This is a genomic window from Maricaulis sp. CAU 1757 (assembly GCF_054482675.1).
Map to the genome: position 1 here is coordinate 55,874 of NZ_JBTLRI010000003.1, position 112,647 is coordinate 168,520.

Genomic DNA, 112,647 nt, shown 5'->3' on the forward strand with positions numbered 1-112,647 from the left:
CCGACTGCCGCGTAGAGCCGCAGGGCCATCAAGTTGGCCAGGACAGGCTCGGGGCAGAGAGCGCGACCCAATTCCTCGAACACCGTGGTGATGTCGAACCCGGCGCCGCCAAACCCGCCCTGTTCCTCGCCGACCAGCGCTCCGAGAATGCCCAGCTCGGCCAGCCCGGCCCAGATCTCCGGATCGTGGAAGGGAGCCTCGTAGGCATAGCGATTGCGGTGTTCGGCGGTGCAATTGTCGGCAAGAAAGCGGCGCAGGCTGTCGGAGATCATGCGCCGGTCATCGGTCGGGGTGAAGTCCATCGGTCAGGCTCCGAACAGGTCTTTGGCAATGATGTTGCGCTGGATCTCGTTGGATCCACCGAAGATGGAGAGCTTGCGGTTATTGAAGTAATCAGCCGCGTGGGCCACCGCGTCCGGCGGTGCCACGGCCAGATTGCCGATCACCTCCTCGGACGGGAAGGGGGCCGCCGCCGGGCCGAGGGCGCGGCGGGCCAGGTCGTTCAGAGCCTGGCGGATCACCGTGCCCTTGATCTTCAGCATGGAGGACACGGAGCCCTGGGCATCGGCCACGCCGGAGAGCATGCGCAGATTGGTCATGCGCATGGCTTCCAGGTCGATCTCGAGTTCTGCCACGCGGGCAGCGAAGAGCGGGTCTTCGATCAGCGGGCGGCCGCGCCGGTGCATGGTGCGGGCGAGGGCCTTGAGCTGGACCAGGGCCTCGGTCGAAGCGCCGACACCGGCGATCGAGGTGCGTTCGTGGCCGAGCAGGTATTTGGCGATGGTCCAGCCCTGGTTCTCCTCGCCGACGAGGTTTTCCGCCGGAACGCGAACATCGGTGAAGAACACCTCGTTGACCTCATGGCCGCCCTCCAGCAGGCGGATCGGGCGCATCTCGATGCCCGGCGTGTCGAGATCGACAAGAATGAAGGAGATGCCTTCCTGCCGCTTGCCCTCGGTGGATGTGCGCACCAGGCAGAAGATGTGGTCGGCATACTGGCCCAGCGTGGTCCAGGTCTTCTGACCATTGATGATGTAGTCATCGCCGTCCCGGATGGCGCGGGTCTTGAGGCTGGCCAGGTCGGAACCGGCGCCCGGCTCGGAATAACCCTGGCACCACCAGTCGGTGCCATCCAGGATGCGGGGCAGGTAATGGGATTTCTGTTCCTCGGTACCGAATTTGAGGAGGACAGGGCCGAGCATGCCGACGCCGAAGGGGACGATGCGGGGCGCGTTGGCGAGGGCCAGCTCCTCGTCGAAGATGTGCCGCTGGACATTGTTCCAGCCCGGGCCGCCGGCCTCCTTCGGCCAGGTGGTGGCATACCAGTTGCGGCTCTGCAGCGTGGCGTGCCAGGCGATCATGTCGTCCTTGGAGAGCCCGTGCCCCTGGCGCACCTTGCGAGCCAGCTCCTCGCTCAGATTGTCCTCGAGAAATTGTCTCACTTCACGGCGGAAGGCCTCTTCCGCCTCGGTGTATCTCAGATCCACAGCCAGCTCCCTTACCGGTCACATCCCATATTCGATGACACGGTATGTTCTAGGTCAGAGACAGCGGTTTGCAAATGGCCGGATTTGCGATTTGTGGTGCGTCAGATTGACGGTAGCAGGCCGCGCCGGGCCAGGGCCTCGCGCAGTCGGGTCTCGCCGGTAAAAACCTCGGCATCGAAACCGAAGGCCCGGGCCGCCTCGACGTTCTCCGCGCGATCATCAAAGAACAGGACCTGTTCAGGCGCGTGCGGCAGGCGTTCGGCGGTGATCTCGAAGATCCGCCGGTCCGGCTTGATGACGCCTTCATGGGCCGAGACGATGACGTCGCGCATGTACGCCATGGACGGGTAGAGCCGGTGCACTGGTTCGACCCATTCGGCGGGCAGGTTGGTCAGGGCGTATTGCGGCACGGCGCGGGCGGCCAGCTCGTTCATCGCTTCCGCAGTCCCCGGCACGCTGCCGTCGAGCATGCCTTCAACGCCGCTCTCCCAGGCGGTGATCGCATCCGCATAATGGGGGAAGCGTTTGATCAGCGGACGGCGATTCTCGGCCATGGGCACGCCGCGGTCATGGGCTGCATGCCAGTCCATGGTGCAGACCTCGGCGCAGAAGCGCCGCGCTTCGTCGGCATCGCCAAACCAGCGCGTGTAGAAACGCAGGGGCGACCAGTCGAGCAGGACATTGCCCAGGTCCCAGAGCACGGCATGTGTGGTCATGCGGGCCTCCCGGTGTGTTTCGGACATGACAAAACCCGCGCACGCGGGGTGCACGGGTTTTGCAATCGGTCAGACATCAACCGCGCTCGCCGGACAATAACCGGACGGCAGCGCAGGTGTCAGGACTAGCCCGCGCGGGCCTTGAAGCGCGGGTCGGTCTTGTTGATCACATAGACGCGGCCACGGCGCTTGACGACCTGGCAATCGCGGTGGCGGTTTTTCAGCGATTTGATCGAGCTGCGGACTTTCATCGGATGACCTTCCCACAAGCGGGTGTACGAAACGGAGCGCGGTGGATACTGGAGGCTCGCAGCCATGTCAACGCGGCTTGTGCGCCTCGATCTTGCGTTTGTCAGCGAAACACCGGCAGCCCGGCCGGCTTCGCCGACGGGGCCGGGTGAGGCTGGTCGGGCGCGTTGAACATGGACACCACCAGGGTGGGCTCCTCGCGCGGCGGCGGCTGACAGACGGCATAGCCGGCTTCCGGCATGGCCGTGCTGACGTTGAGGCCGAAGCTCGAGGCTTCATGCGGCAGGATCGGGTAGTCGTGATTTCGCCCACCGCCAATCAGGTCGTCGGTGAGCGAGCAGCTGCCGTCCTTGCGGTGTGCCTCGTTGATGAACTCGCAGGCGAAACGACGGGCTTCCTGAACCGCCTGTTCGGCCATCTTCGACAGGATGAGCATTTCGTCATTGACCCGGTCGGCGTTCTTCTGACGTGGCAGCTCGGCGAGCAGCGGGGCCGGCATCCAGAAATACTGCGGGTCGATGGGTCCGAGTACCGCGCTCGACCCCATGACGATCTCGTCGCAGGCCAGGGCGATCATGGTGCCGGCCGACTTGGCGCGGTAGGGCACGAAGGCGGTCTTCCGGCCCTTGTGGTGCTTCAGGGCATGCAGGATCTGCTGGGTCGCCGAAGCGATGCCACCGGGCGTGTGCAGGATGATGTCGACCGGCCCGTCCGGCGCGGCGGAGCGGATGCGGTCCAGGGCGTCAATGGCGGTGTCGGTGTCGACATACTCGTCCGGGTCGTGGTGGACGATGCGGATCACCGTGCTGCCGCGCGCCTCGGCAAAGGCGCGGGTGCGTGCATCGACCGTGGCCCGGTGGGCCGCGCGCGGTGATAATTGGTCACTGTCGGCTGTCGAAAGGGCCGCGGCCTGTGGCGGTTTCGAGCGCGCGCCGGACGCCAGCGCCCGAGCCTCCGGCATGGCCGCGGCGTGTGGCCGGCGTGCCGCCTTCGACGTGGCAGGCGGGGCGCTGTCGTGTTCCGCCTCGCCGGAAGGCCGCCCGGCGCCGCCAAACCGCCAGGCGGTCAGGGCCATCAGGATAAGGGCGATGGCGCCCAGTCCGAGCCACCCCGCCAGGCTGATACTGGTCACTACACTCAACATGAAATTCCCCCCTGCGCCGACCTGTGCAACGCGCCGGCGCGCCTCCCCGAAGCGTTAATAAAGGTTAAGGCCGGGCCGGGAGCAAGCTTGTTCTCTCGGAACCTTTTGGTTTGCGGGCGGGTTAAAACACCAGCACTTGCGCCTTCCGACCAAGCGGGGTTGGCATGTCCGACACGTCCGCCAGCAGCGATCCCGGTATCTCCAGACGCGGCTTTCTGGCCGCCGTCGGGGCCTGGTCGATTGCCGGGAGCAGCGCCGCCGGAGCGCAGGGTGAGGGCGGCGTTTCCAGCCGGATGGTCGATTACCATTCCCGTGACGGGCATGGGGATGTGTCCGGCCTCCTGGCCTGGCCGGAGAGCGGCGGCCCCTTTCCCGGCGTTATTGTCCTGCATGAGGACCGGGGACTTGACCCTTATATTGCCGACGTCACGCGCAGGCTGGCCGCCCACGGCTATCTGGCTTTTGCGCCGGACGGGCTGAGCAGTGTGGGGGGCTATCCGGGAGCGGATGACACAGCCCGGGGCGTGTTTGCGACGCTCGAGCGGGCCCGCCTGCGGTCGGACTTCCTGGAGGCGGTCGAGTATCTGCGCCGGCACCCGCGCTGTACCGGGCGGGTCGGGGTAACCGGCTTCTCCTTCGGCGGCGACATGTGCCACGACCTGGCCGCCGAGACCCCGGACCTGGCCTGTGCCATCCCGTTCTACGGACGACCCGAGCGGATCGAGGACCTTGCGGCGATACGGTCACCGCTGCTGTTGCACCGGGCGGGTGACGACACCCGTGTCGGCGACATCTGGCCGGACTACGAACGAACCCTGATCGAGGGCGGCCATGTCTATGACGCGCCGCTCTATGCCGGCACGCGGCAGGGGTTTCACAATGCCTCCGGGCAGGACCACCACCCGCAGGCGGCCCGCCTTGCCTGGCTTCGCACCCGCGCCTGGCTGGCGCAATTCCTGGCCTGAGCCACATCCCCCCTTACGGTTTCGTCAGTTGCGATGTCCGCCTGCAGACCGCTATGGTCCCGGCATGAAAACCTGCCTGGCCTGCCTTCCAGCCGCGATTGCGGCTTTTTTCATGGGTGCCTCCGAGCTCAGCGCCCAGGATGTGCCAAGCTATGACGTGGATGTGGAGCTCGTCCTCGCTGTCGATATTTCCTATTCGGTGGACGAGGAAGAGGCCCGCCGCCAGCGCGAGGGCTATGTGGCGGCGCTGGCGTCGGAGGACGTGATCCGCTCGATCCAGGGCGGGCCGCTCGGGCGCATCGCGGTGATCTATGTCGAATGGGCAGACGCCGATGTGCAGCGCGCCGCCACCGAATGGACGGTGATTGCCAGCGAGGCCGACGCGCTCGATTTTGCCGCCCGTGTCGCCGCCGCCCCGTTCGAACGCGGCCAGTACACGGCCATCGGCGCGGCCATAGCTGACGGCGTCGAGCGCCTCGCCACCAATGGTCATGACGCGCCGCGCCGGATTATCGATATTTCCGGCGACGGGCCGCAGAATCAGGGGGTGTCACTGGCCACGGCGCACCGTCTCGCCGACGAGGCGCGGGTCGTGGTCAACGGCCTGCCTGTGATCAGTGAACGAAAGGCGCGCTGGAACCATCCGTCGGAAATCGACCTGGCCGGCTATTTTCAGGACAATGTCATTGTTGGGCCCGGGGCCTTTGTCCTGCCGGCCCGGGCCGAGGACGAATTCCGCCAGGCCATCCAGCGCAAGCTGGTGCTGGAGATCGCGGGCACCGCGCCGGCTTCCGGTGAGCTCGCCCCTCCGCTGCGGAGCCTGGCACCTTGATCCGCCTGGTCGCCCTGGCGGCACTGGCCCCCGGCATCCTGTCCCTGGCCGGGCCGGACGCGGACATGTCGGGGCGCGGCTTCGAGCCCCGGCCGATGGAATACAGTGCCGACGGTCGGCTCAAGGTCGATGTCGAGCTGGTGCTGGCGGTCGATGTGTCCTCTTCGATCGACGAGGTGGAAGCGCGGCGCCAGCGCGAAGGCCATGTCGCCGCGCTGGCCGACGACGATATCATTTCCTCGATCCAGGGCGGGCCACACGGGCGCATCGCGGTGATGTACCTGGAATGGGCCGACGCCGATTTCCAGCGCGTCGTGGCACCGTGGACGGTCATCGAGACCGAGGCCGACGCGCACGCCTTTGCCGCCACACTGGCCACCGCACCCTTCGTGTCGGGCCGACGCACGGCCATCGGCGGTGCCATCAACACGTCCGTCGACCTGCTGCAGAGCAATGCCTATGACGGCGCCCGCCGGATCATCGACCTGTCCGGCGACGGGCCGCAGAATTCCGGCCCCGGCCTGGCGGCGGCGCGAGCCCGCGCGGATGCGGCGTTCATCACGGTCAACGGCCTGCCCATCGAGCCGCAACGCCAGCATCCCTTCCGGCCCTCGGTGTCGATCGATGTCAGTGCCTATTTCGAAGAACACGTGATCACCGGACCCGATGCTTTCATCTCGACGAGCGACCGGAACAATGATTTTGTCGACGCGTTGCGTCGCAAACTGATTGTCGAAATTGCCGGGCTCGACCCGGCGCAGTTCATGAGGAACGGATGATCCGCCTAGTTTCTGCTGCCATCGCCGCTTTCGCCCTGTTCGCCACCCAGGCGCCGGCCCAGCCGGAAGGGGAGAGTTTCCAGGACTGGCTCAGCGGATTCAGGGCGCGACTGACCGCCAGCGGAGCCGAGCCGGCGACTGTGCGCTCGATGCTCGACGGGCTCGAGCCGGACATGGCCATCATCGAGCGCGACCGCAGCCAGCCGGAATTCGTCCGGCCGATCTGGTCCTATCTCGACATCGCAGCCTCGCAGCAGCGCATCGACAATGGCCGCACCGCCTATGCCGAAAACCGCGAGCTCATCAATGCCATCGCGGCGCGCTTCGAGGTGCGCCCGGAAACCCTGGTGGCGATCTGGGGGCTGGAAAGCTCCTATGGTGCGATTACCGGCAATGAGGACGTGGTACGCGCCCTGGCGACCCTGGCCTGGGAAGGCCGTCGCCGCGGGTTCGCCGAGGACCAGCTGATCGCCATCGCCCGCATGATCGACGAAGGCTATGCCACGCGCGAGCAATTGCTCGGCTCCTGGGCCGGCGCGATGGGGCAGACCCAGTTCATTCCCACCACTTATCTCGAGCGCTCCTATGACTGGGATGGCGATGGCCGGCGCAATATCTGGACCGATTACGGCGATGCACTGGCCTCGACCGCCAACCTGCTGAGCCGGGCCGGCTGGGAGCAGGACGCTCCGGCTTTCGTCGAAGTGACCGTGCCGGACAATTTCGACTTTGCCGACTGGAACCCGAACACCAGCAAGCTGGTCAGCCAGTGGTCCGTGCAGGGCATCATGCCGGCCAATGGCAATACGTGGTCCGCCGCCACGATGATGCGCCCGGCGCGCCTGGAACTGCCGGCCGGGGCGAGCGGTCCGGGATTCCTGACCTTTGCCAATTTCCGCGTGATCAAGCGCTACAACAACTCGACCGCCTATGCGCTGGGTGTGGCCCTGCTGGCAGACCGCATCGAAGGGCTCGCGGGCATTCGCGGCAGCTGGCCGGAGAATGATCCGCCGATCACCCGCTCGCAGACCGAGGAATTGCAGCGCGCGCTCAACGGGCTCGGCTTTAATGCGGGCACGCCGGACGGCATTGCCGGACCGAATACACGCTCCGCCCTGCGGGCCTTCCAGCGCTCGCGCGGCCTGGTGCCGGACGGCTATATCGGGCGGGCGATGTATGATGCGGTGATGGCGGCGACCCGCGGCTAGGGCTCCAGCTCGACCTCGACAATTTCCGCCGTGCGGCGGATCGCCGGGTGCAGCCAGGCGAGGGCCAGGGCGAGCACGCTGAGGCCGGCGGCCAGGGCGTAGGGGCTGAGATGGCCGACCTGGTTGTACAGGAAGAGGCCTCCCACCGGGCCGATGATGAAGCCGAGCCCGGCCGTGGCCGTGGTCAGGCCGGCGACGCGGCCCTGTTCTTCCGGCTTCACGGCCACCGAGGCCCCTCCGACAAATCCCGAGCGCGCCAGGCCGAAGGCGAAGCTGACAATGATGTAGGCCGATACGATGCCCGCATAATTGGGCACGATCATCATCAGGCCGCTGCCGGCCAGGGTGAGCAGGGCACCCAGCCCCATCAGCACGCGCGGGCTGGCCTGCAGGGCCGGGATGACCACCAGCTGGGCGACGATCAGCGCGCCCGCGCCGGCGGCCAGCGCGATGGCCGACATCTGCAGGCCGGCGCTCTCGTCGAGGCCCAGCGTGTCCATGATGAAGAAAGCCAGGGTCGACAGGCTCAATGACTGTACGATCCAGATCAGCGCGCCATAGCCGACAAAGGCGGAAATCCGCGGGTCGGCGGCGAAGGCGAACTGCTTGAACGGGTTGAGCGGGCGCTGCTGGACGCGCGGCGGCGATTGTTCGGGCAACTGGAACCAGACGGCGACGGCACCGAGCGCGACCGTGCCGGAAATCAGCACCATGAAGGCGGGCACGCCGACCAGGTCGACCAGCGTGGCGGCCAGGGTCGGACCTATCACAGCGCCCATGCCGAAGGCGGCGGTCAGCCCGGCCAGCGCCTCGGTGCGTTCGGCTGGCGTAGTGCGGTCGGCGACATAGGCCTGGGCGGCCGGATTGGTGGCCGAGCCGAGCCCGCCGAACAGGGTGCGCGCCAGGGCCATGGCGAAGATCGCCGCCAGCGGCGGCACCCAGCCGCTCTCACCGGCCCAGGCGGCGGCAGCGAAGATCAGCGTCGACACGGCGAAGGAGGACAGGCCGAACACGATCAGCGGCTTGCGTCCGCGCCGGTCGGACAGGGCGCCCCAGATCGGGGTCATGGTCATGAACAGGACGGCGGACACGGTGTAGATCGCCCCGACCCAGTACTCCTGCACCGCCAGCTGGCGCGCCAGCGGCGGCAGGATGGCGAACAGCATGTTGTTGCCGATGCCGGTCGCCATCAGGCACAGGAAGAGCAGGCGGAAGGCCCCCCGGCGCTCCGGCGAGCGCAGCGGTGTGGGTGTTCGGGGCTGGGGCGGAACGGGATTGGCGTTCTGGAACATGCCTCAGCTGTAGGCTGCGTCAGCTGGGGCGTCCACGGCAAATCAGGAGGCCACGGGTAAACACCCATCTAACGCCGGTTCAACCGGACATTAAGCTTACCGCGTCATAGTGCCGGTCGAACGGGGGAAGAAATCGCCCGAATGACGACGGTGGATGAGTAGATGTTCCAGATTATCGGCATTGTGATCGTGTTCGGCATGGTGTTCGGCGGGTTTGCCCTCGCCGGCGGCCATTTCGACGTCATCCTGAAAGCCCTGCCTTTCGAGATGATGATGATCGGTGGCGCCGCAGTGGGCGCCTTCCTGATCGGCAACAAGCCCAAGACCGTGACCAAGACGCTGGGCGACCTGGCCAAGATCTTCACCGGCTCGAAGTGGAAGGCGCAGGACTATACCGACCTGTTGTCACTCTTGTTCTTGCTGACAAAAACAATGAAGACAAAAGGCGTTATCGCGCTCGAAAGTCACATCGAGAACCCCCAGGACAGCGCCATATTCTCGCGCTATCCCAAGATCATGAAAGACCATTTCGCGGTCGACTTCATCTGCGACACGCTGCGCATGATGACGATGAACCTGGAGGACCCCCACCAGGTCGAGGACGCGATGGAAAAGCAGCTGGAGAAGCACCACCACGAGGCGGCTGATCCGGCCCATGCCATGCAGACCATGGCCGATGGCCTGCCGGCGCTGGGTATCGTCGCCGCCGTGCTGGGCGTGATCAAGACCATGGGCGCGATCGAAAGCCCGCCGGCCGTGCTCGGCGGCTATATCGGCGGCGCCTTGGTCGGCACCTTCCTCGGCGTGTTCATCGCTTACGGATTTGTCGGTCCGTTCGCCGCCTACATGCAGTCGATCTACGACGAAGAGCATCAATTCTACAAGATTATCCAGGACGTTCTGGTGGCCCACCTGCACGGCAATGCGGCCCAGATCTCGGTCGAGATCGGTCGCGGCGGCGTGCCCTCCAAGATGCAGCCGAGCTTCGGCGAGCTGGAAACGGCGCTCGATCAAATCCCCTCCGAAGTCGGCTGACCAAACCAAGCCACACGTGAGACACTGGCGCGGGGCGAAAGCCCCGCGCCTTTTCATGTGCGGGACTGGAAAGGCGCGGATTTCGCGCCTAGAAGGGCGACATGAAGATCAAGGACGCCGAACTCCTCATTGTACCGGGCCTGGGCAATGCCTCGCCCTTCCACTGGCAGTCGCGCTGGCAGGACAAGATGTCGACGGCCCGACGTGTCGAACAGGACAACTGGGACAGTCCGCAATGCGAGGCCTGGGTCGACCGCCTGGTGGCGGAAGTCGACCGCGCCGAGCAGCGCGTCATCCTGATTGCCCACTCGGTCGGCGTGCTGACCGTGGCTCACGCGGCCCCGCGTTTCGGTGAGGGCCAGGTGGCCGGTGCCTTCCTGGTCGGAGCCTCCGACTGGGAGCGTCCCGAGTACAAGGAAAAGTATGGCGAGCACGGGTTTGACCCGGTGCCGCGCAAGCCGCTCGGCTTTCCCGGGCTGATGCTGGCCAGCTCCAACGACCCGACCTGCAATATCATCAAGGCGGAGGCTTGGGCGCGTGACTGGAACGTGCGCTTCGGCAATGCCGGCGAGGCCGGGCATTTCGAACCGGAGAGCGGACACGGCCCGTGGCCGGAAGGCCTGATGGCCTTCGCCAAGTTCACCCAGAGCCTGGAATGAGCGAGAGCCCGTCGCTGGTCTGCGCCCCGGCGCGGCTGGACTGGTCTCAGACATCCGGTCCGCGGGCGGTGGATTATGGCGACGTGTATTTCTCGGCCGAGGACGGGCTGGCGGAGACGCGGGCCGTGTTCCTTGAGGGCTGCGGCCTGCCGCAGGCCTGGGCCGGGCGGCGGCATTTCACGGTCGGCGAGTTGGGCTTCGGTACCGGGCTGAACGCGCTGGCGCTGTGGCAGGCCTGGCGCGAGCACCGGCCGCCGGGCGGCTGGCTCGACCTGGTCAGTGTCGAGAAGCATCCGTTGCGCCGCGACGAGGCGGCCCGGGCGTTTGCCGCCTGGCCGGAACTGGCACCGCTCAGTGAGAGATTGCTGGCGCAATGGCCGCCGCGCTTCAAGGGTGCCCACCGGATGGTGTTTCCCGAGGACGGGTTCGCCATCACGCTGATGCAGGACGAGGCCGAGGCGGCGCTGGGGCAGGTCGAGGCGCGGGCCGATGCCTGGTTTCTCGACGGTTTCGCTCCCGCGCTGAACGGGGCCATGTGGTCGCATGGCGTGTTTGATGCCATGGCTCGACGGAGTGCACCCGGCGCAAGGGTCGGGACATTCACCGTGGCCGGCGCGGTGCGCCGCGGGCTGCAGGCCGCGGGCTTCGCGGTCGAGAAGAAGCCGGGATTTGGCCGCAAGCGGGAACGACTGGAGGCGGTGTTTTCGAAGGCGGCCCAGACGCGGAAAGCCCGGACGCCGGAGCGAGTGGCGGTCGTGGGAGCCGGGATTGCCGGAGCCAGCCTGGTGCGGGCGCTCGCAGCGCGGGGCGTCGAGGTGGACTGGTTGGACCAGAAGGGCCTGGCGGCGGGCGCATCGGGTGCGCCGGCGGGGCTGCTGACGCCGCGTCTGGAGCGCGCCGACCGGCCGCATGTGAGGGCCACACTGGCAGCCTATGCCTTTGCCCGATCGCTGTATGGCGCTCTGGAGGGATTTCACGCCAGCGGCGCGCAGCGGCGGGCGCGCGATGACAGGGAGGCGGCCAGGTTCGAGGCGCTGGCGGAGATGCTGGGCGAGGGGTTTGCCTGGCGCGACGGGGCGTTGCACATGGCCAGTGCCGGATGGTTCGAGCCGGAGCGTCTGGTCCGGGCCGTGGCGAACGGTCTCGATCCCCGCCGGGCGCATGTGGTTGCGGTTGATCAGCATCCAGATGGCGTCGTGCTGCGTGATGCGGACGGGCTGGTCGTGGCCGAGGCCGATCATGTGGTGCATGCCGGCGGGCACGGCGCGGCGGCTTTCTACGGCGACCTGGAGCCGTCAGCGGGCCAGCTCGCCGTGTTTGCCGGCACGCCGCCGGAGCAGCCCGTGAGTTGGGGGCAGTATGCTTGCCCGGCTCCGGATGGGGTCCTGATCGGCGCCACGCATGTTCGGGGCGAAGTCGCCGGAGCCATGGAACAGGCTATTGCCGGCTTCCGGTCGGATGTGGCATCGGCGCTGCCTGGTCTGGCGCTGGGCGAAGTGCTGGAAACCTGGTCAGGGGTGCGGGCGACCACGGCCGACCGGCTGCCCGTCCTGGGCGAATGCGGCGCGGGCCAGAGCGTGCTGGGTGGATTCGGGGCGCGCGGGTTTGCCCACGCCCCCCTCCTGGCAGAGGCATTGGTGGCAGAGCTGTTCGGCCAGGCGGGAGCGCTCGAGCGGGACGGACGGGCCAGCCTGGATGCCGGCCGCTTTGAAGCCCGCCGGCGTCGCCGCAGCGGCGGCTAGCCGCTTCAGAAATACACACTCCAGAGCGGATTGGTGTCGGGTCCGACTCGCAGTTCGGCGACCGGGCAGTCGGTACGGTAGCAGTGCGGGTCGATCTGCAATTGCGGGCCTTGGCGGGCGGTGAAGGTCAGTTCCACCGGCCCGGTGGCCAGGGTCACCGGCTGACCGCTGACAACCGGTACGAAAAGCGGTGCGCCGAGACCGGCCGAGGCCAGTCCGGCAATCACGAGTGTCTTGGCCAGCATGAGTTGATCCTCGCTTGTAGCCCCATCCAGAAACCCGGATGCCTGGCAGCGCGCTATTGGATGCATGGAGGATGCCCCGGAGAGGAGATTTCCGGCGCGCGGCTTGCACGGGTGAGGGGAAGAGACGCCGGGGAATGGCGCGAAACGGCACAGGTGAGCTTACATGAACATCGCACCAGCGGACGTGACGGCAGACCGGCGGGCAGGCTCCCGCCACATCTGGTTCCTCAATTCCGCCTTCGACAAGATTGGCCTGGACACGGCGATGCGGCGCATTACCGAACGGCCGGCGGGTGCGCCTTTCGCCTTTGTCGTGACGCCGAATGTCGACCACCTGGTGAGGCTGGAGCACGATACCGTTCTGGCCACGCTGTATGCGCAGGCCTGGCTGACCGTGTGCGACAGCCGGGTTCTGGAGCTGATCGGGCGGCTGTCCGGCGAGAAGATCGACGTGGCGCCGGGGTCGGATCTGACCGAGCGCCTGTTTGAAGAGGTGATCGATCCGGACGAGCCGATCACCATTATCGGCGGGTCGGCCGAGGTCATCGACGCCGTTTCAAAACGCTACGGGTTGAGCCGAGTGGCCTGGCACGAGCCGCCGATGGGGCTACGCGGCAATCGCGAGGCGATTGACGCGGCGGCGCGCTTCGTGGCCGAGAATCCGGCACGCTACACCTTCTTCTGTGTCGGCTCGCCGCAACAGGAGCTGGTGGCCGAGGCCTGTCTGGACCGGGGTGACTGCACGGGTATCGGGCTGTGTGTCGGCGCGTCGCTGGATTTCCTGGCCGGCAAGGTGCAGCGGGCGCCGCGCTGGATGCAGCGCTCGCGGCTGGAATGGCTGCACCGGCTGGCGCAGGAGCCCCAGCGCATGTGGCGGCGTTACCTCGTCGACGGGCCGCGGGTCTTCCTGCTGTGGCGCCGCTGGCGCAAGTCCCAGCGCAAGATGCGAGAGCTGATGAAAACGCTGTCCGAGCCGAATCGGGTGCGTGAGCGTCAGCTGCACGAACGCATCAAGAAGCTGGAAAGCCAGCTCGCCGAACGCTCCTGAACCAGCTTGCCTTTTCCGGGGGCGCTCACTAGCGTTCGCCGCGTGATGGTTCCCTCACGGGACGAACAGGGAAGCCGGTCCGGCAGGCCACGTGCCAGCCAAGTCCGGCGCTGTACCCGCAGCCGTAGGCGGTGAGCGGCGATGTATCAGGCCACTGGGCTCATCACGAGGCCCGGGAAGGCGCATCGTTCGCACTGACCCGCAAGCCGGAAGACCTGCCATCACTGTCGTCTGTCCGCCCGTGCGGGAACACACGGGTATGGCGCGGTGATTTTCCGTTCTTGACGACTCCTTGCAACCTGCCGGGCGCGCTGTGCCCGGTCCAAATGCTGTGGAGACGTGGCAAATGCGAAGTGGTTTTTCGGGCCGGCTGGTACTTGCGAGCAGTGCCCTGTTGGGTGTGGCCGGCGGCGCCCTCGCCGAGGAGTTGCCGGGCGAGCCGGACGACGTGGTCTATGTCACAGCGGCACGGGTGGCGCTGACGGCGGAGGATGTCACGGCGAGCGTGACCCGGCTCGACGCGGCGGAGCTGGAGGCGCGCGGAACGGTGTTCGTGACCGATGCCCTGCGGGCCGTGCCGGGCCTGGCGATTTCCCGCTCGGGGCCGGCTGGCTCCCTGACCCAGGTGCGGGCGCGCGGCGCGGAAGCCAACCACGTGCTGGTGCTGATTGACGGCATCGAGGCGTCGAACCCGTTCTCCGGCAATGCCGATTTCGCCCATTTCGCCTTTGACGACCTGGCCGCCATCGAAGTGGCGCGGGGCGAGCAGTCGGCGCTGTGGGGTGCGGATGCGATCGGCGGGGTGATCCGGCTGACCAGCCGGCGGCCGGAGGGGCCGGGGACAGAGAGCTCCGCCCGCTTGGAGGGGGGCAGTTTCGACACTTTCAGGGCCAGCGCCGGGCTGACGACACAACGCGAGCAGGGTTGGCTGTCACTGTCGGTCTCGACCCTGGCCAGCGGCGGCATCGACACGTCGGGCCTGGACGGCGAGCGCGACGGCTATGACCAGCGCACGCTGCATGCGGCGGCGCAGGTCGAGCTGAGCCAGCGCTGGCAAGTCGAGGCGAGTGTGCGCGCGCTGGCTTACAAGGCGGCTTTCGACAGCGACACCGACTGGGACGGGCGCCTCGACGATGTCGATCGTCAGGCGCGCGGGGAAACGCTGTACGCCCGTCTGGCGCTGAGCGGAGAGCAGACGCTTGGAGGCGTGACGCTCAGCCACGAGGCGGCGCTGCAGCGGACCGGGGATGTGGCGCGCGGTTACGCGGACGGCGCGCGCACGCAGCGGGCCGAGGGCGCGCGCTTGCAGGTGCACTACCTGGCGACCGGTCGCTGGTCGACCGGCGGCATCGAGCACAGGCTGAGCGGGCTGGTCGAGCAGGACCGCGACACGCTGTCGAGCTTTGCCGGGGCCGGTGACCTGTCCAATCAGGACCGCACGCTGGAGCGTGCGGCGCTGGCGCTGGACTATGGGGCCGGGCGCGGTCCCTTGGATGTCACGCTGTCGGTGCGGCGCGAGGCCAATGACGGCTTTGCCGACGCCACGACCTGGCGGGTCGGCGCGGCCTGGGCGGTGGCGGCGCTGGATGGCCGGGTGCGGGCCAGTATTGGCGAGGGCGTGAAGAATCCGGGGATTTACGAGCTCTACGGCTTCTTTCCGGACTTCTTTCAAGGCAATCCGGGCCTGGTTCCGGAGCGTTCCCGGGGCTGGGAGCTGGGCTGGGACCAGTCATTGTCGGGCGGCCGAGCAGAGCTCTCGGTGGTGTATTTCGCGTCCGAGCTGGAAGACGAGATCTACAGCGACTTTGCCAGCTTCCCGGCCACGGCGCGCAACCGGGTTTCGGTGTCGCAGCGGCACGGGGTCGAACTGGCCGGGCGCTGGGCAGTGTCGGATGCGGTGTCGCTGATGGGCGCCTGGACCCAGATGCGGAGTGAGGAAAACGGTGTGGCCGAGATCCGCCGCCCGGACAGCCTGGGGTCGCTGACCCTGGACTGGTCGCCGCAAGTGGTCTGGTCCGGCGCTTTGACGGTGGACCATGTTGGGGCCCAGACGGATACCGACTTTGCGACGTTCACGACAGTGAGGCTGCCGGCCTATACGCTGGTCGGAGGCCAGCTGCGCTGGGCCGCGGGCGAGGCGCTGGAGGTTTATGTGCGCGGGACGAACCTGCTCGATGAGGAGTATCAGGATGTGGTCGGCTATGCGACGCCGGGGCGCGGGCTGTATTTCGGCCTGCGCTATCGCGGCTAGCCTTGTCGCCGGCCTGGTGCCGGTGGCAGGCGAAGCCCAGGACACGGCGCGACCGGGACGGGTCGCGTCGGTTTCGCTGTGCGCGGATGCCTACGTCCTCGCCCTGGCCTTCCCGGGCGAGGTGGCAGCGCTGTCCTGGCAGGTCGACGCGCCGGTGTCCGCGGCGCCGGACTGGGCCCGCGGCAAGCCGCAGGCCTGGGCCGACGCAGAACGCCTGCTGACGCTGCGGCCGGATCTGGTGGTTTTCGCGGCTGGCGAGGGCGGGCGCACGGCAGCCCTGCTGGACCGGGCGGGCGTGGCCCACGTGGAACTGGCCTGGGCGCGTGATTTCGACGGTGTGATGGCCAATCTGCGTGTTCTGGGGACGGCCCTGGGACGTCCAGAGCAGGCGCGAAGGGTAATTGCGGAGCTGGAAACGCGCCTCGAGGCGATCGAGGCGCGACGCGAGCAGCGCGGCGCGATGCCGAAGGCGGTGTATTTGAGTGCGTCCGGTGGATCTGCCGGTGCGGGCAGCTTTGTCGACGCGGTTTTTGCGCTGACGGGGGCCGAGAATGTGGTGGCCGAGCGCGGGGCGCGCGGCTGGACCCAGGGTGATCCGGAACTGGCGCTGACGCTGGCGCCGGATGTCGTGGTGACCAGCTTCTTCCGGGACGGGTATGACGGCCTGTTCAGTCGCGCCGCGCACCACGCGGCCTATCGCCATTTGCTGGAAGGCCCGGCGCGCATCGAGGTGCCGGCTGGTTACTGGCCGTGTGCCGGGCCGGGACTGGTGGACGCGGCGGAGGTGCTGGCGGACGGTCTGGATCGCTGGGCAGCGGGGCAAACCCGATGAAACCCGTGCTTCTCAATGGCGGATTGGCGATTCTGGCCGGCCTGGCGGCGCTGGCCGGGTTGCTTGCGGGTGACGCGCGGCTGGGTCTGGAGGCGTTATCCGGCGCCGTGAGCGGATCGCAGGACCTGCCGGCGCTGGTCCTGCGCGAATTGCGGGCGCCGCGCGTGCTGCTCGGCCTGCTGGTCGGAGCGGGGCTGGGCGGTGCGGGGGCGGTGCTGCAGGGCTTTTTCCGCAATCCGCTGGCCGATCCGGGCATTGTCGGGGTGTCGGCGAGTGCCGGGCTGGGCGCGGTGACGGCGCTGTATTTCGGGATGGCCGGCCTGTTCGTGCTGGCCCTGCCGCTGGCGGCCATTGCGGGCGCCGGGCTGGGCGTGGCGCTCTTGTTCCTGATCGCGGGGCGGGGGGCCAGTGCCACGACGCTGATCCTGGCCGGGGTGGCGGTCAATGCGCTGGCCGGGGCGCTGACGGCGCTGGTCATGAACCTCGCCCCCAATCCCTGGGCCCTCGCCGAGATCGCCTACTGGCTGATGGGCTCGCTGCGCGAGGCGAGCTGGACGCAGGTGATGTTCGCGGCACCGCTGATCCTGGCCGGGCTGGGACTGGCGGGGCTGGCGCCGGCGGCGCTGGACCGGCTCAGCCTGGGCGAGGACACGGCGCGCTCGCTGGGGGTCGATCTGGGGCGGCTGCGCCTGCTGGTGGTCGGGGCGACGGCGCTGGCGGTCGGCGGCGGCGTGGCGGTGGCGGGGGCGATCGGCTTTGTCGGCCTGGTGGTGCCGCACCTGCTGCGGCCGCTGACTGATTACCGTCCGGGCGCGCTGGTCCTGCCGTCGATGCTGGGCGGGGCGCTGCTGGTGACCCTCGCCGATCTCGCCACGCGGCTGATTTCCGGGCCGGGCATGCCGCTTTATCTCGGTGTGCTGACGGCGCTGGTCGGGGCGCCCTTCTTCCTGTGGCTGGTGCGCGTGTCGCAGAGGCGGGCGCCATGACGGAACTGGTTTTTGATGCGGTGAGTGCGGGCTATGGCGAGCGGGCGGTGCTGGCGGAGGGGTCGGCACGGCTGGCCGGGCCCGGCCTGGTGGCGCTGGCGGGGCCCAATGGCGCCGGCAAGTCGACTCTGCTGAAACTGGCCGCCGGGCTGATGGCGCCGACGCGGGGCGCGGTGACGCTGGACGGGCAGGCTGTAGCCGATCTGTCACCACGGGCGCGGGCGCGGCGGGTAGCTTATCTGGCGCCGGACGGCCGCTCGGCCTGGCCGATGAGCGTGCACGCCGTGGCGGCGCTGGGGCGGGCGCCTTTCCTCAAGCCGCTGCGGCAGATGGGTCCGGACGACGAGGCGGAGATCGAGCGGGCGCTGGCGCGCACCGGCGTGCTCGACCTGGCCGAACGGCGCTGTGACGAGCTGTCCTCCGGCGAGAAGGCGCGCGTCCTGCTGGCCCGGGCGCTGGCGGTGCGGGCCGAGGTACTGGTGCTCGACGAGCCGATCGCGGCGCTGGATATTCGCCACCAGCTCGACGTCATGCGCATCCTGCGCGAGGAGGCCGATGCCGGGGCGCTGGTCCTGGTGGCGATCCACGCGCTGGATCTAGCCACGCGCCATGCCGACCGGGTGCTGGTGCTCGACCGGGGGAGGCTGTCCGCTGACGGACCGCCGGAGCGCGCCCTGGCGCCGGACGTGCTGCGCGAAGTGTTCGGCGTGTTCCCGGGCCCGGCGGGGTTTGAGCCGGTGGCGGAGTAGGCGCTATTCGAACACGATCTCCGGCGCCGGCTTTGACGCCATCTCCGCCGCTTCCAGGGCGGCGCGGGCGACTTGCCGGAAGGCCCGGCCGACCGGGGTGTCGTCCAGCGCCGCGGGGCGGCCTTCGTCGGAGCACTGGCGCAGCTCGGGGTGTAGCGGGATCTCGCCCAGGTAGGCGAGGCCGATGGCTTCGGCTTCGGTCTTGACGCCGCCTTCGCCGAAGATGTGGCTGGTGCCGCCGCAGTGCGGGCACAGGAAGACGGACATGTTCTCGACCATGCCCAGCAGGGGGACGTGGGTCTGCTCGAACAGGGCCATGGCCTTGCGGGCATCGTCGAGGGCGAGGTCCTGCGGGGTGGAGACGATGACGGCGCCGTCGACCGGCAGGTCCTGGGCGATGGCGAGCTGGGCGTCGCCGGTGCCGGGCGGCATGTCGAGGATGATGACGTCGGCCTCGCCCCACTCGGTGTCGGTGAGGAATTGCCGGATGGCGCCCTGCACCATCGGGCCGCGCCAGATCACCGGGGCGCCGGGCTTCACCACGAAGCCCATCGAGACCAACTTGACGCCGTGCGCCTCGACCGGCTGCACGCCCTTGTCGGTCTTGCGCAGGCCGGGCACGTCGGTGAGGCCGAACAGGCGCGGCGCCGAGGGACCGTAGATGTCGGCATCCACGAGGCCGACCTTGAGGCCGTCCTGCGCCAGCGCGACCGCGATGTTGGCGGCGACGGTGGACTTGCCGACCCCGCCCTTGCCGGAGGCGACGGCGATGATGCGCTTGGCGGGCTTGGGTTTCGGCGCGGCGGCCGGGCGCTTGTGAGCGTGCGGTTTGGGTGCCGGTTTGGCCGGGGCTTGGGCGTCGCGGTGGGCGGTCATGATGATGCGGGCGCGCGTCACGCCGTCGAGGGCGGTGACGGCGGCCTCGATCTCGGGCTGCAGGCGGTCGAGATCGGGCTGGCCGGCGACCGGGGGTGACAGGATGATGGTGGCGGCATCGCCCTGCAGGGCGGCGGACTCGACCCGTCCGGCATCGATGATGTTGCGGCCGGACTGGGTCTCGATGACCGAGGCCAGGGCCTGTTTCAGCTTGTCGTCCATCACCCGCTCCCGAATTTGCGTGCCTCCGATTTAGGCGCTTGGCGGCAGCGCACAACCGGCAAATGCGGTGGCCGGGACGCGGGGTGTCGCGGTGGACATCGTGTCGCAGGGGAAAACTGACTCCTCCGGTTGCACGGCACCACCCTGATGTTCTATTTTTGTTCCATGACCAGAACCCTGATCGACAAGCTGTCCGTGCTGGCTGACGCGGCCAAGTATGATGCCTCCTGTGCCTCGTCCGGGACGGCCAAGCGTAGTGCGCTGGGCACGCAGGGGCTGGGTTCGACCGAGGGCATGGGGATCTGCCATTCCTATGCCCCGGACGGTCGCTGCATCTCGCTCCTCAAGGTGCTGATGACCAATTTCTGCATCTATGACTGCCGGTATTGCATCAACAGGGCCTCGTCGAATGTCGAGCGGGCGCGCTTCTCGACCGAGGAGCTGGTGAAGCTGACGCTGGATTTCTACAAGCGCAATTATATCGAGGGCCTGTTCCTGTCCTCGGGCATCATCCGCTCGCCGGACTATACGATGGAGCAGATGGTCGAGGTGGCGCGCAGCCTGCGCGAGGATCACGGCTTTCTCGGATATATCCATCTCAAGACCATTCCGGAGGCCGATCCGCTGCTGATCGAGGCGGCGGGGCGGCATGCCGACCGGCTGTCGGTGAATATCGAGCTGCCGACCGACCAGGGGCTGGAAACCTTGGCACCGGAAAAGACGGCGACGTCGATCAAGCGGGCCATGGGCTCGGTCAAGCTGGGCATTGACGACAATATAGACGCCCGGCGCTCGCGGCTGATCCGCAAGGCCAAGCCGCCGCGCTTTGCGCCGGGCGGGCAGTCAACGCAGATGATTGTCGGGGCGGACAGGTCCCGCGACAGCGACATTATCCGCCGGGCCAGCGGGCTGTACGCCAATTACGCGCTGCGCCGGGTCTACTATTCGGCCTACAGCCCGATCCCGGACGCGTCCAAGGACCTGGCGCCGGTCAAGCCGCCGCTGATGCGCGAGCACCGGCTCTACCAGGCCGACTGGATGTTCCGCTTCTACGGCTTCGAGCCGGACGAGGTGATCGGGGCGACAAGTGACGGCATGCTCGATCTCGAGCTCGATCCGAAGCTGAGCTGGGCGCTGGTCCGGCGCGACATGTTCCCGGTCGACATCAACCGGGCCGATCGCGAGGCCTTGCTGCGGGTACCCGGGCTGGGGCCGCGCTCGGTCGACCGTATTCTCAAGGCGCGGCGGCTGACGGAGCTGGGGCTGACCGAGCTCGGGCGGATCTGCCAGTCGCTGAAGAAGGTGCGGCCCTTCATTGTAGCGCGCGACTGGAGCCCGGGCGGGCTGACCGATGGCGAGCGCCTGCGCGGCCTGTTCGTGCCGCCGCCGCAGCAAATGGCGCTGTTGTGAGCGTCGCCTCGGCGCAGCTCGCCGGGCCGGCGGATTTCCACGGCTGGCGGGTGGCGGCGCGGGATTTCTGTGGCCGCGGGCTGGCGCCGGAACGGGTCCGCTTCGAGGTGCCGGGTGAGGCGCCAGGACTGTTCGCCGGGCCGGGCGGGGCGGTGAATTCGCAGGCCGGAGGGAGCGATGCCGAAGCGCGGCGCCCGGTCTCGGCGCCCAAGCGCTTTGTCGAAATGGCCCGCCGGGCGGCGGCGCATCGTGACCCGGAGCGGTTTGCACGGCTCTACCGGCTGCTGTGGCGGCTGCAGGACCAGCCCCGCCTGCTCGACGATGCCAGCGATACCGACGTGGGCTGGCTGATGGCGTGCGAGAAGGCGGTGCGGCGCGACATCCACAAGATGCATGCCTTCGTGCGTTTCCGGGCGGCCGGCGAAGGGCCGGGCGGGCGGGAGCGGTTTGCCGCCTGGTTCGAGCCGGAGCACTACATTGTCGAACTGGCGACGCCCTTCTTCATGCGCCGCTTTCCCAACATGGACTGGCTCATCGTGACGCCGGAGGCGAGCGCGGCCTGGGATGGCGAGCAGCTGCGCTTCGGTCCGGGCGGGACGCGGGCCGACGTGCCGGCCGAGGACGGGCTGGAGGCGGCGTGGAACACGTATTTCGCCTCGATCTTCAATCCCGCGCGCCTGAAGACGCAGGCGATGACGTCGGAAATGCCGAAGAAATACTGGAAAAATCTGCCCGAGGCGGCACAGATCCCCGACCTGATCGCGGCGGCCGAGGCGCGCCAGCGGACGATGCGCGAGCACGGCGTCAGCGAGGCCAATCCGCGTGCGGCGGGATGGGTCGCCCGGGCAAGACGAGATGCTGCGGCGCCGACAGACCCGCTGGAACAGGCGCGCGCGGCGGTCCAGTCATGCCGTGAATGCCCCCTGGCCGGGCCGGCGACCCAGGCGGTGTTCGGTGAAGGGCCCGGCACGGCGCGCCTGATGCTGGTCGGCGAGCAGCCGGGTGATCGCGAGGATCTCGCGGGGAAAGTGTTTGTCGGGCCGGCGGGCGCGGTGCTGGACAAGGCGCTGGGCCAGGCCGGGCTGGACCGCGCGGCCCTATACCTCACCAATGCCGTCAAGCACTTCAAGTTCCTAGCCCGTGGCAAGACGCGGCTGCATGCACGGCCATCTGCTCGCGAGATCGACACGTGCAGCGCCTGGCTCGCGGCCGAGCGCGCCGAGGTGCAGCCGGAGGTGATCGTGGCGCTCGGGGCCAGCGCGGCGCGTGGCGTGCTGGGGCAGGCGGTCAAGCTGGCGGATGTGCGCGGAATGGTGCTCAACCACGAGGGGGCCCGGGTCATTGTCACCGTGCATCCCGCCCATGTGCTGCGCAGCGAGGGCGCCGTTCGGGCCGAGGCGTTCGACCGGCTGGTCGCGGACCTGGCTCGCGCCAAGGCGCTTATTGCGTCTGAACAGGTCTGAATTTCAAGAGGGTGGATGGTGGGCGATACTGGGATTGAACCAGTGACCCCTTCGATGTCAACGAAGTGCTCTCCCGCTGAGCTAATCGCCCATCCGTCTCAAGAGAGCCGGGTTCTTAGCGCCTGATGCGCGACAGTGCAAGACGGCTGTGACGGTGGATCGCACATGCCGCTGCAGCGACCTCAGGTCATCTGCACCGGCTGGTGCACAAAGGGCCGCATGCGGGTCAGCCCGGCCAGGTAGTCGGCGTCCTCCTCGCGGTAGCGCGCCTCCCATTCGGCGCTGCGCGAATCGCTGACCCGGTGGACCGGATTGTGTTCCGGGACCGGCGGTGTCGCGGGCAGGTCGAGGACGTGGGCAAACAGGCGGATGACCCGCTCCGGGCGGGCAATGATGTCCTCGTAGTAAATCCGCACCGGCTCGATGGCGAGGCGGCCGAACTCCCGTTCCCACTGCATTTCCTCATCATGCAAGAACTTGATCCAGGCGCGGATGGCTTCGGCCTGGTAGAGCACGGCGTCGCGGACCTGGCGGGCCTCGTCGGTCATTTGCGAGGAGTGCAGCACACCGGACTGATGGGCGATGTGCATGGAAATCCCCTGGCGCACGATATTCCGGCGACGCAGGTAGAAAAAGCGGTAGCCACGATCGAGCACGTCGCGCCGACCGGTCGCCTGGCGACCCCAGGTGAGTTGCGCCAGGGAGAGCTCGACACCGCTGACGCCATTGTCCGAGGCGTGGCGGGCCAGGACGCGGCGCAGCAGCGTGTCCCAGTCAGTGGCGCCAACGGCGCGCGCCTGGTCCTCGGCCCGGGACACGCCAAGCCACTCCTCCGGATAGCCGAAAGCGGCGGTATCCTTGAGCAATTGTGCCAGATAGGTGCTGCCCGAGCGTGGCAGCATGCAGATCAAATAGCGGGCAGCCAGCTTGCGCTCATCGAGTTCGGCATGGGCGTCGGCCGCCGGCGCCCCCCCGGTGGCAATGTAATCGAACATTTCCGACATGGTGCGATAGGGCACGCCGGCGGAGGCCGGCATGACGGCGGTTTCAGGCCGCAGCACCGCGGAAATCTTCATGGTCTCGGGTCTGGGGGAATCGGCCATGGGTCTCGAATGCGGTGGAAGGAATGGTGGGCGATACTGGGATTGAACCAGTGACCCCTTCGATGTCAACGAAGTGCTCTCCCGCTGAGCTAATCGCCCATCCTTCAGGGAATACCCGATCTTCTAGTCCTGCCTTCTCGCGCGTGCAACCGGCGGGTTGCATGCAGGACACGGCCCACGCCCTCGTCTGTAATCTTCCTGTCATACAAGCCCGTACCCATGACCGGTGTATGACATTTGTGCAACAACGGGCAGCCAATGTCGGCAGAAACAAGGCACTGCGCTTTCATGAGTGAAACGCCTTGTTCATACTGCCTTCAGGAAGGGGTCAACCCAACCTTGCCGCCCGAGGTCGAAGAGCCTGGCGGCTGTCTGTCAAAAAAGGGGTAATACCGTGAATATATCCTGGGATCGCGAGCGCCTGCTGCGCTCGACCATTCTTGCCGGATTCGCGGCGGCGGGTCTCACCATCTCGCCTGCGTATGCGCAAGACCAAGAGGAAGACGAGGACGAACAGTCCGAAGAGGCTTCTTCTGGAGAAGACACCATCGTCGTCACCGGTTCTCGTATCCGTCGTGACGCTTTCGCCTCCGTGGCACCGCTCCAGGTCATCGATGCACGGGAAATCCGTGATGCCGGCCTGATCGACACCGCGCAAATCCTCCAGACGTCGACCGTGGCGCAGGGCGTTCAGCTCGACAACACGATCTCCGGCGCCTTCGTGACCGACGCCGGTCCGGGTTCGAACACGATCACCCTGCGTGGTCTCAACCCCGACCAGACGCTGCTCCTGATCAACGGCCGCCGGGTTGCCCCGTCGGGCGCCGAAGGTGCTCCGTCGCTGCCGAACGTCGACATCATCCCGACCGATGCCATCCAGCGCATCGACATCCTGCTCGACGGTGCTTCGTCGGTGTACGGTTCGGACGCTGTCGCCGGCGTTGTGAACGTGGTCCTGCGTGACTCGTTCGAAGGCTTCCAGGTCGGTGCCTACATCAACTCGCCGGAACAGTCCGGTGGCGGTTCCCATCGCTGGAACATGATGATGGGTGATAGCTCCGAAAACGGCAGCTACATGTTCTCGATGGAGTATTTCCATCAGGACAGCCTGAAGATGAACGATCGGGACTGGAATTTCGACCCGACCGACAACCTGTACTGCTCGCGCGACATCGAGATCGCCACGGACGGTTCGCTGCTCTCCGAGTGTGAAGGCGGCATCATCAACCGCGTTCGTACGTTCAACTACTATGTGAACGGTCAGCCGAGCCTGGCATCCTACTTCGCCCACCCGGGTTTCTTCGGGGTCGACGTCTATTCGACGCCGGGTTCGACAAGCAATCCGGGCAACCTGCCGGTTGGCTGGTCGACGGGTACGTCCACGGACGAGCGTTACCGCTCTTCCTACCTGGACCAGTCCTCGGACACGATTCCGGACTCGCAGCGTTACAACTTCCTGTTCACGGGCGACTACACGATCGATCGCTTCCTGGGCCAGGACAACGTCAACGTCTTCACCGAAGTCCTGCACACCAACTCGCAGACGACGTACAAAGCCGGCTACCACGGCCAGATCTTCCCGACCGTTCGCGCCGACAACCCGTACAACCCGTTCGGTTATGACGTTGTCACGATCTTCGCTTCGCCGATCGCGCGTTCGAACATCGAAGTCGAAACGCAGTACACGCGTTTCTTCGCGGGTCTCGAAGGTGACTGGAGCTTCGCTCCGTCCTGGTCGTACGAGTTCTTCGGCGGTTACACCCGCTCGATGGGCTACTCGTCGCGCCCGGCGGTGGACGAAGAGCGCCTGACGGCCATCGTCGCCACCACCCGTGTCGATCCGGCCACCGGCGACATCATCTGTGGCTATGACAACAACGACGTGTCGCTGTTCGGCTTCCTGTCCACCGAGTCCTGTGTCCCGGTGAACCTGTTCGCACCGAGCCTGTATCCGAATGACGGTGTCACCGCGCCGCATTTCGCGACCCAGGAAGAGCACGACTATCTCGCCATCGAGCGCACCGCGACCACGCTGGTCGACCAGCTGATCTTCGGTGGTTTCACCACCGGCCCGCTGTTCGAACTGCCGGCCGGTACGGTCAATGGTGTGTTCGGTATCGAATGGCGTCGTGACTCGCTCGACTCGGGCACCGACACCGTGGCGGCTACCGGCCGTGCGGCCGGCTTCTTCGCCGACCGTAACTCCGTCGGTACTGCCGAGCTCACCGAATTCTACGGCGAGCTGTCGATCCCGATCGTGTCCGGTGCTCGTTTTGCCGAGGATATCTCCCTCGAGCTGGCCGGTCGTATGACCGACCACGAGTTCTACGGCACCAACTCGACCTACTCGGCGCGTGCGTCCTGGATGATCACCGATTGGTTCACCCTGAACGCCACCACCGGTACGTCCTTCCGGGCCCCGAACCTTCGGGAACTCTTCCTGGGCGGCCAGACCGGCTTTGCCAGTGCCTTCTCCGATCCGTGTATCGTTCCGCTCGCGGCTCGTAACGGAACGGCTTACGACCCGGCAAACGAGACGCGTGACCCGATCGTGCTGCAAAACTGCCGCGCGGAAGGTGTCGATCCGACCTCGCTGGGCCTGCAGGGTGCGTCCTCCATCGAGGCGTTCCGTGCCGGTAACCCGGGTCTCCAGCCGGAAACGTCCGATGCCTACAGCCTCGGTTTCGTCATGGAGCAGCCCTGGTTCAGCGGCTTCGATGCGTCGCTGCGTGTCAGCTACTTCGACATTGAAGTGAATGACTCCATCGCCATCCCGGGTACGGCGTTCTCGCTGGCCCAGTGCTACAACTCGACCAACTTCCCGAACGACCCGTTCTGTGCGCGTCGTCAGCGGAATGCTCAGACCGGCCAGCTCGACTTCGTCGACAACACGCCGTTCAACGTGGCGAGCCAGCAGGCGACGGGTTACGACATCAACGGTCGTTTCAACCGTGACTTCAACATTTTCGGCGGCTTCAACTACGACCTCAACGCGGTCTACACGAAGTCCGAAGAAGTGTTGAACCAGGCCACTCCGCAATCCGATCTCAACAACTTCGTTGGCGATTGGGGTAACCCGGAATGGCGCGGTACGCTGACCCAGCGTTTCGAGCGTGGTGATTGGACCCTGACGGCACGTTCGCGCTACATCGGCGAGCAGGCCTCGATCCGCAACGTGGTCGGTGTTGACTATGGTGAGCGTATTCAGGCTCCGTCCGAGCTCGGTGGCGATGCCGTCGATAGCTGGGATGGCACCTGGTACCATGACCTCTCGGTGTCGCTTGACCGTGACACCTGGGGCGTGACCTTCGGCGTGAACAACGTGTTCAACGAAGAGCCGGCCATCGTCGACCAGAATGCCTCGGGTGCCACCCAGGGTAATTCCAGTGAAGTTCTCGGTTCGGGTTACGACCTGCTCGGCCGTCGCTTCTTCGCTCGGATCGCCAAAGCCTGGTAAGGTTTTGCTGATTTGAGACTTGGATTGGGCCCGCTCATTCGAGCGGGCCCTTTTCTTTGCCACGGACACAGGCACAAAAACGGACACAGGCACAAGAAAGGGCCCGCCGGATCGACCGGCGGGCCCTCTTCATGTCCGCAATCGGCTACAGGCGATCAGGCCGCCATGACGCGGGCCACTTCGTCGACCAGTTCGCGCAAGTGGAAGGGCTTGGACAGCACCTTGGCATTGGTCGGCGCGCCGGAGCCCGGATTGAGGGCGACGGCGGCGAAGCCGGTGATGAACATGATCTTGAGCGAGGGGTCGATCTCGGCGGCGCGGCGCGCCAGCTCGATACCGTCCACCCCCGGCATCACGATGTCGGTCAGCAGGAGATCAAACTGGGCCGGCTGTTCGCCGATCGCATCCAGTCCCTCTTCACCATCAGCACAGACCAGAACCTCGTGCCCGGCGCGCTTGAGCGCCTTGGCGAGGAAGTCGCGCATCGAATCGTCGTCTTCTGCCAGAAGAATCTTAGCCATCCTGGGTCCCACCCTTGCGAAAACTCAAAGTGACCTCATCCATAACCGCATCTGGTAAAAGTCCGCTGAACGCGGCTGATGCTTGACCGGATGAATGCAGCTGACCACTGTTTGGCCATGACCGCACCGCCGCCATCATCGCTCGCCCGGGCCGAAACGGCAAACGCAAATACCGATCCGGCCGTGGTCGAAGTGGTGCCGAGGCCGGGCGATATCGCCTGTCCGGTAATCGTGTGTTCCCCGCACTCGGGGCGTGACTATGACCTCGTCGATGTGCCGGAGACCTGCCTGACGCGAGACCAATTGCGGCGCTCGGAGGATGCCTATGTCGATGCGCTGATAGAGGCGGCACCCGAGTTCGGGGCGAGCCGCATCACGGCGCATTTCCCGCGCGTCTTCGTCGACGTGAATCGCGGGCCCTGGGAGCTCGACCCGGAGATGTTCTCGGACCGTCTGCCGGATTATGTCGACACGGCCTCGAGGCGGGCTGCTTCGGGGCTCGGCGTGATCCCGAGGATCGGCGTCGAGGGGCGGCCGCTCTACCGCCGCCGGCTGCGTTTTGCCGAAGCCAGCGCCCGCCTGGAGCAGTGCTACCAGCCCTATCACGCCGCGCTGGCGGCGCGCATCGAAGCCGTGCGGAGGCGGTTCGGCTTGGCCTTGGTGGTCGACATGCACTCCATGCCCAGCCACAGCGCACAGCAGGCTGATTTCGTGCTCGGTGACCGCTTCGGGACGTCATGCGCGCCGGTGGTCAGCGACCGGATCGAGGCCGGCTTGGCGGGAGCCGGTCGCCTTGTGGTGCGCAACCGGCCCTATGCCGGCGGTTACACAACGGAGCATTACGGGCGTCCCGAGACGGGCGTTCATGTCGTCCAGATCGAAATCAACCGAGGCCTCTATCTCGACGAAACGCGGGTCCACAAAGCCTCCGGCTGGGACACTTTGCACAAAGAAATCACAGCGTTTATCAAATATTTAACGGAGGTGGACTGGGTCCGCCAATTGCCACGGTGAGGCACTCCCTCTAAGGCGAAACGAGACGTCGCGCCTCGCCCGGCACGCGCTTTGCTCCCCTGTCACGTGTGCGTCCCGAAACGGAGCAGCACGACACGGGAAAACAGGCGGTGAGTAGAGTAATGACCAATGACATTGACCTGCATGTAGGCAAGAGGCTGCGCCGGCGGCGCCGTCTTCTCGGACTGACGCAGCAGCAATTGGCGGAATCCGTCGGGATTCGCTTCCAGCAGATCCAGAAATACGAGTGCGGGGCCAATCGGGTCAGCGCCAGCCGCTTGTTCGAGCTGGCCGAGTCGCTCGATGTGCCGGTGCAGTATTTCTACGAGGGCCTGTCGGAGCGCGGCGCCGCAGAGGAAAGCGGTGACCAGCTGGCTCCGGACGTGCTCTCCCAGAAGGAAACCGTGGACCTCATCCGGGCCTATTACCGCCTCGGCGAGCGACCACGCAAACGGCTGCTCGAACTGGCCAAGTCGCTGCAGCCGGACGAAGTGGCCAACGACGCGGCCTGACCGGACCGGGCGGGCGCCATGCAGGTGGCTCGCCCCGATCCGGTGCTGGCCTCCGGCCGGTCGCCGTGCTAGGCGCGGACCATGACCGAGACCGTTGAAATCACTGCCGACGATCTGGCCGTCGCGCATGCCATGGCCGACGCGGCGCGGGCTGCCATCCGGCCCTTCTTTCGCACCCAACTCGATATCGACAACAAGCTCGAGGCCGGTTTCGATCCGGTGACGGCGGCCGACCGCGCGTCGGAAACCGCGATGCGCTCGGTGCTGGCCGAGCGCTGTCCGGATGACGGTATCTTGGGCGAGGAATTCGGCAGCCAGACCGGCCGGAACGTCCGCCGCTGGGTGCTCGACCCGATCGATGGCACGCGCGCATTCATCTCCGGTCTGCCGAGCTGGACGGTGCTGATCGGGCTGGAGATCGGCGGCGTGCCCCGCCTCGGAGTGATCGACCAGCCGCATATCGGCGAGCGCTTCGTCGGGTGGCCAGGCGGGGCCGCCCTGATCGATCGGGACGGCAAACGGGCGCTAAGAACACGATCCGTCAGGCGGCTGGCCGACGCCACACTGATGACGACTGATGCGGACCTCTTCCCGGCGTCCGAGCGCGCGGCGTTTGGCGGGCTGTGCGGCCGGGTGCGTCTGTGCCGCTACGGCTTCGACGCCTATGCCTATGCCATGCTCGCGGCGGGCGGAGTTGACCTGGTCGTCGAGAGCGGGCTGCAGGTCTATGACGTTCACGCGCTGATCCCGGTGGTTACCGGGGCGGGGGGCGTGGTCACCAACTGGTCGGGCGGGGACGCGTTCGGAGGCGGTCAGATCGTGGCTGCCGCGACAGCCGAGCTGCACGCGGAAGCCCTGGAATTGCTGGCTGAAGCGGCGGACTGAGTGGCAGCTGGGACTTGAGCCGAGAGGTTTCTCCAGCCTAGCTGTCGAGCATCACGCGAACCGGCGGTGCGCCGAATTCCAGATGAGTGACCGATCGGTTGCCACGCTGGCGCGGGCGGTAAACCGCGAGGTTTTCGCTGACGTCGAGCGCGGTGCGTTCGCCATTCTCGTGCACCGCCCAGGCCTCCGGCGCGCTGCCCTCGAAGTAGAAGTTGAGAGACTTCAGGTTGGGGGCAAACAGGGCAGCCACGCCGGCCACTTCGCGGACCGCTTCATTGGCCTGACTGAGGGCGAGCAGCAGGTCGTCCTGGGCGTATCGCTCGGACGGGGCGAGAGACAGGGCGAAGGTCATCGACAGCGACATTCCGCCGCCTTCCTGATTGACCCAGACATCCGGCGCACTCTCGAGCGCCTCGAGGCTGGGCAGGTGGGCCAGCCGACCATCCGGGCCGGGCGCCAGCTCGTGGCGCCGACCATCGTGTTCGTACCACAGCTCCACCTCGTCCGGGCTGGCGGTGCGCTCGCTGCTCAACACATAGGCGAGGGTGAAGTGGCTGCGCCGCTCCGCCTCGATACCCAGATAGGTGTCCCAGTGCGGATAGAGCTGGTCCAGAGGCGCGGCAATGCGTTCCACGTCCTCGGCAAGGGCGGTGGCGCCAAGCATGCTGACGCCCGCGAGAATGGCCGAGAGGGCCTGTCTCATTCTTCGCCGTCCTCTGCGGTCTCGGTGTCATCCGCACTCTCGGCCGCGAGGGGCTTGCGGAACAGCAGGGTCATGCGGTCGCTCTCGCCGATGGCGTCGAAGGCCTCGCGGTCGAACTCGTCGACGCCGGCATCGTCCTCGGTCGGCGAGCGGCGCACCGGCGGCAGGGTCCAGACGCCGAACGGGTGATCGGCATTGTCGTTGGGATTGGCGTTGATCTCGGACGAGCCCACCAGTTCCAGCCCGGCTTCCTCGGCGAGGGCGATGACGAAGGATTCCTGGACATAGCCGGTGCCGGCATTGGGATCCTGCTCGCGGGTCGAGGGCAGGCGGTGTTCGACGACGCCGACAATGCCGCCCGGCTTGAGCGCTTCGTAGAATTCGGCGAAGGCCTGTTCGGCGTAATTGCGGGCCATCCAGTTGTGGATGTTGCGGAAGGTCAGGATGGCGTCGGCCGAGCCGGGCTCGACCTGAAGGCCGACATTGCGGTCGAAGCCGGCGATCTGGATGTCGCCGTAGATCGCGGTGTCGGAAAAGCGCTCGATATAGCGCTCGAGGGCGCGTTCGCGGGCCGAGCCTTCGCCGGTGTCCGGGAAGTGGGCGGCGATGTAGGTGCCGCCATTGGCGTCGACCCACGGCGCCAGGATCTGGGTGTACCAGCCGGCGCCCGGCCAGATCTCGACGATGGTGCCGGAAGGGTCGACACCGAAGAATTCCAGAGTCTCGACCGGGTGGCGCCATTCATCGCGCAGGGCCATGTCGCCGCGCCAGGGTCCGTTGACCACCGAAGACAGCTCGCTGCGGTCGATCTCGGCGGGCGTCGCTGCAGCCGGAGTCGCCGTGCTGTCGACGTCGTTAGTCTCGGCCATATCGGTCGCGGCGGTCGGGGTCTCGTCGACCGTTTCGGGGTCAGGCGAGCCGCAGGCGGCAAGAACCAGGAGCGAAGAGCCCATCAGGGCGGCCAGGGCGGTATGACGCATGTCGCAGAACTCCGATTGGTAGCGCGGTTGACATCACTCCTAACGAAGGCAGCAGGCAGACGCAATTGCGGCGTATCGAGGGCTTGCACAGCTCGCGGTCGCTTCCCATCTATGCCGTGCAGGCCGCCTTCACGGGGTCTGCGACCCGGCCGCAGCCAATCGGTGTGGCGCGGGTCCGCTCAACCGCCCGGCACGGGTGCCGGGCCTGTTTGTCGCTCAAGAGAGGATAGACTGACATGCGTACTGTAGACTTTACCCCGCTTTATCGTTCGATCGTGGGTTTTGACCGGCTGGCCGACATGATGGACAGCGCCACCAAGATCGAGTCCCAGGGCTATCCGCCCTACAATATCCAGCACGTGGAAGATGACGAGTATCTCATCGAGCTCGCCGTCGCCGGCTTCGGCGAGGAAGACCTTGTCGTGGAAGTGCAGGAAAACGTTCTGACCGTGTCCGGCCGCATCGGCGAGAAAGACGACGCCGATGAGCGCCGCTTCGTGCACCGCGGCATTGCCGAGCGTGCCTTCGAGCGTCGCTTCCACCTGGCCGACCATGTCGAGGTCGCTGACGCCGGGCTGAAGAACGGCCTGCTGCGCATCCGCCTGGTCCGCGAAGTCCCAGAGGCGGCCAAGCCGAAGCGCATCGCCATCACCAATGGTGACAGCAAGACCAAGACCAAGCTGATCCAGGGGGGCAAGACGAAGGCGGCCTGACCTCCGTCTGCCTTCGGGCAACCCTCCAAGTACACGCAGGAAGGCGGTGGACCCGGGTCCACCGCCTTTTTGCTGCGCATGAATGGCGTGGGTCAGGCGGCGTTCAGATCGACGGCGCCGTCAATATCGTCGACATCGCTGGTGAAGCTGGCATCGACATGGCTTCCGGTGAAACAGGATCCGGTAAAGCGGCTCCTGCGCACGTCGGCGCCGTTCAGGCGGGCGTAGGAGAAGTCGGCACCGGTGGCCTTGACCTGGCGCAGATCGGCACCGCGCAGGTCGCTGTAGCGCGCACGCACACCGGCCAGCGATGCGGGCAGGATACGGTCGCCGTCGAGCAGGAGCGGGCCCATCTGGCAATCGCGCAGGTCGGCATTTGAAAGATTGGCCCCGGTCAGATCGGCGCCGCGCAGGTCGGCGCCGCGCAGGGAGACCATGCGCAGGTCCGCGCGCTCGAGGCGGGCACCCTGCAGTTGGGCCCCCTCCAGATCGAGCCCGTACAGCGTCGCGCCGCGGGCGTGGAAGGCGGTCAGGGTCTTTCCGGCCAGGGAATTGAGGCCACGCAAGTCCATGTCATCGAACAGGGAGGGCTTGCCCTCGCGACCGTCCGTCTCGCACCATTTCATGTGGTCGGCGAGCTGCTGTGACACCGGATTGTCGAGATCGCGCACATCGACGCCGACAGGCTGTTCGGTGAGTGCGCCTTCGGTGTTCATGCGGTCCTTGCGTGCCATGTCGGTCTTGATGCCGACCAGGACGCTGTCGGTAAAATCGGAATCGGTCAGGTCGGCGCCGGACAGGTCGGCACCCTCCAGATTGGCGCCCTGGAAGGTCGAGCCACGCAGATTGGCGCGCACCATGCGGGCCCCGAGCAGCATGGCGTCGGTGAAGTCGGCGGTCTGGGCGGTCATCCCGGCCATCTTGGACTTCGACAGGTTGGCGCCGGTGAAATTGGCTGTGCCCGCATCATTGATCTGGGTCTTGTGGCTGAGCATGGCCAGACCCTTCTGCTTGTCGATCTGGGCAATCGCGCCTTCGCGCATATCGGCCTCGGTGAGGTCGGCACCGGTCAGATTGGCGCCCCGCATGATGGCGCCGCGCAAATCGGCGCGGCGCAGGGACGCGCCTTCGAGATTGGCCTGACGCAAGTCGGCGGCGAAGAAAATGGCGCTGTTGAGTGTCGCCCCGGACAGGATGGCTCCGCGCAGCACCGCCCCGCTGAAATCGGCATCCGAAAGATCGCGGCCGGCAAGGCTCAGATTTTCCAGGACGGTATAGGCGAAATTGGCCCGGGCCCCGCCGGAACGACCCGACCAGAGACGTTCGTGACGGTCGCACATGGCGTCAACGTCTTGTTGCGTAAGGGCTCTGTATTCGATGGGCCGACCGGTCATGGTGTCGTCCTGTTGGGCAAGCATGGTTTCAGTCGCCCAGACTGCAACAGAACCGGTTAATACACTGTATGGTGGGCCTGCACGGGCCGCGCCAGGTCAGGGGCCAGCCGCGGATCGATCGAAATGCGGTTTTCGCCACGCGCTCCGCGACGATCCAGCTCGGCGTCAAGCGCGGCTGCATCAAGCTTGGTCGCGGTCGCGTCCAGCACGCCGTCATAGCGGGCCGGGTTGCGGTCTGCATAGACCAGCGGACGGCCGGTTTCGAGGCGGTGAAAGAAGCCGGCATAAAGGGCTTCGGCCGCAGCGGAACGCAGGCCGGTTTCGACGCGGATGCCCGCCGCTTGCAGCTGGTCGAGGCCGGCGCCGTTGACCTGCGGGTGTCGGTCGAGCGCGGCGATGACCACGCGGGCAATACCGGCATGGATCAGCCGGACCGAGCAGGCGCCGGAGCGTCCCTCGAACGCACACGGTTCCAGAGTGACATAGGCGGTGGCGCCGCGGGCCTCGGTGCCGGCCTTGGCAAGGGCGACGGCCTCGGCGTGCGGCCGGCCGCCATCGGCGGTGGCGCCGGTGGCCAATATCCTCTCGTCGCGCACCAGAACGCAGCCGACGGACGGATTGGGAGCGGTCCGGCCGAGTTGGCTGGACGCCAGGGCCAGCGCCAGGTCCATGTAGCGGGAGTCGGCCGGGGAGGGCATGTCAGGGCAGGGCGGGCAGCGCCTTGGCCCGGTCGGCGTCGAGATAGCGCGCGGCGACGGGCTTCGTGCCGCTGTCGTCGAGATCGATGAGGAGCGGGTTTCCGGTCGGGATCTCGATATCCATGATCGCCTCGTCGCTGACCTGGAAGAGCAGCTTGACCAGGGCCCGCAGACTGTTGCCGTGGGCGGCGATGATCAGGGTCTCGCCGTTCTTCAGGTGCGGCGCGATATCGCTGCTCCAGTACGGCTCGACCCGGTCGAGTGTCGATTTCAGGGATTCCGCGGCCGGCAGCTGCTCGGGGTCGACATGGGCATAGCGCGGATCGTTCGCCGGATGGAATTCGTGGTCGCGACCCACGGCCGGCGGCGGCGTGTCAAAGGACCGGCGCCAGATGCGCACTTGCTCGTCGCCGTGGCGGGCCCGCGTCTCGTCCTTGTCGAGGCCGGCAAGAGCCCCGTAGTGGCGCTCGTTGAGACGCCAGTGCTTCTCCACCGGGATCCACAGCCGGTCGAGGCCGTGCAGGGTCAGGTGAAGGGTGCGGATGGCACGCTTGAGCATCGAGACATAGCCGCGCTGGGGCGCAAACCCGGCCTCAGCCAGAAGTTTGCCGGCCCTCCGGGCCTGGGCCACGCCCTCGTCGGTGAGGTCGACATCGACCCAGCCGGTGAACTTGTTCTGCAAGTTCCACTCGCTCTGACCGTGTCGAATGAGGGCGAGTTGCGGCATGTCGATCTCCTGTCCGATGGGCGCGCCAAGCGATAGCCCGGGCCGCCCCGCGGAGCAAGGCGCGGGCGCCGCCAGAAATCGCGCAGCAGACACAAGATCGTCACTCCCGCCCGATACCAAATCATGCTAGTGTCCTCTTCAACAACGGCGGGTGAGGAAGACCAGCCACACCCGCTCTCTGACAGCCGGTTGCCGGCGCAAGCCGACCCCGGCGCATGGTCGGATCGGCCCGGTTCACCATCGTCCCCCTCTGAATCGGATGCTGCACGACCATGCCGGCCGCGCACGTCCCTTCCCCGGACGTGCGCGGTTCTGGTATGGGACCCGGAAACAGCGGCCGCGAATGGCCGCGACCGCGCTGTTCGAGGACGTCCCGCATGCCCGTTTTTGACACTGCCGCCTCCGCCCGTCGGGTCATCGCGACCGAACGGGACGGACTGGACCAGCTGGCCGCTTCGATCGGCGAGGATTTCGTCGCCGCGGTGGAGTGTGTGCGGGCCATGAAGGGCCGTCTGATCTGCGCCGGCATCGGCAAGTCGGGGCATGTAGCGCGCAAGATCGCCGCGACGCTCGCCTCGACGGGCACGCCGGCTTATTATGTCCACCCGACAGAAGCGAGCCATGGCGATCTCGGCATGATCGGCGCGGGTGATGCGGTTCTCGCCCTGTCCAAGTCAGGCGAGACCAAGGAGCTGGGCGATCTGATCGCCTATTGCCGGCGCTTCGGCGTGCCGCTGATCTCGATGACGGGCGCCGCCGACAGCACTCTGTCAAGGGCTGCCAATTTTCCGCTTGTCATTCCCGATGCGCCCGAGGCCTGCGGCGAAACCCGGGCGCCGACCACCTCGACAACGCTGATGATGGCGCTGGGCGACGCGCTGGCAGTCGCGCTGCTGGAAGGGCGCGGCTTCACCGCATCAGATTTCAAGACATTCCATCCCGGAGGAGCGCTCGGCGCGGCGCTGGCGACGGTCGGTGACATCATGCACACCGGCGATGCAGTGCCGACAATCGGTCTTGATGCGCCGATGAGCGAAGTGCTGATCGAGATGACCACGAAGAGCTTCGGCTGCGCCGGCGTGTCCGATGACGCCGGGAAGCTGGCCGGGGTGATCACTGACGGGGATCTGCGCCGTCACATGGGCGCCGATCTTGTCGACCAGAAGGCGCGTGACGTGATGACGGCGGACCCCAAAACCGCGCATGCTGGACTGCTGGCGGCCGACGCGCTGCGCCTGATGACCGCCGGCGAGATCAAGATCATGCAGCTCTTTGTCGTCGATGAAACAAAGCGACCGGTAGGCATACTGCACCTGCACGACCTGCTTCGCGTCGGGCTGAAATGAGCCGGGACAGGCGCGCGGTCCTGGTCGGCAGCACTGCAATTGACGGTCTAAGAGCTTACGAATTGCGCTATGACCGGTCAGGGAGACGTGCCGGGAGGAGTGCGGATTGACCTGTCTGGTCACGGGAGTAGCCGGGTTCATCGGGGCCCATGTCGCCGGCCGACTGCTGGCGCGTGGCGAGGCCGTGATCGGCCTCGACAATCTCAATGACTACTACGATGTCCGGCTCAAGCAGGCCCGACTTGATCGGCTGGCCGGTCAGGGCGACTTTCGTTTCGAGAAGATTGACCTGGCCGATGAGGAAGCGGTGCGCGCCCTGGTGGCCGAAACCCGGCCGGAGCGCATCATCCATCTCGGAGCCCAGGCCGGCGTGCGCTATTCGCTCGAGGCACCGTTTGCCTATGCGCGCTCGAACCTGATCGGCCACCTGGCGGTGCTGGAAGCGGCCCGTGATCTCGGCGATCACCTGCAGCACCTGGTCTATGCGTCCTCCAGCTCGGTCTATGGCGAGCGTGCACAAGTACCGTTCCGGGAAGATGACGCAGCCGAGACGCCGGCCTCGCTATACGCCGCGACCAAGCGCTCCGACGAGCTGATGTCGGCGTCCTATGCAAGCCTGTACGGCATTCCGGCGACCGGGCTGCGCTTCTTTACCGTGTATGGCCCGTGGGGGCGGCCGGACATGGCCTACTGGCTGTTTGCCGACGCCATGTTGAAGGGCCAGCCGATCAAGGTCTTCAACGAGGGCCGGATGGAGCGCGACTTCACCTATATCGACGACATCACCGAACCCCTGGTGCGCATCGCCGACGACGCACCGGCGCGCGGCCGGCACGAGGTCTACAATATCGGGGGGTCCTCGCCGGTGAAGCTGATGGACATGATCGGCACGCTGGAGCGCGAGCTCGGCTGCACGGCGGACAAGATCATGCTGCCCATGCAGCCGGGCGATGTCACCCGCACCTATGCCGACACCTCCAAGCTGGAGCGCGATTACGGGTATGCACCCAGCGTGCGGCTGGACGACGGGCTGGCGCGCTTTGCCGAATGGTTCAAGGATTGGCGCGGCCGCACGGGCTGACCCGATCAGCTGCCCCGGAGCGTCGCCTCGAGGACCGTGCGGGCATCGGTTCCGAATTCGGCATTGGCCAGCGCGAAGGCCGCGCTGGCGCGCAGATAGCCCAGCTTGCTGCCGCAATCATAGGACTGCCCCTCATACTCCAGGGCGTGGAAGTCCTGGCTGTTCATCAGGCGCACCATGGCATCGGTGAGCTGGATCTCGCCACCGGCACCGGCGCCCTGGTCCGACAGGAGGGCGAAGATTTCCGGCTGCAGGATGTAGCGGCCGGTGATGAACAGGTTGGACGGGGCCTCGTCGCGCGGCGGCTTTTCCACCATGCCCTTCATTTTCATCAGCGGACCATCGCGGTCGACCGGGTCGATGACGCCGTAGGAGGATGGGTCGTCGCACGGCTCCACAGCGATGACATTGCCGCCGGTTTTCTCGTAGGCGGCGGTCATCTGGGCCAGGCAGCCGGTCTCGGCCTTGACCAGCATGTCGGGCAGCAGGATGGCAAAGGGGTCATTGCCGATGATGTCGCGGGCGCACCAGATGGCGTGGCCGAGGCCGAGCGGCGCCTGCTGACGCACGAAACTCATGGCGCCGGGCTCGAGCCGGGTAGCGTCGAGCTCGGCCAGGATGTCGTCCTTGCCCTTGCGGCGCAGGGTTTCCTCGAGCTCGTAGGAATTGTCGAAATAGTCCTCGATGGCCGACTTGTTGCGACCGGTGACGAAGACGAAATGCTCGATGCCCGCTTCCAGCGCCTCGTCGACCACATACTGGATCGCCGGCCGGTCGAACACCGGCAGCATTTCCTTGGGGATGGATTTGGTCGCCGGCAGGACGCGCGTGCCCAGGCCTGCGACCGGCAGAACCGCCTTGCGAACTTTCTGCATGCCGTCTTCCTTCTCTCCGGTCACCGATTCAGCGCCGCTGCAAGGGCTAGCGGACCCGTCGTGCACCGTCCACCGCACTCATTCACTTCGCCATTTCAAAACGATCCTATATACCGGCAGGCGCACAGCAAACAGGTGAGATCATGGGGAAGAAATACTTCGGCACTGATGGCGTCCGCGGACTGACCAACAGTTTTCCTATGACGGCCGAAACCGCACTGCGCCTGGGAATGGCAGCAGGCAAGCACTTCGTGCGCCATTCCGGGCGCCACTCGGTGGTCATCGGCAAGGATACCCGCCTGTCGGGCTACATGATCGAATCGGCGCTGGTGTCGGGCTTTACCTCCGTCGGCATGGACGTGTTCCAGTTCGGCCCGCTGCCGACGCCGGCGGTGTCGCTGATGACGCGGTCCTTGCGTGCCGATCTCGGGGTCATGATCACGGCCTCGCACAACCCCTACCATGACAACGGAATCAAGCTGTTCGGTCCGGACGGCAAGAAGCTCGACGACAAGACCGAGCTGAAAATCGAGAAACGCATGGATGGCGGGCTCAGCGACGACCTGGCCAAGCCGGACGAGCTCGGCCGGGCAAAGCGCGTCGACGATGCTCAGGCGCGCTATGTCGAGATCGTCAAGTCGACCTTCCCGAAGAACCAGCGCCTGTCGGACCTCCGCATCGTCATCGATTGCGCCAACGGCGCCGGCTACAAGGTCGCACCGACAGCGCTCTGGGAGCTGGGCGCCGACGTCATTCCGATCGGCGTCGAGCCGGATGGCTTCAACGTCAACGAGGAGTGTGGCTCGACGGCTCCGGCGCGGATGAGCCGGGAAGTGGTCAAGTATCGCGCCGATCTGGGGATTGCACTCGACGGGGACGGCGACCGGCTGGTGCTGTGCGACGAGACCGGCCAGGTCATTGACGGCGACCAGATCCTGGCCGTGCTGGCCAAGCACTGGGCCGACCAGGGCGAACTGGCGCAGAAGGCGATCGTGGCCACCGTGATGTCCAATCTCGGGCTGGAGCGCTACCTCGAGCGGCACGGGATCGGGCTCGAGCGTACCCAGGTCGGCGACCGCTATGTGTCGGAGCGCATGCAGTCCACGGGTATTAATCTGGGCGGCGAGGCCTCGGGCCACGTGGTGATGCCGGATTTTGCCCCGACCGGTGACGGGCTGATCGCGGCCCTGCAGGTCCTGCGCGTGCTCGACCGGTCTGGCAAGAAAGCCAGCGAAGTGCTCAATGCCTTCGAACCGGCGCCGCAATTGCTGGAGAATGTGCGCCTCAAGAAAGGCGCCAAGCCGCTCGCGGATGATGCCGTCAAGAAGGCCATCGCGGCGGCCGAGGACAAGCTGGGCAAGGACGGCCGGGTCGTGGTGCGGGCTTCGGGCACCGAACCGGTCATCCGCATCATGGCCGAGGGCGACGAGGCGGAGATCCGCAAGTCGGTCGACGATATCCGTGCGGCGGTGGAAGCCTCGTCAAGCTGACGCGGCGGCATGAAGGCGGCTCATCCCATATTGCACGAAGTGCAGCACCTGCGGGCGCTGGCCGTGCTGCTGGTCGTGCTGGCACACCTGCACCAGGGCGAGGCGCGCTTCTTTCCCGACGCTGTGCTGGGCGACTTCGCCTATGTCGGCTTTGCCGGGGTCGACATATTCTTCGTCATTTCCGGCTTCATCATCCATCACCTCTACCGGCATCGACGAACCCTGAGCGGCCGTTTCTTCCTCGACCGGGCCAACAGGATCTTCCCGCTGTACTGGATATTCACGGGCCTCGCCCTGGTCGGTTATGCGGTCATGGCCGACGAGCTCAGGGCGGATCCGGGGGATATCGACCTGGCGGGGTCCCTGCTGCTCTTTCCACTCGGGCATCCGCCGATCCTGCAGGTCGGCTGGACGCTGACGCACGAGCTCTGGTTCTACGGCGTGTACGGCCTTGCCCTGGCTCTGCCACGTGCGGGCCGGGCGGGCCTGGCCCTGCTCTGGGGCGGGCTCAGCCTGGCCGTTCTGGTCAGCGGCTGGCAGGCCCCCAATGCCTGGCTGGCGGTGGCGGTGAGCCCGTTCAACCTGCAATTCCTGGCCGGCGTGCTGCTGGCCGAATTCGAGCCGCAGGCGCGGGCGCGGCGCTGGCTGCCGCTGGTCATGGCCGGGGCCGGGGCCGGGCTGGCGCTGGCCTGGACGGCCGATGGCGGGCTGACCACGCTGGCCGCCGCCGGGGCCCGGGTCGCCGTGTTCACGCCGCTGGCCGTGGGGGTTGTGTGGAGCTTCCTGGCCTGGCGGCCGGCGCTGTGGCGGACTGTCGAGCGCATCGGCGACGCCTCCTACGCCATCTATCTGAGCCATCTCCTGGTGATCGGCGTGCTGGCCCGCATGCTGCCGCAGCTTGTGCCGGTGCCGGCACTCCTGAGCGCGCTCTACTGGCCGCTCGGCCTCGGCGCCTGCCTGATCGTCGGCGTGCTGACCCACTATCTGCTCGAGCGTCCGCTGCTGGTCGCGGGCAAGGCGCTGATCGCGCGGGGCTTGCGCTGACGGGCCTGGCACTGTACCGGGCGGGAATGCGCCCTTGCACGCCCTGCCTGCCTCGGCGATACCCTCGGCGTTCAGAACAGGAGTGAAAGCCCATGCGCGTGGCGATGATCGGAACCGGCTATGTGGGATTGGTGTCGGGGGCATGTTTTGCCGATTTCGGCCATGAAGTCGTGTGCGTCGACAAGGACGCCTCGAAGGTCGAGACGCTCAATTCCGGTGGCATCCCGATCTACGAGCCGGGCCTCGACCTGCTGGTCGAGCGCAATGTGCGCGAAGGGCGGCTGAGCTTTACCCAGGACCTGGCCGCGGCTGTGAAGAATGCCGAGGCGGTGTTCATCGCCGTCGGCACGCCATCGCGGCGCGGCGACGGGTTTGCCGATCTGAGCTATGTCTATGCGGCGGCCGAGGAGATCGCCAAGGTCATCGACGGCTATACCGTGGTGGTCACCAAGTCGACGGTGCCGGTGGGCACGGGCGACGAGGTCGAGCGCATCATCAGCGCCACCAATCCGGATGCCGATTTCGCGGTCGTGTCGAACCCGGAATTCCTGCGCGAAGGCGCGGCCATCGACGACTTCAAGCGCCCCGACCGGGTCGTGGTCGGCACCGATGATGAGCGCGCCCGCACCCTGATGCGCGAGCTGTACCGGCCGCTCTTCCTCAACGAGACACCGATCGTCTTCACCTCGCGCCGCACGTCGGAGCTGACCAAGTACGCCGCCAACGCCTTCCTGGCGCTCAAGATCACCTTCATCAACGAGATTGCCGACTTGTGCGAAGAGGTCGGGGCGAATGTCCAGGAAGTGGCCAAGGGGGTCGGCCTGGACAACCGGATCGGCGCCAAGTTCCTCAATGCCGGGCCGGGCTATGGCGGGTCGTGCTTTCCCAAGGACACGCTGGCGCTGACCCGCACGGCGCGCGATTACAACGCGCCGCTGCGCCTGATCGAGACCGTGGTCGAGGTCAATGATGCGCGCAAGCGGGCCATGGCCGACAAGGTGGTCGAGGCGTGCGGCGGGGACGTCAACGGCAAGACGATCGCCGTGCTCGGCGTCACCTTCAAGCCCAATACCGACGACATGCGCGAGGCGCCGAGCCTGGAAATCATCCCGGCCCTGCAGAAAGCGGGGGCGCGGATCCGCGCCTTCGATCCGGCCGGCACGGTCGAGGCGGAGAAGCATTTCAACGACGTCGACTTCGTGTCCGGTCCGTATTTCTGTGCCGAGAATGCCGACGCCCTGGTCATCATCACCGAGTGGAACGAGTTCCGGGCCCTCGACCTCAAGCGCCTGGGCAAGTCGATGAAGGACAAGGTGCTGGTCGATCTGCGCAATATCTATACCGGTGACGAGGCCCGCAATGCCGGCTTCAGGTATTCCAGCGTCGGGCGGCCGGACGCCGAATAGGCCGGGCCACATCGCGGGCTTGCATCGCCCGGTCTATGGCATATGACAGGCGCCAGACGAGTTGAGGGGACGCCGCGTCATGACCAAGAAGCCTTTTGCCGAACTCTCGGACAATACGTGGGAATTCGAGAACGAGGCTTTGATCAAGCCGACCGGATTCCGCGAGTATGACGCGCGCTGGTGGTTCGGCCATCCGGACAGCGACAAGGCGCCCGACCTCAACCTGTACGGCGTGCAGGCGCTGGGCCTCGGCCTGGGCACGCTGATCCACGAGCTCGGCGTCGAGCCGAAGATCGTCACCGGGCATGACTTCCGCAGCTATTCGCTGGGCGTCAAGCAGGCCCTGGAAGTCGGGCTGATGGCAGCCGGCATTGAGGTCCACGATATCGGCCTGGCGCTGTCGCCGACGGCCTATTTCGCCCAGTTCGACCTCGACGTGGCCTGCGTGGCCATGGTCACGGCGAGCCACAACACCAATGGCTGGACCGGGGTCAAGATGGGCTGCGAGCGGCCGCTGACCTTCGGGCCGAAGGAGATGTCGCGCCTGAAGGAGATCGTGCTCAGCGGCGAGGCCGAGACGCGCCCCGGCGGGGCCTATGTGCGCGAGCACGGCGTGGCCGAGCGCTATATCGCCGACGTGGCGAAGGACGTGTCGATCAGCCGGCCGCTGAAAGTGGTGGCGGCGTGCGGCAATGGCACGGCGGGGGCCTTCGTGCCGCAGGCGCTCCGGGCCATGGGCGTCGAGGTGATCGAGATGGATTGCGATCTCGACCACTCCTTCCCGCGCTACAATCCCAATCCGGAAGACATGAAGATGCTGCACGCCATGCGTGACGCGGTGCTCGAGCATGGCGCCGATGTCGGGCTGGGCTTTGACGGCGATGGCGACCGCTGCGGCGTCATCGACAATGAGGGCGAGGAGATCTTCGCCGACAAGATCGGCCTGATGCTGGCGCGCGACCTGGCCCCGCTGTACCCGGACTCCACCTTCGTCGTCGACGTCAAGTCGACCGGCCTGTTCGCCATCGACCCGGTGCTCAAGGCGCACGGCGCCAAGACCGACTATTTCAAGACCGGCCATTCCTACATCAAGCGCCGCTCCAAGGAGCTGGGCGCGCTGGCCGGGTTCGAGAAGTCCGGCCACTTCTTCCTGCAGCCGCCGATCGGGCGCGGCTATGATGACGGGCTGGTGGCGGCGCGCGCGGTGCTGCAGATGCTGGAGCGCAATCCGGACCGCTCGATGGCCGACCTGCGCCGGGCCCTGCCGACCTCCCATGGCTCGCCGACCATGTCGCCTCATTGCGATGACGAGGTGAAGTACGAGGTGGTCGAGCGCATCGTGGCCCAGTTCGAGACCCTGAAGGCGGACGGCCGGACGGTCGCCGGCCGGGCCATCGCCGACATCAACACGGTCAACGGCGTGCGCTTCACCCTGGAGGGCGGCGCCTGGGGGCTGGTGCGCGCCTCGTCGAACACGCCCAACCTGGTCGTCGTGGTCGAGAGCCCGACATCGGCGGACGACGTGGTCGCGGTGTTCCGCGCCATCGAGGGCGTGCTGGCGGACTACCCGGAAATCGGCGCGTTCGACCAGAAGCTGTAATCTATGAGCAGTTGCAGCCCGTTCATGTCCCGTTCACAAGGGTAAACGCAAATGCGCCCGTCGGGGCCTGCCCTGACAGGCGGCCGGGTGCCGCGCGGCGGACCTCCGGCAGGTCCAAAGCGTTGATTTTCAACCTCCCGGTGCGGGCGCTGCCGGGATTCCCCTGGGGGGAGGCGAGGTCTTCCGGCCGGCTCGCGGACAGGAAGAATTAACCTTTTGGGCAATCGTCCGTTGCGTAATTGTAACGCTTTGGGCCAAACCATGGCGAATTCGCTCAGGTTGCGGCCAACACAACAGTTTTTGCACTTGACCGCCGAGCCGCCGCCGACTTAACTCAGCCGCGTTCGGCGCTCTCGAACTTTGACAAGGGGCGTCCGGGCACGTCTGGTTCGCGTAGAGGTGCGGGGGCAGGACGTGCTTTTCCTGGAAAGTCATGCGCGCTGAACAGCCATGGCTATGTGTACTTAGATGGGGGAATCCCTAATGAAAATGACTCACCTTTTTGCCGGTGTGGCCGCTGTTGCGCTCACTGCTGGCGCTGCCTCCGCGCAGAGCATTGTTACGAACACCGACGGCGCTAGCTCCGCTATCTTCGCCTCCGAAGTTGACCTGTCTGCTGCTGCTTACCAGGACATCCTGGCCGTTGCTTTCACCAACGATGGCGACGAAGAGACCGCACTCAACTCGCTGGGTGCCACGGATGACGTGAACGTGACGCTGACCCTTTCCGGCGGCCTGACCTTCAGCTCGTTCCTCAGCAACGCCAACGTGACCAATACCGATGGTACGGATGCGGGTGATTGCTCGCTGTCGATCAGCTCTGGCGGCAGCAATGGTGGCCAGACCGTGACCTTCACGTCGGTCGGCAATGCCTCGTTCGACCCGACCTCCTGCGACTTCGCAGGCGCGGCTTCTTCGAACCTGTTCGCCTTCTCCATCCCGGTTGACATCGAAGGCACGGGTAACATCGCTGTCGAGATCTCGCTGGCTTCCACCGGCACGGTCCTCGACTCCCAAGCTTACGATGCCGGCACCGGCACCGATGAGTTCGTGCAGCAGGATGACGGCGTAGTCTTCGCCTTTGTCGCCAGCGATTCCGTCATCGACCTGGACAGCGATTACGAGTTGTTCGACACGGCGTCGTCGACCACCACGATCGGTTCGATCGAAATCGACGAAGCCTCCGTCCTCTTCTCCGTTGGTACCGGCGGTGCTGACGACGAAGTTCTCGACTTCACCGACGCCACGCAGTTCGATGGTGGCACGGTGACCGTGACGCTTCCGAACCCGGCTGGGATTGCCAGCGTCACTGTCGATGGCATTGCTTCTGACAGCTTCACCGGCGGTGTTGCGACCTTCAACCTGAGCAATGCTGAACTGGACGGCCTGAACTCGGCTGGTCCGGTCGTCCTGACGGCTGATACGACGACGCCGGCAGCGATTGCCAACCAGACCGTCACTGCAACGGCTTCCGCCGATGCGGCGGCCGGTGGCGACATGTCCTCCAGCAGCGACAATGACGACCTGGGCACGCTGACCCGTGAAGGTTCCAACACCGGTACCTTCGAGTGGGTGGGTGACTCGACCAAAGCCACGCGCACCATCTTCCGTGCCGTTGGCCTGGGCGCCACCCTGCCGACCATCCGCGTCACGATTGCCAACTCGACCAACGACATGGACGGCGAGTACATCGTGACCCCGACCAACTCCGTCGTGAACGGCGAGCTGGTCATGTCGCAGAACGACATCACCAACGCTGTCGGCAACTTCGGCCGCGCTGACGTGTCGTGGAGCTTCGAAGCTGACGGCATCACCGTTCGTCGCTTCAACGCCACCAACGGCGTGATCTCCGAAATGAGCACCGACTACGCAGTCGGCGCTGACGAGATCGGCGGCTAATCCTTCTCTTCACGAGATCGATGGGAAAGGGCGGCTTCGGCCGCCCTTTCTTTTTGTCCGGATGCCGCTACAGCGGCGGGAGGCCGCTTGACCCGCGCGGCCGGCCACGCTCAACTGCGGCTCGGCGGGGGTCGGACAGGTATCCGGCTGCTGCCTGGATGCGCGGGTGCGCGGGGCACCGGCGTCAGGCCGGCTGTCACGGGCCGTCGTCTCGGGGGAATTCCATGTCGATCCGGTTGTCCGGCGCCGCCCTGGCCGCGCTGCTTTCTGCCAGCGTGGCCGAGGCCCAGTTGCTGGTGACCAACAGCGATGGCCGGACCCAGGCCCGGTTTGCGCACAATATCGACCTGGCGACGGCCGGGTATGAGGACATGCTTTCGGTCACACTGAGCGCTGGCGGAGACGAGGAGAGCGTGATCCGAAGTCTCGGCGCCAGCGACGACATCGACGTTACCGTGCGCCTGACGGACGGGCTGAGCTTCAACGGCCACCTGACCGGGACCAGCGTGGTCAATACCGACGGCGCGGCCGCGGGAGATTGCGGGCTGGGCCTGGCCGCCGACGGAATCGATGGCGGGCAGACGGTAACGTATTCCTCGGTCGGCAACGCCAGTTTCGACCCGACCAATTGCGACTGGGGCGGCGGGGCCCAGCATTTCGCCTTTGCCATCCCCATTGCCATCGGCGGCACCGGCACGGTGGAAATCGACATTGCCCTGACCGCGACCGGAACGCCGCTGGCGAGCGCGACCTATCAGTATGGCGGCAGCCAGGATTTCGTCAGTCAGTTGTCGACATGGCTTGGCGGATCCAGCAGTCTCGTGGTGACGCTCGACCTGGCGACGGGCTACCAGAGCTTTGTGCCGAGCGGCAGCATCACCGCAAGCTTTGCCGGCTATGGCTCGTTCACGCTCTCGAACGGGATCAGCGTCTATTCCTATGTCGGGCCGGGGGGCGCGGATGACATCCTCCTGGACTATGCCGATGCTAGCCAGTTCGAGGGCGCGGAGCTGGTGGTCAGCGCCAACAATCCCGCGGGCCTGGACGAGGTGACGATCGCCGGCCTGAGTGCCGGCCCGGTCTCGATCGCTGACGGCAGTGCGACATTTGCCCTGAGCCCGGCCGATCTGGGTGTGCTGGACGCCGGGGCCGCAACCAGCCTGACCCTCGATACTGCCAATCCGGCCGCCGTGCAGACACAACTCCTGCTGCTCTCCGGCACCGTCCGGGCCGCGGCGGGCTCCAAGCTGCAGGATTTCGAAGTCTCCAAGTACGCCTTCTACCTCGACCGCCAGATCTCCCGGTCAGACACGTTCGAGTGGGTTGGGGACAGCACGGCGGCGACCCGCAGCGTGTTCCGCTTTACCGGCCTGGACGACACGCTGCCCGAGATCCGGGTCAATCTGCGCAGTACGACCAATGAGGCCATCGAAACAGGGCCGTATCCGGTGACCCCGGCCGCAGCGCCCATCCAGGGTGAGCTGATCGTCACGGTGGACGATTTCGACATTGCCGATTTCGGGCGCAGCGATCTGTACTTCGAGATCGAGGCGCTCGGGGTCACGGTGCGGCGCCTGCTGGTCACCAATGGCGTGGTGAGCGAGATGGCGACCGATTACACGGTCGGGGCCGGCCAGATCGGCGACTAGCCCCGCTTGCGCTGCCTGCCCCGGCTTTTCCCGGAGGGGATATCGGCTATGGTGCGGGCCATGTGAGTGTCGGCCTTTCCGGAGGCCGGGGGAGACGGCATGGACCCGCGACCAATCGGCGAGATTTTGCTGGCCGAAGGCCAGATCACGGAGCGCGACCTGGAGGGGGCGCTGCGCTACCAGGGCGAGATCGGGGCGCTGCTGGGGCAGGCCCTGCTGCGCATGGGCGCGCTCTCGGAAGAAGCGTTGCTGGGCGCGCTGTCGCGCCAGCTCGATCTGCCGGTGCTGGGCCGTGAACACCTGCCGGAGGATGCCGGGCTCTATGCCCGCGCCGCCGAGGCGGTCGGGGTGTCCCGCGACTGGCTGCTGCATCATGATGCCGCCGTGTGGTTCGCCGTGCCGGGCGACGCCGACGAGGGCGCCCAGGACGCGGTGACGGCCGGCGAACTGGAACCGATCCTGATGGTGTTCGCCCGGTCGCCGCTGGAGCCGGTGCTGATGGACACGTTCGAGCGCAAGGCGCCGGGTCCGGTGCAGCTGGTGCTCGGTTCCAACCGCCTGCTCGACACGGCGCTGGCCTCCTTGCGCACGGCCGGACGGGCGGAAAGCAGCGACCAGACCGACGACGCCCAGCGCCTGCGCGAAATGGCCGAGGAAGCGCCGGTCATTGACTTCGTCAATTCCATGTTCGAGGACGCGCTGCGCCAACGGGCGTCGGACATTCACATCGAGCCCTTCGAACAGCATTTCCAGGTGCGCTTCCGCATCGATGGCGTGCTCGGCCTCGTGCAGACCCTGCCGCGCGCCCGTTTCGATGCCGTGGCCAGCCGCATCAAGCTCCTGTCCGGCATGGACATCGCCGAGCGCCGCCTGCCCCAGGATGGCCGCCAGTCGGTGCGCTTCGCCGGGCAGGACATCGATCTGCGCGTGTCCTCCCTGCCCGGCGCCTGGGGCGAGAGCCTGGTGCTGCGCCTGCTGCGCAAGCAACAGGAATTGCCGTCCCTGGAAGGGCTTGGCCTGGACGGCGCGTCGATGCGCACCTTCCGCTCGCTGGTGGCCGAACCCAATGGCGTCATCCTGGTCACCGGCCCGACCGGTTCGGGCAAGTCGACGACGCTGTATCGCGGCCTGGAAATGATCAATGACGGCGCGCGCAAGATCATCACCATCGAGGACCCGGTGGAATACGACATGGAGGGCGTGACCCAGGTCCAGGCGCGCGCGGACATCGGCTACACCTTTGCCCGCGGCCTGCGCGCCATCCTGCGCCAGGACCCGGACGTCATCATGATCGGCGAGATCCGTGACGGCGAGACCGCGGCGATCGCCGCCCAGGCCGCGCTGACCGGGCACCTCGTTTTCTCGACCCTGCACACCAATTCCGCGCTGGCCGCGGTCGAGCGCCTGATCGACCTCGGTGTCGAGCGCTTCCTGTGCTCCGCCGCCCTGCGCGGGCTGATGGGCCAGCGCCTGGTGCGCCAGCTGTGCCGCAGCTGCGCCGAGCCGGCCGGTCCGGAAGAGCGCCAGGAAGGCGAGCGACTGCTGGCCGAGGCGAGGGCCCAGGGCGCCCGCCTGCCCGATATCGGCACGCCGGACTGGAAGGCCCCGAAAGGCTGCCCCGCCTGTGCCAACCAGGGGTATTCCGGCCGCATCGCGGTCTATGAGGCGGCCCGCATCACCGCGCCCGTGCGCGCCGCCATCAATGCCGGCGGCGAGCCGGCGGCCCTGCTTGCCGCGGCCCGCGGCGACGGCTTCCTGACCATGGCCGAGGATGGCCTGCTGAAGGCCGCCCGGGGCCTCACCTCGGTGGCTGAAGTGATGCGCGTGGTCGGTACGGGCAGTGGCCCGGCCGGGGCGGCGGCCAGCGCGCACGACCAGGGTGTGTCCGTATGAGTTCAACCCAGATGTCCGATGCCGCCCGGCCCGTCCTGGTCCTCGGCATGCACCGCTCCGGCACGTCTTGCCTGGCCGGCTGCCTGGAAGAGGCCGGGCTGTGGCTCGGCGAGGTCAACCGCGCGGCCGCCTTCAACAAGAAGGGCAACCGGGAGAACCGCGCCGCCATGGACCTCAATGACGTGGTGCTGGCGGCGGCCGGCGCGGCCTGGGACAATCCGCCCGCCGAGCCGCCGGCGTGGAGCGACGAGGCGCGGGCACGCCGGGACGAGATCCTGGCCGGCTATCCGGACGACCGCGTCTGGGGGCTCAAGGACCCGCGCTGCCTGCTCACGCTGGACGGCTGGCTGGAACGCCTCGATCCGCGCCATGTCGGCACGTTCCGGCACCCGCTGGAAGTGGCCGCCTCGCTGCAGCGCCGGGCCGAGGCCTGGAATGGCGAGCTGGACATCGAGCACGGGCTGGCCCTGTGGCGCGCCTACAATGCGCGCCTGCTGGCGCGCCATGATGACCAGGCCTTCCCGATCATCCGCTATGACCAGGACGCGGACCGCTATCTCGACCGCGTTCGCGGTGTGGCCGGCGATCTGGGCCTGCCGGCGCCGGACGCCATAACCTTCCTAGACAGCTCCCTGCGTCACGAGGCCGCCGACGCGCCGGTCCCCGACAGCTGTCTCGACCTGTGGAACCGTCTCAATGCCCTTGCCCTCTGAGCCTGCCCGGCCACGTGTCAGCGTCGTGGTCATCGCCTACAACATGGCGCGCGAGATCCCGCGCACGGTGACATCCCTCCTGCCGCCCTACCAGACCGGCCTGGCGGACGGTGATGTCGAGGTCATCGTCATCGACAATGGCTCGCCACACCCGGTTTCCGAGGCCGATCGGGCCGCCTGGCCCGACTGTGTGCGCTATCATTTCGTCGAGGATGCCAGTGCGTCGCCGGCGCGCGCCCTGAATGAGGGCGTGGCCATGGCGCAGGCCGACTGGGTCGGCGTGCTGATTGACGGGGCCCGCATGCTGTCGCCGGGGGTCCTGTCGCTGTCACTGCAGGCCCGCTCCCTCAGCCCGCGCGCCGTGGTCGGAACGCTCGGTTTCCATCTCGGCCCGAAGCCGCAGCAGATCTCCACGCGCGAGGGCTATGACCAGGCCGAGGAAGACCGCCTGCTGGCCTCGATCAACTGGCCCGGTGACGGCTATCGCCTGTTCGACATCGCCGCCCTGGGGCAATCGGCACGGCTGGGATGGTTCGGACATATCGCCGAAAGCAATGCGGTTTTCCTGTCCAAGGACCTGTATCAAATGGAAGGCGGCTATGACGAGGCCTTCACCATCCCGGGCGGGGGAATCGTCAATCTGGACTTCTTCAAGCGGCTGACCGAGAACCCGGACAATCTCTACGTCCTGCTCTATGGCGAGGGCAGTTTCCACCAGCACCATGGTGGCGTGACGACGTCGCGGCCGGTGTCCGAGCCGGACCCGGAGACCGGCACCAAGACGACGTGGCAGCGCTATGTCGATAACTATCGCGACATCCGTGGCGTGGACTATGATTTCCCGCGCCGGCGGCCGCTGATGCTCGGAGAGCATTGTCCGCCGGTCATGCGCGCCGTGGAGCGCATGGTGGCCGAGATGGCAGAGGCACGGGCGCGCTCATGAAGTACGAGCAGGACGATGTGATCCGGCAGAAGGTCGAGGAAGGCAAGCACCGCCAGGTCATCGGCGGCTTGTGGGACATGATGGGGCGGCTCCAGCTCGACTTCCTGCGCCAGGCGGGCCTGCAGCCGGGCCATCGCGTCATCGATGTCGGGTGCGGTTCACTGCGCGCCGGGGTTCCGCTGACGCGCTATCTGGAGGCCGGGCATTATTACGGCATCGACAGTCAGGAAAGCCTGATTGATGCGGGCTGGGAGCGCGAGATCAAGCCGGCAGGGCTGGCGGAGAAGCTGCCGCGCGATCACTTGCACGCCACGTCCGAGTTCGATGTCAGTGTGTTCGGGACGCACTTTGACTACGGCATTGCGCAATCGGTATTCTCGCACCTGCCGCTGGAGCGGCTGGTCGATTGCCTGAATGCCGTGGCGCCCTGGTTCCGGGTCGGCGGGACATTCTTCGTGACCTATTTCGAACGTCCCGATGATGCCGCGCCGGACACACCGCTGGCACATGCCCCCGGGGGCATCGTGAGCTATCCGGACAGAGACCCCTTCGACATGACGCCGGGGGCGCTGCGCGCAGCGACGCCAGACGAATGGACGCTCGACCTCGTCGGCGAGTGGGGGCACCCTCGCGACCAGCGGATGGCCGGTTTTATCCGGCGCTAGGAGACGCGGCAGCATGGCGATCTTCGTTTACAAGGCCCTGGGTCCCGATGGCGCCACAGTGGAAGGCCGGATATCGGCCAGCGACAAGGTCGATGCCTTGCGCCAACTGGAAGGCCAGGGTGTGGCGCCCTATCAGCTCGCCGTCAGCGGCCCCGAGGACCGGGTCTACGCTCGGCGCAAGGCCCGGCCGCAGGATCGCTTCCGCTTCATGCGTCAGCTGGCCGTCTTGCTGAAGGCCGGCATGCCTTTGCTTGACGCATTCGAGACGGTGGCAGCGGACGAACCGTGCCGTGATCTGGCGCAGCAGGCGGCCCAGGTGCGCCAGGACCTGCGCTCGGGAACACCCCTGTCGCGTGCCTTCACGACCCATATGGCCAAACTGCCACCGTATGCGACCCGCCTCATTGAGCTCGGCGAAGCGACCGGGCAGCTGCCCAAGGCCCTCAACGACATCGCCAGCCAGATGGAGCTCGACCTCAAATCGGCGTCCGAGGTCCGCAATGCGCTGGCCTATCCCAGCTTCCTCGCGGTTGCCGGCCTGGGAGCGGTGGCCTTCATGTTCCTGTTCGTGGTGCCTCGCTTCGCCAACCTTCTGGGAGACGACCGCTCGTCCCTGCCGGGGTTCTCGCGCTGGGTCATCGAGACGGGGGTATTCATGAGCGAGAACCTCATCCTGACGCTCATCGTGATCGCGGCCGTTGTGGTGGGGGCAGGCTTGCTGGCGCGCAATCCCGGGGTGCGCTCCGGAATTTTGGAGGCGCTGTTCCGCATGCCGGTCGTCGGTGGTTTTCTGCGAGCGTCCGAGGTCGCCCGCTGGGCGCGGGCGTGCGCCACCGCCCTGTCCGGTGGCGCGCCTCTCCTGGATGCCCTGGTGCTGGCGGAAAGCTCGGTTGTGTCCTCCAAGCGCCGCCAGTCCCTGGCCGAGGCCCGGCGCGCGATACGAGCCGGCGAAGCTATTGACCAGGCCTTGAAGACGCACACGGATTTCGACGCCATGACGCTCAATCTGGTGCGTACCGGCCGGGCGTCAGCGAGCATGGACGAGATGCTCACCTTCATTGCCGAGATCTATGAAGAGGAATCGCGCAATCGGGCCAAGCAGCTGACGTCGCTGGCCGAACCTCTGGCGGTCCTGTTTATCGCCGGGGTTGTGGGTCTGGTAGTGGTGAGCCTGGTCATGGCCATGACCAGCCTGTACGACGTGGCGCTCTGAGCGCGGCGCGCGTCAGGCCTTCTCCGGTGAGCGCCAGCGTTCGGCAGGCCGCCCGCCGCATCCAAGGATTTCATTGCTTGCCGGCAGGCGTCTCGGATCACGGGCCATCGCCGCCCACACGGCACCCGGGTGGAACCAGTCGAGTTCCTTCCACACCAGCCCATTGCGCTCGGCCTGGTCGACGAGCCAGTGCTCCGGGTAACGGACATTGGCCGGATAGGTCCAGGGCGCTTCCGGGACCGGGGCCGCAGGGCCTGCCTTGATATAGCTGAGGATGAAGATGCCATCCGGCGCGAGTGCCGAGGCCGCGCTTGCAAACAGGCGTGCCGTGTTGTCGGCACCACTGTGGGTGATGATCGACTGCGCGACAATGAAATCGAAGGTACGGCTGAAAGCCCCGCAATCGAACTGGTCATTGGTGTCGAATGATGGGCGCTTGGTTTCCAGCAGGCTGTTGCCCGTTTCGAATCTGACCGCGTCCTCGATCAACCAGTCATTGGGTTCTATGCCGAAATAGTGTCCGGGCGAGAGGAACGGAATCAGGCAGCGGCCAAGCCGCAAGCTGCCGCAGCCGAAATCGAGGACGGTGTCCGTTTCCTCCAATCCCAAGGCAAACAGGAGCGACAATTGGAGCTGTGTCAGAAGGCCGTAGCGGGCGGGCGGGCCGACATAGGCGCGGTAGTGACTGGGGTCGCCAGCCTTCAAGGCGTTCACATCCTGCTTTGGTGTTTCGTAAAGCACAGCCCAACCCCCTGATGTGCCCTTGGATTTTTCAATCTCTACCTTAAACGGGATAAGACGAAGCGTGCAATTCAATTCGCCCGTGCGGCGTATCATTGGCCGGTTCCGGCGGGCATGGTAAAAAGTCACCGGGCTGCTTCATCCCTGTTTCGGTGTTGGTGAGTGAATAATGGCGTTTGAAAATACCAGTAGGCTTCGATCTGGCCTGAACAGACTTGCGCGGAAGCGCCCGGGTTACTCCCTGATGGAGATCCTCGTCGCCGTGGCCATCATCGCTGTCCTCGCTACCCTGGTCGGACCGCAATTGTTCAACCAGCTGGATCGTTCAAAGGTGACCGCCGCGCAGACCCAGATCCGGATGATCGAGTCCGCGCTGGATACGATGCGCCTGGATATCGGGCGCTACCCGTCTGAAAGCGAAGGCCTGGCCCTGCTTACCGCTCCTGTCGAGGGCGTCCAGGGAACCTGGTCCGGGCCGTACATGGATGGTGGCTTGCCAAGTGATCCTTGGGGAAATCCCTATCGTTACCTGCCGGCGCCGGTTCCCGGAGATCGGGGACAAGTCGTGTCATTTGGGGCTGATAATGCCGAGGGTGGCGAGGGTTTGAACGCGGATATAGGGCTATAATCGAGCTTCAGGCACCTTCCCGCTCTGCAGGGTTCTCCCTGCTGGAGATCCTCGTCGTCCTGGCCATTCTGGGTGTCACGGCGACCTTGAGTGCGCCAAGCGTCGCTCGCATGGTGGAGCGCCGGGAGGCTGCTGCCGTTCTGAACACGGCGGTCGCTGAACTGATCGATCTCAGGGTACATGCCTTCACCCGCTCCGCCGCGATCGGCTCCGACGACATCGAATCCCAGATTCGCAGTCAATTGCCGGACGGCTGGCAGGTCGAGGTCGCGGAGGGATTTGCATTCAACGCGCTCGGGTATTGCACCGGAGGGCAGATCGCGCTGATTCAACCGAATGGCACTCGGCGCACTCAGTCGTTCGCCGCCGGCAATTGCTCGCAGGTCCAGTCAGCCATTGCTAGAAATCAAGCGGGCTTCGGGATTGAAGCCAGGCCACCCGACGCAGGCTGATCGGTCTGGACACCTCGCCCAAGGTCAGCTCGGCATTAATCTGGTAGAGCGAAATATCGTAGAGGCCGGCGCCCAGATAACCGTCGGCGAATGGTTCCGAGGCGATCAGCTCGCTTTGCCATGTCAGGGTCCATTCCGAAATGACCAATTCACCTTCCGGTTGCCCGATCGGATCGATGGCCTGCAGGTAGGCGAGGGCGCTTGCTTCCACGTCCAGTCGTGCCGCTGTTGCCTGCAGTCGAGCCGTCGAGTTCGCCAGTGAGCGCTGCAGCTCGAACAGGGGAATCATGGCGGCGGCAATCACGGCGATTGCGACCAAGGCCTCCATGACCGAGAAACCGTCGCGCCTCACGTCACCGCCTCCCAAATGGCCACCGTCAGAAAGCCGGCAACAAGTCCGGGCCCGAAAGGCATGCGCGTGTTCGACCGCACCGATAAGGCCAGCCCGGCGAGAGCTGTGAGCACTACGGCAACAAGTAGCGCCGGTCCCACATTGGGCAGTGACACCCAGGAGCCCGCCGCGACGGCGAGAAACACATCTCCGCTTCCCAATCCGATCCGCCCGGAACGAGCCCGCACAAACAGCCAGGCCAGCACGAGAATGCCGCCCGCCAATGCCGCCGCCGCCAAGCTTTCGACAATTCCATTGACGCCCGCTGTCGATACCGCATTGACCATGCCCGCAGCCAGAATGCCGGCGCTCGCTAGATCTGCGATCAGGCCAGTTCGCAAGTCCGTCACGACGATGTTCACAGCGCCTACAACGGCGATCGACGCCGCTGTGGCGCCGACATAGTCCCACCCCGAGCCCAGCATGAGAAAAAGCGTGCCAAGTCCGGCGACGAAAGGCGGCGCGCACCAAATGAGGGCGGCGGGCCGGGATGATGAGCGTCGCAGGGTGGCCCAGTCGCCGACGCAGAGCAGGCCGGAATAGGCCGAGACAAGCAACAGCGCGGCTAGGGCCGCTATCGGGGCAACCCCGCTGGCCATGCCATCAAGGCCCCGGCTCGTCCGTGTCCTGCCATCCGGCAGGGCGGATCTGCATGGGCTCGCTGGGCGGTACGAGGGTCCGGCTGCGTCCAGTCTGATTGCTGAAATTCCGGTTCATTGCACCCACCAAGGCATCCACCAGCACCTGGCGGTCATTGCGGGTGTCCAGAATGTACGGTGTGACCAGGACTACGAGCATCGTCCGTGTAGACGACAGGGTTTCGCCGCGGAACGGCATTCCGACGACCGGGATGTCCTTGAGAAAGGGAACCCCGGTATTGCCGCGCGTAAACCGGTTCTCGATCAGGCCACCCAGGACCGCGGTCTGGCCGTCCTGCAGCGAAAGCTGGGAGCTGAGCGAGCGGTTGGAGATCACCGGACTGGCAATCGCAGTATTTTCGTTGGCTTCCGCCGAGCTGACCTCCTGATTGATGGTCAGGTCGATGCGATTGCCGCTGTAGACGCGGGGTTCGACCGTCAAAAGGATGCCGGTCGAGCGGTACTGAACAGTTTGCAGGATATCGCTGGAGCCGCCGGTTTGGGTCGTCGCCGCCCGCTGGGACGTGATGATAGGGACGTCGGTGCCGACCTGGACCGAGCCTTCAACCCCCGATCGGGTCACGATTCTCGGCGTAGACAGCACATTGATCTGGTTGTTGCCCGCGCTGGCGCTGGCAGTCAGGGTGACCTCGCCGGTTTCCACAACCCCGCTGAAGCCGTCATTCGAGGCGAGCGAAGCGGTAAAGCGCGGCGCGATCTCGGAGTCGAAAATCAGGTCGAGGCTGTAACTCGAGTCATCGGTAAGCGTGACTTCCGCGATCGTCACCTCGATGAGGACCTCCGGCACCGGAGTGTCGAGTTGGCGGAGCAGGGTGCTGACCTGCTCGAACTCCGCCTGGGTGCCAAAGAAGATGATGCGATTGCCCTGCTCGTCGATGGTCAGGTTGCCGATGCTGGTGACACCAGCGGGTCCACCTTCGGAACCACCGGTCGAGCCCTGGCCCGCAGGCACGCCCGAGCCAGCTGCGCCGCCGCCGATCACGCTTCCCACGATTTGAGCGAGACTGGACGCATCCGCATTCAGGACCTGGTAGACGAACGGATTTCGCGCTTCGCCGCGATAGGCTTCTGCGTCCAGGTCTCGCGCCAGCTCAAGCACGTGGTCGGCTTGCATGCGATCGGAGGCGAAGATCATCAACTGGTTGGTGAAAGCGAGCGGCAGCAGGGTGATGGGGCGCGGAAATCCGCTTCCTACACCGATCGTGAAGCCTTCCAGCGTCAGGATCTCGTTGAGGGTTGTCGCCAGTTCTGTGGCGTCCCAGTTGGCCGGGGAGAACGTCACCACCTGGGTCCCTGCAAACTGCAGCTCATCCATCTCGTCGATAATGGCCAGCGCCGCGTTCACGTCGTCCGCCAAGCCGCTCAGAATGAGCGCATTGGTTCGACGGTTGTTCCGGATCATCAGCTCGGAGCGGTTAGGCAGGGCCTGCTCCAGGATGGCCTGCATGTCCGCGACATCAATTGCGGACAGTTGGACGAACTGGACAACGGGTCTTAACCCGCTGGGGACGTCCGAGTGGGCGCGCGATGTTATGAAACGCGGCATCTGGGCCCGCAGCTCATCAAGCTGGACAACCCTGAACAGCCCGTTCTCGTAGGTGACGCCGAGCCCGTAATCTTTCAGAGCCTCTTCCACCAAGGCGAGAAAGGTTGCTGGCGGCATGTCGCGGACACTGCGGAGCGAGATCGTTTCGTCCAGTTCCAGGACTTCCGGTCCGAGTGTAAAGGGTTGCTCCAGGATCTCGCCGAAAACCGTATTGAGGAAGGCCGGCAGGGGCTGGGGCGGCAGCGTGACGTTGATCAGCTCGCCCGAAAGTCGCGGGACTTCCCGGGGCCCGATTGTGGACGCGCTGCGTCCGGGCGAGATGGAGGGAACCGACCTGACATCGACGTCGGGGCCGAGACGATCGCTTTCGGGTGTCTGGCCGAGCTGGATCGCCGCCGGCCCGTTCGATGCGTCGGTGTCGGATGCGGTGACGGGAAGCGTTAGCTGCATCCACCGCTCCTCCGGCGGGCCCGATTGGCTGGCGCAGCTCGTCATCAGGGCCGAGCTGGCGCAGGCGACGATGATGGCGTGCTTTCTATTCATTGGAATTCCCCTCCGGCCTGAAGGCGTCGAGCCTTCGAACCTCGCCTTCCCGTGTCAGGATGATGTGAGTTGGTGCGATCGTCGAGATGACCCAGCCATCCGCAAGGCGGTCGCCTTCCCGAAAAACCGCTGCTCCGTCCTGTTCGCCGTAGAGATACAGGCGCCAGTCGCCTGAACGGCGGACAAAAGCTGAGAGATTGGGCGTGTACAGCGCGACTTCCAATGTGTCGACGGACGGCCCTGCCGCTCCTTCTCCAGTGGAATCGGGTGTGCGCAGAGTGGCTTCCGGGAACAGGCCTGCGGCTGAAATGCGCGCGACGAACTCGTCGATGTCATCCGCATCGGGGATGGTGATCGCAGACCAGTCGCGGGCATTTGTTTCCAAGGGCGCATCGGGACGCCCAAGCGCCGAAAACGCGCCCATCAGAAAAGCGGTGGTGGCAAGGAGAACACTCAGGAACAGGCGCGCGGATGACGTCATGACCGAGTCCCGGTGCTGTTGTTCTCCATGTCGTTCCCCACGACAGCGGGGGCCTCAAGCCGGATTTCCAGATTGCCGTTCACCCGACTCCAGCTGAACGCCGTCGGCACAAGGAGCTGGGGATTGCGGGCCAGTTCCTGAAACAAGGCGAGAAACTGTCCCCGGGGATCCCGGGCCGACAGGGAAAGCTCGAAAACGACCGATGAGCCTGCAAGGGGCGTGGGTGCGGGCTCTACAGTCACCCGTGGCCGGGTCAGGTCGGCAACGCGAGCGGCCGCTTCAACTTCGCCCTGGAGTTGGGCGACGATGATACCGGCGGTATCTCCCCTCCAGAACGCGCTCCGCGTCCGATCAACCGAGTCTCGGGCTTCATCCGCCCGCGCGATCCAGCTGTCGTCATTGGCAAGCGCGACCTGCAAATTCCGTTCGCGCTCGAGCTCAGCCACCTCGGCGCGCGTCTGGTTCACGCGACTCCCCAGTTCGCCAAGGCTCCATAGTGCGAGGATCAATAGCAGCGCGCCGAGCCCCAGCATTGCGCGAGGCGTGGTCTGCTCCCGCAGTGATGCGAGTAACGTCTCGGCCCTGTTCCTGAACGTCATTGCGTGTCCTCGACTTCTGCCAAGACCGTCCAGGATCTTGCCTGGCGGCCCGGCTCGATCAACACGCCCGTGATGTCGGACAGACGCTCGAGGGCCTGAACAAGAGGAGCGGGGGCAAAATCATCGGGCGCTGAAATCTGGATGGTCAAGCTGTTGTCGCGGAGGGAGAATTCCTGCAACTCCGCATCATAGGCCGCAACCGTCTCCGCGAAGACTGCGAGCAGCTCGGTCGGATGAACCCGATCAATCTGTTCCGCATAGATGGCAAGTTCCTGGATCGCGGCTTGGGTTGCGGTTCGCGCCGCGCCCAGTTCCGATGTGGCCTCCCTCAGACCGGAAAGCTCGTTCGAGAGAGAGGATTTCTGGATCTCCAGGAAAGCCAGCTGAGCGGCGAGATAGAGCGCCGGAGCAACGAGCAGGGCGATTGCCATGGCGCCCAGGTCTTTCCAGTGAATGTCCCGAAGGCGAAGCAGCCGCAATGCCAGCGGTTGTCGACGCGCATGCGCGAGCCAGGTCGGCCGGACCGGTTCCGGCGCCGTCGCCGGCCCAGACATGCGTGCCCCCCGAAGGAAGCGCTGCCAGGCCCGGTCGTCCGGGCGTTCGGGCCACCATCGAGACGCGGCCAGAACATTGGACTCCCAGATTTGGCCTTCAAACCCGTCGGAGCAGCGCACCAGGCGGGCTCCCTGCCCGGGTGCATGGAGCGCGGTTTCCGGCAAGGCCCGACCTTCAAACTTGTCGAGACCCGCAAGGGCCGATTTGGGCCAGCTCCAAACGCCGACTTTCCGGTCTCCCCATTCGAAATGGAATTCGGGGTCTGGAATAGCGGTGCGCGTGCGTGCCGCCAGCAGGGTCGCCTGAACTGTCTTGGGTCCCAGTTGGCCCGGCGGGTGAGGCATCAACTCGTAATGGCACAAGCCTCGGCTGATGATACATTGTTCGCCAAGCCAGAAGCGGCGCAGACGGTCGCCGCCACGCTCAATCAGACCGTCCGCCCGAACGCGCGTTCGCGGCGGGTTCGGGAATACCCTCAACACTCTCAGCACCCTCAACGACCATAACGCTCCGCGCGTACTCCCCTCCTATAACGTATTTGCTACGCAGGAAGAAGGGCGCGATGGAGCTACCCAAATTGATGTCGACAACGGTTCGTCGCAAAGGCGTGCCGCTTGACGGGTGGGTCAGTATCACAAAAGTCGGGCCGGGGAATGACGGGCCGCTGAGCGGGTCCAGCTCTTGATCGTATTCGGGCCGGCCGACCGCTGCGAAAGATGTGTATTCGCCGACTTCAAATGCACGCTTGGCTTGGTGTGCGGTTGCGGGATCCTCCAGCATGGCTCGCAACATTGGCTCGGACACGAGGCGCGGGTTGAGATTGTTTGTGGTGCGGACCCGAGCCAGCATCAGCATTCTCGCAGGGTCGGTACACAGTGGCGTTTCGTCCCAACCGAGCGCTCCGCATGCTTCCAATGCGTCACCTATGGGACGATTGGGCGGGGGCGGGGCATCGCCGTATTCAGCCGCTTCGGCTCCCCCCAAGCGCTTGAAGTCGTCTTGGTCCTGATAGTCCGCGAGGACAGCCGCCAAGCGGCTGGCCTCTGCACCCGGAATACCGAACAGGGCCAGGTTGCGGGCCTGAATACGCTCGTCGAGCGTGGCAATGTTCAGAAAGGACTGGTCGTCCAGCAATCTGACCAGGGTGTCGGTGTCAGAGTACCGGAAGGGTGAGCCATCGGCTGGCAGTCCCGGAGCGCCAGGGGTCGCATTGCCGGTCGTGCCGAAAAGGGCGGAATCGGCAGATCCGCCGATATTGAGGCCGTAAGCATTCACCGGTTCGGTCAGAAGCAGGTAGAGCAGGGTCTGCTCAGCCGAAATCATGTCGACTTCCTGGGAGGTGCGATCGGCCAATGCGGTGATGGCGCCCGCCGAGCGCTGAACCTGGCGGGCAGCCACTGTCGAGACGATTGCAATGACCGCGATCGAGGCCAGTGCCAGGGGGAGAACATAGCCGGCTCGCCGGGCCATTATGGACGCTCCGAGCCGAACAGGTCCTGATCCCGGAATGGGGGTGGGGCGGTCACAGGCAGGTAAAACAGCATGGTCGTGTCGGAACCGTCAGCTTCGCTGATTGATAGGCGAATAATCACGGGAAGAGGGATGTAATGTAGGCCGCGCAGCGCATCCGGGTCGGGCCAGGTCTCGGTCCAGTGTTGATCGCGCGAGGACACCTGGCTCCGGTTACGCGACCGCAGAAACTGGGATGCAATGTCTCCGGCGGGTTCAACGAAATAGTCGAAGGCCCCAGTTGCTCCCGGCCATGCAGCGACTTGAATGATGTTGTCTCCCTCGCGGTATAGCAACTGAAGCTGGGAGCCATCTTGCGATGTTTCCAGTGCGAGAGAGTAAGCGCGCCGCGGACCCAGTGGCCCGGTTAACGGTGCCGAGGTGACTGCCGAAAAGCCGCTGGGCGTGCCGGCAAAACGGGCCTCGCTGTCGAGATAGTCAGGTAGGGTAGCCGCGATGGTTGTGCGTAGCGATGCCTGGTCGATTATCGACCCCGTTGCAAACCGCGCCGCCTGTTCAATGCGGACCCCGTTACTGGTCGCAACCCGAATGGATTCGATGCTGACGATCGCGACGATACTGGCGATGGCGAGCATGACCAGCATCTCGATGAGGCTGAGGCCGGCTTCAGGTCCAAATCTGTGTTGTCGGTCTCTGGTGCGTGGCATCTTGGCTGCAGCGGGTTACGGGACGAACCCTCATTGGACCATACACGACCCGGGCTCAAGCCGAAGCAACCGGGATGCTTGCGATACACGCGCCGGAAAAATCATGCCGGAGGCTATGATGGCACCCTCCAGCGGTATAAACGCCTTTGTCCCGGACGTGTAATCGCGGTGTGGCCGAGTGCTGAGCCGGGAATGGCGGTTGGTTCGGTGTCGGTGAAGTTGGGGGCAGTGGCATGCTTGGGTCCGGGGCACTGAGCCTTTCTGAGAGGCGTCGCCGGCTTGGAGGCTGGATTCGGCAGCTTCTTGGAGGCTTCCTCATACGGTTCAAGCGGCGCGGTTTTCACTTCGGCCGGTTTCCCCGATACCGCACCTGGCTCACGCAACACCTGGCCGCATCAGGGCGATTACCGTCCGATCTCCCGGTTTCGGTGCTGATCCCGGTCTTCGAACCCTCTGTTAGCGAATTCAGGGAATTGCTGCTGTCCTTGACGCAGCAGTCCCACACGGCCTGGGAAGCGGTCATCTGTGACGACGGGTCGTCTGACCCAGCGCGGATCCAAGCGGAGGTGGCCCGTCTCGACGACCCGAGGGTCAGACTCATCCGGCTTGACCGGAATTCCGGAATCGCCAGGGCAACGGCAGCCGCATTGGCAGAGGCGAGACATGAAATCGTGTGTTTTGTCGACCACGACGACGTCCTTACGTCGGTCGCCCTGCGCGAGGTGGCGGGGTATTTCGAACGCCACCCAGAAACGGCACTGGTATATACCGACGAGGACAAGATCAGTGGTGGCGGCCGCTTTGATGAGCCCTATTTCAAGCCCGATTTCGATCAGCGTCTTCTTTATTCACGAAATTACATCAATCACTTGACCGCTGTGCGTGCCAGCGTTGCCCGTGCGGTGGGGATGGGCGAGCGGGGCCTGGATGGGGCGCAGGACTATGATTTCGTGCTGCGAGTCATGGAGCATGTCGGACCGGAAAGCATCGGGCACATCCCTGTGGTGGCCTATCATTGGCGCCACAAACCCATGTCCTCGAGCTTCTCTCATCGATTCAAAGAGGAAAGTGAGGCAGCCGGGCGCCGTGCCCTTGAGGCCCATTTCAAACGAACGGGCCAGACGGCGCACATTCACCAGCAAGATGGCAATCGACATCTGGTGTGGCCCGTCCCGCGTGACCAGTCCGTCAGCGTCATTATCCCGACGCGCGACAAGATAAACCTCCTCGACCAGTGCGTGGCTGGAGTGCTTGAGAGTGGAAGCGATCTGTGTCTCGAGATCGTTGTGGTCGACAATGACTCGCGTTCAACCGAGGCGCGGGACTGGTTGGAACAAGTTCCGGCGCGTGACAGTCGCGTGAAGGTGATCAGGGGCCCGGGCGATTTCAATTTCTCGGCGCTGGTGAATGCCGGTGCCGCGAGTGCCCGCAGTGACCTGTTCCTGCTCCTCAACAATGATGTGAGTGGTGGCAGTAAGGGCTGGTTGGAATTGCTTGCGGGGGAGGCGCTGCGGTCGGGTGCCGGGCCAGTCGGGCCGAAACTGCTCTATCCGGATGGACGCATCCAGCACGCCGGTGTCGTGCTCGGGCCGGATGGTGCGGCGGGGCATTTCATGAAGGGCGAAAGGGCCCATCGGGCCGGCCCGTTCCATCATCTCCAGCTGACCCGGACCGTGAGTGCGGTTACCGGAGCCTGCATGATGGTGCGACGCAGCGTCTTTGAGGAATGCGGGGGCTTCGACGAGGCATTCCCGGTCGCGTTCAATGACGTTGATTTCTGCCTGCGTTGCGGTGCGGCAGGGTTCGCATCGATCTGGCGCCATGATGTGGTCCTGACCCATCTGGAGGGCGCATCGCGGGGGCGCGAGGATGGATCGAATCCGGCCTACCGGGTGGCCCGGGAAGATTTTCAGAAGAGGTGGGCCAAGCTTATTGAGCGCGACCGCTACCAGAATCCGAATCTCGACCCGACCGCCGAGTTGGCCAGCTTGAACTGGGGCATGGCCTCGCAGGGCGGATAGCGGCAGATGTTTTTTGACAGCCCCAATGGCGAGCGCTATGCGACTAGTTCTTCTGCTAGAGCGTCTCAGTTATGAATTCCACAGCGACCGAGATTCCCGGTGTCATCGTGTTCGAGCCGGCTCGTTTCGAGGACAGCCGCGGTTATTTCTCCGAGACCTTCAATGCAAGGGTGTTCGAGAAAGCCGGGCTGCCGACCGGGATCGACTTCGTCCAGGACAATCACTCTTACTCCGCCCAGCGCGGTACCATACGCGGTCTGCACTACCAGGCGCCGCCGCAGGCGCAGGCCAAGCTTGTGCGCGTGGTGCGGGGCGCCATCAAGGATGTGGTGGTTGACGTGCGCCGCGGGTCGCCCAGCTACGGGATGCATGTCGGGGTTGAGTTGTCGGCAGACAATGGCCGACAAATCTATGTCCCCGAAGGCTGTCTGCACGGCTTCGTGACCCTGACCGACGATGCGGAAGTCGTTTACAAGGTCAATTCGTACTATTCGAAAGAATGCGAAGGCTGCGTCCTCTGGAATGATCCAGACCTCGGGATTGACTGGGGGGTCGATGCCGGGGAAGCCAGTTTGTCCGCGAAGGACGCTCAGGCGATGCTGTTCAAAGACTTTGCGTCCCCTTTCCACTACCCTTGATTCGCTGATTTCGGAGGCGCATCCATGAAATTGCTTGTTACCGGCGGTGCCGGCTTCATCGGTTCGGCAGTGGTGCGCCGCGCCATATCGGAGCATGGCTTTCAGGTCGTCAATGTCGACAAGCTGACCTATGCGGCAAATCTCGCCAACCTGGCGTCGGTGGAAGCGGATTCGCGCTATTCGTTCGAGCAGGCCGACATCGCCGACGAAGACGCCATGCAGACCATTATTGCCCGGCATGCACCCGATGCGCTGATGCACCTCGCAGCCGAGTCACATGTCGACCGGTCGATCGATGGTCCCGGGGACTTCATACGAACCAATATCAACGGCACGTTCTCGCTGCTTCAGGCATGGCGCGGTTACGTCGACGGCAAGGCGGCTGAGGAGCGCGCGCGCTTCCGGTTTCATCACGTGTCGACGGACGAGGTTTACGGGTCGCTCGGCAAGGTCGGCAAGTTCACCGAGACCACTCCCTACGCTCCTCGCTCTCCCTATTCGTCCAGCAAGGCGTCATCCGACATGCTGGTTCGGGCTTGGGCCGAGACCTACGACTTGCCGGTAGTGATCACCAATTGCTCGAACAATTACGGTCCCTACCAGTTCCCCGAGAAGTTGATTCCGGTGGTTATCCTGAAGTCCCTGGCCAACGAGCCGATCCCGGTTTACGGCCAAGGCGAGAATGTCCGCGACTGGTTGTTCGTCGATGATCATGCTGATGCGCTTTTGACGGTCCTGAAGGGCGGGCGGCTCGGCGAAACCTACAATATCGGGGGAGACAACGAGCTCTCCAACATAGAGCTCGTCCGGGAAATATGCGCCATCATGGACCGCTTGCGACCGTCTGACCGTCCCCGGGCGGAGTTGATCACCCATGTCACTGACCGCCCTGGTCATGATTTCCGGTATGCCATCGATGCCAGCAAGATTCGCGACGAACTGGGCTGGACCCCGAAAGTGCAGGGCTTTGACGGCCTCGAGCAGACCGTGCGTTGGTATCTCGACAACGAAGCTTGGTGGAAGCCGCTCCTGAGCGAGCGTGACGCGACCGCGCGACGCGGGCTCAAGCGGGCCTGATCCGAATGGCCCGGAGCCCCCTAGTCCTGGTCTTCGGCCGAACCGGCCAGGTCGCACGCGAGACGGTTTCGCGGGCCGCGAAGTTCGGCCTCGAGGTGCAGGCCCTGTCCCGTGACGACGTGGACCTGACCGATGTCGAGGCGGTTCGGGCCGCGGTGCTGGGCGCGCCGACCGAGACCGTTGCCGTCTTCAATGCGGCGGCATACACCCAAGTCGATCAGGCGGAAGCCGACGCGGAGGCGGCGCAGCGCGTCAACTCGGACGCGCCGGGTGCCATGGCTGCAGCGTGTGCCAAGCGCGGGGTCGGTTTTATTCACATTTCGACCGATTACGTCTTTGACGGCACACGGGGCGAGCCTTATCGAGAGACTGACCCGGTGGCGCCGCTCGGGGTTTACGGTCGCAGCAAGCTGAGTGGGGAGACAGCGGTCCTGTCGGCTTGCCCCGATGCCCTTGTTCTGCGGACGGCCTGGGTTTTCTCGCGACATGGACGCAACTTCGTAACCACCATGCTCCGACTGGCTCAAAGCCGCAGTGAGCTTCGGGTGGTTGACGATCAGCGAGGCTGTCCCACCCCGGCCGGCTCGATCGCGGACGCAGCCCTGGAGCTGGCGGGGCGGATGGCGGATGGCCAGTCGGTGCCCGGCGGTGTATTCCATTTTGCCGGTGACCAGCCGGTGAGCTGGAAGGAATTCGCCGAAACAATTTTTGACGAGTGGCGAGCTCTGGGGCATGAGGTGCCGACCGTGGCTCCCATAGCCAGCAAGGATTACCCCACTGCGGCCGCGCGTCCGGCCAATTCGGTGCTCAACTGCGAGAAAATCGAACGAGAGCTCGGATTAAGGGCGGCAGCGTGGCGAGAGGCGCTCAAGACGGATCTCCTCTTCCTCGCCAACAACTCAAACTCCGGAGACTAATGGATGACGCGTAAAGGGATTATTCTGGCCGGGGGGAGTGGCACGCGACTGCACCCGATGACGCGAGCCGTGTCAAAGCAATTGCTGCCCGTCTACGACAAGCCGATGATCTACTATCCGTTGTCCTCTCTGATGTGGGCCGGGGTCCGTGAGATCTTGATCATAACCACGCCGGAGCATCGGGTGCTGTTCGAGGAATTGCTGGGAGATGGTTCGGCTTGGGGAATTTCGCTGACCTATGCAGAGCAGCCCAAGCCGGAGGGGCTGGCCCAGGCCTTCCTCATCGGCAAGGATTTCCTCGGCGACGACCCCTGCATCCTGATCCTCGGCGACAACATCTACCACGGACACGGCTTCCAGGAGTTGTGCGAGCAAGCCGATGCGCGGACGACCGGCGCGACCGTTTTTGCCTACGAGGTCGATGACCCGGAGCGGTATGGGGTTGTGGAGTTCGATCGCGACGACAACGTCGTTTCGCTTGAGGAAAAACCGCTCGAGCCCAAGTCGAATTTCGCGGTGACTGGCCTCTACTTCTACGACAACAAGGTTGTGGAGTATGCCGAGCAGGTAAAGCCGTCGCCACGGGGTGAGCTCGAGATCACGGACCTGAACGGGATCTATCTTGAACGGGGTGAGCTGAGTGTCAGCCGCATGGGGCGTGGCTATGCCTGGCTCGATACCGGGACCGTGGAAAGCCTCGTCGACGCAGCGAATTTCGTTCGGGCCATCGAGCATCGGCAAGGGCTCAAGATTGGTTGCCCGGAGGAAGTCGCGTTCACCCAAGGGTGGATTGATGGTCAGCAACTGCGCAATTTATCCGGGCAGCAGGCCAAGTCGGAGTACGGAAAGTACCTGTTGAAGCTCGCTGACAGGGATGCGGCAGGGCGCTGAACGGCGCCGATTGAGAGCGGGCTGACAGTTGCGGGGGGTCATGGGCACAAAGCTTGTTCTCCACATCGGGCGCCACAAGAGTGGCACTTCGAGCATTCAGAAGTTCCTAGCCAAGCACGCGGACCAGCTCTCCGAGCAGGGCGTGCTCTACCCCTTCACGGGGCGTGAGGCCAATGGAGTTGGTCACCACGAGTTATGGTGGGCAGTCAGGCGGGCGCAAACCGATACCACGGCGCTGGCCGCCATGGTCGAGCAGCTCGAGGCCGAAGCTTCGGGGCATGATCTTGTCATCATTTCCAGCGAGGGGTTCCAAAACCTAACCCAGCCCCACGTGCTGAAGAACATCTTCGGACGCTTCGATATCCGGGTTGTCTGCTATTTGCGCGAGTTCGTCGCGTACATGGCGAGCGGATACGCCCAGTATGTCCACCGCAACAACTACTATGTTGATTTCGAGAGTTTCGTGCGCAATCCGGCGTATAATGCCCCGAAGTTCATAGACAAATGGCACTCGTCCGGCCTGCCCGTGGAGTTCGCCCTGTTTGACCGAAGTGCACTCAAGGGCGGCGATGTGATCGAGGACTTCATCGCCCGACTGGGATTGAAGATCACGTCAGGCGGGGATCCGGACGCAAATCCTTCCATCTCCAGGAATCTTTTGTATTTCAAGATTTTGTCTAACATGGCAGGAGTTGATGGCAGGCGCCATTACAACGCCTACCGGAATCTCGCCCGGGAGCATGCGCAGTTCCGCGGAGCCATTCGCATTTCCGAGGATGTGCAGGGCCGGCTCAGGGAGCGCGCGGACAACGCAGCAATCGAACTTGCGGTTGGTCAGCCTCTGCGCTTCAAAGACTACACTGCCGAGCCGGTTTGGCCCGACTTTGAAACCTGGGACGCTGATCTGGCGCTCATCATGCAGAACTCCCGACTTGCCGGGAACAGAGAGCCCTTGAGGCGAATTCTAAAAGGAATCTGAGCCGGCATGCCATCGATGCGCGCGGGCCTGATCATGTGTTGATGCTGGCAGAAAAATCCACACTTTCCCTTCTTGCAACGGGCCTGCTGGACTGGCGCCGGTGGGCCTGGCTGGGCCTGTACGATATTCGTCTGGCCAACCGGCGTTCGCTGCTGGGCATGTGGTGGCCCACCCTGTCACTCGGACTGTTCGCATTCGGCGTGTCCATACTGTTCAGCGAGTTGCTGGGGCGGGAGTTCTCGTTTTTCTTTCCCCACTGTGCCTTCGGTTGGCTGGTCTGGGGCATGATCAACAGCGGCGTAAGTCGCGGTTCGCTCATGTTCATCCAGGGGCGCAACATCCTACAAGAGGCGGTGTTTCCGCCCAATACCCTGATCCTGAGAGAGCTGACGCGCTATGTCGTGCAGTTCTTTCAGAACCTTCTTGTGCCTATTGGCGCGATCCTCCTCGTCGGCCGCGACATCCCGCTGATCGCACCTTTGGCACTGCTTGGACTGGTCCTGAACATCCTGGTTATTCATGGCGCAATGCTGTCGCTGGCTGTCATCTGCGCCCGCATTCGCGACGTGCAGCACCTGGTGGATGCGGGGATGCGGCTGGCATTCTTTCTGACCCCCATCATCTGGGCGCCGGAGTCGGCGACCGAGCGGGGTGCCTTCATCGATTTCAATCCGTTCTACTACATGCTTGAGGTCATCCGCGGCCCCTTTATGAGTGGTGAGGTGCAAGGGTTCCACTTCTTTGTCGTCGCCGGGCTCGCCGTCGTTTCCAACCTTGCCGGGGTGCTGCTGTTCAGCTGGTCGCGCCGCCGCCTGATCTACTGGCTGTGATCGCATGACCGATGTTTCCATCACCACGCGCGGCTTGAGTGTCGCATTTCCGTTGAGCGGAAGCCGCAAGCCAGCGGACGGCGCTGCGATCGACTCCGGCGCGAGCCGGTTTGTGAAGGGGCGGCACGGGCTTTCCCTGATGGCACTGCGGGATCTGGACCTGGATATCGCGGCCGGCGAACGAGTGGGGGTCTGGGGAAAGAACGGGTCCGGAAAGACCACGCTTCTACGCACGCTACGCGGGGTATACCCACCGGTGGAGGGCACCATTCGCGTCCGCGGAGACGTACAGTCGTTCTTCAATATCTCCTTCGGCATGAATGAAGACGCGACCGGCTACGAGAACATACTGATCCGGGGCGTGATGATGGGGGCCTCGCCGGGCGAGATGAGACGGCGGACCGAGGAGATCGCCGCGTTCAGCGAGCTTGGTGAGTTCCTGAATTATCCGGTTCGGCAGTACTCGGCCGGCATGCGTATGCGATTGGCGTTCTCGGTCGCGGCGACTTTGCCGTCGGATATCCTGCTGATGGACGAGTGGTTGTCGGTGGGTGATTTCGACTTCCGCAAGAAGGTTGCGGAACGTCTCCGCGACGTGGTTCGGTCCTCAAAGATCCTGGTCATCGCATCGCACAACCGGCGGATCCTCGAAGCCGTCTGTAATCGATTGATTATTTTAAAGGATGGGCGAATTGAATCGGATCTGAAACTTGGCGAAAGCCAAGGCGAGATCCCATTCTTCAATCCGGCAGCCAATGAGCTGTCGAACGACTGAGTTGGCCCGCCTTCCACTCGTTTGACCGCTTGTTGCCCGGGACGCGACATTGAAGCTTGCTTCTCGACTCTGATCTGTGCTCCATGGCCCCCGGTTTGCAACTCGTGCAAATGGGGGAGTGAGTTTCCTGCGGGCCATGCTCGGTAGAGGCTCCCTGAGGTGGGATCAATACAACTGGCGGGCCCAGTCATGTCGTCGAATACAACTCGTGAAGCAATCGCGGCGGAAAGCAAGGGGAGTCCCGGGACGGCACGGGGGGCAGCCAACGTGCACCTGTCTGCTTCGGAAAAACGCAGCGAAGTGGCAAGGGGAAGCAAGGCGCGGCCCCAACGCAGTGTTGTCCTTATTCTGGGAATGCATCGCTCTGGCACATCTGCAATTACCCGGTTGCTCAATATCTGTGGCCTAGCATTGCCCGATCGCCTCATTGAGGCGCAGGAGGATAACGCCCTTGGGTTTTGGGAGCCCGAGGAAATCGTCAAGGCGCATGATGCCTACCTCGACGGGTTGGGCCTCCAATATGATTCCCTCAAAGTCCTGCCAAGGGGCTTTGAGGCGGATGAAGGTACTCGCGCGCTGATCGCCAAGATCCAGCGAGTGGTCCAAAGCGTGCCCGGACGAAAGCCCGTGGTGTTGAAGGACCCAAGGATTGCGAGGTTGTTGCCGGTCTGGCGCAAGGCGATGGAGGAAATCGGTGTTTCCCTGAAAGTCGTCATCATCGTTCGCAACCCTTTGGAGGTCGCGCGATCGCTAGATCGCAGATCGCAGTTTTCCTACGAAAAGTCGTTCCTGCTCTGGATGATCTACAATCGTGAGCTGGAACTAAACTCACGTGGTTTGTCGCGGGTCTTCGTGACCTACGAGAGCCTGTTGGAGGACTGGAAAGCTCAGGTGCAGCGGATTGCCGCAGCGCTGCGGCTTTCCAGCCTGCGCGTCGACGCAGCTGCCGCAAAGGAGGTCAAGACCTTTCTCCGGCCAGACATGCGGCACCAGCAGGCTACCGATGAAGACCTGGTCGAAGAGCCGCGAGCTTTTTCCTGGGTGCAGTCGTTGTACTGGTCATTTCGGGAGGCCGCTAACGGCGGAACGGAAGTCGATGACTCAGTCGACAAGATATATGCGGATGCAGGGCCCGCAATAGATGTTCTGGGTCAGGTCATCGACGACAAAGACAGTGATGTCTATCAACTGGCGACCAAGCTCAACTCCAAGATCAAGGCGGCCGAAGACAGCGCAGGCGCGAAGGCGTTGGCCGAAGTCACGAAGATGCGTGAGGAGGTGCTGCGGGTCCAGTATGAGCTGCATGAGAAAGAGCTGCAGCGAGAGTTGGCTGTCCTCCGTGACGAGTATGAAGCCCATCTGCAGGCTGCAAGGCAAGAAAAGGATGAGGTTACAAGAAGCTACGAATCCCAAATCGAGTCCGAGCAGGCAGAGCGGGCAAGTGCAGCTCAGGAATATGAGCGTGTTCTAGAGGAATTGCGGGAGGAGAAGGCAACCGCTGCTCGAAATTATGAACAGGCTTTGGAGGAGGTGAGGGCGGAGAAGGCACAAGTCGACGAGGCTCTTCGCAAGGTGATTGTTGCAGAACAGCAGGAGCGGGCCCGTGCGGACGAAGAGGTCCGTCGGAGTGCCGCGTTGCGAGTCTGTCTCGATCAGCAGGAGCAAACATGTCGCGATCTCGAGGCTCGTGTCGCCAAACTGGGTATTGACCTTGATGCCGAGCGGGACCTTGCGAAGCAGCACGCTGCCGAACGCGACCGTGCGGTGGCCGAGGCGAAGCAGCACGCTGCCGAACGCGACCGTGCGGTGGCCGAAGCGAAGCAGCACGCTGCCGAACGCGACCGTGCGGTGGCCGAAGCGAAGCAGCACGCTGCCGAACGAGGCGGTGCGGTGGTCGAGGTGAAGCAGCATGCTGCCGAACGCGACCGTGCGGTGGCCGAGGCGAAGCAGCACGCTGCCGAACGCGACCGTGCGGTGGCCGAGGCGAAGCAGCATGCTGCCGAACGCGACCGCGAAGTGGCCGAGCGACTCGAATGGGAGCGACGAGCAGAATGGCTGGCCGATACAATCCGGTCCGGTCGCGGTTTTGGCTGGAAGCTGCGTAAGAGCCTGATGGGATGGGGCCCGGTCGGACGGTTCCTGGTCCTGGCCAGTGGACTATACAGCCCGGCTCTCTTGGCTCGCCCCGACAAGATGCTTCGATTGTTCCGCCAGAGCGAGGCGATCCGGAAGAGCGCGTTGTTTGACGCACTGGCCTATCTGGAAGGCAACTGGGATGTTCGCGCGGCCGGAGAGGATCCGGTTCTGCATTATATCGCAACTGGCGCAGCGGAGGGACGCAACCCGGGCACCGGATTTGACACCCGGTTCTACCGCGACACCTACGCAGATGTGCGGGCTTCGGGCCTCAACCCGCTCTACCATTATCTGGAGTTCGGACGCGAGGAGGGGCGACTGGCGCTTCCTCCCCAAGCGGAACTTGAATACGATCCTTTGCAAGCGGTGCTGGAGCCGTACGCGGTCCGCCCCGACGATGTTGTGGCGCCGGAAATCCACGCCGGGGAAGCGTTCCTCGATCGCTTCGGCCTGCTTGGTGAGGAGCCAGACTTTGCCGGGGCCGTGTCGGCTCTCAATAGTGATATCCGGAAGCTGAACATCGTCGACGCAGACGCAACCGAGCAGCCGGATGTCAGCATCATCGTACCGGTTTACGGGCAGCTGCCCTACACCCTGAATTGCCTGGACTCGCTGCGGGGGCAGGCCTCCCGATACACCGCGGAAATCATTGTCTACGATGACTGCTCTCCGGACATGCTCACTCGAGAGTTTGTGTCGCAGGTTGAGGGGGTGCGGTTCATACGCGCGTCCGAGAATGGCGGCTTTATACAAGCTTGCAACTCCGCCGCTGAACATGCCCGCGGGCGGTTCCTGATCATGCTCAACAATGACACGCGTGTTGTGCCAGGCTGGCTCGATTCCCTGATCGGCTCATTCGACACATTCCCCAACGCCGGGCTCGTGGGATCCAAGTTGTTCTACCCGGACGGCAGCCTGCAGGAAGCAGGCGGCATCGTTTGGCGCGATGGCTCGGCCTGGAATTACGGTCGCAATGACGATCCCAACAAGCCGGAATATTGTCACGCCCGACAGGCCGATTACTGCTCCGGGGCATCGATCGCCATTCCGGCGGATCTCTGGCGAAATCTGGGTGGGTTCGATGGCAACACCTACGAGCGGGCCTACTACGAAGATACCGACCTCGCGTTCCGAGTGCGCGAGGCCGGCTTCGAGACCTGGTTTCAGGCACTTTCGCGAGTGGTGCATTACGAGGGCAAAACATCCGGGACTGACGAAGCCGCCGGCGAGAAAGCCTACCAAGCCTCCAACCGCGAACGTTTCCTCAAACGGTGGCTAAATACCCTTGGCGATCACCGCGAGAATGGCGAGAAGCCTTGGCGGGAAGCCGTCCGTGCAAACGGGCGAATGGCGCTGCTGCTGGATGCGACGACACCGACGCCAGACAAGGACTCCGGCTCGCTGGATGTCATCAATCTGATCACGATGCTGCGCGAGCTGGGCTATGGTGTCTGCTTCGCACCGGAAGATAACATGTTGTTTTACGGGGAGTATACGCGCCGCCTTCAGGAGGCTGGCGTGCAATGTCTCTATCACCCCTATTGCCTGCCGCTAGAGCCGTTCCTTGAACAGAATGGTCAGGAATTCGACGTCATCGTAGTGCATCGCCTTGAGCCCACACGGCGCTGGTTGGAAAAGCTTCGTCGATACTGCCCGCACGCCAAGATCGTCTACAACACGGTTGACTTGCACCACATCCGCGACCGCCGTGAGGCCGAGCTGAAGAATGACAAGGCGCTGCTGGAGCGCGCGCAGGAAATCGAGAAAGTCGAGTTGGAGCTGATCGAACGCTGTGATGCGACGATCGTGGTCAGCAGTGTCGAGCAAGAGGCACTCAAGCGCATCAATCCCAGATGGAATGTCACCCATCTGCCGCTCATCCGAGAGGTCCCGGGCAGTGACAAGGGCTTCGCTGATCGAGGCGGGATCGTGTTCGTCGGTGGCTTTGCCCACCAACCGAATTCCGACGCGGTCCATTATTTTGCCGAAGAGATCTGGCCTGAAATAAGACGTCGCATGCCTGACTGTACATTCCGCATCATCGGCAGCCGTATGAGCGAAGATATCCGCCAGCTGAAAGAAATCGACGGGATTGAACCGATCGGATTCGTCGAGGACCTGAAGCCGGTTCTCAATAGTGCGAGACTAATGGTCGCGCCCTTGCGTTTCGGCGCTGGCGCGAAGGGCAAGGTGATCTCCAGCCTTTCGCACGGCTTGCCCTGCGTGGCGACCTCCATCGCGGCAGAAGGCATGTTTGCCGGCTCCGATGAGGGCCTGTTCGTGGCTGACGATCCACACCGTTTCGCCGAGCTGGTCGAAGAGCTTTATCATGACGAAGACCGGTGGGCGGCGGCGTCTTCCGCTGCAGTGGCATTTGCCCAGCGGAAGAATTCTCTTCAAGAAGGCCTGCGGATCCTGCGCGAGGATCTCGGAGTCGCCTGAGTGAATTGTGGCAGGTGACTTCTGCCATTACCGAAAGAACGATGGCCGGATCGGCGGTTGATCGTTCGATGACATAATTTCCGGGAAAGGGATTTTGATGCGAGGCAAGGACACGGGTCCAGTGTTTATCGTGGGCTCCTATCGGTCAGGCACCAGTGTCACGACCTGGTGCCTGGGTCAGCATCCGAATATCTGGGTTTTGCCGGAAACCTATTGGCTGGCCGATTTCGCTCGCAGCATCGAGCCCATGTACGAGCATGGTACGGCCCAGCCCGCCGCGCATTTCGCACGTTGCGGTCTGACGCTCGAGGACTTCCAGCATGAGGGGCGCGAATTCGTCAACGCCGTGATCCGGCGTGGCCAGGAGCGCCGCGTGCGGAAGATTCTGACCAACTACCAGAACGGCGGGCAGCAGCCGGACGGGTTGTGGTTGCAACACGCACCCGGCGAACCGAAAGAGCGGTGGGTCGACGGGACACCGGAAAATTCCCACTCCGTTCGTGAACTGCATGCGCTTTTCCCGAACGCCCATTTCATCCACCTCGTTCGCAATCCGCATGAAGTCGTGCGCTCGCTCGGCAAGTTCGAAACGGCGGGCGGCGAAGCGCAGGAAACCAAGGATGCCTACGCCACGTGGACCCGCCTGGTCACGGCGGCCTGGGAGGCCGAACAAGACCTGGGCAGTGATATTGTCCGCCGTTTCTACCATGCCGACCTGGTTGAAAAGCCCAAGGAGACGGTGTCGGCGATGTTGAGTTTTGTCGGTGAACGCTTCCGGTCCAATTGCCTGAAGCCGCTCGGGGAAAAAATAAACTCCTCACGCGTTGACGATGAGCGGATACCGTCGCGAGACTCCCTCGACCCGACCTTGCACACCGATTTCGACCGGGCCGAGGCGCTGTTCGAGGAATTGCGGACCAGCTGAGGGCGATCAGGGGCCGGACGAAAGGGAGCTTAGCCATGTGTGGCATTGTAGGTGTGGCCGGACGAGCCGGGGCATATGCGGTCCTGTTGGAAGGACTGCGTCGGCTTGAATATCGGGGCTATGACAGTGCCGGCATCGCGGTCCTGGACGGAGACGCCAGCGCTGACCGGATTCGCGCGGCCGGCAAGGTGTCTGCGCTGGAGTCGCGCGACCAGGGTGGTCTGTCGGGATCCTGTGGCATTGCTCACACCCGCTGGGCCACGCACGGTGCACCCACCGAGCCCAACGCCCATCCGCACCGGGCCGGCCGGGTCATGTTGGTGCACAATGGTATCATCGAGAATTACAAGGTGTTGCGGGCCGAGCTGGCCGAAGCCGGTCGCGCCTTTGGCAGTGAGACAGACACCGAGGTTGTTGCCCACTTGCTGGACAGTCACCTCGCGGCCGGGCATGACCCGCGCGCCGCGTGGCAAGCCACCCTCGACCGGCTGGAGGGGGCGTTTGCCCTGGCGGCGATAATCGATGGCGAACCGGACCTGGTCCTCGGGGCGCGCCGCGGTGCGCCCCTGGTCGCCGCTCTGGGCAATGGCTGCAACTTCCTGGCGTCTGACATCATGGCGATCTCCGGAGAAGCCTCGCATGTCATCTACCTGGAGGAGGGGGATGGCGTCGTCGTCCGGCCAGGCAGCGTCGACGTTTTTGATGAACACGGTGAGCCTGTCGAGCGCCAGGCGGCGGCCGCTCCGACGTCCGTGGTTTTGGCCGAACGCGGCAATCACCGCCATTTCATGCAGAAGGAAATCTACGAACAGCCGGAAGTCGTCGGGCGCACGCTCAGCGCCTATCTGGACGCTGTGAACGGCCGGGTGAGGCCGCGCGACGGAATCGATTTCTCGGAGGCCAGCCGGCTGATCATCATCGGCTGCGGCACGGCCGCCTTTGCCGGAAATGTGGCGCAATACTGGTTCGAGGCCATGGCCGGTCTGCCGACCCAGGTCGATATCGCCTCGGAATTTCGCTACCGCAATCCGGCCTTCATGAAAGGGGATGTAGCGCTCTTCATCTCGCAGTCCGGTGAAACCGCCGACACGCTTGAAGCCCTGCGCATGTGCAAGCAGGCGGGCCTCACAACTATTGCCCTCGTCAATACCGCGCACTCGACCATGGCGCGCGAGGCCGACCTGGTGGCGCCGACCCTGGCGGGGCCGGAAATCGGGGTGGCTTCGACAAAGGCCTTCACCTGCCAGCTTTCGGCACTCGCCTCGCTGGCGGTGCTTGCCGGGGTGCAGCGCGGACGCATCGACGATGCGCAGCAGGATAGGGAAGTCAGCGGCCTGCTGGCGATACCGGGCCTGATGAGTGCGGCGCTGGCGGTGGAAAAGCCGATTGACCGGCTGGCGCACGAGCTCTCGCATGCCTCGATCGTGCTCTATCTGGGGCGCAACGAGTTTTTCCCATTGGCCCTGGAAGGTGCACTGAAGTTAAAGGAAATCAGTTATATCCACGCCGAGGGATATGCCGCTGGGGAGCTCAAGCACGGCCCGATCGCGCTCATCGAGGACGGCGTCTCGGTCGTCGTGATCGCACCTCATGACCGGCTCTTTTCGAAGACCCGCTCGTCTATCCAGGAAGTGCGTGCGCGCGGCGCCCGGGTGATTGCCATCACCGACCAGACCGGCGCCCGCGAGCTTGAGGGCGAGGCTGAGACGGTTCTGACCCTGCCGGATGTCGAGGGCCTGGCCGCACCTATCGTGGCGGCAGTAGCGGTGCAGTTGCTCGCTTATTACGTCGCCGTGCACAAGGGCACGGACGTTGACCAGCCGCGTAACCTCGCCAAGTCTGTGACCGTAGAATAGCGTAATGTTTCGTGACTTTGTGGCATACGAGGGCGGGGTTATAGGCGCTGCGTAATCCGGGCCGCGCCGCGGCCGCAGCACGCACAGGCGTTTTCCATGGCTGACATGATCCCGTTTATCGACCTGCAAGCCCAGCGGGCCCGTATCAAGGAACGGCTCGACGCCGCCGTCATGAAAGTGCTCGATGAAGGGCGCTACATTCTCGGTCCGGAAGTCAGCGAGCTGGAGACCCGGCTGGCCGATTTCGCTGGTATCGGAAAAGCACTGAGCTGTGCCAACGGGACGGATGCCATCCTGATCCCGCTGATGGCGTGGGACGTAGGCCGCGGCGACGCGGTCTTTGTACCCAGTTTCACCTTTGCCGCCACAGCGGAAGTGGTGGTGCTGGCGGGCGCCTCGCCGGTCTTCGTCGACATCGACCCTGACACTTACAATATGGATCCGGACAGCCTGCGCGCTGCGATCGAGGCTGTGAACGCCGATGGCAAGCTGACGCCGAAAGCCGTGATCGCCGTGGACCTGTTTGGCCAACCGGCCGATTATCCGCGCCTCGAGCCGATCGCTCGCGAGCATGGTCTGAAACTGGTTTCCGACAGCGCCCAGGCGTATGGCTCGACGCTGGACGGCAAGGCCAGCTTGCACTGGGCGGATGCCCTGACGGTCAGTTTCTATCCGGCCAAGCCGCTCGGCGGTTACGGCGATGGCGGCGCTGTACTGTGCAAGGACGACTCGCTGTTCGCCACCATGAAATCGGTGCGCGTGCACGGCGAGGGGCGTGAGCGCTACGAGTATGCGCGCATCGGCCTAAACTCGCGTCTCGACACGCTGCAGGCGGCCATCCTGCTGGCCAAGCTCGAAGTCTTCGCGGAGGAAATCACGGCGCGCCAGCGCGTGGCGGACGCTTATGCCGCCGGCTTTGGCAACGCCGTGAAGACGCCGCACGTGGTCGCCGGCGCCCAGTCGACCTGGGCTCAGTACACGATCGAAGTCGATGATCGCGACGCCTTCCGCGCGCATCTCGCCGAGCACGGCGTGCCGACCGCGATCTACTATCCTATCCCGCTGCACCTGCATGACCCCTACAGCGCATATCCGCTGGCGCCGGGCGGACTGCCAGTGACCGAGGCGGCAGCCGGCCGGGTGGTTTCGCTGCCGATGCATCCGGATATGCCGGATGCCGATATCGAGCGCGTCATTGCGGCGGTGACGTCCTACCGGAACGATTAAGACCTGCAGCGCCAGCCGGGCCGTACAATCGACCGCGTAAACATCGCCGACATGTTGCGCCACAGTGCCGGATGACCTATCAGCACTTCCAGCGTGTCACACAAGCGGTGCGGGGGAGCAGGCATGCTGATTCCCGCCGGTTTGCTGTGCGCTCCGTGACGGGCCTGGCCGCGCCGGTCCGGCTGTCCGGGCGCGGGCCCGGACCGATCAGGTGGCGCGGGTTTTCCCGCCCTCAGACGAGGACTGAACAGGAACATCATGTCAGCGATTCAAGAGTCCGTTTCCAAATACGCGGCGCGTTTCAAAGAGGCCCGTCCGAGGTCACAGCCGCTGTCCGCGCACCTGCGTGCCCTGGAAGCGGAAAGCATGCATATCATGCGCGAAGTGGCATCAGAGTTCGAGCGCCCGGTAATGCTCTACTCGATCGGCAAGGACAGCGCCGTGATGCTGCACCTGGCGCTCAAGGCCTTCTTCCCGTCGCGCCCTCCGTTTCCGCTGCAGCATGTCGACTCGACCTTCAAGTTCAAGGACATGATCAGCTTTCGCGACGCCATCGCGAAGGAGCTGGGCCTCGAAGTCCGGGTTGAGATCAACACGGACGGGGTCAAGCGGGGGATCAACCCCTTCGATCACGGCTCCAGTCTGCACACCCAGGTGATGAAGACCGAGGCCTTGCGCTCTGCGATGACCCGGCACGATTACGATGCGGCCTTTGGCGGCGCCCGCCGCGACGAGGAGAAATCGCGCGCCAAGGAGCGCATCTTTTCCTTCCGTGACGCTAATCACGTCTGGGACCCGAAGAACCAGCGCCCTGAGCTCTGGCGCAATTACAACACCAAGATCCGCAAGGGCGAATCGATCCGCGTCTTTCCGCTCTCCAATTGGACCGAGCTGGATATCTGGCAGTACATTCTGGAAGAAGACATCCCGATCGTGCCGCTCTACTTTGCCGCCCACCGACCGGTGGTCGAGCGCGACGGCCAGCTGATCATGGTCGATGATGAGCGCCTGCCGCTGAAGGAAGGCGAGAAGCCGGACCTGAAAATGGTGCGATTCCGCACGCTGGGCTGCTACCCGCTCACCGGCGCCATCGAGTCCAGTGCCCAGAGCCTCGAGGAGATCGTGCTCGAAATGCTGACAGCTCGGACCTCGGAGCGGTCCGGCCGCCTGATCGATCACGATGAGGCCGGGTCAATGGAGAAGAAGAAGCGCGAGGGGTATTTCTAGTGACCGTGCAAAACACCCGCGCCGATGTCATCGAGCGCCTGACCCAGTCCGGCGGCCAGGGCGTGCTGCGCTTTCTGACCTGCGGTTCCGTCGATGACGGCAAGTCGACCCTGATCGGCCGCCTGCTGTTCGACTCCAAGCTGTTGTTCGAAGACCAGCTCAACGTCCTGGAACGCGACAGCCGCAAGCACGGCACCGCCGGCGACGAGATCGATTTCGCGCTGCTGCTCGACGGGCTGGAAGCGGAGCGCGAGCAGGGCATCACGATCGATGTCGCCTACCGTTTCTTTGCCACCGAGAAACGCAAATTCGTGGTCGCCGACACGCCGGGTCATGAACAGTACACGCGCAACATGGCGACCGGCGCCTCGACTGCCGATGTTGCCGTGATGATGATCGATGCCCGCAAGGGCGTGCTCGTCCAGACGCTGCGTCATACCTACATCGCGCAAATGATGGGCATCCGCCACATCGTGCTGGCGGTCAACAAGATGGACCTGGTCGAACATGGCCGGGGCCGGTTTCACGAGATTGTGGCCCAGTATCTCAAGAGCGCCGACGAGCTCGGCTTCGAGACGATAACGCCCATTCCGATGTCGGCGCGCTACGGGGACAACGTCACCAAGCGATCGGAGACCATGTCCTGGTACACCGGGCCGACCCTGATCGAGCACCTTGAAGGCCTCGATGTCGACTCCGACATCCAGCATGAGCCCTTCCGCATGCCGGTCCAGTGGGTCAACAGACCAAACCTCAATTTCCGAGGTTACTCCGGGACCGTCGTGTCCGGCCGGATCAAGACCGGTGACGCCATCGTCGTGGCCCAGTCAGGCCAGGCGGCGAACGTCGAGCGCATTGTCACAGCCGACGGTGACCAGAATGAAGCCGTGGCTGGTGATGCTGTAACCATCGTGCTCAACCACGAGATAGACATTTCCCGCGGCGACGTGCTGGCGGCTGCCGACCAGCGCCCGGAAGTGACCGACCAGTTCGCTGCCGAGCTGCTGTGGATGCATGAAGAGGACCTGCTGCCGGGCCGGTCCTACCTGCTCAAGATCGGTACCGCGACCACTCCGGCGACGGTGTCCGCGTTGAAGCACCGGGTCGACGTCAACACCTACGAGAAGAAGCCCACCCGGACACTGGAGATGAACGGTATCGGCTTCTGCAACATGTCGACCGCCCGACCGATCGCCTTCGATCCGTATCACAAAATCCGGGACATGGGCGCCTTCATCCTGATCGACCGCTTCACCAACCAGACGGTCGGAGCCGGGATGATCGAGTTCGGCCTGCGCCGCGCCTCCAATATCCATCATCACGCGATGGACGTCTCCAAGGACGACCGGTCCAAGATCAAGAGCCAGAAGCCAGCCGTGTTGTGGTTCACGGGGCTGTCCGGTGCCGGCAAGTCGACGGTGGCCAATCTGGTCGAGCGCAAGCTGGCGCGGGCTGGCCATCACACCTACTCTCTGGACGGTGACAATGTCCGGCACGGCCTCAATCGCGATCTCGGCTTCACCGATGAGGACCGGGTGGAAAACATCCGTCGCATCGGCGAAGTCGGCAAGCTGTTCGTTGACGCCGGCCTTCTGGTGACGTGCTCGTTCATCTCCCCCTTCCGCTCCGAGCGCCGCATGGTGCGCGAGCTGGTCGAGCCGGACGAGTTCATCGAGGTCTTCATTGATACCCCGATCGATGTCTGCATCGCGCGCGACCCGAAGGGCCTGTACAAAAAGGCCCAGGCTGGCGAGATCAAGAATTTCACAGGCTTCGACAGTCCGTATGAAGCGCCGGAGAACCCCGAGTTGCGCATCGATACGACGTCGATCTCGGCCGAGGAAGCGGCCGACAAGGTGATCCAGCACCTGCGTGATACCGGTCGTCTAGGCTAGGTTTTGCGTCACGGACAGAAAAGGCCTCCGGAACCCTGTTTCCGGAGGCCTTTCTTTTGGTCGGTCGCTGTCCGCTTTGTCAGCCGGTGGTTCGGCCCCAGGCGACGAAGGCACCATTGAGGTATTCCACGGCCTCCTTGGCATACAGGAATGGTTCCCCCTCCGGCGTCAACACGGCACCGCCCGCGGCGTTGAGCACGGCATGGCCAGCGCCGGTATCCCACTCCTTGGTGGGGCCGAAGCGCGGATAGACGTCGGCGCTGCCTTCCGCCACCAGGCAGAATTTCAGGGAGGAACCAGCCGACACTCTCTCGGTCACGCCTTGGGCGTCGGCAAATGCCAAGGTCTTCTCGTCAGCGTGCGAACGGCTCATCACTGCGGTCATTCCGGAATCCGGCCGGGAGCGGGTGTGAATAGGCTCTAGCGTGTCTGGCGTGACACTGTTGCCGGCTTTGCAGGCGCCCGCCCAAGCCGAGGTGCCGCCGACAAATATGCGTTCCCGGGCCGGGGCGAAGACGCAGCCGGCTGTCGGCTCGCGGTTCTCGATAAGCGCGATATTGACGGTGAACTCACCATTCTTGTTGATGAACTCCTTGGTGCCGTCGACCGGGTCGACGAGAATGAATGCGGCGCCGGTATCCGGCCGGAAACCAGCGGAGAAGCTTTCCTCGGCGAGCACCGGAATGCCCGGCAGCGATTTGGCAAGTTCGGCCAGAATGATTTCCTCGGCCTGCTCGTCGGCGTCGGTCACCGGGGATTTGTCATCCTTGCCGCGGGTCTCGAAATCGGAGCGGTAGATGTCCATGATCCGGGTGCCCGCGAGGCTGCAGATACGGGCAAATTCGAACGCAATGGCGTCCTTGTCTTCGAGACCTGTCATGACTGCTTACTCGTACTAGAGGTGAAGAAGGGTGAGCACGCTGAGCGCGCCGGTGGAATAGGCGACAAAGACCACACCGCCAAGCTTGAAGAAGTCACCCAGGCTGTAGCGGCCCGGGGTCATCACCATGAGGTGGGTCTGATAACCGAACGGCATAAAGAAGCTGGCACTGGCTCCGAAGGCCGTGGCGAGGGCAAAAGCCTCGCCGGGCAGGCCGAGCTGGGTCGCGGTATGCAGCGCCACTGGCAGGGCGGTGAGGGCAGCGCTGGCATTGGAGAACAACTCGGTCATTGCCCAGGCGAAGAAGAAGATAACGGCAAGGGCGATCACGGGCGGCAGGCCGGTGGTTATATCGGCAATGAAGTCGGCTGCGGCCGCTGCGGCGCCGGAGCGCTCAATCAACAGCGATAGAAGTACCGCGCCCCACAGGATGATCACCAGGTCGAAGGGAAAGCTGCGGCGCACCTCGCGGGGCGTCACCCAATTGGCGGCCACGGCCAGGGCAGCGACGCCGAAGGCGGCGATGTGAAAGGGAATGAGTTGTGTGAGGGCGACGCCGATGAAAACCAGGAATGTCAGGCCCAGAAACCATGCGTCGCGCGGTCTCATCGGGCCTTGGCCGGGATTGTCAATGTCGAGGATGTGAAGATTGGGCCGGACATTGTCACGGGTGGCAAAGTCGGGGCCCGCGGCGAGCACCAGCACGTCACCAGTGCGCAGACGGATGTCACCAAGCTTGCCCGACAGACGCTCCTCGCCGCGCCGGACGGCCATCACCGAGGCGTTGAAACGGGCACGAAAACGCGCCTCTCGGAGGGTCCTGCCGACCAGCAGGCTCTGGCCGCTGATGACCGCGTGGTAGAGCTCGCCTGGTGTACGGGTCTGCAGCCGCGGATCGAGGTCGAGACCGGCAATGCCGCGCAGCTCGTCGAGCTGGTTGACGTCGCCGACGAGGATCAGCCGGTCGTTCTCCTGGACCACGAATCCGGGGTGAACGGGCGTGATGACGCGGTCGCCCCGAATGATCTCTGCCAGGAAGAAGCTGTGCAGGCGCCGCAGATGGGCGTCTGCCACGCTCTGACCGATCAGGCTGGAGCCGGCCGTGATGCGTGCCTCGATATGGAAGATGTCGCCATTGTCTTGATCACTGTCTTCGGGCTGGCGCAGCAGGATTGGGGCGAGAATGACGAGCGTGACCAGAACGCCCAGCGCGACGGCGAGGCCCGGCAGGGCGAAATCGAGCACTCCAAGTTGGATGCCCTGGCGGGCGGCCTCACCGGTGACCATCAAGCTGGCCGAGGTACCGAAGGGGGTCAGCATGCCGCCAGCCAGGGCAATATAGGACAGCGGCAGGAGCAGGAGGTGCGGGCTCAGGTCGGGACGGCGTGCGGCCGGGCCCAGCAATGATGCGACGACGGCCGTGTTCGGGGTTACCGAGGAAGCCAAGGTGGCGGCGCCCAGAAAGCGCGCCAGCTGGCGCCGCGGCGACCCGCGACGATGGCCAAAGAACGCACTTCCGAGGCCGGGAAAGCGCGACAGGGCGGAGGCGATGATGACCAGGCTGGTAACGGCGATTATGGCCGGGGTGGTAATGCGCTCGACCGACTCCTCGAATCCGATGCGCCCGGTGGCAATAACGGCGAAAATGAAAGCGGCAAAGGCCCGGGCCGTGGATACCCGCCCAGAGACCAATGCGGCCGCCAGGCCGAGCACCAGGGCGGCGTCCAGTATCATGTCTCCCACACCATCCCCCGACGCCGGTAGTGGTCTTTCCGACGGCCCGCCCGCCCCGTCCAATGGCCAAGACGGTCGCGAAGCGCCCCTGAATTGGCTAGACAGGAGGCAGGGCCGCGCCAGTCGCTTACATCGCACACGTTGCGGCGGGCCAAAAGTCAAACACTCAGGAGTCCCGCGTGCGCCCAGTCGCAGACATCTCGGTCCTCATTGTCGCCTATCGGAGTCGTGCCACCATCCAGCGCTGTCTCGACGCGCTGGCGGCACAGACCGTGGCGCCGCGAGAGGTCTTCCTGCTGGAAAACGGTTCGCCGACGGGCGAGACGGTCGATCTGGAGGGGCTGCCCGACTGGATTACGCCAGTTTCCAGTGATGAGAACCTGGGGTTTGCGGGTGGCAATAATCGGCTCGCCGAGCGCGCCGCCGGACGCTGGCTGGCCTTGCTGAACCCTGATGCCTATCCGCATGCTGACTGGATCGAGGCGCTAGACGCGGCGACGCGGCGTTACCCGGATTTCGCCCTGTTCGGCTCAACGCAGTATCAGGCTGACCAGCCGGGTCTGCTGGACGGGTCCGGTGACGTTTATCACGCCGTCGGCCTGGCCTACCGCTCCTGCTACATGCGCCCGGTGTCGATGCTTCCGCCGGAAGGTGAAGTGTTTGGGCCGTGCGCCGCGGCTGCGCTGATCCGGCGTGACGTGTTCGAGGCGCTGGGGGGATTCGACGAGAGTTTCTTCTGCTACAACGAGGATGTCGATCTGGCCGTGCGGGCGCGCCTGGCAGGGCACCGGGCGATCCAGCTGCGCGGTGCGAAGGTCGATCATACCGGTTATGGCTCGTCGGGACGACGTTCGGACTTTGCGACCTATTACGGCGTTCGCAACCGCCTTTGGGTGTTCCTCAAGACCATGCCGGGCTGGCTGCTCTGGCTTCTTGCGCCGGTGCACGCGTTGGCGACTGCGCTTCTAGGCCTGGCGGCGTTCAAGCACGGTCAGGCGCGGGTGTATGCCCGGGCCATTCGCGACGGGTTGAAGGCGTGGCCGCGGATCATGCAGGCCCGGCGCAAGCTGCAGGCCGAGCGGGTTGTGCGTCCCAGTGCCTATGCGCGCATGATGTGCTGGAACTCTCGTGCCCTGCTCACCCGCGAACCCGATATCCGTCCGGTGAAGCCGGGCGCGGTCAGCACTCAAGAGGTTCGAGCGCAGTAATTTCAATGCTCTGTATGTCGGCCCTGTTCTGACCGGAGCGCCAGTCCGGCCACACGCCGATATAGCCGTAATCCCAGGCGCAGCTCGGCGCCGCGACATCCTTGTCATAGGCTTCGAACTCTCCGCTGATCTCGCGGCGGTCCCAGGCGTCCTGGCCGATGCCGGGAACGAAAAAGGCGATGCGGACACCGTCTGCGGCGTTTTCATCCGGCTGGCGCATGACTACGCGGATATCGACCCGGTGGCCCTGAAGGGCCCGCAGCTCTTCCGGAGCGAGAGTGTAAAAGGCGCCGGCCGACTGGATGCCGTCGAATGGACCGCGTTCAGCTGTGATGCGGACGAAATCACGCTCGTTCTGGCTCAAAAATTCCGCGCTCAGCCCATTGCCCAAGGTGATCTGTGCGAGGTCGGGCCCCGAATAACTGACTCCCTCGGCGAAGATCTCGGCGGTCGAACGCTGGTTGGATTCGCCGAAACTCAGCGCGCCAAGCACCATGCCGGCTGCAAGCGCGGCGGCGACGGGAAAGAAAGCCCAGTCAGGGAGGCTGATCATGCGATTGTCCGTTCGGTTCGGCGCGCTTGGAGGCACCCTGCCTGTTTGGCCTGCCCGATCCGGCAGGTCAATTCCCGCCCATGCTGCTCGCGGCGCTGGCCAGAGACTCAATTCCGCCCTTATTGGCGCTTTCAATCCCCAGCAGAGTCAACGCCTCGGGGCGCCCAGTTGAGGAATGACTTGAACTTTGTCGCGACGCAGTGGATTCTTGACGTATGAACGTGCGACCTGATGCCAAGGCGGACCCGCTGGTTGCCGCCGTCGCCCGCCTCGACGGCGCCATGGGGCGTGTCGAACAGGTGGCCCGGCGAATGCGCCAGCGAGTGGCCCGGGCCGAGGCGCAAGCCGAGCAGTCCCGGGATGCCGATGGCGACCGCGCCCGGCTGGCCGAGGAGCTCGATATTGCCCGTGGCCGGGAGGCTGCGCTGCAGGACGCCGTTCAGGCGGCCTCGGATGCCCTGGACGGGGCCATCGAGGAATTGCGCGAACTGGCCCGCGAGGAGGAGTGACCCATGTCGAAAGTGACCGTCACCCTGAATGGCCGCGATTTCACCATTGGCTGTGAGAGCGGTCAGGAAGCCTATCTGAAGGAACTGGCCGGTGAGCTGGACCGCAAGGTCTCGGCCATCGCCGGAGATGTCGGCCAGATCGGAGATTTGCGTCTTCTTCTGATGGCTTCGCTTCTTCTGGTCGATGACAACAAGGACGCGGTTCGGCGCATTGCCGAGCTCGAGGAGCAGGTCGAACGCCTGCGCCATGAGCGCCATGGAGCGGCCAGCCTGCAGGCCGAGGAGCGCGGCAGGATTGCTCGCCAGCTGATTAGTCTGGCGGAGCGCCTGGAAGGCTTTGCCGGAGACCTGGAGGGACCGGATCCGGACGGCGCCGAGACGGTCGGGGCGGAGACAAAATCACTGTTTGCAGAAGCGCGCGCTTGAGCTTGTGGGCCAGACACGCCACATACACTCTTGGCGGTTATCTGCAGCGCGCGACAGGGGCGTCTATCCCGCGGACCGTACACCTCCACGAGGGAGCTGCCTCTGTTTGGGACCGTGGTCCCTTATACGCGGCGCCCACCTGAATTGTCGGGTCAGTGGGGATTTACACGCCCCATCGGCGCAGGCGGAGCCGCCACATGTCCATTGAGGGCCGCAAACAGAGCCTGAGATCGCAGCTGCTCAAGCGGCGGCGGCAGGCCGAGCTGGATAATCCCGGCGCGGCTCTGGCGGCCATGGACCGCTTTCCGGCGCGCTTTCGTCCGCAGCCGGGTGGTGTGATTGCCGGCTACCGGCCTCTGGGCAGCGAAATCGATCCTACTCCATTGATGCAATTGCTCGCCGCCAACGGGCTGCGCCTCGCGCTGCCCGTCGTGGTGGCCGAGGACCAGCCGTTGGAATTTCGTGCCTGGGACGGGCATGGCGCGCTCGAAGAAGGGCCGTTCGGCATAGAGGTACCCGGGCCCGACGCCGAGGTGCTGGTGCCCGATCTTCTGCTGGTGCCCCTGCTGGCCGTCGACGAGACAGGCATGCGCATGGGCTATGGCAAGGGGTTCTATGACCGTACGCTGGCAGCGCTCAGGGCATCTGGCCCGATCAAGGCGGTCGGCATGGCCTTCGACCAGCAGATCATAAAGCACGTGCCGCGCGCCGCGCATGACCAACCGCTCGATGCGCTGCTGACGCCGACGGGATGCCGTGAGTTTCGACACGCGGTGTCCGGCAAAGCAGCTCGCTGATCAGTCCGCCGCGCTATGGCTCTCTCAGGTCGTAGGACGCAGCGCCTGTCCGCGATATCTCCTCTGCGTAGGCTACGAAGTCCGGTGGCAGCCCCTCCTTACCGAAGCTCTCCCATACGAGTCTGCCTCCATCGCTGGCCAGAACGAACACCAGATCTTGTCGGACGGCATGCCACTGGCTGTCCGGCAGAAGACCGTCCTGATGCAGCTCGTACATGACGCTGTAAATGTGCAGGAAATGCCCTGTCAGGATCAAGAACTGCATGCGTTCGTCGGCATCCAGATCCGCGTGATGGGAGATGCCACGACGAAACATAGACGCGTTGGCTTTGTCGCCGGCCGTAAGGGCGTGCAGCTGGCCGGTGGCCTCGACGAACTGGTAGCGCGCCGCGGCCCGCAACTGCTTGGTGTTCTGACGCACCTGAAGGGCCAGGTAGAGCAGGGTCGGGCCGATCAGCACCACGGCCAGGATTTGTGATATCAGATAGGCGTCATTCAGTGTCATCAAGGTGTCCCCCCGGGCCACCCTAGCGGGTCGAGCCGCAGCCCTGCCAGCCCAAAACAAGCAAGAGGGACCGCCGGAGCCATCCGCGATGCCGCTGCGCGTCCGACTTTAGCGGCCTTGCAGAATTCCGGGTTGCCTGTTCAGGACCCTGAAGGCCAGGGCGACGAGTTCAAGAGCGGCGTTTTCATCGACCTCAAAAAGATCGCTGACGCTCAGTCGGGCCTCGCTCGTTTGCGGCGGGACTTCGGTCGATGAGCTTGGGGGCGAAGGTCCGTCCCAACCGCGCGAGTGGAGCCAGTCGAAATGTCCCGCGTTTACCGAGGTCACGGTTTCGGCAGCCTCCGGCCGAAGCGCAATGCGGTCTGTTAATCCCATCTTCTGGGAGACGAGTTGGACAACCCGCCACAGCCGTTCCGTTTCATCGGCCCGAAAACGCCATTCGGCAGGAATTCGTGACTCGGTCCGGTGGATGATCTCGAGCGCCATCAACGCTTCTGCGGACAGTGACTCATTGCTGCGATTAGACGGCAATTCCGGCGGGGTCTGCAGCCCGAGGGAATCTGCCATGACCTTTGCGAATTCGCCGGCAGGATCACGCTCCTCCGCAAGAACGGTATCGAATGATCGGATGATCGCCGGGGTGCCAAAAGCGTCTTCGAACGCCTCCACCATTGGCCTGACGCGAAGGTCGTAAGCGGACGGCGCGATGAGCGGCCAGTAGCGTTTCGCGTATTCCTGCATGAGTGAGGCATAGTGCGCGGCTGCATTTCGGACCCAAAGCAGGATGCGGACGTCATCGCCGACCGGCGCCAGAAAGTCGCGCAGTTGGCCGATGCCGTCGAACGGGCGATTGGATGTATCGAGCAGAAAGGCGTCGGTGATCTCTTCGCAGGACAGGACGACATGACCGGAGTGGCCGGATATCTGCTCGTGCAGAGCCGATCGCGCGACTGTCAGATCTTTTCCGGCAGTATGGCGCATGTTTCCGAAGAACGTTCCCAGACTGCGCTGCTTGAAGTCATTCTGGACAACCGGGTAGAGCACGCCGGTCGCTTCCAGCTGGGCGCGCTTGGCATTGAGCGCGAGCTGGATACTTGTCGTGCCCGTTTTCGGATAACCGATGTGAAGCAAAACCGTCATGACAGCGACCGAGCCTAGCGGTCTCGCTCTGGTGCACAAGCCTGGGGGGCAGGCTTCAGGGACGACGGGTGGAGCATGCGAGCTGAATGCAGCTGCTTCATAGTAAAAGCCCCGCCGAAACCGGCGGGGCATCCAATCGCGTGTACCGGGAATAATCCCTAGTAGCGGTAGTGCTCGGCCTTGTACGGGCCGGCCTGCGGTACGCCGATATAGTCGGCCTGCTCGTCGGACAGCACGGTCAGCTTGGCGTCGAGTTTGTCGAGGTGCAGGGCCGCGACCTTCTCGTCGAGGTGCTTGGGCAGGATATAGACCTCGTTCTTGTACTCCTCGCCCTTGGTCCAAAGCTCGATCTGGGCCAGCGTCTGGTTGGTGAAGCTGGCAGACATCACGAAGCTCGGGTGACCCGTGGCATTGCCGAGATTGACCAGGCGGCCTTCCGACAGGAGGCAGATCCGGTTGCCTTCCGGGAATTCGACCAGGTCGACCTGCGGCTTGACGTTGGTCCACTTGAAGTTCTTCAGGCTCTCGACCTGAATCTCGTTGTCGAAGTGGCCGATATTGCAGACGATCGCCATGTCCTTCATGGCCCGCATGTGGTCGACGGTGATGATGTCCTTGTTGCCTGTGGCGGTGACGAAGATGTCCATGTCCTTGAGCACGTCCTCGAGGCGCACCACCTCGAAACCGTCCATGCAGGCCTGCAGGGCGCAGATCGGGTCGATCTCGGTGACGTAGACGCGGGCGCCGGCGCCGGCCAGCGACTCGGCCGAGCCCTTGCCGACATCGCCATAGCCGCAGACCACGGCCTTCTTGCCGGCCATCATCACGTCGGTGCCGCGGCGGATGGCGTCGACGAGGCTCTCGCGGCAGCCATAGCGGTTGTCGAACTTCGACTTGGTGACGCTGTCATTGACGTTGATGGCCGGGAAGGGCAGCTCGCCGCGTTTCTGCATCTGGTACAGGCGCATGACGCCGGTCGTGGTTTCCTCGGACACGCCCTTGATGGCCTTGCGGGCCTTTTCGAACCAGCCCGGGGTGGCGGCGATGCGCTTCTTGATCTGGGCGAACAGGTAGGTTTCTTCCTCGGACTTCGGATGGTCGAGGATGGACGGATCCTTCTCGGCCTTCTCGCCAAGGATCAGGTACATGGTCGCGTCGCCGCCATCATCGAGGATCATGTTGGCGGTTTCACCATTGCCCCAATGGAAGATGGCGTCGGCATAGTCCCAGTATTCTTCCAGCGTCTCGCCCTTGGTGGCGAACACCGGCACGCCGGTCTCGGCGATGGCGGCGGCGGCGTGGTCCTGGGTGGAGAAGATGTTGCACGAGGCCCAGCGCACTTCCGCGCCGAGCGCGGTCAGCGTCTCGATCAGCACGGCGGTCTGGATCGTCATGTGCAGGGAGCCGGCGATGCGCGCGCCCTTGAGCGGCTGGCTGTCACCAAACTCTTCGCGCAGGGCCATCAGGCCCGGCATCTCGATCTCGGCCATGTCGAGCTCGATCCGGCCCCATTTGGCGAGCGAGAGATCCTTGACGACGTGGGGTTTTTCCGCAGCAAATTGCGTCATGACCTGAAGGTCCTTCCGTGGTTCTTGTTTCATAGTGACGGAGCCGGCCGTCCGGCGCCGCGAATTGATCAGGCGAGCGAGCGAAGCTGCTCGGCGAGGTCGGTTTTCTCCCATGAGAAACCGCCCTCAGTGTCAGGCCTGCGACCGAAGTGGCCGTAGGCAGCGGTTCGTGCATAGATCGGCCGGTTGAGCTGAAGACGCGTGCGGATGCCGCGCGGCGACAGGTCGGTCATCTCCCGCAGGGCATCTTCCAGTTTGGCTTCATCGACCTGGCCGGTGCCGTGCAGGTCGACATAGAGCGACAGAGGCTTGGACACGCCGATTGCGTAGGAGACCTGGATGGTGCAGCGCTTGGCAAGGCCGGCCGCGACGACGTTCTTGGCCAGCCACCGGCAAGCATAGGCGGCTGAGCGATCAACCTTGGTGGGGTCCTTGCCGGAGAAGGCGCCGCCACCGTGGGGGGCGGCACCGCCATACGTGTCGACGATGATCTTGCGACCCGTCAGGCCGGCATCGCCGTCCGGGCCGCCGATGACAAAGGTGCCCGTCGGGTTGACGTAGAATTCCACTTCCGGCGGAAACCAGCCGTCGGGCAATACGTCTTCGACGACTGGACGCACCAGTTCGCGGATCTCGTCTTGGCTCAAGCCGTCCTTGTGCTGGGTCGATACGACAACCGAGGTCACGCCGGCAGGAACGCCATTCACATAGCGCAGGGTCACCTGCGACTTGGCGTCGGGCTCGAATTCCGGGCGTTCGCCGGACTTGCGGAGCGCCGCCATGCGCTGGAGGATCTTGTGTGAGTAGGTGATCGGTGCCGGCATCAATTCCGGGGTCTCGTCAGAGGCATAGCCGAACATGATGCCCTGGTCGCCAGCGCCTTCATCCTTGTTGTCGCCGGCATCGACGCCCTGGGCGATGTGAGCGGACTGCTCGTGCAGGAAATTCTGAAGGTTCGCATGCTTCCAGTGGAAGCCTTCCTGCTCGTAGCCAATGTCGCGCACCGCCTCGCGGGCAGCATGCTCGATCTCGGCATCATCGATATCGGCGGCACAGCGCACTTCGCCCGCCAGGATAATCTGATTGGTCGTGGTGAGCGTTTCGCACGCCACCCGCGCTTCAGGGTCCTTGGCCAGAAACAGGTCAACAATGGTGTCGCTTACGCGATCGCAGACTTTGTCTGGGTGGCCCTCAGAAACGCTTTCGGACGTAAACATGTAGGACGATCGGCTCACTGCGCATACCTCATATAAAGAACGCTTTATATGGCAGGGATAGATCAGATGCGGTCCCCTGATGCAAGCGGATTGGGTAGGAGGCCGCCAAAAAGCCGCGCCGTCCGGCCAATGCGGAAGAATTTACTGGCAAGCCTTCTGATATAAAGATATCTTTATGTCGTGATGGTCGCGTGTGCGACATGCGGTGGCACGCCAAGTGAGGATTGCGGGTATGGAGGTGAAGAGGAACGGGGTGGCGATGGGAACGGGATTGAATGTGTCATTCGAGTTCTTCCCACCCAAGACTGAAGCCATGGAGGCCACGCTCTGGGACTCGGTGTCCCGGCTGGAGCCCCTGGCGCCTCATTTTGTTTCCGTAACTTATGGTGCGGGCGGGTCGACGCGCGACCGTACCCACAGGACAGTGCGCCGGATTGCCCGGGAAACCGATATCCAGCCCGCGGCACATTTGACCTGTGTCTGCGCCACCCGCGCGGAGATTGACGCGGTCATCCGCGATTACTGGGAAAGCGGCATCCGCCACATCGTGGCCCTGCGCGGCGATCCGCCGGGCGGGCTCGGGGACGCCTATGTTCCGCATCCGGGCGGCTATGCCAACGCGGCGGAGCTGGCTGCCGGAATTCGCGCGATCGGGGATTTCGAGATCTCGGTTGGCTGCTACCCGGAAAAGCACCCGGAGAGTCCGAGCCGGGCATTTGATCTGGATCTTCTGAAAGCCAAGATCGATGCAGGCGCGACGCGCGCTATTACCCAGTTCTTTTTCGATCCCGACGTGTATTTCCGGTTCCGGGACAGGGCGGCAAGGGCCGGGATAGATATCCCGATCGTGCCCGGCATCATGCTGCAGCCGAACTTCGCCGGTCTCAAGCGCATGGCAGGCATGTGTGGCGCATCACTGCCGGACTGGTTGCACCGGGCCTATGAGGGACTTGAAGAGGATGCCGATACCCGGCGCCTGGTCACGGCTCACGTTGCGGCCAAGCTGTGTAACAAGCTGCAGGCGGGCGGCGTCGACAGTTTCCACTTCTACACGCTGAACCGGGCCGAGCTGGCGCTGTCGACCTGTCAGCTCCTCGGCGTCAGAGCCGATCAGGCACCCCTGGCGGAGGTTGCGCAATGATCCGGGAGGACCGGCTGGCGGCCCTTGATCAGGCGACGCTCGACCGGGTTGTCGTGCTGGATGGTGCAATGGGAACGGAGATTCAGGCACTCGCGCTCGACGAAGCCGGTTATCGCGGCGGCCGGTTTGCCGACTGGGTGCAGCCGATCAAGGGCAATAACGACATTCTCAACCTGACCGCCCCACAAGCCGTGAAAGCCATCCACCGGCGCTATTTCGAGGCCGGAGCCGACATCATCGAGACCAATACCTTTTCCGCGACCTCGATCGCCCAGGCCGATTACGGCATGCAGGACCTGGCTGCGGAGATCGCCTGTGAAGGGGCCCGGCTCGCCCGTGAGGCGGCCGACGAGCTGGAGGCGGAAACCGGCACGCCGCGTGCCGTCGCGGGTGCCATCGGGCCCACCAACAAGACCCTGTCGATTTCGCCGAAGGTCAATGATCCGGGATATCGCGACGTGACCTTTGAAACCGTACGCGCGGCCTACGTTGAGCAGGCGCGGGCGATGCAGGCGCATGTCGACTTCTTTCTCATCGAGACAGTCTTCGACACGCTCAACGCCAAGGCGGCCATCAAGGCGCTGATCGATCTGGAAACGGAGACAGGCGAAACCCGTCCGATCATGATTGCCGGCACGATTACCGACCGCTCGGGGCGCACACTATCGGGACAGACGGCGGAAGCTTTCTGGCATTCAGTGCGCCACGCCAAGCCGTGGGCGATCGGTCTCAATTGTGCGCTCGGTGCGGAGGAGATGCGCCCCTACGTGGCAGCCCTGTCACGTGTGGCCGACACCCGTATCCTTGCCTATCCCAATGCCGGCCTGCCCAATGATATGGGCGAATATGACGAACAACCGCAGGAAACCGCTGCGGCGCTCTCGGAGTGGGCCCGTTCGGGCCTTGTGAATATCGTCGGCGGCTGCTGCGGCACGACCCCGAAGCACGTCTGCGCGATCGCGGCTGCAGTCAGCGGCGTGCCGCCGCGTCGGCCTGCCACGCCGCGGCAAGCCATGCGCCTCGCCGGCCTCGAGCCTTTCGAACTGGCCTCGTGACCCGTTCGGTTGATCGCGTCCCTCTCCCCGATCTGTCTGCCAACTCCATGTCAGTGAGTGCCCGATGAGCCAATCCCAATCCCGGCCGGTCTTCGTCAATGTCGGTGAGCGGACCAATGTCACGGGGTCGGCCCGTTTCCGGAAGCTGATTACCGAGGGAGATTACGCCGAGGCGGTTTCGGTGGCCCGTCAGCAGGTCGAGAACGGTGCCCAGATCATTGACATCAACATGGACGAGGGCCTGCTCGACAGTGTCGAGGCCATGTCCACCTTCCTGCGCCTGATCGCGGGTGAGCCGGATGTCGCGCGCGTGCCGGTGATGATCGACAGTTCCAAGTGGGACGTCATCGAGGCCGGGCTTCAGAACACCCAGGGCAAGGCCATCGTCAACTCCATCAGCCTCAAGGAAGGCGAGGCCCAGTTCCGCGAGCAGGCGATGCAATGCCTGGCCTATGGCGCTGCCGTCGTGGTGATGGCGTTCGACGAGACCGGGCAGGCCGATACCGCCGACCGCAAGTTCGAGATTTGTCAGCGGGCCTACAGGATCCTTGTCGAGGAGATCGGATTCCCGCCGGAAGACATCATCTTCGATCCCAACATCTTCGCCGTCGCGACCGGTATCGAAGAGCACAACAATTATGCGGTCGATTTCATTGAGGCGACGCGCCGCATCCGCAGGGCGATGCCCGGCGTGCATGTGTCCGGCGGGCTGTCGAACATCTCGTTCTCCTTCCGCGGCAATGAGCCGGTGCGCCGGGCCATGCACTCGGTCTTTCTCTTCCACGCCATCAAGGCGGGGATGGACATGGGCATCGTCAATGCCGGCCAGCTGGATATCTATGACGACATCGAGCCGGAGCTGCGCACCCGGGTCGAGGATGTCATCCTCAACCGCCGCGATGATGCCACCGACCGGTTGCTCGAGCATGCCGAACAGTTCCGCGGCAAGGCGAGTGGGCCGGCCAGGGTACGTGACCTGAAGTGGCGCGAGGCCCCGGTAGCGGATCGTCTGCGACACGCGCTCGTGCACGGCATCAACGAGTTCATCCTCGAAGACACAGAGGAGGCCCGGCGCGCCGCGAAGCGCCCGCTGCATGTCATTGAAGGGCCACTGATGGACGGCATGAATGTCGTCGGCGACTTGTTCGGCGACGGGAAGATGTTCCTGCCGCAAGTGGTCAAGTCGGCGCGGGTGATGAAGCAGGCCGTGGCCCATCTCATACCTTACATGGAAGCGGAGAAGGCGGCGGCCGGGGACACCCGCACGTCGAACGGCACGGTGGTGATGGCTACCGTGAAGGGAGATGTGCACGATATCGGCAAGAACATTGTCGGCGTGGTGCTGCAATGCAATGGCTATGACGTGATCGACCTTGGCGTGATGGTGTCGTGCGACGCCATTATCAATACCGCACTCGAGCGGCAGGCCGACATTATCGGCCTGTCCGGCCTGATCACTCCGTCGCTGGACGAGATGGTCTATGTCGCCTCCGAAATGCAGCGGCGCAATGTGAAGCTGCCGCTGTTGATCGGTGGCGCCACAACGAGCCCGGCCCATACCGCGGTCAAGATCGACCCGGTGATTTCCTCGGCGCCTGTTGTGCATGTGCTCGACGCCAGCCGGGCTGTCGGCGTGGTCTCCAAGCTTCTGTCGGATGATGCCGATTCCTATGCGGCCGCTGTGCGGGCTGACCTGGCCAAGGTGCGCGAGCGCCGACTGGCGGCGCGCAGCAAGAAAAGGCGTGTCCCGCTGGCCAGGGCCCGCGAGCAGTCCTGGGAGTGCGACTGGTCGTCCTATCAGCCGCCGAAGCCGAAACTCACCGGAACCCGGGTGCTGCACCCTTCGGTGGAGACGCTGATCCCCTATATCGACTGGACGCCGTTCTTCTTCACCTGGGAACTCAAGGGCAGCTACCCGGCCATCTTCGACGACCCGGCGCGCGGCGAGGCCGCCCGCTCATTGTTCGAGGACGCCAATCGCATGCTCGAGCGCATGGCCAGGGAAGAGTTGCTCAAGCCGCAGGCCGTGGTCGGGTTCTGGCCGGCCAACCGGCGCGGCGATGACGCTGTGATCTTCACGGATGACAGCCGCAGTCGGGTGTTGGCGACGATGTACGGGCTGCGCCAGCAGGCCGCCAAGGACAATGGCAAGCCGCATTACTGCCAGTATGATTTCCTGGCACCGGAGGGCCAGGAGGACTGGCTGGGCGGCTTTGCCGTGACGGCGGGGGACAACGAGTCCGTGATGGAGGCGTTTGACGCCGCCAAGGACGATTATTCCGCCATCATGTTCAAGGCCTTGTCCGACCGGCTGGCCGAGGCGGCGGCAGAATGGCTGCACCAGCAGGTTCGTACGACGCACTGGGGTTATGCGCCAGACGAGAACCTGTCGCGAGAGGAGCTGATTGCCGAGGCCTATGCCGGTATCCGCCCGGCGCCAGGCTATCCCTCCCAGCCGGACCACACGGAGAAGCGCACCCTGTTCCAGCTGCTCGACGCCACCTCGGCAATTGGCATCGGCCTGACAAATTCCTTCGCGATGACCCCTGCATCATCGGTCTCCGGGCTGATGCTATCGCATCCGGACAGCGTCTACTTTGCGGTCGGTCGCATCCTGCGCGACCAGGTCGAGGACTATGCCGCCCGCAAGGGCTGGACGGTCGCCGAAGCCGAGCGCGCGCTGAGCCCGATCCTGGACTATGAAACCGGCGAGCCTGGTGCGCTCGGCGAGCGGCGTATCGGCGGGCCATGATTGACATATTCTCGACGCCGACGGTAAGTGAGGGCCACAAGCCGGGGCCCCTGTGATGTCGAATTCGATCCCTTTTAATCGACCTGTCGTGGCAGGGCGCGAACTGGAATATCTTGGCCAAGCGATCGAACGAGGTCAGCTGGCCGGTGATGGTCTTTTCACGGAGAAGTGCGAAGCCATTCTCACCGAGGTGACCCAGGCCGCATCCAGCCATCTGACCCACTCGTGCACGGCCGCCCTGGAAATGGCGGCGATCTTGTGTGATCTCAAGCCGGGCGATGAAGTCATCATGCCGTCCTACACTTTCGTTTCCACCGCAAATGCGGTGGTCTTGAGAGGGGCCGTTCCGGTTTTCGTGGACATTGACCCGGTGACGCTCAACCTGGACCCCGACGCTATTCTTGAGGCCGTCACGGATCGGACCCGGGCAATCTACGCCGTGCATTATGCAGGTGTTGTCGCCGACATGGAGCGGATTGCCGAGATTGCGGCCCGGCACGATCTGTACGTGGTCGAGGACGCAGCGCAGGCGCTCGGGGCCGAGCGAAACGGTCGACCGGCAGGTTCTTTCGGCGATTACGCAGCCTTCAGCTTTCACGAGACAAAGAACATTATCAGCGGTGAGGGCGGTGCCCTTGTCGTGAAGGACGCGAAGAACTCCCTTCGAGCCGAGATCATCCGGGAGAAAGGCACGAACCGGGCACAGTTTTTCCGGGGCGCCGTCGACAAGTATTCCTGGGTGGACGTTGGCTCTTCCTTCCTGCCCGGTGAGCTGGTGGCGGCATTCCTGCTTGGCCAACTCGAGCGGTGGCGCGAACTGAACGCCACGAGGATGCAAGCCTGGGACGCTTATCATCAAGCGTTCGAGGGGGTTGAGGACCACGGGATCGCACGCCCCCGCATCCCCGAAAATTGCCGGCACAATGCCCACATGTACTACCTGATCATGCCTGACGTGGATGCCCGCTCGGCCTTCATCGATCATATGCGCGGCGCGGGTATCATGACGCCTTTCCACTACGTACCACTGCATTCGGCGCCTTACGGGCGGTCCCATTCGCGGGCCGTTGGTGACATGGCGACGACCAACCGGATTTCTGAGTGCCTGGTGCGCCTTCCCTTATTCCCTGGTGTGCTGGCAGATGTGCCGCGTATCGCGGAAACAGCGAACAAAGCCATTTCCGAACTTGGCCAGGGCTGAAAATCGAAATCGGGGTTTGAGGATGCGTGAATTGGTTTTTAAGCCCTCGCGGTTGTATTTCGTCTTCAGCTTTCTTCTGGCCGGCCTGTGGATCCTCTACCTGATCCACCACAAGGCGTCCGTTCCCACACGGGACGATCTCAATTTCTTTCTTCCCTTGCTTGTGGGGTCAGATCCAGGATTGAGCTGGGCCGATGTCCTGAGCCCCCAAGGGCCGCATTTCCATATTTCCTACAAGCTGATGACCCAGCTCCTGTATGACTGGACCGGGTATAATGTGCTCGTGTTCTCGGTCTTTGGGCCGCTTTCGGTTGTTCTGCTTTGCTGGGTCCTGTTTCGCTATCTGAAGGCCGAAACTTCGGTTTTCGATCCGATCCCCTTGACCGCGGACACGTTTAAGTCCGGTCGTGTCTGGCTGGTCCTGTGTGCGGTTCTACTGATCCCCGTGCTGGTATTCACGCCGTTGAAATCGATCGATTTCGTCTACGACATGCTGACGCTGAACGGGATGCTGTCGATAACCTCCCTGATCCTGATGCTGTATGTGTGCAGCAAATACCTGCATGGGCGGGGTGGGCTGGCCTGGGTCTTCATCGTCGGCCTCATCGCGGTGTGGTGGTTCGGTGTTGCCACGTTCAAGCCGTTCTTCCTGGCACTCGTCGCGGCGGCAGTGCTGGCCGGCATGCCCTTCCCCGGCGCCACAGGTTACTTCCGTATCGACCTCAAGCGACTGGCATTGCTGGTCGGCTTCTTTGCCTGTCTCTGGATCAGCTATGACGTGATGCTGGAGGTGTTCGATGCCCACCTTGGCGAGCCTTCCGAGTTCTCATTCGTCAACATGTTGGGCTGGTTGGAAGGAGGGCTCTTTCAGAGCCTCGGTGGGCGGGTCTGGTTCGATCGCCTTGGGCTGCCCGTCGAGTTCGGTGCCAGTCGCCTGGCGCTGTTTGTCTGGATCGTCGCGGGTTGCGTCCTGATCCTGCCCTTCCTGATCAGCGGTCGCCATATCTTCCTTCTGGCCATGCTGGGTCAGCCCCTGATCTCGGCGGTGTCCGCGGGGATCGTCCGGGGTGGTGTCGAGATGCCGCGATACCAAGGACTTTTCGGCTTGTTCTGGGTCGGTGTCGGGTTGGTCGCCGTGGTCGCGTTCGCGGATTGGATGCGGTCCCGCGAGGCGAGGCCGGCCTCGCGCAAGGGCTGGGACACGTCGTTCAGGATTGCGGCAAAGGATGGATCGGTCCTGTTACTTATTCCGGCCATCAGTTCAATGGTCAGTTATTCCGGATACCTGTCGGATCATTCGGTCTATGTGCGCCGACATTTTGCCCGCCAGGAGGTTATTTTCTACAGCCATCCCGAGCTCAGTGATCGGGACGTGCAGGTATTGAATTGTCGACAAGGGGTGGAAGTCTGTCAGGAACTGGTTGATGCAGTTCGCGCCAAGCGCGGTGTGGTGCTGCCCCGCTAGTTGCGCCCGCCGAGCAAGCGCACACGACCCGGGCAGTCATTTGGGTGTGCGGGGGCAGGCAGGCATGGTGTCGGGTCGGGACAGTGAGTTGAAAATGAAGGTTTCAGAATGACTACATCCGGCCGCATGTCGCCCCGTCTCGCCGCTCCATTCGTCGGGCATACGTCCCCGGTGGAAACCGATTGCGAGATCGCGGTCATTGTCCCCTTCTATCGCGGCGCTGTTTTCGTCTCGGACCTGGTGGCGCGGCTGCAGGCTGTCCTCGACCCGATTTCCCCCAAATATCAGATCGTTCTGGTGGATGACCGGAGCCCGGATAATGATTGGGCGGAGATCTGCGCGGCGTGCGCCGATGATGAGCGTGTCGTGGGAATCCGGCTCAGCCGAAACTTCGGCCAGCACGCCGCTATTTCAGCTGGCATCGCGTACAGTGAAGCGCGCTGGTACGTGGTCATGGACTGCGACCTGCAGGATCCGCCCGAAGCGATTGCGGCGCTTTATGCCGAAGCCGTCAACGGCACGGCGGATGTCGTCATTGCCGAACGCAGCACGTCAGGTTTGGGAGCTCATCGCAATCTGGGGTCGGCCATGTTCAATGGCTTGTTGCGTTGGGCGTCGGGCCTGCCGGTATCAAACAAGGTCGGTAATTTTCGACTGTTCTCGCACAAGGTCGCCGACGCCTATCGAGCCTTTCCGGAACAACTTCGCCTGTTTCCCGCCATCATGAGCCAGTCCGGCTTCCGAGTATCGCACGTGACGATTGCGCGGGCCGAGCGGGCTGTCGGCAAGTCATCCTATGGTTTTTTGAAACTGGTCCGGTTGGCACTCGAAACCATCATCGCATACTCCGAGAAGCCGCTCTGGTGGATGGTGGGGGCCGGTCTGGTCATTTGCGGACTGAGCTTCCTCTTCGGATTGAGTGTGGTGCTCAACGCCGTGATCGGAGGCACAACGGTTCCCGGTTACGCATCGCTGGCCAGCATCATGACCTTTCTTGGGGGCGCCCAGATTTTCCTGATCAGTTTTGTCGGCATATACGTCGGACGTGCTCTGGCTGAAGCGAAGCGGCGTCCGATCTTCATCGTCGACGAACTGGTTCGACATTAGAAATGCACCGGTATTGGTGCGGAAAGAGGCTGTATTGGGCTGGTTGAGTCGCGACGAGATTGATGGCCTCGGATTTCTTCATGTCGGGCAATCAGTCCAGATAAGCAGTCGAGCTGCCATTTATGGTGCGGCAGAGATGTCGATCGGCGATCACTCCCGCATCGATGACTTCTGTGTCCTGTCCGGCAAGGTCACGATCGGACGGAATGTCCATATTGCGGTCATGTCCAATGTGGCGGGCGGTGAGCCCGGTGTGACGATGCAGGACTTTTCCGGACTTGCCTATGGGGCCCAGGTGTTCGCCCAGTCCGATGACTATTCTGGCCGAAGCCTGACCAATCCCACGGTGCCTGACGCGTACAAGACCGAGATAAAGCGCCCCGTGGTGCTGGGTCGTCACGTGATTATCGGCTGCAATTCGGTGATCATGCCGGGTGTGGTCGTCGCAGAGGGATGTGCGGTAGGCGCACTGTCGACCGTCTTGTCGAGCACTGACCCATGGGGGGTTTATGTGGGTTCGCCAGCTCGGCGGATTCGGGAAAGGTCCCAAGACCTGCTGAAGCTCGAGGATGAATATCTAGGTCGGCAGCAGTCCTCGTGATGTCCCTGATTGATAAAGTCGCGCAAAGCCCTTTGGTCCGCTACCTGATCGTCGGCGGTTCGGTAAATCTGGCCCTTTTCGTCTTCTACCTGCTGGTGGTGCGGCTCGGCTTCATCCCGGAAATTGCGACCACACTCGCATTCGCTCTGGGCGTGGTCATCACCTATGTCTTGAACAAGGGGTGGTCTTTCAAAAGCTCCGACTCTCACCGCTATGCTGCACCCAGATATGTTTTTTCCTATCTGGTCGGCTATGTGGTGCAGATCGGAGTACTCGCCGTGTCCTACCGGGTACTCCCATTGCCCCATGAGGTCGCGCAGCTTGTCGCCATGGTGTTCGCTGCGGGGACGATATTTGTAATGTTGAACTTCTGGGTGTTCCGGTCCAGACCCGCCGACTGACACCCCTGCCAAAGCGGACCTGCCTGGAGAGCGTGCGGTCTTCTGGCCTGGAAGGCAGGCAGCCCTCCCCTCAAGCAATCGACGAGACACGCCATGCGCATTGCATTCTTCGGTGACATTGTCGGCAAGACCGGGCGGCAGGCGATGGCGGAACATCTCCCTGACCTGCGCAAGGCCTTGGCGCTCGATTTCATTGTCGTCAATGCTGAGAACGCCGCTGCCGGTTTCGGTGTCACGGAAAAGATCTGCAACCAGCTCTTCGATCTCGGAGCCGATGTTCTGACGACGGGCAACCATGCCTGGGATCAGCGCGAGACCCTGTCCTATATCGACCGGGAGCCGCGCCTCCTGCGACCGGCCAATTATCCGGTCGGGTCCACGCCCGGGGCGGGGGCCAATCTCTACGATACCGCGGACGGTCGCCGTGTTCTGGTGGTCAATGTCATGGGCAGTCTGTTCATGGAAACCCTCGACGACCCCTTCGCCGCCGTCGAACGCGAGCTGGCCGCGGCGCCGCTGGGTCTGGTTGCAGATGCCGTGATCGTCGATGTGCACGCAGAGGCGACGAGTGAAAAAATGGCGATGGGCGTGTTCTGTGACGGCCGCGCCAGCCTGGTTGTCGGCACCCATACGCACGTTCCGACCGCGGATAGCCGGCTGCTGCCTGGTGGCACCGCCTACCAGACCGATGCCGGTATGTGCGGCGACTATGACAGCGTGATCGGCATGGATAAGGAAGAGCCGCTCCGGCGTTTTACCACGCGCATGCGCAGCGCCCGTTTCGAGCCGGCGACCGGCGAGGCCACGCTGTGTGGCGTGTTTGTCGAGACCGATGATGCCACCGGCCTGGCCCGGCGCTGCGAACCGATCCGGATCGGCGGCCTGCTCGCCGAGACCCGTCCCTCCTGATGTGACATTTTTGCTGCGCTTGCGAAGTGAACCTGCAGGCGGGTCTTGATTGGTTTGCCCGCTCCGGTAGCGTGTCATCTAGTGGCGCGCGCGGACCATACGGAATTTTTTTCAGTGCAGACGCCAGGCTGTCCGTGACGCGCTTCACGGCAAGCCGCACTGCCTTGGTGCATGATTTGCAGTTCAGGTGGCGTGGCGTAGTGGGGGTTGCATGTTCAAGCAGACGATCAGGTTCGAAAAAGCGCAAGATGCCTTCGTTTTCGACCAGTACATGGTCGATTTCCTGCGCAGTTGCGATGAGGCGTCCTCTGTCGGGCAAGGTGAGGCAGCCTGCGTCTTCACCACGCATCTTCAGGAGCCGGACGCCTTCATCCGCGTCGTCCAGACGGACAGCGCCGACATGCTCGGTCGCTTGCTCTGCTTTCTGTCGGAGCGCAATTTTCCGCCGGCGACGGGGCCGGGCCCCGGGCTTGGCTACGTGTCGGCATCGATCTGACCAAGCGGGCTACGGCGCCTCGAAGCGACCGATAACTGGCGCGGTCAGCGAGCCGATCCACATCTCCCCGTTCTCACCCGGTACCACGTTCGCGATGTAGCCGAACCGCCCGTCCGGGTCGTGATAGCTATCGATGAACGTGCCGCTTTCGTCGACCACCAGCACAAAGCCCTTCGGTCGACCGCCGCGCAGCCACACCCAGTCTGGCAGCTTGGTCAGCATGCGGGTCAGGAAGGGCTGCTCGTGCAACAGCCGCATCAGCGGAACGCGCTGGGTGTCCATGGCAATCAGCAAGCGACCATTGCCGTCCGCGGTCACCCCGTCGGGAATGCCGGGCAGGTTGTCGGCCACGATGTCGACTTCTCCGGCGCGCGGCCCGGCCAGCCAGTAGCGTGACAGGCGGTAGCGATAGGTCTCGATGAAAAACACTGAGCGCTGGTCGCTGGCCATGGCCACGCCGTTCGCGAAGTAGAGGTCGTCCGCGAGAATGCGCGTTTCACCGGTCCGGGGATCGAGGGCCACCAGTGCCCCGTAGGGGCGGTTCTCCGCCATGTCGTAGTGATAGCTTGGCTGGTCCAGGCGATTGGCCCATTTCCAGCTCGCTTCCGTGAAATAGATGGTGCCGTCATCGGCGATGTCGAGATCGTCGGCAAAGCCGAGCGGTCGGCCGGCGGCCGTGCGGGTCAAGCTGGCCACCGCACCGGATGCCGTGTCGAGGGCATAGACGCCATCGGAGGCGGCCACGATCAGGCGGCCGTCCGGGTGCCATTGCAGACCGAGGGCAGGCGCCTGGGCAATCGGATAGCTCTGGACGATCTGCCAGTTTCCGTCGACGCGCCGGAGTTCGGCCAGCGTTCCATCGATCTGGCTGGCGAATACGCTGCCGTCCGGGCCCAGTGCCAGGTCCTCGGAGTTGAGCAGGCCGTCCGGGGCAATGAGCTCCGCTGTGGCCAGGCGGCCGCGCGGCTCGAGGGGCCCGGTCAGGGCAGGCGGATCGGGCTCGAGCCAGACCGCCGGATCAACCTTGGACGGCCAGATCAGCCAGACAGCCATCAGGGCCACGACCGTGATTATGAACCAGCGCATGAGCCGACCTCCCCGGCTACTCTGCACCAAGCTGGCTGCCACGGCCATGGCGCAGTGATAATATCCGGAGCCGCACAGCTGGCGAATTGCGAGTGCTCACGAATTCCGCCAAAACGGTCCTTCAGTTTGATGAGATGACCGGGCGGGCACGGGCCCGAGTTTGGCGCGTTGAAGGTCAGGGGGCCGTGGTGAGCAAGATTGTACCGGTAATCATGTCAGGCGGCTCCGGGACACGCCTGTGGCCGCTTTCGCGCACGGCTCACCCGAAGCAGCTGCACGCCCTGGTCAGTGAAATGAGCATGGTCCAGGAGACCGTGAAGCGGGTCTCGGTCACGGATGAAGATTTCCAGCTGGCGCCGCCGGTCGTGGTGCTCAATGCGCGCCAGCATGACTTGGCGCGGCTGCAGCTCGAGGCGCTTGGCGTGCGTCCGTCCCATTACGTGGTCGAGCCGACAGGCCGCAATACGGCTCCGGTGGCTGCCGTGGCAGCCGAGCTGGTGCGACGCGAACATGGCGAGGACACGCTGATCCTCTTATTGCCGGCGGACCATCACATTCGTGACGTGCCCGCCTTCCACCGGGCCATAGCCGCCGGGGCGAGCCTGGCCGAGGCCGGGCATGTGATCACGTTCGGCATCGAGCCGGAACGCCCCGAAACGGGATATGGTTATATCCGGCGCGGCCAGGCGCTTGAGGGTGGCTTCAAGGTTGGCCAGTTCACAGAAAAGCCCGATCTCGAGCGGGCCCGCGAATTCCTGGCTACCGGCGAATACTACTGGAATGCCGGGATTTTCCTGTTTGCCGCGGGCAGCGTGCTCGACGAGATGTCCCGGCATTGCGCCGAGGTCCGGGAGGCGAGCTGTGCCGCGCTCGATGCTGCCCGCGTGGACGATGGCCGGGTTGAACTGGACGCCGGGCTGTTCGCGGCGTGCCCCTCGATCTCGTTCGACTATGCGGTCATGGAGCGGACCGACAAGGCGGCCGTGGTGCCAGCCGATATCGGTTGGTCGGATGTGGGCGCATGGAGTGCGCTGTGGGATATCGCCGAAGACAGGGACGAAGCGGGTAATGTGGCCCGCGGCGCGGCCCATTTCGTTGACGCGCGCAATTGTTATGTCGCCGGTGGCGAAGCCATGGTCGGGGTGATCGGTCTCGACGACGTCGTCGTCGTGGCGACCGGCGATGCCGTGCTGGTGACTCGACGTGAGGCCAGCCAGGAGGTGAAGGTGATTGTTGAGCGGCTGAAGGCGGAGGGGCGCTCGGACCTTCTTTAGCGGCTTGGATTCGCCCCTGTCTTGCCCTGTGGCATTGCCGGGGCTTTGTCGCTATGCAAAACGCCTCGAATCCGCAGGAAGAGGGTAGTGACATGGCCGGACACTCCAAATGGGCCAATATCCAGCATCGCAAGGGACGCCAGGATGCGGCCCGCTCGAAGCTGTTTTCGCGTCTGTCCAAGGAAATCTCGATTGCTGCCAAGATGGGCGGACCGGATCCGGACGCCAATCCGCGCCTGCGTCTGGCCATTGCCAATGCCAAGGGGCAGTCGATGCCCAAGGACAATATCCAGCGCGCCATCGACAAGGCGTCGGGCGGCGAAGGCGATGCCTACGAGGATATCCGCTATGAGGGTTTCGGCCCGGCTGGCATCGGCGTGATCGTCGAGGTCTCGACCGACAACCGCAATCGCGCGGCCATGGAAGTGCGCACCGCCTTTGCCAAGAATGGCGGGAATATGGGCGAGACCGGTTCGGTCGCCTTCATGTTCGATAATGTCGGCGAGATCCGCTACCCGCTCTCTGCCGCCAGTGAAGACGAGATGATGGAAGCCGCCATCGAGGCCGGCGCGGAAGATGTCGCCACCGAGCCCGGCGACGAGGACAATGAGGGCGAGCACGTCATCTACACCGCTCGCGAAGACCTGATGGATGTTGTTGGCAGCCTGTCGGCAACCTATGAGGACCCTGCCTCTGCCAAGATTGTCTGGCGGCCGCAGAACCTGATCGAGGTGCCCGGCGACAAGGTCGGTTCTCTGATGAAGATGATGGACGCGCTGGAAGACTGCGACGACGTTCAGAACGTCTATGCCAATTTCGACGTCTCCGATGAAGACATGGCCAATCTGGACTGATCGTGGCGAGCTGATGCAAAGCGCGCCAGGCAGTCTTGTCCACACCGCTCGTCTTGCCGAATGGGGGCCGCAATCAGCCTTGCCGTTCTGGATCGAGTCGGCATGGGACAAGCGGCATGGCGGGTTCTACGAGACGCTTGAGTTCTCCGGCGAGGGTCGGCATGGCGATATCCGGAGAGTCCGCACCCAGGCCCGTCAGATATACGTCTTTGCCCGGGCCCATGTCGAAGGTTGGCCAACGCGACTGGAGTTGGTCCATGAGGGGCTGGGTTGTCTCAAGGCGCGCGCCTGGGGGATTGATGGCAAGCCCGGGTGGGTGCACACCTTGGCCGATGACGGCGAGGTCATAGATGGCCAGCGCGACCTGTATGACCAGGCCTTCCTGATCCTGGCTCTCGCCTGGGCTTTTCGCGCGACGGGGGATGGGGCCTGCCTCGACCTCGCCTGGCAGACCCTGGATTTTGTCGAGGGGCATCTTGGCTCACCGCATGGTGGGTTCCAGGAGTCGCTCGGCGGAGACTTGCTGCCGCGACGTCAGAACCCGCACATGCACATGTTCGAAGCCCTGCTGGCGCTGCACGAAGCGACCGGCGAAGACCGGCTTCTGGAACGCCTGCATGGGCTGCGTCGGCTTTTCGAGCAGCACTTCCTGGATCGCCAGTCCGGCGTGCTGCGCGAGCATTTCGATCAAGTCTGGGACATTGATGCCGGGGTCGGGCATATCGTCGAACCCGGGCACATGTGCGAGTGGAGCTGGCTGCTGCGCGCTTACACGGCCCAGACAGGCTATGACATGAAGGCGGCCTCCGATCTGTTGTTCGGCAAAGCCCTCGAGATAGGTCGCATGTCGACCACGGGGCTGATGCGCGCCGCAGTGGCTGCGGACGGTCGTGTTGTGAGGCCCGGTGCCCGCGCCTGGATGCAGACCGAATGGGTCGCCGCGGCGGCCAGCCAATATCTGGCTGGCGAAACGGCTCAGGATCTCGAGACGGCTGCCGAAAGCCTGATGCGCTACCATCTCGACCCGGCTCCCACCGGCTGCTGGGTCGACTGTGTCGACGAGACGGGGCGGGCAGATTGCAGCGGGATCCCGTCGAGCACGCTCTACCATTTGCTGGGAAGCAGTCTGGCGGCCCGCAATTGCCTCGCCGGGACGGGGGCCACTGCCACGCGGTGACCGAGTCCTGCGCCGCAGGCGGTTGTCTTGTGGGAGGGGCAAAACTACGGTCGTACAAGATACAGCTTCAGGATTGCCCGTGCCTCTTTCCTCACTCGACCCACATGCTCGGCGACTGGCCGATATGCGCCTACGTGATCTCGTGGATAGCGACCAGTTGCGGGCCCAACGCCTGATGATCGAAGTCGCCGGGATCAGCCTCGATGCCAGCAAGCAACGACTTGACGCTGCCGCACTCGACGCTCTGTTGGGGCTGGCCGACGAGCAGGAGCTTGAAGCGGCCCGCAAGCGTCTGTTCGAGGGAGAAATCGTCAACCCGACCGAAGGTCGGCCGGCATTGCACATGGCCTATCGCAACGGGGCTGAGATCGACGGCACAGCGGCGGCCGAGCTCGTTGAGCGCTCGCAGCACGCGACCCGGCGCTTCGCCGAAGCCGTGCGGGGTGGGGGCTGGCAGCCCTCCGGTGCGCCGATCCGGCGGGTGGTGAATATCGGCATTGGCGGATCCGATCTCGGCCCGCGCCTTGTGGCCGATGCCCTGGCTGACCTGGCCGTGACGGGGCCGGACATGCGCTTTGTTGCCAGTCTCGACCCGAGCGATCTGCAACATGCGATCGACGGGGCTGATCCGCGGGCCACGCTGTTCGTTGTGGCCTCGAAATCGTTCTCGACCCAAGAGACCCTGATGTCGGCCGAAGCAGCTCGTGCCTGGCTCTCAGAACAGCTTGGCGAGGACGCGGCAGGGCGCCATTTCGTGGCCGCATCGGCGGCTCCGGACAAGGCGCGTGCCTTTGGTATTCCGGGCAACCAGGTGTTTGATTTCCCAGACTGGGTGGGCGGCCGCTTTTCGGTCTGGAGCGCTGTTGGGCTGGCTCTGGAGATTGGTCTGGGGCCGGAGGTGTTTGCCCGCTTCCGAGACGGTGCGCGGGAAATGGACCGGCATTTCGCGGAAGCGCCCCTTGACCGCAACATGCCGGTTCTCAAGGCGCTGATCGATGTCTGGAATCGAGTCGCTCTCGGTGTGCCGAGTCGCTGTGTCGCCGCCTATTCGGCGCGACTGGGCCGGTTGGCCGACTACTTCCAGCAGCTCGAGATGGAATCGCTCGGCAAGTCGGTGACGCTCGATGGACTGCCCGCTGAAACCGCTGGGGGAGCGCTGGTATGGGGCGGCAAGGGCACCGAGATTCAGCACTCCTTCTTCCAGTGGCTGCACCAGGGACGTGATATCGTGGCGGTCGATTTCATCGGCATAGCCCGCCATTTCCGCAGTTCCGATCCGCGCGAGACGGCCCTGGCTGCCAATATGGTCGCCCAGTCAGCAGCGCTGCTCGACGGGCGCCTGCCGGACAAGGCGTCGGATCCCGAGTTGGCCATGCACCGGGCCATGCCGGGCGGGCGACCGAGCTCGATGCTGCTGCTCGACGATCTCGATGCAGCCACGCTTGGCGCCCTTATCGCCCTGCACGAACACAAGGTTTTCGTCGAGAGCGTGATCTACGACATCAACCCGTTCGACCAGTGGGGCGTGGAACTGGGAAAAATCCTGACCACAGGCATTTTGAATGGCGACATATCCGGCTATGACGCCTCCACCCGGGCCCTGCTCGACCGGCACGGCCACCTGAACAGCTGACTCGCGTCCCGCCTGACCGGGTCGCCGCTTGGAGATGTCGCATGAACGCCTCGAATGGAACCCGCCTCGAAGACATGGCCAACGCCATTCGCGCCCTGTCCATGGATGCGGTCCAGGCAGCCAATTCCGGTCACCCCGGCATGCCCATGGGCATGGCCGACGTGGCCACCGTGCTGTGGTCCCGGCACATGAAGTTCGATCCGGCGGCGCCGGGCTGGGCCGATCGCGACCGCTTTGTGCTGTCGGCCGGGCACGGCTCCATGCTGATCTACTCCCTCCTCCACCTGACCGGGTTCGAGGACATGACAATGGAGGAGATCCGCAACTTCCGACAGCTCGGCTCTATGACCGCCGGGCACCCGGAGCACGGCCATACGCCGGGAGTCGAGGCGACGACCGGCCCGCTGGGGCAGGGCATTTCCATGTCCGTAGGCATGGCGCTGGCCGAGCGCATGTTGAACGCCCAGTACGGTGACGATCTGGTCGACCACCGCACCTGGGTCATCGCCTCCGACGGTGACCTGCAGGAAGGCATCAGCCACGAGGCCATCGCCCTCGCCGGGCACCTCAAGCTGAACCGGCTGTGCGTGTTGTGGGACGACAACGAGATTTCCATCGACGGGCCGACGCAATTGTCGGAATCGACAGATGTCCTGAAGCGCTTCGAAGCGGCCAACTGGGCCGTCTCGCGCATTGACGGGCATGATTTCAAGGCGATCGACGCGGCCCTGGAAGCGGCGCGAGACAGCGACCGGCCGGTGCTGATCGCCTGCCGGACACAGATCGGCAAGGGGGCCCCGACCAAGGCCGGCACGGCCGGATCGCATGGAGCGCCGCTGGGCGATGAGGAGATTGCCGGCACGCGCAAGGCGATTGGCTGGGCACACGACCCCTTTGTCATTCCGGATGATATCTACGAGGCCTGGCGCGCGGCCGGTTCGCCGGAAGCCCATGAGGCCTGGCGGGATCGCCTCGCGGCATCCGACAAGGCGGACGATTTCGTGGCCCAGCTTTCCGGCGAGCCGGGGCAGGGCGAGTTGGCAGCGCTGGAAGCCTGGCGCCAGAAAGTCGCCGAGGACCGCCCGGACCTGGCATCTCGGGCAGCCTCCGGCAAGACGCTCGCGGCCATTATCGACGAGTGCCCGGGCCTGGTGGGCGGTTCGGCCGACCTGTCCGGTTCCAACCTGACCAAGACACCCGACGTAAAGGTGGTCAGCGGCGGCAATTACGATGGTCGCTATATCCACTTCGGTGTGCGCGAACACGGCATGGCGGCGTGCGCCAATGGCATGGCGCTGCATGGCGGTTTCCGGGTTCACGTGGCCACCTTCCTGGTGTTTGCCGATTACTGCCGGCCGTCGATCCGCCTGTCGGCGCTGATGCAGCAGCCGGTGATCTATGTGCTGACCCACGATTCCATCGGTCTGGGTGAAGATGGTCCGACTCACCAGCCGGTCGAGACGCTGGCGTCCCTGCGCGCCATTCCCGGCCTGCAGGTGTTCCGCCCGGCCGATGCGCTGGAAACAGCGGAGGCCTGGGAGATCGCACTCAAGACCCCGGACCGACCGAGCGTGCTGGCCCTGTCGCGGCAGAAGCTGCGTTTCCTGCGTGATGATGACGGGCGCGACAATCGCTCGGTGCGCGGCGCCTATGTCCTGCAGGACTGCGACAGCCAGCCGGATGTCGTGCTGGTGGCAACCGGGTCGGAAGTCAGCCTGGCGGTCGAGGCGGCGGCCAAGTTGACTGAAGAAGGCCGTCAGGTTCGCGTCGTTTCGGCCCCGTGCCTTGACCTGTTCCTGGAGCAGGATTTTGCTTACCGAGATCAGGTCCTGCCGGCCGGAGTGCCCTGCGTCGCCAGTGAAGCGGCGCTGCGCTATGGCTGGGATACCGTGATCGGGCGCGATGGCGGCTTTGTCGGCATGACCGGGTTCGGGGCCAGTGCCCCGGCCGAAGACCTGTACCGGCATTTCGGGATTACCGCCGATGCCATCGCCCAGACTGCCCGCGATCTGCTCGCCGGCTAGGCGTCAGCGCGGCACGATAAGGCCGAAAGCGTGCAGCCGGGCGAGGGTGGAGCGGGCCTCCTCCTCGCCCAGGCCGGCAAAGGTCTGCAGGCTGATTTCGCCCCCATCGAGCAATTGGTGCAGGCCCGGCTCGGCCTCGGGCGCGAAACGGACTTCCCCGCCCGCCGTGATGATCACCACATGGTTGTCATCACCGGCCAGGCGCCAGGGCACGAAGGGCCGCAGCACAAAGCTCTGGCCGTCCCGGTCGGGCAGGGCCATGCCGGAGATGGCTCCGCGCGTGTAAGGCAGGCGGGAGCGGATGAAATTGTCTGTGAACAGATCAAGGGCACTGTCCAGTTCGACCTCCTGCGCGAGGGTTCGCGCCAGCTCGGCAAACTGCGCTCTGGCGCCGGCTCGGTCGAAATCCGGGCGGGCGTGACCGGGCGGAAGCGCCTGGCGGAAAGCGGGATGGCGCAGGGCCACTTCCGAGACCGCTTCCAGCATCAGGTCGGCCCAGGTCTTGACGATCAAGCCAAGTGTGATGTGCAGGGACGGAACCTCGCCATGGGTTTCCGCATCATGCATGAGCCCGCGAGGCAGATAGAGGCATTCGCCAGCCTTGAGCACGAACTCCTCCGATGGCTCACCGATGTCATGGTCGCCCGGACGGAAGCCCTCGCCGCGGTACGGGTTGGCGAGCGGGGTCTCGTATAGACGCCATTTCTTCTCACCCGAAACCTGCATCACGAACACGTCGTGATCGTCGTAATGGGTCTTGAATCCCTGGTTGTTGGGCGGGGTGAGGTAGATGTTGGTTTGGACGTGGCACGAGAAGAGAGCCTCGACCGCCCGGCAGAACTCGCCCAGAATCGCGTCTGAATTATGGAGCTGGGGCAGGATGATTGTGGCGCCCCGCCGATACTGGTTGGCCACGCCGCCGCGATCGATGGTGCCGGTTTCGAAGGTGAAGTCCTCACGCCGGACCGGCGGTTCCGAGCGGGCCATGTCGAGTTGGTCGGAGGCCAGGATCTGGTTGGCAATAATGTCGTCGATGCGGTCGATTGAGAGCAGGCCGGCATAGCGCCGCGGATCATCTCGTCGCGCGAGCAGTGATTTCTTCTCGTGGAACTCGGAAAAATAGCGCTCTGCCGTCACGGGGCCAATGAGCGTGCCCAGCGGGTCAGTGAGCCAGGGGTGGTTCAAGGTCAAGGCGAAGAGCTCCGGGCTATGACAGGGTGGATCTGGCAGGCGCCGTTAACTGGGGGCGAAACCAGAGCGCCCCCCGGCGACGGCCAGGAATCAAGGGATTTCAGACGGCAGTTTGCGAGCTTAGCACCTGCGTCCGCCGCGGACTGGATCGGCGTATGAGCCCGTGTCGCTGTCCGTGCAATTGCCGTGGCTCCGCCCTCCGCCGACCGGGTCGGCGTAGGCGCCAGCATCATTGTCGGTATGCCCGCTGCCACCCCGGCCACCGCCGCTCGGATCGGCATAGGCACCGGAATCGCTGTCCGTGTATCCGGTGCCGCTGCGTCCGCGACCGGGCGGATCGGCATACCGTCCGCTGTCGCTGTCGGTATATCCCGAGCCGCGACCACCGCGGCCGCGCCCGGATGGATCGGCATAGGTCCCT

The 112,647-nt window shown here is 64.5% G+C and carries 102 protein-coding genes, 2 tRNA genes, 1 other RNA gene, 1 pseudogene and 1 riboswitch (2 of these 107 only partly in view); of the genes and pseudogenes, 69 read left to right on the forward strand and 37 right to left on the reverse strand.

The window, feature by feature from the left end; translation table 11 throughout:
• The 5 genes from ACXYMR_RS09270 to ACXYMR_RS09290 all read right to left on the reverse strand — a co-directional run.
• Positions 1–302: the start of an acyl-CoA dehydrogenase family protein gene (locus ACXYMR_RS09270; RefSeq protein WP_458942579.1), read on the reverse strand. Its footprint begins 787 nt before the window's first position; the window shows 302 of its 1,089 coding nt (coding positions 1–302); it begins with the start codon at positions 300–302; its stop codon lies beyond the left edge, outside the window.
• 3 nt (positions 303–305) lie between these two features.
• Positions 306–1,487 carry an acyl-CoA dehydrogenase family protein gene (locus tag ACXYMR_RS09275; protein ID WP_458942580.1) on the reverse strand — a complete coding sequence of 394 codons (1,182 nt, stop codon included), beginning with the start codon at positions 1,485–1,487 and terminating at the stop codon, positions 306–308.
• Positions 1,488–1,588: 101 nt separating this feature from the next.
• Entirely contained in the window at positions 1,589–2,203 is a 615-nt protein-coding gene (locus ACXYMR_RS09280; protein WP_458942581.1) for an HAD family hydrolase, read from the reverse strand.
• A gap of 125 nt (positions 2,204–2,328) precedes the next feature.
• On the reverse strand, positions 2,329–2,454 hold the full coding sequence (gene ykgO, locus ACXYMR_RS09285; RefSeq protein WP_011644457.1) for a type B 50S ribosomal protein L36: 126 nt from the start codon (positions 2,452–2,454) through the stop codon (positions 2,329–2,331).
• Positions 2,455–2,555: 101 nt separating this feature from the next.
• Positions 2,556–3,596 (reverse strand): SDH family Clp fold serine proteinase, encoded by a 1,041-nt coding sequence (locus tag ACXYMR_RS09290; protein ID WP_458942582.1) that lies wholly within the window; start codon positions 3,594–3,596, stop codon positions 2,556–2,558.
• Positions 3,597–3,760: 164 nt separating this feature from the next.
• On the opposite strand from ACXYMR_RS09290, the gene ACXYMR_RS09295 reads away from it, so the two are divergent.
• The 4 genes from ACXYMR_RS09295 to ACXYMR_RS09310 all read left to right on the forward strand — a co-directional run bounded on the left by ACXYMR_RS09295 (position 3,761) and on the right by ACXYMR_RS09310 (position 7,380).
• Positions 3,761–4,561, forward strand: coding sequence for a dienelactone hydrolase family protein (locus ACXYMR_RS09295; protein WP_458942583.1), 801 nt, complete (start codon positions 3,761–3,763; stop codon positions 4,559–4,561).
• A 112-nt stretch (positions 4,562–4,673) separates the two neighbouring features.
• Positions 4,674–5,393, forward strand: coding sequence for a DUF1194 domain-containing protein (locus ACXYMR_RS09300; protein ID WP_458942584.1), 720 nt, complete (start codon positions 4,674–4,676; stop codon positions 5,391–5,393).
• Positions 5,390–6,172 (forward strand): DUF1194 domain-containing protein, encoded by a 783-nt coding sequence (locus tag ACXYMR_RS09305; protein ID WP_458942585.1) that lies wholly within the window; start codon positions 5,390–5,392, stop codon positions 6,170–6,172. Before ACXYMR_RS09300 ends, ACXYMR_RS09305 begins: the two co-directional genes overlap by 4 nt.
• Complete coding sequence (locus ACXYMR_RS09310; RefSeq protein WP_458942586.1) at positions 6,169–7,380, forward strand: lytic murein transglycosylase; 1,212 nt, start codon at positions 6,169–6,171, stop codon at positions 7,378–7,380. Before ACXYMR_RS09305 ends, ACXYMR_RS09310 begins: the two co-directional genes overlap by 4 nt.
• On the opposite strand, the gene ACXYMR_RS09315 is transcribed toward ACXYMR_RS09310, so the two are convergent.
• Positions 7,377–8,672 carry an MFS transporter gene (locus ACXYMR_RS09315; RefSeq protein ID WP_458942587.1) on the reverse strand — a complete coding sequence of 432 codons (1,296 nt, stop codon included), beginning with the start codon at positions 8,670–8,672 and terminating at the stop codon, positions 7,377–7,379. The two genes, ACXYMR_RS09310 and ACXYMR_RS09315, sit on opposite strands and share 4 nt — an antisense overlap.
• 162 nt (positions 8,673–8,834) lie before the next feature.
• On the opposite strand from ACXYMR_RS09315, the gene motA reads away from it, so the two are divergent.
• The 3 genes from motA to mnmD all read left to right on the forward strand — a co-directional run bounded on the left by motA (position 8,835) and on the right by mnmD (position 12,108).
• Positions 8,835–9,707, forward strand: coding sequence for a flagellar motor stator protein MotA (gene motA, locus ACXYMR_RS09320; RefSeq protein WP_458942588.1), 873 nt, complete (start codon positions 8,835–8,837; stop codon positions 9,705–9,707).
• A 101-nt stretch (positions 9,708–9,808) separates the two neighbouring features.
• Positions 9,809–10,366 carry an RBBP9/YdeN family alpha/beta hydrolase gene (locus tag ACXYMR_RS09325; protein WP_458942589.1) on the forward strand — a complete coding sequence of 186 codons (558 nt, stop codon included), beginning with the start codon at positions 9,809–9,811 and terminating at the stop codon, positions 10,364–10,366.
• Positions 10,363–12,108: a tRNA (5-methylaminomethyl-2-thiouridine)(34)-methyltransferase MnmD gene (gene mnmD, locus ACXYMR_RS09330; RefSeq protein WP_458942590.1), complete on the forward strand. Its 1,746-nt coding sequence runs from the start codon at positions 10,363–10,365 to the stop codon at positions 12,106–12,108. The genes ACXYMR_RS09325 and mnmD overlap by 4 nt, the downstream gene beginning before the upstream one ends.
• A gap of 5 nt (positions 12,109–12,113) precedes the next feature.
• Here the strand turns inward: mnmD and ACXYMR_RS09335 are convergent, their stop codons facing one another.
• Positions 12,114–12,353, reverse strand: coding sequence for a hypothetical protein (locus ACXYMR_RS09335; RefSeq protein ID WP_458942591.1), 240 nt, complete (start codon positions 12,351–12,353; stop codon positions 12,114–12,116).
• 163 nt (positions 12,354–12,516) lie between these two features.
• Here ACXYMR_RS09335 and ACXYMR_RS09340 point away from each other — a divergent pair, with 163 nt between their 5' ends.
• The 5 genes from ACXYMR_RS09340 to ACXYMR_RS09360 all read left to right on the forward strand — a co-directional run bounded on the left by ACXYMR_RS09340 (position 12,517) and on the right by ACXYMR_RS09360 (position 18,219).
• Entirely contained in the window at positions 12,517–13,401 is an 885-nt protein-coding gene (locus ACXYMR_RS09340; RefSeq protein ID WP_458942592.1) for a WecB/TagA/CpsF family glycosyltransferase, read from the forward strand.
• Positions 13,402–13,430: 29 nt separating this feature from the next.
• Positions 13,431–13,637: riboswitch (cobalamin riboswitch) on the forward strand.
• Positions 13,638–13,747: 110 nt separating this feature from the next.
• Positions 13,748–15,652 carry a TonB-dependent receptor plug domain-containing protein gene (locus ACXYMR_RS09345; RefSeq protein ID WP_458942593.1) on the forward strand — a complete coding sequence of 635 codons (1,905 nt, stop codon included), beginning with the start codon at positions 13,748–13,750 and terminating at the stop codon, positions 15,650–15,652.
• A complete protein-coding gene (locus ACXYMR_RS09350) occupies positions 15,603–16,484 on the forward strand; it encodes an ABC transporter substrate-binding protein (protein WP_458942594.1) in 882 nt (293 codons plus the stop codon). Before ACXYMR_RS09345 ends, ACXYMR_RS09350 begins: the two co-directional genes overlap by 50 nt.
• Positions 16,481–17,470, forward strand: a complete 990-nt coding sequence (locus tag ACXYMR_RS09355) for a FecCD family ABC transporter permease (protein ID WP_458942595.1) — start codon at positions 16,481–16,483, stop codon at positions 17,468–17,470. Before ACXYMR_RS09350 ends, ACXYMR_RS09355 begins: the two co-directional genes overlap by 4 nt.
• Positions 17,467–18,219, forward strand: coding sequence for an ABC transporter ATP-binding protein (locus ACXYMR_RS09360; RefSeq protein ID WP_458942596.1), 753 nt, complete (start codon positions 17,467–17,469; stop codon positions 18,217–18,219). The genes ACXYMR_RS09355 and ACXYMR_RS09360 overlap by 4 nt, the downstream gene beginning before the upstream one ends.
• 3 nt (positions 18,220–18,222) lie before the next feature.
• Here ACXYMR_RS09360 and ACXYMR_RS09365 read toward each other — a convergent pair whose 3' ends face one another.
• A complete protein-coding gene (locus ACXYMR_RS09365) occupies positions 18,223–19,317 on the reverse strand; it encodes an Mrp/NBP35 family ATP-binding protein (protein WP_458942597.1) in 1,095 nt (364 codons plus the stop codon).
• A 165-nt stretch (positions 19,318–19,482) separates the two neighbouring features.
• Here ACXYMR_RS09365 and ACXYMR_RS09370 point away from each other — a divergent pair, with 165 nt between their 5' ends.
• Together ACXYMR_RS09370 and ACXYMR_RS09375 are read left to right on the forward strand one after the other, a co-directional pair.
• Complete coding sequence (locus tag ACXYMR_RS09370) at positions 19,483–20,727, forward strand: putative DNA modification/repair radical SAM protein (protein WP_458942598.1); 1,245 nt, start codon at positions 19,483–19,485, stop codon at positions 20,725–20,727.
• Positions 20,724–22,190 carry a UdgX family uracil-DNA binding protein gene (locus tag ACXYMR_RS09375; protein ID WP_458942599.1) on the forward strand — a complete coding sequence of 489 codons (1,467 nt, stop codon included), beginning with the start codon at positions 20,724–20,726 and terminating at the stop codon, positions 22,188–22,190. The genes ACXYMR_RS09370 and ACXYMR_RS09375 overlap by 4 nt, the downstream gene beginning before the upstream one ends.
• Before the next feature lie 16 nt (positions 22,191–22,206).
• Here ACXYMR_RS09375 and ACXYMR_RS09380 read toward each other — a convergent pair.
• The 3 genes from ACXYMR_RS09380 to ACXYMR_RS09390 all read right to left on the reverse strand — a co-directional run bounded on the left by ACXYMR_RS09380 (position 22,207) and on the right by ACXYMR_RS09390 (position 23,392).
• A tRNA-Val gene (locus ACXYMR_RS09380) sits at positions 22,207–22,281 on the reverse strand.
• A 91-nt stretch (positions 22,282–22,372) separates the two neighbouring features.
• Complete coding sequence (locus tag ACXYMR_RS09385) at positions 22,373–23,266, reverse strand: Stf0 family sulfotransferase (RefSeq protein WP_458942600.1); 894 nt, start codon at positions 23,264–23,266, stop codon at positions 22,373–22,375.
• 51 nt (positions 23,267–23,317) lie between these two features.
• Positions 23,318–23,392 (reverse strand) — tRNA-Val (locus tag ACXYMR_RS09390).
• Between the two features lie 295 nt (positions 23,393–23,687).
• On the opposite strand from ACXYMR_RS09390, the gene ACXYMR_RS09395 reads away from it, so the two are divergent.
• Positions 23,688–26,750 carry a TonB-dependent receptor plug domain-containing protein gene (locus tag ACXYMR_RS09395; RefSeq protein WP_458942601.1) on the forward strand — a complete coding sequence of 1,021 codons (3,063 nt, stop codon included), beginning with the start codon at positions 23,688–23,690 and terminating at the stop codon, positions 26,748–26,750.
• A 155-nt stretch (positions 26,751–26,905) separates the two neighbouring features.
• Here the strand turns inward: ACXYMR_RS09395 and cpdR are convergent, their stop codons facing one another.
• Positions 26,906–27,271 (reverse strand): cell cycle two-component system response regulator CpdR, encoded by a 366-nt coding sequence (gene cpdR, locus ACXYMR_RS09400; RefSeq protein WP_458942602.1) that lies wholly within the window; start codon positions 27,269–27,271, stop codon positions 26,906–26,908.
• A gap of 117 nt (positions 27,272–27,388) precedes the next feature.
• On the opposite strand from cpdR, the gene ACXYMR_RS09405 reads away from it, so the two are divergent.
• From ACXYMR_RS09405 to hisN, 3 genes are all read left to right on the forward strand, one after another.
• Positions 27,389–28,285 carry an N-formylglutamate amidohydrolase gene (locus tag ACXYMR_RS09405; RefSeq protein WP_458942603.1) on the forward strand — a complete coding sequence of 299 codons (897 nt, stop codon included), beginning with the start codon at positions 27,389–27,391 and terminating at the stop codon, positions 28,283–28,285.
• A gap of 122 nt (positions 28,286–28,407) precedes the next feature.
• Complete coding sequence (locus tag ACXYMR_RS09410) at positions 28,408–28,797, forward strand: helix-turn-helix domain-containing protein (protein ID WP_458942604.1); 390 nt, start codon at positions 28,408–28,410, stop codon at positions 28,795–28,797.
• A gap of 81 nt (positions 28,798–28,878) precedes the next feature.
• Positions 28,879–29,682 (forward strand): histidinol-phosphatase, encoded by an 804-nt coding sequence (gene hisN, locus ACXYMR_RS09415; protein ID WP_458942605.1) that lies wholly within the window; start codon positions 28,879–28,881, stop codon positions 29,680–29,682.
• Between the two features lie 37 nt (positions 29,683–29,719).
• Here the strand turns inward: hisN and ACXYMR_RS09420 are convergent, their stop codons facing one another.
• On the reverse strand, positions 29,720–30,385 hold the full coding sequence (locus tag ACXYMR_RS09420) for a hypothetical protein (protein WP_458942606.1): 666 nt from the start codon (positions 30,383–30,385) through the stop codon (positions 29,720–29,722).
• Positions 30,382–31,365, reverse strand: a complete 984-nt coding sequence (locus tag ACXYMR_RS09425) for a class I SAM-dependent methyltransferase (protein ID WP_458942607.1) — start codon at positions 31,363–31,365, stop codon at positions 30,382–30,384. Before ACXYMR_RS09425 ends, ACXYMR_RS09420 begins: the two co-directional genes overlap by 4 nt.
• 236 nt (positions 31,366–31,601) lie before the next feature.
• Between ACXYMR_RS09425 and ACXYMR_RS09430 the strand changes: the two genes are divergently transcribed.
• Entirely contained in the window at positions 31,602–32,078 is a 477-nt protein-coding gene (locus tag ACXYMR_RS09430) for an Hsp20 family protein (RefSeq protein WP_458942608.1), read from the forward strand.
• A gap of 92 nt (positions 32,079–32,170) precedes the next feature.
• Here the strand turns inward: ACXYMR_RS09430 and ACXYMR_RS09435 are convergent, their stop codons facing one another.
• The 3 genes from ACXYMR_RS09435 to gpmA are packed head-to-tail and all read right to left on the reverse strand — an operon-like array spanning position 32,171 to position 34,897.
• Positions 32,171–33,496 (reverse strand): pentapeptide repeat-containing protein, encoded by a 1,326-nt coding sequence (locus tag ACXYMR_RS09435; protein ID WP_458942609.1) that lies wholly within the window; start codon positions 33,494–33,496, stop codon positions 32,171–32,173.
• A 32-nt stretch (positions 33,497–33,528) separates the two neighbouring features.
• A complete protein-coding gene (gene ribD, locus ACXYMR_RS09440) occupies positions 33,529–34,170 on the reverse strand; it encodes a bifunctional diaminohydroxyphosphoribosylaminopyrimidine deaminase/5-amino-6-(5-phosphoribosylamino)uracil reductase RibD (RefSeq protein WP_458942610.1) in 642 nt (213 codons plus the stop codon).
• Between the two features lies 1 nt (position 34,171).
• Positions 34,172–34,897, reverse strand: coding sequence for a 2,3-diphosphoglycerate-dependent phosphoglycerate mutase (gene gpmA, locus ACXYMR_RS09445; RefSeq protein ID WP_458942611.1), 726 nt, complete (start codon positions 34,895–34,897; stop codon positions 34,172–34,174).
• 377 nt (positions 34,898–35,274) lie between these two features.
• Here gpmA and ACXYMR_RS09450 point away from each other — a divergent pair, with 377 nt between their 5' ends.
• Positions 35,275–36,243, forward strand: coding sequence for a KpsF/GutQ family sugar-phosphate isomerase (locus tag ACXYMR_RS09450; RefSeq protein WP_458942612.1), 969 nt, complete (start codon positions 35,275–35,277; stop codon positions 36,241–36,243).
• A gap of 106 nt (positions 36,244–36,349) precedes the next feature.
• Positions 36,350–37,324, forward strand: a complete 975-nt coding sequence (locus tag ACXYMR_RS09455; RefSeq protein ID WP_458942613.1) for an NAD-dependent epimerase/dehydratase family protein — start codon at positions 36,350–36,352, stop codon at positions 37,322–37,324.
• A 5-nt stretch (positions 37,325–37,329) separates the two neighbouring features.
• Here ACXYMR_RS09455 and galU read toward each other — a convergent pair whose 3' ends face one another.
• Positions 37,330–38,199, reverse strand: a complete 870-nt coding sequence (galU, locus tag ACXYMR_RS09460; protein WP_458942614.1) for a UTP--glucose-1-phosphate uridylyltransferase GalU — start codon at positions 38,197–38,199, stop codon at positions 37,330–37,332.
• Positions 38,200–38,342: 143 nt separating this feature from the next.
• On the opposite strand from galU, the gene glmM reads away from it, so the two are divergent.
• From glmM to ACXYMR_RS09515, 11 genes are all read left to right on the forward strand, one after another.
• Complete coding sequence (glmM, locus tag ACXYMR_RS09465) at positions 38,343–39,689, forward strand: phosphoglucosamine mutase (protein ID WP_458942615.1); 1,347 nt, start codon at positions 38,343–38,345, stop codon at positions 39,687–39,689.
• Positions 39,690–39,698: 9 nt separating this feature from the next.
• Entirely contained in the window at positions 39,699–40,733 is a 1,035-nt protein-coding gene (locus ACXYMR_RS09470) for an acyltransferase family protein (protein ID WP_458942616.1), read from the forward strand.
• A gap of 92 nt (positions 40,734–40,825) precedes the next feature.
• Complete coding sequence (locus ACXYMR_RS09475) at positions 40,826–42,139, forward strand: UDP-glucose dehydrogenase family protein (RefSeq protein ID WP_458942617.1); 1,314 nt, start codon at positions 40,826–40,828, stop codon at positions 42,137–42,139.
• Between the two features lie 79 nt (positions 42,140–42,218).
• Positions 42,219–43,739, forward strand: a complete 1,521-nt coding sequence (locus ACXYMR_RS09480; RefSeq protein ID WP_458942618.1) for a phosphomannomutase/phosphoglucomutase — start codon at positions 42,219–42,221, stop codon at positions 43,737–43,739.
• A 483-nt stretch (positions 43,740–44,222) separates the two neighbouring features.
• Entirely contained in the window at positions 44,223–45,638 is a 1,416-nt protein-coding gene (locus tag ACXYMR_RS09485; RefSeq protein WP_458942619.1) for a hypothetical protein, read from the forward strand.
• 224 nt (positions 45,639–45,862) lie between these two features.
• Positions 45,863–47,287 carry a hypothetical protein gene (locus ACXYMR_RS09490; protein ID WP_458942620.1) on the forward strand — a complete coding sequence of 475 codons (1,425 nt, stop codon included), beginning with the start codon at positions 45,863–45,865 and terminating at the stop codon, positions 47,285–47,287.
• A 99-nt stretch (positions 47,288–47,386) separates the two neighbouring features.
• A complete protein-coding gene (locus ACXYMR_RS09495) occupies positions 47,387–49,180 on the forward strand; it encodes a GspE/PulE family protein (protein WP_458942621.1) in 1,794 nt (597 codons plus the stop codon).
• Positions 49,177–49,893: a sulfotransferase family protein gene (locus tag ACXYMR_RS09500; protein ID WP_458942622.1), complete on the forward strand. Its 717-nt coding sequence runs from the start codon at positions 49,177–49,179 to the stop codon at positions 49,891–49,893. The genes ACXYMR_RS09495 and ACXYMR_RS09500 overlap by 4 nt, the downstream gene beginning before the upstream one ends.
• Positions 49,877–50,836: a glycosyltransferase family 2 protein gene (locus ACXYMR_RS09505; RefSeq protein ID WP_458942623.1), complete on the forward strand. Its 960-nt coding sequence runs from the start codon at positions 49,877–49,879 to the stop codon at positions 50,834–50,836. The genes ACXYMR_RS09500 and ACXYMR_RS09505 overlap by 17 nt, the downstream gene beginning before the upstream one ends.
• Positions 50,833–51,501 carry a class I SAM-dependent methyltransferase gene (locus tag ACXYMR_RS09510; RefSeq protein ID WP_458942624.1) on the forward strand — a complete coding sequence of 223 codons (669 nt, stop codon included), beginning with the start codon at positions 50,833–50,835 and terminating at the stop codon, positions 51,499–51,501. Before ACXYMR_RS09505 ends, ACXYMR_RS09510 begins: the two co-directional genes overlap by 4 nt.
• Before the next feature lie 13 nt (positions 51,502–51,514).
• Positions 51,515–52,714, forward strand: a complete 1,200-nt coding sequence (locus tag ACXYMR_RS09515; protein ID WP_458942625.1) for a type II secretion system F family protein — start codon at positions 51,515–51,517, stop codon at positions 52,712–52,714.
• Between the two features lie 12 nt (positions 52,715–52,726).
• On the opposite strand, the gene ACXYMR_RS09520 is transcribed toward ACXYMR_RS09515, so the two are convergent.
• Positions 52,727–53,551, reverse strand: coding sequence for a methyltransferase domain-containing protein (locus ACXYMR_RS09520; protein ID WP_458942626.1), 825 nt, complete (start codon positions 53,549–53,551; stop codon positions 52,727–52,729).
• A gap of 73 nt (positions 53,552–53,624) precedes the next feature.
• On the opposite strand from ACXYMR_RS09520, the gene gspG reads away from it, so the two are divergent.
• From gspG to ACXYMR_RS09535, 3 genes and pseudogenes are all read left to right on the forward strand, one after another.
• Positions 53,625–54,083 (forward strand): type II secretion system major pseudopilin GspG, encoded by a 459-nt coding sequence (gene gspG / locus ACXYMR_RS09525; RefSeq protein WP_458942627.1) that lies wholly within the window; start codon positions 53,625–53,627, stop codon positions 54,081–54,083.
• A pseudogene (locus ACXYMR_RS09530) lies at positions 54,083–54,169 on the forward strand (prepilin-type N-terminal cleavage/methylation domain-containing protein); the annotation flags it as partial. The gene gspG and the pseudogene ACXYMR_RS09530, both read left to right, overlap by 1 nt.
• 24 nt (positions 54,170–54,193) lie before the next feature.
• Entirely contained in the window at positions 54,194–54,535 is a 342-nt protein-coding gene (locus ACXYMR_RS09535; RefSeq protein WP_458942628.1) for a hypothetical protein, read from the forward strand.
• Here ACXYMR_RS09535 and ACXYMR_RS09540 read toward each other — a convergent pair.
• The 8 genes from ACXYMR_RS09540 to ACXYMR_RS09575 form a co-directional block, all read right to left on the reverse strand.
• Positions 54,483–54,887 (reverse strand): hypothetical protein, encoded by a 405-nt coding sequence (locus tag ACXYMR_RS09540; protein ID WP_458942629.1) that lies wholly within the window; start codon positions 54,885–54,887, stop codon positions 54,483–54,485. The genes ACXYMR_RS09535 and ACXYMR_RS09540 overlap by 53 nt on opposite strands.
• Positions 54,884–55,525, reverse strand: coding sequence for a prepilin peptidase (locus ACXYMR_RS09545; protein ID WP_458942630.1), 642 nt, complete (start codon positions 55,523–55,525; stop codon positions 54,884–54,886). The genes ACXYMR_RS09540 and ACXYMR_RS09545 overlap by 4 nt, the downstream gene beginning before the upstream one ends.
• A gap of 4 nt (positions 55,526–55,529) precedes the next feature.
• Positions 55,530–57,626: a secretin N-terminal domain-containing protein gene (locus ACXYMR_RS09550; RefSeq protein WP_458942631.1), complete on the reverse strand. Its 2,097-nt coding sequence runs from the start codon at positions 57,624–57,626 to the stop codon at positions 55,530–55,532.
• Between the two features lie 40 nt (positions 57,627–57,666).
• The gene (locus tag ACXYMR_RS09555; RefSeq protein ID WP_458942632.1) at positions 57,667–58,155 is read right to left on the reverse strand and encodes a SctD/MshK family protein; all 489 of its coding nucleotides are present in this window, start codon (positions 58,153–58,155) and stop codon (positions 57,667–57,669) included.
• Positions 58,152–58,754, reverse strand: coding sequence for a hypothetical protein (locus tag ACXYMR_RS09560; RefSeq protein WP_458942633.1), 603 nt, complete (start codon positions 58,752–58,754; stop codon positions 58,152–58,154). The genes ACXYMR_RS09555 and ACXYMR_RS09560 overlap by 4 nt, the downstream gene beginning before the upstream one ends.
• Complete coding sequence (locus ACXYMR_RS09565) at positions 58,751–59,473, reverse strand: hypothetical protein (protein ID WP_458942634.1); 723 nt, start codon at positions 59,471–59,473, stop codon at positions 58,751–58,753. The genes ACXYMR_RS09560 and ACXYMR_RS09565 overlap by 4 nt, the downstream gene beginning before the upstream one ends.
• Before the next feature lie 259 nt (positions 59,474–59,732).
• The gene (locus tag ACXYMR_RS09570) at positions 59,733–60,779 is read right to left on the reverse strand and encodes a hypothetical protein (protein ID WP_458942635.1); all 1,047 of its coding nucleotides are present in this window, start codon (positions 60,777–60,779) and stop codon (positions 59,733–59,735) included.
• On the reverse strand, positions 60,779–61,414 hold the full coding sequence (locus ACXYMR_RS09575; RefSeq protein WP_458942636.1) for a hypothetical protein: 636 nt from the start codon (positions 61,412–61,414) through the stop codon (positions 60,779–60,781). Before ACXYMR_RS09575 ends, ACXYMR_RS09570 begins: the two co-directional genes overlap by 1 nt.
• A gap of 305 nt (positions 61,415–61,719) precedes the next feature.
• Here ACXYMR_RS09575 and ACXYMR_RS09580 point away from each other — a divergent pair, with 305 nt between their 5' ends.
• The 14 genes from ACXYMR_RS09580 (at position 61,720) to cysN (ending at position 81,322) form a co-directional block, all read left to right on the forward strand.
• Positions 61,720–63,507, forward strand: coding sequence for a glycosyltransferase family 2 protein (locus ACXYMR_RS09580; RefSeq protein ID WP_458942637.1), 1,788 nt, complete (start codon positions 61,720–61,722; stop codon positions 63,505–63,507).
• A 71-nt stretch (positions 63,508–63,578) separates the two neighbouring features.
• Positions 63,579–64,145 (forward strand): dTDP-4-dehydrorhamnose 3,5-epimerase, encoded by a 567-nt coding sequence (rfbC, locus tag ACXYMR_RS09585; protein WP_458942638.1) that lies wholly within the window; start codon positions 63,579–63,581, stop codon positions 64,143–64,145.
• Positions 64,146–64,169: 24 nt separating this feature from the next.
• Positions 64,170–65,222 carry a dTDP-glucose 4,6-dehydratase gene (rfbB, locus tag ACXYMR_RS09590; RefSeq protein WP_458942639.1) on the forward strand — a complete coding sequence of 351 codons (1,053 nt, stop codon included), beginning with the start codon at positions 64,170–64,172 and terminating at the stop codon, positions 65,220–65,222.
• Positions 65,223–65,227: 5 nt separating this feature from the next.
• Positions 65,228–66,139, forward strand: a complete 912-nt coding sequence (rfbD, locus tag ACXYMR_RS09595; protein WP_458942640.1) for a dTDP-4-dehydrorhamnose reductase — start codon at positions 65,228–65,230, stop codon at positions 66,137–66,139.
• Positions 66,140–66,142: 3 nt separating this feature from the next.
• Entirely contained in the window at positions 66,143–67,030 is an 888-nt protein-coding gene (gene rfbA / locus ACXYMR_RS09600; protein ID WP_458942641.1) for a glucose-1-phosphate thymidylyltransferase RfbA, read from the forward strand.
• Between the two features lie 40 nt (positions 67,031–67,070).
• Positions 67,071–68,009 carry a hypothetical protein gene (locus ACXYMR_RS09605; RefSeq protein WP_458942642.1) on the forward strand — a complete coding sequence of 313 codons (939 nt, stop codon included), beginning with the start codon at positions 67,071–67,073 and terminating at the stop codon, positions 68,007–68,009.
• A 41-nt stretch (positions 68,010–68,050) separates the two neighbouring features.
• Entirely contained in the window at positions 68,051–68,839 is a 789-nt protein-coding gene (locus ACXYMR_RS09610; RefSeq protein ID WP_458942906.1) for an ABC transporter permease, read from the forward strand.
• Positions 68,840–68,843: 4 nt separating this feature from the next.
• Complete coding sequence (locus ACXYMR_RS09615) at positions 68,844–69,614, forward strand: ABC transporter ATP-binding protein (protein ID WP_458942643.1); 771 nt, start codon at positions 68,844–68,846, stop codon at positions 69,612–69,614.
• Positions 69,615–69,803: 189 nt separating this feature from the next.
• Positions 69,804–74,192 carry a glycosyltransferase gene (locus ACXYMR_RS09620; protein ID WP_458942644.1) on the forward strand — a complete coding sequence of 1,463 codons (4,389 nt, stop codon included), beginning with the start codon at positions 69,804–69,806 and terminating at the stop codon, positions 74,190–74,192.
• 121 nt (positions 74,193–74,313) lie between these two features.
• Positions 74,314–75,117, forward strand: coding sequence for a sulfotransferase family protein (locus tag ACXYMR_RS09625; protein WP_458942645.1), 804 nt, complete (start codon positions 74,314–74,316; stop codon positions 75,115–75,117).
• 35 nt (positions 75,118–75,152) lie between these two features.
• Complete coding sequence (glmS, locus tag ACXYMR_RS09630) at positions 75,153–76,973, forward strand: glutamine--fructose-6-phosphate transaminase (isomerizing) (RefSeq protein WP_458942646.1); 1,821 nt, start codon at positions 75,153–75,155, stop codon at positions 76,971–76,973.
• A 96-nt stretch (positions 76,974–77,069) separates the two neighbouring features.
• Positions 77,070–78,200, forward strand: coding sequence for a DegT/DnrJ/EryC1/StrS family aminotransferase (locus tag ACXYMR_RS09635; protein WP_458942647.1), 1,131 nt, complete (start codon positions 77,070–77,072; stop codon positions 78,198–78,200).
• 258 nt (positions 78,201–78,458) lie between these two features.
• Entirely contained in the window at positions 78,459–79,427 is a 969-nt protein-coding gene (gene cysD / locus ACXYMR_RS09640; protein WP_458942648.1) for a sulfate adenylyltransferase subunit CysD, read from the forward strand.
• Positions 79,427–81,322 (forward strand): sulfate adenylyltransferase subunit CysN, encoded by a 1,896-nt coding sequence (gene cysN / locus ACXYMR_RS09645; protein ID WP_458942649.1) that lies wholly within the window; start codon positions 79,427–79,429, stop codon positions 81,320–81,322. The genes cysD and cysN overlap by 1 nt, the downstream gene beginning before the upstream one ends.
• Positions 81,323–81,401: 79 nt before the next feature.
• Here the strand turns inward: cysN and cysQ are convergent, their stop codons facing one another.
• Entirely contained in the window at positions 81,402–82,202 is an 801-nt protein-coding gene (gene cysQ, locus ACXYMR_RS09650) for a 3'(2'),5'-bisphosphate nucleotidase CysQ (RefSeq protein WP_458942650.1), read from the reverse strand.
• Between the two features lie 15 nt (positions 82,203–82,217).
• Positions 82,218–83,936, reverse strand: a complete 1,719-nt coding sequence (locus ACXYMR_RS09655) for an SLC13 family permease (protein WP_458942651.1) — start codon at positions 83,934–83,936, stop codon at positions 82,218–82,220.
• Positions 83,937–84,115: 179 nt separating this feature from the next.
• On the opposite strand from ACXYMR_RS09655, the gene ACXYMR_RS09660 reads away from it, so the two are divergent.
• A complete protein-coding gene (locus ACXYMR_RS09660; RefSeq protein WP_458942652.1) occupies positions 84,116–85,144 on the forward strand; it encodes a glycosyltransferase family 2 protein in 1,029 nt (342 codons plus the stop codon).
• Here ACXYMR_RS09660 and ACXYMR_RS09665 read toward each other — a convergent pair.
• Positions 85,116–85,697, reverse strand: coding sequence for a hypothetical protein (locus ACXYMR_RS09665; protein WP_458942653.1), 582 nt, complete (start codon positions 85,695–85,697; stop codon positions 85,116–85,118). The genes ACXYMR_RS09660 and ACXYMR_RS09665 overlap by 29 nt on opposite strands.
• A gap of 215 nt (positions 85,698–85,912) precedes the next feature.
• Between ACXYMR_RS09665 and ACXYMR_RS09670 the strand changes: the two genes are divergently transcribed.
• The 4 genes from ACXYMR_RS09670 to ACXYMR_RS09685 all read left to right on the forward strand — a co-directional run bounded on the left by ACXYMR_RS09670 (position 85,913) and on the right by ACXYMR_RS09685 (position 87,429).
• Positions 85,913–86,206 carry a DUF4164 family protein gene (locus ACXYMR_RS09670; protein WP_458942654.1) on the forward strand — a complete coding sequence of 98 codons (294 nt, stop codon included), beginning with the start codon at positions 85,913–85,915 and terminating at the stop codon, positions 86,204–86,206.
• Between the two features lie 3 nt (positions 86,207–86,209).
• Positions 86,210–86,632 (forward strand): cell division protein ZapA, encoded by a 423-nt coding sequence (locus tag ACXYMR_RS09675; RefSeq protein ID WP_458942655.1) that lies wholly within the window; start codon positions 86,210–86,212, stop codon positions 86,630–86,632.
• A gap of 35 nt (positions 86,633–86,667) precedes the next feature.
• A non-coding RNA gene (gene ssrS, locus ACXYMR_RS09680) (6S RNA) lies at positions 86,668–86,827 on the forward strand.
• Between the two features lie 2 nt (positions 86,828–86,829).
• On the forward strand, positions 86,830–87,429 hold the full coding sequence (locus ACXYMR_RS09685) for a 5-formyltetrahydrofolate cyclo-ligase (RefSeq protein WP_458942656.1): 600 nt from the start codon (positions 86,830–86,832) through the stop codon (positions 87,427–87,429).
• A 13-nt stretch (positions 87,430–87,442) separates the two neighbouring features.
• Here the strand turns inward: ACXYMR_RS09685 and ACXYMR_RS09690 are convergent, their stop codons facing one another.
• The 4 genes from ACXYMR_RS09690 to metK form a co-directional block, all read right to left on the reverse strand.
• The gene (locus tag ACXYMR_RS09690) at positions 87,443–87,934 is read right to left on the reverse strand and encodes a hypothetical protein (protein WP_458942657.1); all 492 of its coding nucleotides are present in this window, start codon (positions 87,932–87,934) and stop codon (positions 87,443–87,445) included.
• Positions 87,935–88,042: 108 nt separating this feature from the next.
• Positions 88,043–89,074 (reverse strand): hypothetical protein, encoded by a 1,032-nt coding sequence (locus tag ACXYMR_RS09695; RefSeq protein WP_458942658.1) that lies wholly within the window; start codon positions 89,072–89,074, stop codon positions 88,043–88,045.
• 158 nt (positions 89,075–89,232) lie between these two features.
• Positions 89,233–90,642, reverse strand: coding sequence for an adenosylhomocysteinase (gene ahcY, locus ACXYMR_RS09700; protein ID WP_458942659.1), 1,410 nt, complete (start codon positions 90,640–90,642; stop codon positions 89,233–89,235).
• Positions 90,643–90,710: 68 nt separating this feature from the next.
• Positions 90,711–91,877: a methionine adenosyltransferase gene (metK, locus tag ACXYMR_RS09705; RefSeq protein WP_458942660.1), complete on the reverse strand. Its 1,167-nt coding sequence runs from the start codon at positions 91,875–91,877 to the stop codon at positions 90,711–90,713.
• A gap of 214 nt (positions 91,878–92,091) precedes the next feature.
• Between metK and metF the strand changes: the two genes are divergently transcribed.
• From metF to ACXYMR_RS09755, 10 genes are all read left to right on the forward strand, one after another.
• Positions 92,092–93,000, forward strand: coding sequence for a methylenetetrahydrofolate reductase [NAD(P)H] (metF, locus tag ACXYMR_RS09710; RefSeq protein WP_458942661.1), 909 nt, complete (start codon positions 92,092–92,094; stop codon positions 92,998–93,000).
• Positions 92,997–94,055, forward strand: coding sequence for a homocysteine S-methyltransferase family protein (locus ACXYMR_RS09715; RefSeq protein ID WP_458942662.1), 1,059 nt, complete (start codon positions 92,997–92,999; stop codon positions 94,053–94,055). Before metF ends, ACXYMR_RS09715 begins: the two co-directional genes overlap by 4 nt.
• A 64-nt stretch (positions 94,056–94,119) precedes the next feature.
• Entirely contained in the window at positions 94,120–96,807 is a 2,688-nt protein-coding gene (metH, locus tag ACXYMR_RS09720) for a methionine synthase (RefSeq protein ID WP_458942663.1), read from the forward strand.
• A 55-nt stretch (positions 96,808–96,862) separates the two neighbouring features.
• Positions 96,863–98,008, forward strand: a complete 1,146-nt coding sequence (gene rffA, locus ACXYMR_RS09725) for a dTDP-4-amino-4,6-dideoxygalactose transaminase (protein WP_458942664.1) — start codon at positions 96,863–96,865, stop codon at positions 98,006–98,008.
• Positions 97,995–99,473, forward strand: coding sequence for a hypothetical protein (locus ACXYMR_RS09730; protein WP_458942665.1), 1,479 nt, complete (start codon positions 97,995–97,997; stop codon positions 99,471–99,473). The genes rffA and ACXYMR_RS09730 overlap by 14 nt, the downstream gene beginning before the upstream one ends.
• 108 nt (positions 99,474–99,581) lie before the next feature.
• The gene (locus ACXYMR_RS09735; protein WP_458942666.1) at positions 99,582–100,580 is read left to right on the forward strand and encodes a glycosyltransferase family 2 protein; all 999 of its coding nucleotides are present in this window, start codon (positions 99,582–99,584) and stop codon (positions 100,578–100,580) included.
• Between the two features lie 34 nt (positions 100,581–100,614).
• Entirely contained in the window at positions 100,615–101,181 is a 567-nt protein-coding gene (locus tag ACXYMR_RS09740; protein ID WP_458942667.1) for an acyltransferase, read from the forward strand.
• Positions 101,181–101,582 (forward strand): GtrA family protein, encoded by a 402-nt coding sequence (locus ACXYMR_RS09745; RefSeq protein WP_458942668.1) that lies wholly within the window; start codon positions 101,181–101,183, stop codon positions 101,580–101,582. Before ACXYMR_RS09740 ends, ACXYMR_RS09745 begins: the two co-directional genes overlap by 1 nt.
• A gap of 93 nt (positions 101,583–101,675) precedes the next feature.
• Positions 101,676–102,491: a TIGR00282 family metallophosphoesterase gene (locus tag ACXYMR_RS09750; RefSeq protein ID WP_458942669.1), complete on the forward strand. Its 816-nt coding sequence runs from the start codon at positions 101,676–101,678 to the stop codon at positions 102,489–102,491.
• A gap of 211 nt (positions 102,492–102,702) precedes the next feature.
• Positions 102,703–102,987, forward strand: coding sequence for a hypothetical protein (locus ACXYMR_RS09755; protein ID WP_458942670.1), 285 nt, complete (start codon positions 102,703–102,705; stop codon positions 102,985–102,987).
• 9 nt (positions 102,988–102,996) lie between these two features.
• Here ACXYMR_RS09755 and ACXYMR_RS09760 read toward each other — a convergent pair whose 3' ends face one another.
• On the reverse strand, positions 102,997–104,073 hold the full coding sequence (locus ACXYMR_RS09760) for an SMP-30/gluconolactonase/LRE family protein (RefSeq protein ID WP_458942671.1): 1,077 nt from the start codon (positions 104,071–104,073) through the stop codon (positions 102,997–102,999).
• 188 nt (positions 104,074–104,261) lie between these two features.
• Between ACXYMR_RS09760 and ACXYMR_RS09765 the strand changes: the two genes are divergently transcribed.
• The 5 genes from ACXYMR_RS09765 to tkt all read left to right on the forward strand — a co-directional run bounded on the left by ACXYMR_RS09765 (position 104,262) and on the right by tkt (position 111,035).
• A complete protein-coding gene (locus tag ACXYMR_RS09765) occupies positions 104,262–105,347 on the forward strand; it encodes a mannose-1-phosphate guanylyltransferase/mannose-6-phosphate isomerase (RefSeq protein WP_458942672.1) in 1,086 nt (361 codons plus the stop codon).
• Between the two features lie 92 nt (positions 105,348–105,439).
• Positions 105,440–106,201: a YebC/PmpR family DNA-binding transcriptional regulator gene (locus ACXYMR_RS09770; RefSeq protein WP_458942673.1), complete on the forward strand. Its 762-nt coding sequence runs from the start codon at positions 105,440–105,442 to the stop codon at positions 106,199–106,201.
• 13 nt (positions 106,202–106,214) lie between these two features.
• A complete protein-coding gene (locus tag ACXYMR_RS09775; RefSeq protein WP_458942674.1) occupies positions 106,215–107,378 on the forward strand; it encodes an AGE family epimerase/isomerase in 1,164 nt (387 codons plus the stop codon).
• A gap of 124 nt (positions 107,379–107,502) precedes the next feature.
• Positions 107,503–109,011: a glucose-6-phosphate isomerase gene (pgi, locus tag ACXYMR_RS09780; protein ID WP_458942675.1), complete on the forward strand. Its 1,509-nt coding sequence runs from the start codon at positions 107,503–107,505 to the stop codon at positions 109,009–109,011.
• Positions 109,012–109,052: 41 nt separating this feature from the next.
• Entirely contained in the window at positions 109,053–111,035 is a 1,983-nt protein-coding gene (tkt, locus tag ACXYMR_RS09785; RefSeq protein WP_458942676.1) for a transketolase, read from the forward strand.
• Positions 111,036–111,038: 3 nt separating this feature from the next.
• Here the strand turns inward: tkt and ACXYMR_RS09790 are convergent, their stop codons facing one another.
• Both ACXYMR_RS09790 and ACXYMR_RS09795 read right to left on the reverse strand, forming a co-directional pair.
• Complete coding sequence (locus ACXYMR_RS09790; protein ID WP_458942677.1) at positions 111,039–112,226, reverse strand: cupin domain-containing protein; 1,188 nt, start codon at positions 112,224–112,226, stop codon at positions 111,039–111,041.
• Positions 112,227–112,346: 120 nt separating this feature from the next.
• Positions 112,347–112,647, reverse strand: the final stretch of a protein-coding gene (locus ACXYMR_RS09795; protein ID WP_458942678.1) for a hypothetical protein. The gene runs 362 nt beyond the window's last position; 301 of the gene's 663 nt are visible here — the last part of the coding sequence; its start codon lies off the right edge, out of view — the gene reads right to left on this strand; it ends in the stop codon at positions 112,347–112,349.

Excerpts from the sequence above, each read along its gene's own strand:
- ACXYMR_RS09450 (WP_458942612.1), top strand. The coding sequence starts at position 35,275 with ATGCCCGTTTTTGACACTGCCGCCTCCGCCCGTCGGGTCATCGCGACC.
- ACXYMR_RS09690 (WP_458942657.1), bottom strand. The coding sequence starts at position 87,934 with ATGACACTGAATGACGCCTATCTGATATCACAAATCCTGGCCGTGGTG.
- ACXYMR_RS09545 (WP_458942630.1), bottom strand. The coding sequence starts at position 55,525 with ATGGCCAGCGGGGTTGCCCCGATAGCGGCCCTAGCCGCGCTGTTGCTT.
- ykgO (WP_011644457.1), bottom strand. The coding sequence starts at position 2,454 with ATGAAAGTCCGCAGCTCGATCAAATCGCTGAAAAACCGCCACCGCGAT.
- ACXYMR_RS09490 (WP_458942620.1), top strand. The coding sequence starts at position 45,863 with ATGTCGATCCGGTTGTCCGGCGCCGCCCTGGCCGCGCTGCTTTCTGCC.
- ACXYMR_RS09345 (WP_458942593.1), top strand. The coding sequence starts at position 13,748 with ATGCGAAGTGGTTTTTCGGGCCGGCTGGTACTTGCGAGCAGTGCCCTG.
- ACXYMR_RS09295 (WP_458942583.1), top strand. The coding sequence starts at position 3,761 with ATGTCCGACACGTCCGCCAGCAGCGATCCCGGTATCTCCAGACGCGGC.
- metH (WP_458942663.1), top strand. The coding sequence starts at position 94,120 with ATGAGCCAATCCCAATCCCGGCCGGTCTTCGTCAATGTCGGTGAGCGG.
- ACXYMR_RS09570 (WP_458942635.1), bottom strand. The coding sequence starts at position 60,779 with ATGGCCCGGCGAGCCGGCTATGTTCTCCCCCTGGCACTGGCCTCGATC.
- ACXYMR_RS09575 (WP_458942636.1), bottom strand. The coding sequence starts at position 61,414 with ATGCTCGCCATCGCCAGTATCGTCGCGATCGTCAGCATCGAATCCATT.
- tkt (WP_458942676.1), top strand. The coding sequence starts at position 109,053 with ATGAACGCCTCGAATGGAACCCGCCTCGAAGACATGGCCAACGCCATT.
- ACXYMR_RS09310 (WP_458942586.1), top strand. The coding sequence starts at position 6,169 with ATGATCCGCCTAGTTTCTGCTGCCATCGCCGCTTTCGCCCTGTTCGCC.
- rfbD (WP_458942640.1), top strand. The coding sequence starts at position 65,228 with ATGGCCCGGAGCCCCCTAGTCCTGGTCTTCGGCCGAACCGGCCAGGTC.
- ACXYMR_RS09620 (WP_458942644.1), top strand. The coding sequence starts at position 69,804 with ATGTCGTCGAATACAACTCGTGAAGCAATCGCGGCGGAAAGCAAGGGG.
- cysQ (WP_458942650.1), bottom strand. The coding sequence starts at position 82,202 with ATGACAGGTCTCGAAGACAAGGACGCCATTGCGTTCGAATTTGCCCGT.
- ACXYMR_RS09635 (WP_458942647.1), top strand. The coding sequence starts at position 77,070 with ATGGCTGACATGATCCCGTTTATCGACCTGCAAGCCCAGCGGGCCCGT.
- metF (WP_458942661.1), top strand. The coding sequence starts at position 92,092 with ATGGAGGTGAAGAGGAACGGGGTGGCGATGGGAACGGGATTGAATGTG.
- rfbB (WP_458942639.1), top strand. The coding sequence starts at position 64,170 with ATGAAATTGCTTGTTACCGGCGGTGCCGGCTTCATCGGTTCGGCAGTG.
- ACXYMR_RS09290 (WP_458942582.1), bottom strand. The coding sequence starts at position 3,596 with ATGTTGAGTGTAGTGACCAGTATCAGCCTGGCGGGGTGGCTCGGACTG.
- ACXYMR_RS09435 (WP_458942609.1), bottom strand. The coding sequence starts at position 33,496 with ATGCTTGCCCAACAGGACGACACCATGACCGGTCGGCCCATCGAATAC.
- ACXYMR_RS09695 (WP_458942658.1), bottom strand. The coding sequence starts at position 89,074 with ATGACGGTTTTGCTTCACATCGGTTATCCGAAAACGGGCACGACAAGT.
- ACXYMR_RS09335 (WP_458942591.1), bottom strand. The coding sequence starts at position 12,353 with ATGCTGGCCAAGACACTCGTGATTGCCGGACTGGCCTCGGCCGGTCTC.
- ACXYMR_RS09745 (WP_458942668.1), top strand. The coding sequence starts at position 101,181 with ATGTCCCTGATTGATAAAGTCGCGCAAAGCCCTTTGGTCCGCTACCTG.
- ACXYMR_RS09670 (WP_458942654.1), top strand. The coding sequence starts at position 85,913 with ATGAACGTGCGACCTGATGCCAAGGCGGACCCGCTGGTTGCCGCCGTC.
- ACXYMR_RS09475 (WP_458942617.1), top strand. The coding sequence starts at position 40,826 with ATGCGCGTGGCGATGATCGGAACCGGCTATGTGGGATTGGTGTCGGGG.
- ACXYMR_RS09510 (WP_458942624.1), top strand. The coding sequence starts at position 50,833 with ATGAAGTACGAGCAGGACGATGTGATCCGGCAGAAGGTCGAGGAAGGC.
- ACXYMR_RS09500 (WP_458942622.1), top strand. The coding sequence starts at position 49,177 with ATGAGTTCAACCCAGATGTCCGATGCCGCCCGGCCCGTCCTGGTCCTC.
- ACXYMR_RS09470 (WP_458942616.1), top strand. The coding sequence starts at position 39,699 with ATGAAGGCGGCTCATCCCATATTGCACGAAGTGCAGCACCTGCGGGCG.
- ACXYMR_RS09750 (WP_458942669.1), top strand. The coding sequence starts at position 101,676 with ATGCGCATTGCATTCTTCGGTGACATTGTCGGCAAGACCGGGCGGCAG.
- mnmD (WP_458942590.1), top strand. The coding sequence starts at position 10,363 with ATGAGCGAGAGCCCGTCGCTGGTCTGCGCCCCGGCGCGGCTGGACTGG.
- ACXYMR_RS09505 (WP_458942623.1), top strand. The coding sequence starts at position 49,877 with ATGCCCTTGCCCTCTGAGCCTGCCCGGCCACGTGTCAGCGTCGTGGTC.
- glmM (WP_458942615.1), top strand. The coding sequence starts at position 38,343 with ATGGGGAAGAAATACTTCGGCACTGATGGCGTCCGCGGACTGACCAAC.
- ACXYMR_RS09615 (WP_458942643.1), top strand. The coding sequence starts at position 68,844 with ATGACCGATGTTTCCATCACCACGCGCGGCTTGAGTGTCGCATTTCCG.
- ACXYMR_RS09675 (WP_458942655.1), top strand. The coding sequence starts at position 86,210 with ATGTCGAAAGTGACCGTCACCCTGAATGGCCGCGATTTCACCATTGGC.
- cysD (WP_458942648.1), top strand. The coding sequence starts at position 78,459 with ATGTCAGCGATTCAAGAGTCCGTTTCCAAATACGCGGCGCGTTTCAAA.
- motA (WP_458942588.1), top strand. The coding sequence starts at position 8,835 with ATGTTCCAGATTATCGGCATTGTGATCGTGTTCGGCATGGTGTTCGGC.
- ACXYMR_RS09685 (WP_458942656.1), top strand. The coding sequence starts at position 86,830 with ATGTCCATTGAGGGCCGCAAACAGAGCCTGAGATCGCAGCTGCTCAAG.
- ACXYMR_RS09370 (WP_458942598.1), top strand. The coding sequence starts at position 19,483 with ATGACCAGAACCCTGATCGACAAGCTGTCCGTGCTGGCTGACGCGGCC.
- ACXYMR_RS09355 (WP_458942595.1), top strand. The coding sequence starts at position 16,481 with ATGAAACCCGTGCTTCTCAATGGCGGATTGGCGATTCTGGCCGGCCTG.
- ACXYMR_RS09365 (WP_458942597.1), bottom strand. The coding sequence starts at position 19,317 with ATGGACGACAAGCTGAAACAGGCCCTGGCCTCGGTCATCGAGACCCAG.
- ACXYMR_RS09580 (WP_458942637.1), top strand. The coding sequence starts at position 61,720 with ATGCTTGGGTCCGGGGCACTGAGCCTTTCTGAGAGGCGTCGCCGGCTT.
- galU (WP_458942614.1), bottom strand. The coding sequence starts at position 38,199 with ATGCAGAAAGTTCGCAAGGCGGTTCTGCCGGTCGCAGGCCTGGGCACG.
- ACXYMR_RS09755 (WP_458942670.1), top strand. The coding sequence starts at position 102,703 with ATGTTCAAGCAGACGATCAGGTTCGAAAAAGCGCAAGATGCCTTCGTT.
- ACXYMR_RS09520 (WP_458942626.1), bottom strand. The coding sequence starts at position 53,551 with ATGATACGCCGCACGGGCGAATTGAATTGCACGCTTCGTCTTATCCCG.
- ACXYMR_RS09665 (WP_458942653.1), bottom strand. The coding sequence starts at position 85,697 with ATGATCAGCCTCCCTGACTGGGCTTTCTTTCCCGTCGCCGCCGCGCTT.
- ribD (WP_458942610.1), bottom strand. The coding sequence starts at position 34,170 with ATGCCCTCCCCGGCCGACTCCCGCTACATGGACCTGGCGCTGGCCCTG.
- ACXYMR_RS09560 (WP_458942633.1), bottom strand. The coding sequence starts at position 58,754 with ATGACGTTCAGGAACAGGGCCGAGACGTTACTCGCATCACTGCGGGAG.
- ACXYMR_RS09360 (WP_458942596.1), top strand. The coding sequence starts at position 17,467 with ATGACGGAACTGGTTTTTGATGCGGTGAGTGCGGGCTATGGCGAGCGG.
- ACXYMR_RS09325 (WP_458942589.1), top strand. The coding sequence starts at position 9,809 with ATGAAGATCAAGGACGCCGAACTCCTCATTGTACCGGGCCTGGGCAAT.
- ACXYMR_RS09385 (WP_458942600.1), bottom strand. The coding sequence starts at position 23,266 with ATGAAGATTTCCGCGGTGCTGCGGCCTGAAACCGCCGTCATGCCGGCC.
- gspG (WP_458942627.1), top strand. The coding sequence starts at position 53,625 with ATGGCGTTTGAAAATACCAGTAGGCTTCGATCTGGCCTGAACAGACTT.
- ACXYMR_RS09410 (WP_458942604.1), top strand. The coding sequence starts at position 28,408 with ATGACCAATGACATTGACCTGCATGTAGGCAAGAGGCTGCGCCGGCGG.
- ahcY (WP_458942659.1), bottom strand. The coding sequence starts at position 90,642 with ATGACGCAATTTGCTGCGGAAAAACCCCACGTCGTCAAGGATCTCTCG.
- ACXYMR_RS09515 (WP_458942625.1), top strand. The coding sequence starts at position 51,515 with ATGGCGATCTTCGTTTACAAGGCCCTGGGTCCCGATGGCGCCACAGTG.
- ACXYMR_RS09280 (WP_458942581.1), bottom strand. The coding sequence starts at position 2,203 with ATGACCACACATGCCGTGCTCTGGGACCTGGGCAATGTCCTGCTCGAC.
- ACXYMR_RS09535 (WP_458942628.1), top strand. The coding sequence starts at position 54,194 with ATGGTGGAGCGCCGGGAGGCTGCTGCCGTTCTGAACACGGCGGTCGCT.
- rfbA (WP_458942641.1), top strand. The coding sequence starts at position 66,143 with ATGACGCGTAAAGGGATTATTCTGGCCGGGGGGAGTGGCACGCGACTG.
- pgi (WP_458942675.1), top strand. The coding sequence starts at position 107,503 with ATGCGCCTACGTGATCTCGTGGATAGCGACCAGTTGCGGGCCCAACGC.
- glmS (WP_458942646.1), top strand. The coding sequence starts at position 75,153 with ATGTGTGGCATTGTAGGTGTGGCCGGACGAGCCGGGGCATATGCGGTC.
- hisN (WP_458942605.1), top strand. The coding sequence starts at position 28,879 with ATGACCGAGACCGTTGAAATCACTGCCGACGATCTGGCCGTCGCGCAT.
- ACXYMR_RS09605 (WP_458942642.1), top strand. The coding sequence starts at position 67,071 with ATGGGCACAAAGCTTGTTCTCCACATCGGGCGCCACAAGAGTGGCACT.
- ACXYMR_RS09760 (WP_458942671.1), bottom strand. The coding sequence starts at position 104,073 with ATGCGCTGGTTCATAATCACGGTCGTGGCCCTGATGGCTGTCTGGCTG.
- ACXYMR_RS09775 (WP_458942674.1), top strand. The coding sequence starts at position 106,215 with ATGCAAAGCGCGCCAGGCAGTCTTGTCCACACCGCTCGTCTTGCCGAA.
- ACXYMR_RS09735 (WP_458942666.1), top strand. The coding sequence starts at position 99,582 with ATGACTACATCCGGCCGCATGTCGCCCCGTCTCGCCGCTCCATTCGTC.
- ACXYMR_RS09350 (WP_458942594.1), top strand. The coding sequence starts at position 15,603 with ATGCGACGCCGGGGCGCGGGCTGTATTTCGGCCTGCGCTATCGCGGCT.
- rffA (WP_458942664.1), top strand. The coding sequence starts at position 96,863 with ATGTCGAATTCGATCCCTTTTAATCGACCTGTCGTGGCAGGGCGCGAA.
- ACXYMR_RS09315 (WP_458942587.1), bottom strand. The coding sequence starts at position 8,672 with ATGTTCCAGAACGCCAATCCCGTTCCGCCCCAGCCCCGAACACCCACA.
- cpdR (WP_458942602.1), bottom strand. The coding sequence starts at position 27,271 with ATGGCTAAGATTCTTCTGGCAGAAGACGACGATTCGATGCGCGACTTC.
- ACXYMR_RS09340 (WP_458942592.1), top strand. The coding sequence starts at position 12,517 with ATGAACATCGCACCAGCGGACGTGACGGCAGACCGGCGGGCAGGCTCC.
- ACXYMR_RS09715 (WP_458942662.1), top strand. The coding sequence starts at position 92,997 with ATGATCCGGGAGGACCGGCTGGCGGCCCTTGATCAGGCGACGCTCGAC.
- ACXYMR_RS09405 (WP_458942603.1), top strand. The coding sequence starts at position 27,389 with ATGACCGCACCGCCGCCATCATCGCTCGCCCGGGCCGAAACGGCAAAC.
- ACXYMR_RS09425 (WP_458942607.1), bottom strand. The coding sequence starts at position 31,365 with ATGCGTCATACCGCCCTGGCCGCCCTGATGGGCTCTTCGCTCCTGGTT.
- ACXYMR_RS09550 (WP_458942631.1), bottom strand. The coding sequence starts at position 57,626 with ATGACGAGCTGCGCCAGCCAATCGGGCCCGCCGGAGGAGCGGTGGATG.
- ACXYMR_RS09655 (WP_458942651.1), bottom strand. The coding sequence starts at position 83,936 with ATGATACTGGACGCCGCCCTGGTGCTCGGCCTGGCGGCCGCATTGGTC.
- ACXYMR_RS09495 (WP_458942621.1), top strand. The coding sequence starts at position 47,387 with ATGGACCCGCGACCAATCGGCGAGATTTTGCTGGCCGAAGGCCAGATC.
- ACXYMR_RS09300 (WP_458942584.1), top strand. The coding sequence starts at position 4,674 with ATGGGTGCCTCCGAGCTCAGCGCCCAGGATGTGCCAAGCTATGACGTG.
- ACXYMR_RS09485 (WP_458942619.1), top strand. The coding sequence starts at position 44,223 with ATGAAAATGACTCACCTTTTTGCCGGTGTGGCCGCTGTTGCGCTCACT.
- ACXYMR_RS09430 (WP_458942608.1), top strand. The coding sequence starts at position 31,602 with ATGCGTACTGTAGACTTTACCCCGCTTTATCGTTCGATCGTGGGTTTT.
- ACXYMR_RS09610 (WP_458942906.1), top strand. The coding sequence starts at position 68,051 with ATGCTGGCAGAAAAATCCACACTTTCCCTTCTTGCAACGGGCCTGCTG.
- ACXYMR_RS09480 (WP_458942618.1), top strand. The coding sequence starts at position 42,219 with ATGACCAAGAAGCCTTTTGCCGAACTCTCGGACAATACGTGGGAATTC.
- ACXYMR_RS09420 (WP_458942606.1), bottom strand. The coding sequence starts at position 30,385 with ATGAGACAGGCCCTCTCGGCCATTCTCGCGGGCGTCAGCATGCTTGGC.
- rfbC (WP_458942638.1), top strand. The coding sequence starts at position 63,579 with ATGAATTCCACAGCGACCGAGATTCCCGGTGTCATCGTGTTCGAGCCG.
- ACXYMR_RS09555 (WP_458942632.1), bottom strand. The coding sequence starts at position 58,155 with ATGACGTCATCCGCGCGCCTGTTCCTGAGTGTTCTCCTTGCCACCACC.
- gpmA (WP_458942611.1), bottom strand. The coding sequence starts at position 34,897 with ATGCCGCAACTCGCCCTCATTCGACACGGTCAGAGCGAGTGGAACTTG.
- ACXYMR_RS09770 (WP_458942673.1), top strand. The coding sequence starts at position 105,440 with ATGGCCGGACACTCCAAATGGGCCAATATCCAGCATCGCAAGGGACGC.